A 115,343-nucleotide genomic window follows, 5' to 3' on the forward strand; every position below is an offset into this window, starting at 1 on the left:
TAGCCGGTCAGGCCGGTGGCCAGTCGGACAAGGCGCGAGCCGCTCGCCGAGTCACTGCGTTCGGCTGCCTCTGAGAGGCTCGGGCTGGCGAGCCGAACCGCATCGAGCAGCTCGGGTCGGCCGACCAGGTCCCGCACGTACCGTCGCAGGTGGACGTCCGAGACTCCACCGGGCGGCGGTGGCGCGGAAGCCCGCGGCAACGCGGGTGCGCGCACGAGGACGAACCCGGTCGCGGTGAAGCGTGGCTGCTGGTGGCCGACCATCGGCTACCGTCCGAAGGCGGGGGACAGCCAGGGGGAGGGGTCTCCGTTGGAGAGGGCGGGGTCACGATCGAGAATCGCCCGTTGGATCCCGGCCAGCAGCGGGCCCGGCTCCAGACCGAGCTCTTCGGCGAGGGTGTGGCGGGCGTCGGCGAACGCGTTGAGGGCCTCACCGACCCGTCCGGCCCGGTAGAGCGCGATGATGAGCTGAGCGCGTACGCGTTCGCAGAGCGGATCCGCGTCGACCGAGGCCCGTAACCCGCCTACCAGCTCGTCGTCGAGGCCCAGCCGGAGCCGTGCGTCCGTCCAGTCGCGCACCGCGGACCGGTGTTGCTCCTGCAGGCAGTCGATCCAGCGGTCGATCGCCGGGGTCGTCGGCAGGTCGGCCAGGGGTTGGCCCCGCCACAACGTGACCGCGCGGCGGATCGACTCGGCCCCCTCGGCCACGTCGCCGCGCCGCAGTTCGTCCCGTCCCTGGTTGGTCAGCTGCTGGTGCGCGAGCGCGTCAAGCTCGCCAGCGTCGATCGCCAGCCGGTAGCCGGTGGTGGTGCAGCTGAGCCGGTGGCTGGAGCCGTCGACGGCCAGGGTGTTACGGATCGCCCAGACATAGGTGTAGAGGTTGGCGGCAGCGGATGCCGGGGGCTGCTGACCCCAGAGCTCGTCGACCAGCATGGACCGGGACACGAGCTGATTGGCGTTGGCAAGCAAGAGCGCGAGCACAACCTTCGGCTTGACCCGGTGAAGATGCTGCACGGTCGCGCCGCGACGGATCTCTAGTTGCCCCAGGACGGAGAACCTCACCAAGCGATCCCTCTCGTCTGCCCGATAAGATGGCGTGCGATGGCTGACCAGGTCATGGCGCATGGCCGAAACGCTAGAGCAGGGCGCTTATCGACCGCTTAGCATCCATGGATCAGGGCCTATACAGCGCCGCCCACAGGGGGAGTCATCCAGTGAAGCTGCGCCTGCTCGGACCGGTCGAAGCCTGGAACGGCGACGTCCCAGTGCCACTCGGGCCACCTCAGCAGCGCTGCCTGGTGGCGATGCTCGCGATGGAGGTCAACCGGGTTGTCCCGGTCGAGCGGCTCGCCGGTGTCCTGTGGACCGGTGAGCCCCCGAAATCGGCCCGTAACGCGGTTCAGGTGGGCATTTCGCGATTGCGTCGACTCTTCTCGCAGCATTCCGACGACGGCCCGGTGCGACTGGTCACCAAGGCACCCGGCTACCTGTTGGAAGCCAACCCCGACGACATCGATCTGCATCGGTTCAATCGGCTGGTCGCATCCGCCTGGGACACCGACGACGACGAGGCGCGGGCGAAGGTGCTGCACGAAGCGCTCGCGCTCTGGAACGGGCCTGCCCTGGCGGACCTCGATCCCGCCGTACGCGAGCACCTGGCTCCCGGACTCGACGAGGCGCGTTGGTCGGCGATCGAGGAACGGGTCGCCGCCCAGCTGCGTCTCGGCCACCATGACGGCCAGCTCATCGACGAGTTGCGCGAACTGGTCCGGATGCAGCCGACCCGGGAGTGTCTTGCCAGCCAGTACCTCACCGCGCTGCATCGGGGCGGCCAGCGTGTCGCGGCGCTCGACCATTACCGTCGGGTGGTTGACCAGCTCGCTCAGGAGCTCGGGGTGCGGCCAGGCGACCGGTTGCAGCGAGTCCACGACGCCATCCTGCGCGGTGAGCCACTCGGTCCACCCGTCCGGAAGCCGGCACGACCGGCCGCCGTGGCACCTGCGCAACTTCCCGCCAACACGCCGTCGTTCGCCGGGCGGGTAGCCGCCCTCACCTGGCTCGACGACCTGCTGGACGCCGGCCCGAGCGCATCGGCCATGGCGATCGCGGCCGTATCCGGCACAGCCGGCGTCGGCAAGACCACGCTGGCCATCCACTGGGCGCATCGGGTGTCCGACCGATTCCCGGACGGCACTCTGTACGTCAACCTGAACGGCTTCGGTCCGGCTGGCCAGGCACTGGATCCCGCCGAGGTGTTGCGGCGCTTCCTCGACGCGCTCGGCGTACCGGCCGCGGAGATCTCCCACGGCCTGGACGCCCGAGTGGCGCAGTATCGAAGCGTGATCCGCGGCCGCCGGATGCTCGTCGTCCTGGACAACGCCCGCGATGCCGACCACGTCCGCCCGCTGCTGCCGGACACGACCACCGCCGCCGTCCTCGTCACCAGCCGGCATCAGTTGACGGGTCTGGTTGTCACCGAATGGGCGCGCCCGCTCCAACTCGGACTGATGTCGCCAGCTGAGTCACACGAGCTGCTGATCGGCCGGCTCGGTCCCGACCGGGTACGGCAGCAGCCGGGCATGGCGGAGCGAATCGTCACGTGGTGTGCCGGGCTGCCGCTCGCCTTGGCCATCGTCGGCGCACGAGCCCAGCAGACCGAGTTCCCGCTCACGGCAGTAGCGGACGAGCTGGCCGCAGCCGACCGGCCGCTGGACGCGCTGGACGGCGGAGACTCGATGACCCGGATCCGGGCCGTCTTCTCCTGGTCCTACCACGCCCTCACACCAGGCGCGGCCCGTCTGTTCCGGCTGCTCGGCCTGAACCCCGGTGGCGACATTGGACTCTCCGCGGCGGCGAGCCTCGCCGGGCTGTCGGAGACCGAGGTGCGCGTTCAGTTGAGCGAGCTCATGTGGGCCTCTCTGCTCGCGGAGCCAAACCCGAGCCGGTACGCGCTGCATGATCTGCTCCGCGGCTACGCCACGGAACTCGCGTGTGACGAAGAAGATCCCGATCGGCGGCGAGATGCCTTCGGGAGGCTTCTCGACCACTACCTGCACACCGCGGTCGCGGCGGACCGGCAACTGAGCCCGCGGCGTCGGCCCAGCCTGATCCCATTGGGCGACCCGGCTCCGCACACCAATGTCGGCCGGTTCATCGAACCTCTCGCCTGGTTCGCCGCGGAGCGCACCAACCTGCTCGCCGTGCTCGGCCGGGCCAGCGACCTGGGAATCTCGACGCAGGCCTGGCAGCTCGCGTGGGCCGCCGACTCGGCTTTGGAACGGCAAGGTCACTGGTCGGATTTCGCCCATGCGTGGCAGCTCGCGCTCTCCGTCGCGGGGACGCTGCCGGACGTGCGAGCGCAGGCGTTCGCGCACCGCCGGCTCGCCTACGCGTGCATGCTGCTCGGCCACGACGACAACGCCGGCGCCCAACTGAGCCAGGCACTGCGCCTGTACGAGAGCTCCGGGGACGCGTTCGGGCAGTCGGTCGTCCACCACTCGCTGTCCAATCTCTACGACCACAGGCAAGACCCGACACGCGCACTCCACCATGCCGAGCAAGCGTTGACGTGGGCCGAGCAAGCCGAAGACGCCAACGAGCAGGCCGCCGCGCTCAACGCCATCGGCTGGTGTCACGCACAACTCGGCCACCACGTCGAGGCGCTGACCTATTGCCAACGAGCACTGCGTCTCATCGACCCCAACAACCACCGCGCGATGGCGGACACCTGGGACAGCATCGGGTTCGCGCATCACCACCTCAGCGACTTCGCTCAGGCGGCGGACGCCTACCGCCACGCACTGACGCTGGCCCGCCAAGCCGGGGCCCGCCATCTCGAGGCCACCGTACTGACGCACCTGGGCGACACCCACCACGCCGCCGGCGAACAGGCGGCAGCCCACGACGCCTGGGAGCCGGCCCTGAAGATCATGGTCGACATCGACGAAACGGCGGCCGACGAGATCCGCGACCGCATTGCCGTCGCCGCGGACCGGCGTCCGTGAGGCCCTTGAGCCTGCCGCTGCGGGCTCACGCGAGATCGCCCTTCGGGCAGCCGGCCAGGTCGACGACGGCGAGGTCACGCAGGAACTCCGCCCATACCGCGGCGGCGTTGTCCACCAGCCGTCGCTCCGCGATGTCCATCAGGCCGCTCACGCTGGTCACGACGGCGGTCAGGGCGCCGTCGGAGCGGCGGATCATCGACTGGACGAGCCGGACGACCTTCGGGGCCGGGTACTCGAAGCGGGTGATGACGTCGACCTCGTCCCCGAGGACCAACTCGTGCAGGTACTTGATCGACACGTCCAGCTCCACCGGCCCGAGGCCCGCCGCCGTCAGGTCTTTGATCGACAGGCCGGCGTCGGTGAGAGCGGCCCACCTCGCCCGGATCGAATAGTCGAGGTACCGCGGGCTCCGGACACTCCCGTTGGCGCCGATGTCGTCGCTGCCGACGGTGATGGACGTCGTGTGTGTCACGCCGTCGTAGTGGGAGGACGACGTCCGGCTGGGCGGGACGACCGTGTGGGGTGGGGTGTCCTTCGTCCGTGCGCTGGATCGCTCGAGAATGGAGCGATAGGCCGCTTGAACCTCGGCGCCGGGGTCGACGCCCAGTTCGTCGTGCAGCTTCCGGCGCAGCGAGTGGTAGCGGGCGATCGCCTCAGCCTGCTGGCCGGCGGCCGACAACACCAACATCAACCTGGCCTGGAGCGTTTCGTCGAAGAAGTGGTACGTCGCCACCCGTCTCAACGTGCCGAGCACGGAGCGACCGCCATCGAGACGAAGCGATAGATCGGCTGCCTTGACGGCGGAAACGGCGCACTCGTGGTCGATGGCACTGAATGGCGCCAATTGATCGGCCAACAGGTCCGCAGCTCCGGCACACGGTCCCCGCCACAATTCCAGGGCTTTCGCATAGGCCGACACCGCCGCTTCTGGATCGCCGGTGCTGACGGACGCACGAGCCTCCTCGGCAAGCTTACGAAAAGCCAGCAGATCCAGGTTGTTCTCGTCGGCCATGACGCGGTAGCCGCCTGCGTCGGAGGTGATCCAGCGTCCCTGGACCCGGGGTGCGATGTCCGGTTCGAAAAGCCGGCGCAGGTTGCCTATATAGCGGTGGACAATGTTCTTGGCACTTGCAGGGGGCTGGTTCCCCCACAACATCGAGGTCACCTCCGGGGTGCTCACCTGTTCGCCGGCCCGGGTCAGCAGGAGCGCCAGAATCAGGCGCTGCTGACGGGGGCCAAGATCGAGTTCCTGGCCATACCGCCGCACCCGGACCGGGCCCAGGATCTCGAACAGTAGGGGCGGGGACCTGTCGCCGAGATCAGCCATGGCTTGACCTTTCCGCCGCGCGGAGGCGGGCGGCCCTGACCCGCACGTGCTCGACCCGACGCCGGCATCCGGGCCTGGCCAGGGCGCCCGGACCGATCTCGCCGACGACCGATGGCGGCCGTTGCATGGTGTACTCCCCCCGAGGCGCCCGAGCCGGCGCCGTCGGTTACCAGGTTCGAGTCCGGGGCGTCCTCGTGCATCAGTCAAATGCACCTGATTCCAAGGCGGCGCCGCGCGATACCGATGCGCGGCGGCCCGAATGTCCGATCTTTGCCGGGCCGACGGCGTCGGGACCGGACGTGGCCAGAGTTCCTGAAGCGGTCAGGGTTAGGTCGTTTGACTCAAGACGCAGCCACCAGCCGTCGACCATGCAATAGGCTCGTACGTCAGTGCTGAGCCGATCGGGGCGTTGCCATGGGAGGTCTCTTCGGGCGGGAAGCCGAGCTCGCGCACATCGAGCGCTTCCTGGAGTCGGTTCGCTCCGGCGGCGACATCCGCATGCTTCGGGGCGACGCGGGAATCGGCAAGTCCGCACTCCTCGCCACGACCGCCGAACTGGCGGCCGACAAGGGCATGCGGGTGTTGCGGGCGTCCGGCTCGGAGTTCGAGGCGACCATCAGCTACTCCGTCCTCCACCAGTTGCTGGTGCCGCTGCGCGAGGAGATCGAGCACCTTCCTCCCGGCCTCCGTGACGCGCTGACGGTCGCGCTGGGCCTCGGCCCCGGAGCGGCGCCGGCCGCCCTGCTGGTCTGCAACGCCGCTCTGTCGTTGCTGGCAACTGTCGCCGAGCAGACGCCGATCCTCCTGCTGGTGGACGACGTGCAGTGGGCCGACCGTCCGAGCGCCGTCGCGTTGGGTTTCATCGCGCGACGTGTCCAGCGTTCACCGATCGGCGTTGTGGTGTCCTCCCGCACCGGCACCGGTAGTCATCTCGATTGGCGCGGCCTGGCTGAGTTGGAGGCACAGCCGCTCACCGAAGAGGCGGCCGCACGGCTGGTGGACGCCCGCTTCCCGGAGCTGCCCTCGCACGTCCGACGGCGCTTGCTCGATCTGGCACAGGGCAATCCGCTCGCGCTCGTCGAGTTGCCGGGGACGCTGTTGCGGTCGCCCGCTCACGAGTGCGAACCGACCGTTGTGGTGCCGCTGAGCGAAAGGCTTCAGCGGCTGTACTCCGCGCGGATCGCCGAACTGCCGTACGACACGCGCCGACTGCTGTTGATTGCGACGTTCGAGGGTCACGGAGACCTCCGCGTCGTCCGCGGCATCGCCGATCTCGCCCATCTCGCGTCGGCGGAGCGCGCGCAGATCCTGACGGTGGACGACGCGAAAGCCCGCGTCACGTTCCGCCACCCGCTGATGAAGTCCGCGATCGTCGCATCGGCGACTCACGAGGAACGCCGGCTGGCCCACCTCGCCATCGCCGACGTGCTCACCGGTGACCCGGGACGTCGCGCCTGGCATCTGGCCGAGGCCGCTGACGGGCCGGACGAGACAGTGGCGGCGTTGCTCGAGCAGTCGGCACAAGGGATCCTGCGCCGCGGGGATGTGCCGGGGGCGGTCGCCGCCCTGGTGCGGGCGGCCGAGCTGAGCGCCACCAAAGAGAACCGGGCCCGGCGGTTGGTCGAGGCGGCCTGGCTCGGGGCCGAAGCCGGTGGGGCGGGGAACGACCTCGGCCTGCTGCTGGCCGATGCCCGTGCGGCAAGTCCGGACTCCGCCACATCGCTGCGTGCGGCCAACGCGGCGGCGTTGCTGATGCTGGACAGCGGCGGTGACGTTCACACGGCGATTCGGCTGCTCGCCGGAGCTGTCGAGAGTGGCGATCATGGCTGGAAGGGCGAGGATCCCTCGCTTGACGAGGCCGTGCAAACGTTGCTGCTGCTGTGCTGGTACACGGGCAGCCCGGAGAAATGGGCGCTCTACCGTCGCATCCTGGACCAGTTCGAAACGGGCCCGTCGGATGTCCTTGCGGTGACGAGCGCGATCATCCCCGATCCGGTACGCACCGGTGCCGCCGCCCGGCCCGCGCTCGAAGCCCTGCTGCACAGCTTGGCGGGAGAGAAGGATTTCGCTCGAGCCATGCGGATCGGTTTCGCGGCCTCCTACCTCGACCGGCTCGGGGACCTACGGGGTGCGTCGTGGCGGCTGGTCCAGCACGGCCGTGCGGGCGGCGCGCCCCGCACACAGGTCGGCGCGTTGATGTATCTGTGCCTGGATGACCACCTCACGGGCCGATGGGACGAGGCCGAGCAACTGGCCCAGGAGGGACAGGAGCTCTGCGCCACGAGAGGGTCGCAGTTCCTGATCTTCAACTTCCTGTACTGCCGAGCCCTCCTCGCGGCCGGTCGAGGGAGGGTCGGCGAGGCCTTCGAGCTGGCGGACGAGCTGACCCAGTGGGCCGTGCCCCGTGGTGTCGACCTCGCGGTGACCATCGCGTACCACCCGCGCGTGCTGGCCGCGGCGGCCCAAGGTGATGCCGAATCGGCTTACCGCTACGCCACCGCGATCAGCCCGGCCGGCGAGCTGGCGCCGTTCGTTCAGGTGGCCACGTCCGTCATGTTCGATCTGGTGGAAGCAGCGCTGCGCACCGGCCGGACCGCCGAGGCACGGGCACACGCCGATGCCATGCGGGCGGCTGACGTGGCATCGCTCTCGCCTCGGATGGCGCTCATCCAGCACGGGGTCGACGCCCTGGTCCTCGATGACGAGGCGGCCGGCGTACGGCTCGAGAAGGCATTGGCGGAGCCCAACGCGGAGCGCTGGCTGTTCGAGGCGTCGCGCATCCGCCTCGCCTTCGCCGAGAGTCTCCGTCGCCGCAAGGAGCCCTTAGCCGCCCGAGCCCACCTGCTCAACGCGCGGATCGGCTTCGCCGCCATGGGTGCCGAGCCGTGGCTCGCTCGCACCGTCCACGAACTGCGAGCCACCGGGTATCGGCACGGCCCGGCCCACCTGCCGCCGACCGCCCTGACCGACCAGGAAATCGAGATTGCCGAGCTGGCCGCCGGCGGCCTGACCAACAAGCAGATCGCCGAGCGCCTCCACCTCTCGCATCACACGGTGAGCGCTCACCTCTACCGGATCTTTCCGAAGCTCGGCATCACGGCGCGGGCCGGACTGCGCGATGCGCTTGCCGGACAAGGCTCCGCGCGCAGACGCCGTTGAGCGGAGAGCCCCCGTGAACTCCGCGCGTGCGACTGCGTCCACATCGGCATGGAACCAACAACTCAGAAACCGTTCCTGGGCTTCTTCGACGGTGACGTCCACGGTCAGCTGGCGGACTTCCGCGAGCGGTGGCCGGTGGCGCCGCTGCGCCTGCCGGACGGACGGACCGGCTGGCTGCTGACCCGTCACGACGACGTGCGCCGCGCGCTGGCCGACCCGCGCCTCGTCAAGGACGGCCTGTTGTCCCCGCTCGGGTTCCGGCCCCAGTTGCCTCCGGAGGTCTACGCCGCCACCGCACAGAACATGCTGACCGTCGAGCCTCCGGACCACACCCGCCTGCGCCGGATGATCCAGGGCGCCTTTACGCCGCGCCGAATCGGAGAGCTCGCGCCGGCCATCACGGCCACCACGGACCGACTCATCGACGCGCTCGACACACCGGGAACGCACGACCTGGTAACGGAATTCGCCTTCCCGCTCCCGGTCGCGGTCATCTCGGACCTGCTCGGCGTGCCGCTGGACGAGCGCGGCGACTTCACGGAGTGGGCGAGCATTCTCGCCTCCGGCGTGCACCGCAAGAGCGAGTTGCCCGGCGCGGTGGTCGCGATGATCACCTTCATCCGCCACCTGGTGGCGGGCAAACGTGAGCGGCCGGGAGACGACCTGACCTCCGCCCTGACCACCGCGACCGACCAGGGTGATCAGCTCACCGAGGACGAGCTCGTCTCGACGATCTATCTGCTGATATTGGCCGGCTACGACACCACCGCCAATCTCATCGGCAACGGCGCCTGGCTGTTGCTGCGGGATCGCACGTGGTGGAGCGAGGCACGAGCCGATCCGGACCGGTTGCCGAAGATCATCGAAGAGATGCTGCGGTACGAGAGTCCCGTACAACTGGGAACCCACCGCATGGCTGCCGAGGACGTCAGCTACGGAGGTCAGCTCATCCCGGCGGGCTCGACCGTGTTGCTCTCGCTGCTGTCGGCCAACCACGACGACCGTGTTATGGCCGAGCCCGAGGTGTTCGAGCCCGCGCGCACCCGCAGCGTCCATCTCGCCTTCGGCCACGGCATCCACCATTGCCTCGGGGCGCCGCTTGCCCGTCTGGAGGCGCGGATCGCCTTCACCAGGCTGGTGTCATGCCTGCCCGAGACGCGCCTCGCCGACGGATTCGTTCCCCGCTGGCGGGCGAGCGCGCTGCTGCGCGGTCTCGAGGACCTCGTCGTGACGACGCGCTAAAGGTGGGGGAGTGCGCCTACCCGACCGCCTCGGGCAGGCCGATGAGCTCGGGGGCGCGCAGAAAACGGCTCCAGAGCTCGGCGACGTCGTTGACGAGCTTGCGTTCGGTCAGGTCCATCAGCCCGGTCGTGCTGACCACCTCGGCAGTCACGGCGCCGTCCGAGCGGCGCACGGCCGATTGGATGACCTTGACGTAGCGCGGCGCCGGGAACTCGAAGCGGGTGTGGACGTCGATCTCGTCGCCCAAGGTGAGCTCGCGCAGGTACTTGACGGAGTCGTCGAGATCCACGGGCCCGAGGCGGGCCGCGGTGATCTTCTCGAGTGACAGGCCGGCCTCGAACAGAGCGGTCCAGCGGGCGTGCACGGCGTAGTTGAGGTACTGGGCGCCCCGGACGTGGCCGTTGGTGTCGATGTCGTCGCTGCGGACGATGATGTGCGTCGAGTGGGTCATGGGTGATGCCTCCGCTGGTGTGGGCCGGTTGGGCGGGTGCCCGCATCTACTGACGCGCGCGAGGCATGACGGTTCACGTCGTGAGCCGAGACGAATGACTGATTCGGCGCCGGCCGGAGCGGCTGAGAGTAGACCCACCAACCGCGAGGAGAAGGAGGCCGGTGTGAGCGCGCAACTTAAGATCTTGTCCATCGGGTACGCGGGCGAGCGGGTTGCCGGGACGGTCGCACTGGTCCGCGACGGCGACTTCATCGCGGTGATCGATCCCGGCATGGTGGCCAACCGCTCGATGATCCTTGACCCGCTCGCAGCGGCCGGAGTGGACACCGGTGCGGTGACGGACGTCGTGTTCAGCCACCACCACCCGGACCACACAGTCAACGCGGCGCTATTTCCCAACGCCCGCGTCCACGACTTCCAGGCGACGTACCAGAACGACCTGTGGGTGCCTCGCCAGTTCGCCGACGACTCAGGCGTCAGCAGCCTCTCCGACGCGGTGTGCCTGGTGCGGACGCCCGGGCACACCGCCCAGGACGTCACCACGCTCGTCGAGACCCAGGACGGCCTGGTGGCGTGCACCCATCTCTGGTGGTCGGAGTTCGGCCCGGTGGACGACCCGTTCGCCACTGACCGCGATGTGCTGCGAGCTTCCCGGGAACGAGTGCTCGCGATGAACCCGGCCTTGATCGTGCCGGGCCACGGTGCGCCGTTCGCGCCGGACACCAGGACACCTTTCTAGCCCTGACACCCTTTGAGTCCCTCCGGCGGGTACGCCTCATTCCTCGAACAGCACCTCGCGGATGGACCGCATGGCGTAGTGGGCCCGAGATTTCACGGTGCCGACCGGGACGCCCAGCCGGGTCGCGGTCTCGGTGAACGAGTTGCCGTGCACGTACAGCTCGGAGAGGACGGATCGATGAGCGCGGCTGAGACTGCCGACAGCGTGCCGCAGCATGAGTCGCGCGACCATCGCGCCCTGGTCGTCGTCGCGCGAGTGGATCCAGGCGGCATCGGCCAGGATGACCTGCACGGGGCGCGCCTGCCGCCGACGGTGCGCGTCCACCACCAGCCGGCGCGCCACCGTGAACAGCCACCGCCGCTGGCCTTCCGGTTCCGGCGGCACCGCGTCGAGGTGCTGCCAGGCCCGCAGCATCGTCTCCTGAAACAGATCCTCCGCGGTGGGGAAACTGTGCGACGGAATCAGGCTTCGCAGAAAGGCGAGCAGCGAGCGACGATTATCGTCGTGAATTTCCCGCATGTACGAAGCCGGGTCGGACGCCATTCTTGCCTCCGTTGCGTTGAGCACCCGCGAAGGCTAAATGGGCAGGCATGTATTCCTTCTTATTTGTCAGTGACATCGGCCCAGGGCCGAAGATACCGCCGTTTGATCGGCGCGAGGATTGTCGATGCGATCAGCGCTCCTAGCAGGGGCGGAACGGAATTGCTCGCACGGACTGGTCGGACGTCGATGGGAGACAGCTCACATCCGTGGTGACCGGGGCCGTGCCGTTGCATTGCCCGGGTGCACCAACGCGACGGAAATGCACGATATAATTCATGTGGCTACCCGGGCACCTCACCCGACGGAGGTTTCCGCCATGGAGCTGTTCGGACGTGAGGTCGAACTGGCGCGCATTTCCCGCTTCCTCGAGTCGGTGCGCGGCGGCGGCGACGTACGGATGGTCCGCGGCGAACCGGGTGTCGGGAAGTCCGCGCTCCTCACCGCCGCCGCGGAACTCGCGGTCGACGACGGGATGCGCGTCCTACGCGCCTCCGGCTCGGAGTTCGAGGCCGACATCAGCTACTCGGTTCTCAACCAGTTGCTGCTGCCCGTCCACACCGAGATTCCGCGGCAGCCACCCGGGATGCGTGACGCACTGAACGTCGCGTTGGGTTTCGGTCCTGGTCCGCCACCGCCTGTGCTGCTGGTGTGCAACGCGGCGCTCTCACTGCTGTCGACCATCGCGCGGAAGACACCCGTCCTGCTGCTCGTCGACGACGTGCAGTGGGTCGACCGACCGAGCGCGGTCGTGCTCGGTTTCATCGCGCGACGGGTCCAAGGCACCTCGATCGGCGTCGTGGCGTCCTCGCGCATCGGCACCGAAGGTCTGCTCGACCGCCGCGGCCTCACCGAGGTGGTCGTGCAGCCGCTGAGCCCGGAGGCCGCCACGCGATTCGTCGACGCGCGTTACCCGGACCTGCTGCCGCAGGTCCGCCAGCGGCTGCTCGACCTCGCCGAGGGCAACCCGCTCGCTCTCGTCGAGTTGCCGGCCACCCTCACGGAGGTCGACCCGCCGGCCCCGCTGACGGAAACGGGCGGTGTGGGCCCTGACGTCGTCCCGCTCAACAACCGCTTGCGGGCCGTGTTCGCCGCGCGCGTCGGCGGTCTGCCCGAGGCCACCCGGCGACTGCTGCTGCTGGCGACCTTCGAGGGCAGCGGTGAGCTCCGGGTCCTGCGTGGGATCACCAGCCTCACCGACCTGGCCCCCGCCGAACGCGCCCAACTCGTCCGGGTCGACGGCGCCACCGGCCGGATCGCCTTTCGCCACCCACTGATCAAGTCAGCGATCGTCGCCATGTCCACACACACCGAACGGCGGGACGCCCACCTCGACATCGCCGCCGCGCTCCCGCGTGACTGGGAACGCCGCGCCTGGCACCTGGCCGCCGCGGCGGCCGATCCCGACGAGTCGATCGCGGCCATGCTCGACGAGTCGGCTCGGCGCGTCATGCAGCGCGGCGACGTACTCGGTGCGGTGTCGGCACTGGTTCGCGCCGCCGAGTTGAGCGCTTCCGGGGAGAATCGCGCGCGGCGGCTCGCGGAGGCGGCCTACCTGGGCGCTGAGGCCGGCGGCGCACGCGATGACCTGCGCACGTTGCTGGCCGAGGCGCAGATCACCAACCCGGATCCTTCGGGGGCGCTCAACGCGGCCAGCGCGGCCGCCCTGCTGATGATCAACGGCGACGGCGACGTGCACACCGCCCATCGGCTGCTGGCCGGCGCCATCGAAACCGGACGGCATGGCTGGCGCGCCGACGACCCGGCGCTGGACGAGGCGATGCACACCCTGCTTCTGCTCTCCTGGTATGCCGGCACGCCCGAGCACTGGGCGGTTTTCAACCGCGCCCTCGACCGGCTCACTCCCGGGCCGTCGGACATCCTCGCGGTGATGAGCAAGACGTTCCCAGACCCGGTACGCACCGGCGCGGCCGCGAGAACCGACCTGGACGCCCTGCTCGCCACCCTCGCCGATGAGGACGACCTCACCAGGGCCATGCGCATCGGCACCGCCGCGGTGTACGTCGACCGGCTCGCCGAGATCCGGGAGTCGGCGTGGCGCCTGGTCCAGCAGGGCCGGGACGGCGGTGCACCGCGTCGTCAGCTCGGGGCGCTCATGCACTTGGGTCTCGACGGCTACCTCACCGGCCGGTGGGACGAAGCCGAGGAACTGGCGAAAGAGGGCCAGAAACTCTGCGCTGAGGCTGGCCTGCCTTTTCTCACCTGGTATTTCCTGTTCAACCGGGCAAACATCGCGGCCGGCCGTGGTCTGACCGACGAGGCCTATGCGCTGGCCGACGAGATAACCCGCTGGGCGCTCCCGCGAGGAGTCGCCGGAGCCACGGCCATCGCGCACTATCCACGTACGATCGCCGCCGCGGCCGAGGGCGACTTCCAGTCCGCCTATCTCCACGCCACTGCCATCAGTCCCGTCGGAGTGCTGGCACCGTACGTACCGGTCGCCATGTGGGCCGTCCTCGATCTCGTCGAAGCCGCACTGCGTACCGGCCGGACGACCGAGGCACGAGCCCACGCCGACGCCGTACGCAGGGCGAACCTGGCGGGGATCTCTCCCCGGATGGCGCTGATCCAGCGTGGCGTCGACGCTCTCGTCCTCGACGACGACGAGGCGGGCCGGCACCTCGAGGAGATGCTCAGCTCCTCCGCCGCGCAAAGGTGGCGTTTCGAGGCCTGTCGCATCCGGCTGGCCTTCGCCGAAAAGCTGCGCCGAGGCAAATCCTTCGCCCGCGCCCGCGAACATCTGCTCGAGGCTCGCACCGGCTTCGCCGCCATCGGCGCCGAGCCGTGGTTGACCCGCAGTGCGCAAGAACTACGGGCCACCGGATATCGCCCGGCCATCGCCGAAGAGCCGGGACCGGTCACGCTGACCACCCAGGAGCTCGAGATCGCCCGCCTGGCCGCGAGCGGCCTGAGCAACAAACAGATCGGTGAGCGATTGTTCCTGTCTCATCGCACGGTCGGCGCCCACCTCTATCGGATCTTCCCGAAACTAGGGATCTCCTCCCGCGCTGGCCTGCGCGACGCGCTGTCCACCGACCACCCCTCGCCACAGGCAAATGACTGATTCTCGCCGCTCCCTTCTGGTCGAGCCTGGAGCCATGAACACCACGTTCAAGGCCGGCTTCGCGGCGGATGCCAGCGACGCCGGTGACGAACGCCGCCTGGCGCGGCAAGCCGAGTTGGGCTGTCATCGCGACGGAGGACAAGTCGTTCGACCAGGCGATGCTGCAGCACATGGCCAAGCGCATGGGCGCGACGATCACCAACGTCTCGGCCAGCCATGCCCTGTACCTGACGCAGGCCGGCGTCGTCTCCGACGTCATCGTGACCGCCGCACAGAACGCCGCCGGCGAAACTCGCTGACACCCGACCACTTCACCCCGGGCCGGCTCGCACGCACGGTGTGAGCCGGCCCTGAGCCTGCCGCAACGATCCTCCTCCGTGGACGTCGTCGCCGCGCTCCGTCTCCGCGACGACGCCCTGCAACCCCAGCCGTTCCCCGTCGCGCCGGGCCTGGTCGTACCGGTCGGGGCCGAGCCGCTGCCGCAGTGTCGCGTTGTCCTCGCCCAGAGTCGGCCACGGCGGCACGTACGCCGTCATCCAGAGCACGCTCGACGGCGTCTGGAAGGTGGCTGCCGCGGCACCCAACCGCACCGCCCGCACCCATCGACCTCGGGCGCTTTCCAGGTCGGCGAGCGCGACCAGGAACAGGCCCACGCTGGAGACGTCCCCGCTGGCGGCTGACTCGCGCAGACCCGCCCGCAGGCTCTCGTGCGCGCTGACCGAGTCGCCGCGCGCGACGGCGATCACCGCGGCCGTGTAGCGGGCCACGACGAGGCCGAGGTCGTCGCCGACGCGGGCGGAGATCCGTTGCGCCTCCGCAAGGTGCAGGGCGGCCGCGTCCGGGTCGCCGGTGCGCAGCGAGACCATGCCGAGCCGGCTGTGGAACAGGCTGGTCAACCAGTGCTCGTCGGTGCGAACGGCCAGCTCGTACGCCTTCCCGAGCAGCTCGCGGGCCTGTTCGAAGTCGCCTGCTTGGGCGGCGTAGCTCGCCAGCGGACCGAGCGCCCGTGCCTCCACGGCGTTGTCGCCCGCTTCGCGGGCCAGCACGCGGGCCTCTTCGAACGCCGGGCGTGCCCGATCATGTTGGTGGGACACGAACTCCATCGCGGCGGACGCGACCAGGGCCCGGCCACGCAGGGCTGGTGGCAGCAGGTCGCGCTGTTCGAGGATTCGGCGCAGGTAGCGCACGGCCTCGTCGAGGTAGCCGCGGCGCCACCAGAGCTGCCAGATCGACCAGCCGATCCGGACGGCGTCGGCGGGCCGGCGCCGCTCGAGGAGCCAGTCGAGCGCGGCGTCGAAGTTGCCGTGGTCCCGGTCCAGTCGCTCCAGCCACTCCGCCGACGCACCGGTGTTGAGGTGTGGCTCGGCGTTCGCCGCGACGGCCAGGTAGTGCGCGGCGTGCCGCTCCCGGACGGCGTCGCCCTCGTCGGCGAGCCGCTCCCGGGCGAAGTCGCGCACGCTGTCGAGCACCTTGAACCGGACGGGCTCGTCGACGGTGTCCGGTTCCACGAGCGCGGCGTCCACAAGGGATTCCAGGGTGACGAGGACGTCGGTGTCGTCCTCGCCGGCAACTGCCTCGACGGCGGCGAGGTCGAAGCCGCCCGCGAACGCGCCGATGCGGGTGAAGAGCCGTTGCGCGTCCGGAGGCAGGAGGTCGTAGCTCCAGGCCAGGGTGTCGCGCAGCGTGCGCTGCCGGGCCGGCCGGTCGCGGGGACCGCGGGTGAGCAGGCTGAGCTGGTCGTCGAGGCGGGCGGCGATGGCCGACGGTGGCAGGAGCGGCACGCGGGCGGCGGCGAGCTCGATGGCGAGCGGCAGGCCGTTGAGCCGGCGGGTGATCTCCAGGATCGGGCCGGCGTTCTCGTCGGTCAGCGTGAATCGCCGGTCGGCCGCGCGGGCGCGGTCGACGAAGAGCTGGACGGCGCTGAACCCCGCCGCGAACGCCGCGGACGCCGTCCGGGTCGACGGCGGCGGCGTGCGCAGCGGCTGGACGGTGAACACCCGCTCGGCGGTCAGCCGCAGCGGCGCACGGCTGGTCACCAGCGCGGTGACGCCGGGCGCCGCGCGCAGCAGCGCGGCCAGGTGCGGTGCGCTGCCGGCGACCTGCTCGAAGTTGTCGACGACGAGCAGCAGCCGCTTGGCGCGCAGGAACGAGGTGGTGTCGTCCAGCGAGCGCACCCCGCCGGAGGTACGCAGCCGCAGGGATCGGGCGAACGCCTCGCCGACCGCGGCGGGGTTGGTCGCGGCGGACAGGTCGACATAGCGGACCCCGTCGGGGTAGCCGGCGGAGACCCGCTCCGCGACCGCGGCGGCCAGCCGGGTCTTGCCGACGCCGCCCGGGCCGGCCAGCGTCACAAGCCGCACCCGCTCGTCGGTCACCAGCGCGCGGAGCAGGTCGAGGTCGGCCTCCCGGTCGAGCAGCGCGGTGCGCGGCACCGGCAGGCGGTGCACGTCCGCCGGCTCCGACTCGCGCGGTGCAAGACCGCCGGTGCGCTCGAAGCGCTCCGAGAGCAGCACCGCGATGTCCTGCTGGACCAGACCGCGCAGCTCCTCGGTCGAACTGAAGACGCGATACGACAGCTCGCCCTTCTGCCGGATCGAGTCGAGCAGCCTCTCCAGGCGCGGATCGCGGTCCGGTGCCGGCTCCCGCACGTAGATGAGCCGTGGCATCGTTTCCGCGGCGAGCCGGAACTCGTCCTCCAGGCCGGAGATGTCCATCCCCGGGCCGACCCAGCCGTAACTCCGGTCGTACACGCCGATGTAGATCTGGCTCTGCGCCAAGTAGGACCGGTAGACCTCGCGCGGCGGGTGCGCCCGGGCCCCGGCCTCGAACATCACCGGGTGCAGACGCAGCGCGGTCACGGCCTCCCGCACCACCGCGCGCTCGGCGGCGAGCTCCGTGAGCGTCGAGCTGACGAACACCCGCAGCCGCTGGTCCGGAGTCAGGATGGCCCCTGGATCAGTCATGCCTGCCGGGGCCGAACGGTGTGGTTCATCCGGAACATGGTGTGCGGGTCGAACCGCTGCTTGATGGCGAGGAGACGGTCGTAGTTATCCGCTCCGTAGACCTCGCTCAGCGTGTGCGGATCGAGTGCTTCCTCCGGGGACAGGAAGTTCAGCATCCGCCGGTGTTTCAGGTCGGCCCACGGGCGCATCGCCGCGAACAGGCGCTCCAACTGGTCGTGCAGCACCGGGATCAACGCACCGTCGCCGACCCCGAACGCGAATAGCTGGTACGGCAATCCGCGGCTGGGCACGAAGTCGGGCCTGGCCGGCACCCGGTCCAGCGCTCCGCCGAGGGCTCGCAGTTCGATGCTGGCCAGCAGGCTGCCGCTACCCAGCCCGGTCAGCCCGACCAATGTCTCCAAGGCCTCGTCGGGCAGCGCGGCCAGGCCGAGGCTGCGGTCCTGGTAGGGGATCGGACCCACCGGGTCGTTGTGCAGCGCCGCGGCCTCCCGGTAGGGCTGCTGGGCGATGGTGTCCAGGAGCCTGGTGCCGACGCCTCGCATCGGTTCCAGCAGGGCGCGGCCTGTCGCGGCCGGCCCGAGGTAGGCGTATCGGACGTGCACGACATGCGAGCCGTGCAGCACTTCGGGGTACTCGTCGATCGGAGGAAGATTCTGGATCGCGACCGACGTGGTGGCCTGCTTCGGCAGTCTCGCGGCCCAGTCGCGCCACGTGTGCAGGACCTCTTTGATCTGACTGGCCGGAAAGTAGATGCCGCCGGCGAAGACCGAGGTCACCCGAAAGAGCGCGATCTCCATGGCCGTGACGACGCCGAAGTTGCCCTTCCCGCCGCGCAGCGCCGCGAACAACTCGGGTTCCGCCTCGGCGCTCACCGTTCGAAGCTGCGCGTCGGCGGTGACGATGTCGAATGACCGCACATGGTCGGAGGCGTAGCCGTGCGGCCGGCCGAAGATCGGGCTCTGGCCGCCACCAAGGGCGTAGCCGATGACGGCCACGGTGGTAGAGGAGCCGCTCATTGGCGCGAGCCCGTACGGTGTCGTCGCATCGATCACCTCGGACCAGCGCGCAGCCCCCGTCACCCGCGCCGTTGCCCGATCGACGTCGACCGTGACACCGCTGAGGCGATCGAGCGTCACGAGCAAGGCGTCCTGCGCGGTGTACGGCTGCATGTGTCCGCCGCCGCGGATGGCGACGGCGAGCCCGAACCTCGCGGCGAAGCGGATCGCGGCCTGCACGTCGCCCGGGCTCGTGGCGCCAACGGCCACCACAGGCCGCAGCGGGGTCAACAGGTTGTAGGTGAAGCATTCGGCGTCGTACCCGGGGTCGGTGGGGCGGAGGACGGGGCCGTCGACCTCTTCCGCCAGTTGCTGGAAATCAGTGTCCGTTGCCATGACCTTGACGACGAGAATCGTCCGGCAGGTCTCACCACAGTGACGGTGGCCACGGTCACAGGAAGATCGTGGGTGTCGCCGGGCGAAGGCCGCCCGGAGGGGGTCGACCGGGCAGCCTGCCGTCCTGGCCGCGGTCGACCGTCGGCAACCGCGCTGACCTCGAAACGGTGTTTACCGGACACCGCCCGGAAGCAGGCCTACCGTTTTGGAGTGATACGGCTAGGAGCTACCCAGAACCACGATGAGGAACACCGATATGGCTGATCCGATGAAGGCCGTTGTGCTCGCCCGTTTCGGAGGGGCCGATGCTTTCGAGTTGCGCGACGTCTCCGTGCCGCAGGTCGAGCCCCGCCAGGTGCGGGTGCGCGTGCATGCGACCGCCGTCAACCCGCTCGACTATCAGATCCGTCGCGGCGACTACGCGGATGATGTGCCGCTCCCGGCGATCATCGGGCACGACATCTCGGGCGTGATCGAGGAAGTCGGATCACACGTGACCGAGTTCCGCGCCGGCGATGCGGTGTACTACACGCCCCGGATCTTCGGCGGTCCCGGCTCGTACGCCGAGCAGCACGTCGCCGACGTCGACCTCGTCGGCCGGAAGCCGGAGAACCTCAGTCACCTGGAGGCGGCGAGCCTGACTCTCGTCGGCGGAACGGTCTGGGAGGCCCTGGTGACGCGAGCTCAGCTCACCGTGGGGGAGACGATCCTCATCCACGGAGGCGCGGGCGGTGTCGGCACGATCGCGATCCAGATCGCGAAGGCGATCGGCGCACGAGTGATCACCACCGCGAAAGCCGGCGACCATGAGTTCGTGGGTTCTCTCGGAGCGGATGCGGCGATCGACTTCACCTCGACGGACTACGTCGATGCCGTGGCCGAGATGACGCGAGGCAAGGGGGTCGACGTCGTCTTCGACACGATCGGTGGCGACACGCTGACCCGAAGCCCGCTGACGCTTGCCGACTTCGGACGCGTCGTCAGCATCGTCGACATCGCGCAGCCGCAGAACCTCATCGAGGCGTGGGGCAGGAACGCCGCCTATCACTTCGTCTTCGCACGACAGAGCCGAGGAAAGCTGGACGGGCTCACCACGCTGGTCGAGCGCAGTCTCGTGAAGCCGGTCATCGGCGCGACTCTTCCGCTCGCTCGAATGGGCGAGGCTCATGAACTGCTGGAGAACAGGCGGTCGTACGCACTCCGCGGCAAGGTCGCGATCGATGTGGCGGGCGAAACCGTTGCGCTTCCCCCTCGCATCTCGTAGCGGACCGCTCCAGACACTCGCGCGACGCAGGCGATGGATCACTCGCACCACAATGGACGTTCGACGAGCGACGTTATGCGCGAGCCAACACGCTTACGCGGCCGGGCTCGCCGTCGCACTCGACGACGGTGAGGTCCTGGCCCTCGACTAGACGGCGGAGGGAGTTCAGGTCATAGAAGCGAACGACGCCGGCACGAGCTGGTAGCACATCGCGCGCAGCCGCCAGTACGGCGTGTCCGCGCGACTTCGACCATCCGAGGTGACCCGTCGACACCGACGACTCGTAACCGCGCCGTGCGAGTGCGAGCGCGTGCGCGCCGGGCCCGCATCCGAGATCGGCTACAGGTCCGGGCGGTGCGACGACGTTGGCGAGCTCATCGACGGTCCGCTCGACCAGCTCACGTTGCCCCGACTCGTCGCGTCGCCGCTCCCAGGCCGCGCTCTCACGGTCGTACATGAAGCGAAAGAACCAGTGCGGGGCAGGCATGGCGTCGACGCTACGCGTGCCGCGGCGCGGCGCGTCGACCCGAGGCTGCCGAGCTGCTGTGTGCGGGTCACGATCGACACATCGTGGGCTGGGGTGGCACGTCCAGGCGAGCTGCGTCGCGGTGGTCGGCTCAAAATGTCAGCGGATGCAGTGGGATGTTCATGACGTCGCCGGGCCGGATCTCGGCTGTTCCCTCGACGAGGGTCACGCTGTAGCCCTGCCTGTGGACCCACGCCACAACCTGCTGGTCCGGCGGGGTGTGGATGACGTTGGTCTTGCCATCGTTCATGGCGATCAACGCTCGGAGGAGTCCGATGTCTGGCGTGAATCTCAGCATGTACCGATTTTGTCCAACGGGTCCCGTCCACGGGATCGGGCGACGGGACCGCGCATCCGGCGAGGTGGATGACGGTCAAGGGGTCAGCCGAACGGCCAGGACGGAGGGGTCCGTGGTGTGGGTGAGGTCGATCTGAAGACCGGGTGTCCCGGGCGAGTCCACAGTTCGCCCGGGACGATGTCCGGCTAGCAGCACTCGAGCCCGTGGGTGACCGGGGCGGCCCACGGCATGTTCGCCGCGGCGGCGGGTGCGGCGAACAGCGCGACCGCGGCCGCGCCGCCGAGGATCACGATCGCCAGGCGGCGGGCCAGGTGCGTGCGGAAACGTGTCATTGACATCTCCTCGCGGCAAGGGCCAGCACCCGCTACCCGGTGACCACCACCGTGTCAGCGATGCGTGGAAGGCCCGTGGAAACGGCGCGGATGGAAAGTGGCATCGGCAGGGTGCGATCGAACACCGGTCGAGCGCGATGGGGCCGGTGTCCAGCTCGGGCCATGCTGGACACCTCGCTGGCTCGCCGAGCCAGGCCGTCGTGAACGCGGGTCAAAGTGCGTCCACGCTGTGTGGCGTACAGACGAGTGGCCTGTTCCACTCGCTGCGGCAGGACCGACGGCGGAGCATGTGCTATCTTGGTCCTGTTGCAGTTTTGATTTCCGTAGACGTTATCGGCGCCTGATGGGTATTTGAAACCATCAAGGCGCCTTTTCGTTTTCGTGTCGTTTCGACGCGGGTGATCAACGCAGCGGCGTAGGGGTCCGCGCAGTGCGGTCCCCAACAGCCTGCGAAGGAGCAGACATGACTACAGGCACCGTGAAGTGGTTCAACGCCGACAAGGGCTTCGGCTTCATCAGCCCCGACGACGGCGGCGCGGACGTCTTCGCCCACTTCTCCGCGATCTCGGCGAGCGGCTTCCGCAGCCTCGACGAGAACCAGAAGGTCGAGTTCGACATCACCCAGGGCCAGAAGGGCCCGCAGGCGGAGAACATCCGCCCGCTCTGATCCACGCTCTGCGAACGGCGGCCTGACTGGTTCAGTCGGGCCGCCGTTCGGCGTTTCATGAGCCCGCCACGGTCTTCCGAATCCATCTCGGTTTCCCGTCTCGCACCGCACCTCCGATGACCGGTGGTCGCCCGGGTCGCCTGGCCCGGCTGGTCACAGGTCGGCGACGGTGAGCCAGTCGGCCGAGCGCGGGCGGTACCCGTACCCCTGCTGGAGGCCGGCCACGACGGCGGCCGTGTGTCCGGCGCCGGAGACGACGGCCACCTCGATGTCTTCGTGGCCGCGCTCCTCGTGCAGCCGGCAGAGCGCGGCGATGAGGCGCTCGTCGCGCTGATCGGCGAAGGCGGCATCCAACCCCGGCGGCAGGTCGTTGAGCTCTTCCTCCTTGTTCGTCAACGGGAGGTCGTTGGTCTCCATCGATTTCGACCAGATCACCCGGGAGCCGCCGAACAGCCGCGCGAGCGCGATGGCCGGTAGCACGAGCCATAGGCACGCCGAGGGCCCGGTAATCGATGTTCTGCTCGAGCCGCCTGGTCACCCCCGCGTAGAACGCGGGTTTGGCGATGTGAATCATCGGATAGAGCAAGAACTGGAGCGGCGTCCCGGTACGCAAGCTGGCCCTGCGCGCGTCACACCTCGGGCGCCAACACCTTCTCCGGCGTCGGGCCGGTCCACAGGAAGGAGTCGTGTCGTACCTTTTGGACGAGCCTGATCGACGACACCGTCAAAGCGGCGCCGATCGTCCATCCCAGCCAGTAGCTCACGGACGTCGGGGATGGCGGCAGGCCGACGAGGTATGGGAATGCGCCGACAATCGCGAGTGCGCTTATCGCCGGGAACGAGATGAACAGTGGGCTCAGCAGTCGATGCCGGCGCGGGATCTCGCGATGCGCGCGGAGCCACTCTTCCCAGCCGAGGCCGCCGGCCACGCGTGGGCTGAGCTCGGTCCTGATGTAGGTCGCGATGCTTAGGCACGCGTAGCTGTGCGCCACGTGGCGGCCCGCCAGCATGACTGTGGTCAGCGGCAGGATCAGCAGAACCGTGGCGCGGCCGGGGCTCGAGAGCGCGAGGCTGAACAACGCGCCCGCGACCGTCAGTTGGATGGACAGGAGGGCCTGCTGGCTGTTCTGCCGAGCCATGATCTCCGCGCGCAGGGCGGTGAATTCAGCCAGTGCCGTTTCCTGGGATCGCACGGTGTCGTCGTCAGGCATGGCCGCCCCAATCCGGCTGGAACTCCGTACTCCAGATGATGAGCTACCCGCGCAAACCTGATGGGACCGAGACAAATACCCGACGTCACTATCGCGGCCGATATCTCGCCGACTGACGGTGCAACCCGCGACCGGGGTCAATGGTGTCCTCTCCGGAGACGAGGAGGCAGCCTATGGAGACGGTTGTGCGGGTGCCCAAGCCCGGGGCAGGAGCGGCGGCCGGCGTGTCGTTCGACGAGTTCTACGGCGCGAACGTCCACCGGTTGATGCTCCAGATGTACGCGTACACCGCGGATGTCGGCGCTGCGCAGGACGCGGTCCAGGAGGCCTTCAGCCGAGCCTGGGCTCGCTGGGACCGACTGGCCACCTACGACGAGCCGGCGGCCTGGATCCGGCGGGTCGCGATGAACGTGGCCAGCAATCGCTGGCGCCGGGTCCGCGCGGCCCGGGCCCACGCCCGTTACCACCGCGAGGAGGTGGTGGCCGAGCCGAGCCCGGACCGGGTCGCGCTGGCCCGCGCGCTGCGCTCGTTGCCCGAAAAACACCGCCGGGCCATCGTGCTGTTCCACATCGCCGACCTCGCCATCGCCGAGATCGCCGTGCAAGAGGGCGTCCCCGAGAGCACGGTCAAGTCCTGGCTGCACCGCGGCCGGGCCGCACTCGCCACGCTGCTAACCGAAGACGAGGAGGACGACCGTGCCTGACCAGGTCGACGAACTGTTCGCGCGGTTCCGCGCCGGCCCGCCGCTTGCTGTTCCGGCCGGGGCCGACGCTGCCCGGCAGGTGTCCCGGCGCCGCCGGCGGTCGCGGACGGCAGCAGCCGGCGTGCTGACCGCCGTCGCGGTCGGTCTGCCGTCCGTGGGTTTCGCGGTCGGCGTGTTCGACCGTCCGCCGGCGGTGAGTGGCCCGCCGACCTCACCGAGCCCCAGCACCGCTCCACCGGACCAGGTCGCTGAACCGGACGGGCTGGGCGCCGCGGTGATGCTGCGGGAGAGCGACCTGCCAGCGGGCTACCACCGCGTGCCGCTATACCTGATCGGTAGTTCCCGGACGCTGGGCCATTACGCGGGTGGCTGCGCCTTCCCGCGAAGCGCGGGTGTCAATCCCCTCGGTAAATGGATGCTGGAGGAGAGCTACGAGCGCGGCGGCGACGACGACCTCTACCAGGTCACCGAGAGGATGGACTCGTCAGCCGCGACCGAGGCCTGGCTCGACGCCCTGCCGGATCAGCTCAGCAGCCACTGCCCCCGGGTTCGCTTCACTGTGGTCGACACCGGCTTTGCCGGCGCCGGCTCGACGCTGATCCGGGTGACCGCGAACAAGGGCGAGACCAACTTCTACGTCTTCGTCCGGCAGGGTTCGCTGATCACTCAGCTCTGGCAGCGGCAGCAGACCGACGTAGCGGCGCTGCGCGAGCTCGGCCGGGTCGCCGCCGACCGGCTCTGCGAGGGCACCCCGACCTGCTAGAGATAGGCGCCGTTCAAACGGCGTGACCCGTGTTCACTGGGCGCAGCCACCTGTCCGTTTGGTGCGGGTGGCTGCGCCGCCGGTGGTGTTCATCACGCATATCTGGCCAGCCCAGGGGAAGGCCCGATGGGGGCCAACGCCCCGTTGGCCCTGGTCCGCCGAATCTCGGTACGGGGAGGGAGCGGGCGGCGACGGATACCCGACCCAACCGCGACTTGTGTGGCGATCTGACCGGTGGGGAGTAATGCGGCGGATGCCCGCCGCCGGCAGACGCGCCTAACCATTCTCCGGCAACCGTTTGCGAGAAGAGGTCAGGCGCCCGACAACAGAAATGAAGGCGGCGAAGACCGCCAGGATGGCGAACCAGCCAGGCGCGGAAGTCCAGATCGGGGTGGAATAGCCGTCGGCGGTGGCGATCCGCTCTGGGTGGTCCGGATCAACGTGGACGGTGAGGGCCTGACCCACCGGAATTTTATCGATCACCCATGGGTATCGCAGATTGGCTGTGCGGGCCTGCCCCTGCGCCGTGTACCTCACGGTGTACCAGTGATCAAATTCGTCGTTGTGGTCGGAGATGACGATGGCCTGGGTCGGGCTGCCCTGATCGACGATCCGTGTCCGCTGCTGTTCGCCGATGAGGAAGATGCCGACGGCGATCAGCCCAAGGACGAAGGCGATCGCCAGCCCGGTGATCGTGCGCCGCTTTGTAAAGATCATCGCTTGTCCTCTCACGTAGCGTCCGAGCAGACGAACGCTACGCGCAAAGAGACTGGCGCTGTGAGTCGGTGATCGGTCGCTGTCGGATCTCCAGGCGTCGGCTCCGCTTGGCGGGTACGGCGGCAACGGTACGTCGGCGAGTGGTTGCCGGAGCCGGTGGTCACCGGGCCTTCACCGGCGGACCAAGCCGAGACCGCCGACTCCCTGTCGCTGGCGTTCCTGGTGTTGCTGGAGAACCTGTCGCCAGCGCGTCGTCCCGCGTTCTTGCCTCTGTGAGGCCCGTCGACATCGATGGCACCGATGTGGACCGTGTGCGGCACATGGTCGCCCGGGCCCGCGCGCACGTCCAGGAGCGCGAGCGCGGCGCGCACACCCTGGCCGCGGTGACCGCGGTGCTCGACCTGCATCGTGCTCGGAGGGCGATGTCGGGGTACAGGGCGGCGACATGCTGATCGGTCCTGCTGTTTCCGTGCCGGCCATCCCTGTCGGCGGGTGACTCACCCGGCGACGGTGAACTCCAGCTCGCTTACCGGGTTGGTGAACTCGCTGACCCGCAGGGAGACTTGCATCCGCCACGTTCCGGGCACCGGCAGTGTCACCTTCGCCGTGTAGAAGCCCGGTGATACCTGGGTGAGTGGGACGGCGCCGAGCGTCGTCTGGTCGGCGGACAGGCGTACGACCGGAGGGGCTATGCCGTCGGTGGGTTCGCCGGCTGCGTTGCTCAGCCGCAGGGTGACGGTGTTGGCGCCCCGGGCGAGCGGGGCGAGGGTGGCCCGCACGGCGATGTCGCCCAACTTGGTCGTGCGAGTGTCCACACTGGAGGCAGACGCGGGCGCGGCGCCGCCCTCGGGACTCGTGTCGACTAGGAAGCCGGTGATCAGCAGCGCGACGACGAGGATCGCGCCCTCGATCGCGGTGGCGCGAACCACCGGCCGGGACGAGGGTCGCTTCGTGGCCCGAGTGAGCCGGGGGAGGAGCGACCACCTGTTCCACGCCGCGAAGGCGATCGCGATCAGCACAACGGCGATCTTGGCCAGGAGAAGTCGTCCGTAGCTGGTGTCGACGAGCCCCTGCCACGACCCGAGGATCCGCCACCCGAGCAGTGCGCCGGTGACGACCAGGGCGGCCAGGACGCCGGCGGCGGCGCTGGAGAACCGGGCGAGCGTCAAGGCGGCGCCGCGGCCGGCGAGGCGGGGCAATGTCACTGCCAAGCCGACGAGCCCGCCGAGCCAGACGCTGCCGGCGAGCAGGTGCAGCGCGTCCGCACCGATGACGAGCGCTTCGGGGCTCGCTGCTCGGGTGTGTCCCACCAGCGCGGGGGCCGTGGCGGCGAGCACGGCGGCAACCATCGCCGCCACACGGCCGCGGCCGAGCAGGGCCACCGCCAGGACGGATCCGCTGATCACGACTGCGGTGACCGCGTACTCGGTCAACGGCAGCGCCGACCACGTGGAGCCCTGGGTGAGCAGGCTCAGCCCGTCACCGAGCAGATAGGTCGCGGTGATCGGCAGGATGGCCAGCCATGCCACCACGGTGACGGCCGCGGCGGCACGGATGACGGCGGCCACCCGGCGGTCGACTCCAACGCCGGTGGGCAGGAACGCCGCCGCGAAGATGACCAGCCCCGCGGTCAGCAGCAGGCCGAGGTAGCCGAGCCAGCGGGCCAGCGTGAGCGGCCAAGGGACGTCCGGGATGCGAGCCGGCGGGGCGACGTGCGGGGTGGGCACGCCCACCGAGAAGGTGAGCGCGCCGCCGATCGGGTGCCCGTCCTCCGAGACGACCCGCCAGGTGATCACGGTCGTGCCGTCGCGGAGGCCGTCGGGCAGAGCGACTCCGAGCTCGACGCCCCGGGCGGTTGTCGTCGCCCGGACGAGCTTGCTCTGGGAGTCGAAGACCTGCATTCCATCAGGGACCGCGCGTACGGCCTCGTCGAAGGTGAACCGGATCTGGTCGGGTGCGGTCGCCAGGACCGCGCCCTCCGCCGGATCGGTGCTGACCACAGTGGCGTGCGCGTACGCCGGCGGGGAGACGCCGACCACCAGCGCGGCCGAAAGAGCCAGCAACAGCAGTGCCGACAGGCGGTTGGTCATGTCCGGCGGCGCTGTCGGACGAGCGCCGCTCCACCCAGGAGCGAGCCGAGGATGCCGGCGACCAGCGCAGAAATTGCCAGAGTTCCTCCCGACGCCGAGGCCGGCGCCGCGACGGCCGCGTGGTGGTGTGCCCCCTCGGGAGAAACAGAACCGGAGATGACGAAGCTCGGGGCGGGCAACTCCAGGTCCTCGACGGAACCCCCGTCCTGCGCGACCTCGATCCAGGCCGACTCGCCCTGCTCGCAGGTCTGGATGGTGGGAAACACCAGTCGGGTCCCGTCGGCCTCGGGCAACTGGACCACGAGTTCGAAGACCTCGCGGTAGCCGTCCGGAAGCGGGGTGTCCGTGCGGTAGGAGACCGAGGCGACCCGTTCCACGATCTGGTTGCCGTGCGGGTCGACCGCCGGTGGGTCGACCTTCTCCGTCTCCTTCTCGACCTCCCACAGCGCTGTGCGGGTGGGTGTCACCGAGGTGATCTGATCCGGGATCCGCACGGTGATCGCGGTGGTGGGCGACTTCCCGCAGCCGTGCCCGACCTCGAACGTCAGGATGGCGTGCGCTCCGGCCGTGGTCGTGGAGGGGGTGACGGTGACGTGGGCGCTCGCCGGGGAGGCGACGCCGAAGACCCAGCCGGCGACCAGCGTCGCGGCGGCGATCCGTGCGACGCGGCGCCACCGCGTACGAGCGGGATGGCGGTTCATCGCACAGATTGGAACAACAGGCTGAACCGATGTCAAGGATGTGAACACGACCCATCCTCGATTGCGACTCCAGGGCCGTCACGGTAGCGTGCGTTCACGCTAGTGAACTGAAGTCCACAGCCTGGATGTACGGGAGAGGGCCGCCATGCCTAACATCACCGTCGAGTTGCTCGCGGGCCGGTCCGTGGAGCAGCGCCGGGCCTTCGCCCGAGCCGTGACCGACCACGCGGTCGAGATCCTCGGTGCCCGTCCGCAGGACGTCCGCATGGTCTTCAACGAGATCACCCCGGACATCGTGGCCAACGGAGGCGTGCTGGCCAGCGAGGACCCAAGTCGCGCCGCCGTGGTGGCGGCGCTCGACAAGAGCTAACGCATCGCCGACAGGCGGGCCTTCACGCTCAGCAGGGTCTCGATGATGAAGTCCTCCCGACCCTGGTCGAGGCGGCTGATGGGGACCGCGACGCTCACCGCGTCCGCCGAGTCGGGCGAGAAGGGCAGCGCGACGCCGAAGCAACGTACGCCCAGGCAGGACTCTTCGCTCTCTTCGGCGTAGCCGAGCTGGCCGGCCTTGTCGATGATCGCCAGCAGTGCGTCGCGGTCGGTGATCGTCTGGGTGGTGACCGGCTTGATCTGGTGGGGGACGAGCGGGTCGCGGACGTCTTCGGGCAGCTCGGCGAGCATCGCCCGGCCGAGAGCCGTCATGTACGCGGGAAGGCGGCGACCGACGGCCGAGTACATCCGCAACGGGTGCTTGGACTCGCGCTTGGCGGTGTAGATGATCTCGGCACCCTCCAGGCGCCCCAGATGCACGGTCTCCTCGGTGGCCGTCGCGATCTCGTCCATCACGGACCGGGCGCGCGAGAGCACCGGATCGCCGTCGAGGTAGGCGGAGCTGACCGTCAGGGTGTGCACGCCGAGCCGGTACACGCTGCCGGTCTGGTCGGTGTCCAGCCAGCCGCGGGCGCACATGGTGCGCAGCAGCGCGTGCAGGCTGCTCTTCGGGATGCCGAGGCGGGTGGCCAGTTGCAACTGGGTGCCGGGGCCGTTGGCGGCGATGTCGTCCAAGAGGTCGAGGACGCGTGCGGCCGACTTGACCTGCGAGGTGGCGGAGCCGCCGTTGGCCGTCTTTTCCGTGTCCACCCAGACCTCCTCATCAACGATGGCGCGCCTAAAGCATGCGCTCATCACGCCGTGTGCGGTACCAAACTCAATCACAGTTCACATAGAAGAACCAACTTCAAGCTCTTGACCTGTGATCGGAGCCATAGGTAACGTCCTGCTCGGTTCACGTAGCTGAACGCGGTTCACAAACGAGGAGCGAGTTTTGATCGAGGTTAGGTACTCCGCATCGCCGTCCGACGTTGAGACGGCGACGAATGCGGACCTGCGAAAGAACTTCCTCGTGGAGCAGCTGTTCCGCACCGGCGAGGTCCGGGGGGTGTACACCCACGACGACCGACTGATCATCGGCGCGGCGGTTCCCGGCACCGATCAGCTCGAGCTGCCGGCCTGGGACGTGCTCGGCGCACCGTCGCACCTGGCCCGCCGCGAGCTCGGCATCGTCAACGTCGGGCAGCCGGGCCACGTGCTGGTCAACAACGAGAAGTTCGAGCTGCGCCACCTCGACGGACTGTTCGTCGGCCGCGGCAACGAGGTCACCTTCGCCGGTCCCGACGCCGAGTTCTACTTCGTCAGCGCTCCGGCGCACGCGACCTACCCGACAACGCTGCTGAGCCGCGCGTCGATCGAACCGGTCAAGCTCGGCACGCCGCAGGGTGCCAACGAACGCAGCCTCTACCGCTACGCCTGGGGTCAGGAGCCGCAGACCGCGGTGCTGCAGTTCGGCGTCACCGTCATCGCCGACGGCTCGGTGTGGAACACGCTCCCGCCGCACCTGCACGACCGGCGCACCGAGGTCTACCTCTACGTCGACCTCGACGAGAAGGAGCGGGTCTTCCACCTGATGGGCCAGCCCGGCGCCGCCCGCCACCTGGTCGTGCGCAACCGCGAGGCGGTCATCTCGCCGCCGTGGTCGATCCACTCGGGTGTCGGCACCGGGTCGTACGCCTTCATCTGGGCGATGGGCGGCGAGAACAACGACTACACCGACCTGACCCCCGTGGCGCTGGAGGAGCTGTGACCCGCTCGCCCTTCGACCTGCACGGCCGCCGCGCCGTCGTGACCGGCGCCGGCCGGGGCCTGGGACAGGGCATCGCGGTCGGGCTCGCCCAGGCCGGAGCCGATCTGGTCCTGGTCGGACGGTCGGGAAGCCAGTGCGAGACCCGCGACCAGGTGGCCGAAAGCGGCCGCGACGTCGAGATCGTCGACCTCGACGTCAGCGACCACGCGGCCATCGAACGGGTTGCCGCCGAGGTGACCGGCAGCCGGCAGGTGGACATCCTGGTCAACAACGCCGGCATCATCGACCGCGAGGACGCGGTCAACGTGACCCGCCAGGCCTGGCACCGGGTGCTGGACATCAACCTGAACGGCCTGTTCTTCCTCTGCCAGGAGTTCGGCCGCCCGATGGCCGAGCGCGGGCACGGCAAGATCGTCAGCGTCGCCAGCCTGCTCTCCTTCCAGGGCGGCATCCGCGTCGCGTCGTACACGGCCAGCAAGCACGGCGTCGCCGGCATCACCAAGGCCCTGGCCAACGAGTGGGGTCCGCTCGGCGTGCAGGTCAACGCCATCGCGCCCGGCTACATGGCCACCGACAACACCACCGCGCTGCGCGCCGACCCCGACCGGTCGCGGGCCATCCTCGAGCGCATCCCGGCCGGTCGCTGGGGGAGCGCCGCCGATGTCGCCGGCGCGGCCGTCTTCCTGAGCTCCGCCGCCGCAGACTACGTCAACGGCCACGTCCTGGCCGTCGACGGAGGGTGGCTGGCCCGCTAACCCCGCATTCCCGTCCCCTACGAAGAATTGAGGATCGACCATGAATGTCACCCCTCGTTCCGCCGCCGCCATCATGAGCCTGTCGTTGGCTGCCGCCGTCCTGGCGGGCTGCAGCGAGCAGGCCGCCGGAGGCAACGACACCGCCGCCGGTGGCTCTGCCGCCTGCGATCCGTCCGCCGTCAAGCTGGTGGGCCAGGTCCGCAACGAGTCGAACCCGTACGAGGCCTCGTGGCTGGCCGGCGGCGACGCCTTCGCCAAGTCGGTCGGTCTCACCCAGGAGCGCCTCACGTACGACGGTGACTCCACCAAGCAGCAGGAGCAGATCAGCCAGATCCTCGCCGGCGACACCAAGTGCCTGGTCATGAACGTGCTCCCCAACGGCGACTCGGACACCGCGCCGATCGTCAAGGGTGCCGACCAGGCCGGGGCGTACCTGGTCACGCAGTGGAACAAGCCGGCCGACCTGAAGCCGGCCGATTACAAGACCTGGCTCAGCCACATCACTTACAACGGCGTCGAGTCGGGGCAGCAGATCGGTGACGCGCTCGCCACCGCGATCGGCGGCTCGGGCGGCATCATCGCGCTGCAGGGTGTGCTCGACACCGCGGCCGCCAAGGACCGGTTCGTCGGTCTGCAGAACTCGCTCAAGAAGAACACCGGCGTCACGCTGCTCGACCAGCAGGCGGCCAACTTCTCGCGCGCCGAGGCGCTCACCGTCACCAAGACGCTGCTGACCAAGCACGGCGACAAGGTGAAGGGCATCTGGGCGGCCAACGACGACATGGCGCTCGGCGCCCTGGAGGCGCTGCAGCAGGCGGGCAAGGCCGGCAAGGTGGCGGTCGTCGGCATCGACGCCGTCCCGGACGCCGTCAGCGCCGTGAAGGCCGGCACGATGACCGCGACCGTCTCCAGCGACGGCTCGTGGCAGGGTGGCATCGGTCTGGCGATCGGCTTCTGCGCCGCCACCGGCAAGCTCAAGGTGGAGGACATCGCCGCGGCCAATCGGGCGTTCTTCGCCGAGCAGTTCCTCATCACCAAGGACAACGCCGCCGAGTTCGCCGCTCCGAAGACGAACCCGGCCGACTTCGAGTGCGGCAACGTCTTCAACCGTGTGGCCGGGCCCCTGACGTGACAGTGACATCCGAGGTCGTCAACGCGCCTCGCCGCCAGTCCCGGCGAGGCGCGTCGTTCCGCGATGCTGGTCCACCGGTCGCGCTGATCGTCATCTTCCTGATCTTCGCGGCCCTCAGCCCGCAGTTCCGCAGCACCGACAACGTCCAGAACATCGTGGACGCGGCCGCCGTGCTCGCGGTCGTCACCTGCGGAATCACGTTCGTGCTGATGATGGGGTCGATCGACCTGTCGGCCGCCGGCGTGATGGGCGCCTGCGCCCTGACCGTGTCGCTGCTGGTGGCCAACAATCGCAACGACAACGACTTCGGGTTGCTCGGCATCGCGGTCGCCGTCTTGCTGGGCTGCGCGTTCGGATGCGTGAGCGGGCTTGCCCTGGTGCTGCTGAAGGTGCCGTCGTTCATGGCCACGCTGGGGATGTCGGCCGTCGGGCTCGGCGTCGCGACCCTCATGTTCGCCGGCGTGCAGCCCAACATCTCCGACACCATGGTCAAGGGCCTGGCGATCGAGCGGTTCCTCGGGTTCTCGTACCTCACCTGGATCGCCGCCGTGTGCATCCTGGTCGGCTGGCTCATCCAGCGCTACACCCGGCTGGGTCGCTACGCCTTCGCCATCGGCGGCGCCGAGGAGGTGCTCCTGCTCTCGGGCGTCAAGGTCAATCCGTACAAGGTCGCGGTCTTCGCACTTGCCGGCGCCTTCTACGGGCTGGGCGGCGTGATGGTGACCAGCCAGCTCGGCGCGGGCCTCGTCCAGGCCGGCGACGGATACGACTTCTCGGCCATCACCGCCGCCGTCGTCGGCGGCACCCTGCTCACCGGGGGTCGGGGCGGCATCCTGCACTCCGCCGTCGGCGTCATGCTCGTCATGGTTCTCACCAACGGTCTCGTGCAGATCGGGGTCAGTCCGTACTGGCAGGGCGGGGTCGAGGGCCTCATCGTGGTGGCCGCGGTCGCCGCCGCCGTCATCCCCCAACGTCGACGGAACCAGGTGGTCAAATGAGTGTGCCGGCCCTGGAGGTACGCGGCCTCGTGAAGCACTACCCCGGGGTGAAAGCCCTCGACGGGGTCGACCTGGTGGTCCAGCAGAACGAGGTCCTCGGTCTGGCCGGGGAGAACGGCGCAGGCAAGTCCACTTTGCTCAAAGCGCTGGTCGGCCTGGTCGCCCCGGATGCCGGCTCGATCTACGTCCGCGGCGAGCCGGTCAGGCTGCGCAGCGTCGTCGACGCCGCCAACCACGGCATCGGGATGGTCTTCCAGGAACAGTCGCTGGTGCCCAACCTGACCGCCGCGGAGAACATCGTGCTCGGCAGCGAGGGGCCGGCCGTACGCCGGGGTGTCTACCGCTGGGAGGTCATGCGCCGCCTGGCCCAGGAGCAGCTCGACAAGATCGGCTCGCCCATCGACCCGCTCGCCCGCACCGACTCGCTCTCCTTCGCCGACCGGCAGATGGTCGAGATCGCTAAGGTGCTGCGCATCGAGGAGCGCACCCAGCATCCGCCGGTCGTCATCCTGGACGAGCCGACATCGGTCCTGGAGTCCAAGGAGATCGACACGCTGTTCGCGCAGATCCGCCGACTGCGCGAGTTCGCCACGGTCATCTTCGTCTCGCACCGGCTCGACGAGGTGCTGGACGTCTGCGACCGGGTGTCCGTCCTGCGCGGCGGCCAGTCGGTCGGCGAGGTCGCCACGGCCGGCGCGGTCCCGCGCGAACTGCACCGGATGATGATCGGGTCCACCGGATCCGACGATCACTACCACGAGAACGCCGCCGCCACGGTCGGCTCCGAGCAGCCCCGGCTGTCCGTACGCGGACTGTCTGGCACGACGTTCCAGGACATCAGCTTCGACGTCGCACCCGGCGAGATCGTGTCGATCGTCGGCGTGCACGGTTCCGGTCGCGAAGACGTCTGCCGGGCCCTGTTCGGCGCCGAGCCGACCACCGCCGGCGAGATCCGGATGGACGGCAAGAAGATCGACCTGCCCAGCACCCGGGCCGCCTGCGCCGCCGGCATCGGCTACGTGCCGGCCGAACGCAAGCTCGAGGGCATGGTCGGTGCGATGTCGGTGGCCGAGAACATGACCCTGGCCAAGCAACAGGCCCGCTGCGCGGGACCCTTCGTGGCGCCCAAGAAGCAAGCCACCCTGGTCGACTCGTGGATTCGCCGGCTCTCCATCCGCACCCCCGGCCGCGACACCGCGATCCAGCGGCTGTCCGGCGGCAACCAGCAGAAGGTGGTCCTGGCCCGCTGGCTGGTGGCCGGCGACATCCGGCTGCTCCTGCTGGACCACCCGACGCGCGGCCTGGACATCGGCGCCCGCTCGGAGGTGTACCGGCTGATGCGCGAACTCGCCGCGACCGGCGTCGCCACCGTGCTGCTCGCCGACAGCCTCGAGGAAGCCATCGGCATGGCCGACCGCATCCTGGTCATGAACGACGGCCGGGTCGCCACCGAGGTCGCCTGCCCCAACGGCGCCAAACCGAGCCCTCTCGACCTCGTGAAGGAGATGGTGTGAGCACTGCCGTCGCCCTCAAGCCGACCCAGCGGCTCACGGGGTTCATGCCGCTCATCGCCCTCGCAGCGCTCGTCGCCGCCCTCACCATCGCCGACCCGGACTTCTTGACGCAGCGGAGCCTGATCGCGGTGGCACGCACCGCCGCTCCGCTCATCGTGCTGGCCGCGGGGGCGACGCTGGTCGTGCTCTGCGGTGGCATCGACCTGTCCATCGCGGCGTTGGCCTCGCTGTCGACCGTCTTTCTCGCCCTGTGGCTGCCCGATCTCGGTGGCCTGGCCACACCGGCTGTCATCCTGGTCGCGGCGACGATCGGCGCGGTGCAGGGCGTCGCGCACGTGTTGCTGCGGATTCCGTCGTTCATCGTCACCCTGGGCGGGATGAGCATCCTGTCCGCGGTCGCCCTCGTGGTCTCCGGCGCCGGCACGGTGCGGGTCGTGGACGACTCGACGGTCCGCTGGCTCGACCTCTATCTCGCCGGCTACGTGCCGATGTCCGCCGCCATGGCGATCATCGTCGTCGCCCTGATCGCCGTGGTCCTCAAGGTGACCCCGCTGCGGAGCTGGATCTCGGCCACCGGCTACTCCGAGTCGGCCGCGCGGCTCGCCGGCACACCGGTCGACCTGGTCAAGATCGGTGCGTTCTGCGTCTCCGGCGCCTGCGCCGGGCTCGCCGCGGTCATGCTGGTGTCGCGGCAGTTCAGCGGCGGCCCCACGATGGCCGACAACCTGCTGCTGCCGGCGGTCGCGGCGATCGTGGTCGGCGGGACCGCCATCACCGGTGGCCACGGCAGCGTGTGGCGAAGCCTCGCCGGCGCGCTCGTCGTGACGCTGCTGCGGGTGGGCCTGCCGATCGTCGGCGTGCCCTCCGCGTACGAGCAGATCCTGTACGGCGCGATCATCGTCGTCGCGGTCGCGCTCACCCTCGACCGCTCAAAAGTGTCGACCGTCAAATAACTCCTATGGAAGGCCACCATGAACCCCGCTCTCTTGCCCGCCGTCCGCTCGTTCCTGTCCTCGCCCAGGCAGCTCCTCATCGACGGTGAGTGGGTGGACGCGAAGGACGGCAGGACCTTCGCCACCGTCAACCCATCGACCGAGGAAGAGCTGGTTCAGGTCGCGCACGCATCGAGCGTCGACGTGGACCGGGCGGTCGTGGCGGCGCGCGCGGCGTTCGAGTCCGGCTCGCCATGGTCGAAGATGACCCCGCGCGACCGCTCGCACCTGCTGTGGCGCATCGGCGACCTGATCGACGCCCACGCCGACGAGTTCGCCCAGTTGGAGGCCCTCGACAACGGCAAGCGCGTCGAGGCGGCCCGGGAGGGCGACATCGCGATCGCCGCGGAGCTCTTCCGGTACTTCGCCGGCTGGGCGACCAAGATGGAGGGCACCTCCATCCCGATGTCCGTGCCGGGTCGCGAGTTCCACGCCTACACCCGCCGCGAGCCGGTCGGTGTCGTCGCCGGCATCGTGCCGTGGAACTTCCCGCTGCTGATGGCCTGTTTCAAGATCGTCCCGGCGATCACCGCGGGCAACACCGTCATCCTCAAGCCGGCCGAGCAGACGCCGCTGACCGCGCTGCGCCTCGGTGAGCTGCTGCTCGAGGCCGGCGTGCCGGCCGGCGTAGTGAACGTGCTGCCCGGCTTCGGCGACACCGGCGCCGCGCTGGTCGAGCACCACGGTGTCGACAAGGTGGCCTTCACCGGCAGCACCGAGGTCGGCAAGAAGATCGCCGCAGCGGCCGCGGGCAACCTGAAGAAGGTCTCCCTCGAGCTCGGCGGCAAGGCTCCCAACATCATCTTCAACGACGCGGACATCGAGGCGGCCATCGCCGGTGCGGTGCTCGGCGGCTTCTTCAACGAGGGGCAGTGCTGCGTCAACGGCTCGCGCCTGTACGTCCAGCGCGGCGTCTTCGACCAGGTCGTCGCGGGAGTGGCCGCGGCGGCGGCCGCGATCAAGGTGGGCGACGGCTTCGACCCCACCTCGCAGATGGGCCCGCTGGTCTCGCAGGAGCAGCACGAGAAGGTGCTGGGCTACATCGGCGGGGCGGTCCGCGACGGCGCCGTGCTGACCGCGGGAAGCGCCGACCGGGTCGGTGACCGCGGCTTCTTCGTGCAGCCGACGCTGATCACCGGCGTCGACGAGCAGATGGCGGTGCAGACCGACGAGATCTTCGGCCCGGTCGTGACCGCGATCCCGTTCGACACCGAGGACGAGGTCGTCGCGGCCGCGAACAACACGGTGTACGGCCTCGCCGCGGGTGTCTGGTCCAACAACATCGGCACGGCACACCGGGTCGGCGCCCGTCTGCGGGCCGGCACGGTGTGGCTCAACACGTGGCACGCCGATGACGTCACCCTGCCGCGCGGTGGATTCAAGCAGTCGGGTTGGGGCCGCGAGCTCGGCTCGTTCGGCCTGGACGACTACACCGAGCTCAAGACCGTCATCGCCGAGCTGCGATGAGCGTGCTCGACACCCTGGGGGCACACCGGGTGGTCCCGGTCGTCGTCCTGCGGGATCCGGCGCACGCCGACGCCCTCGGCGACGCGTTGGTCGCGGGCGGCCTGCCGGTCGCCGAGGTCACCTTTCGTACCCCGGAAGCGGCGACGGTCCTGCGTCGCCTGGCGCGGCGCGGTGACCTGGTCGTGGGGGCCGGAACGGTCCTCACGGCCGGGCAGGTCGACCTCGCGTACGAGGCGGGCGCCCGGTTCGTCGTCTCGCCCGGCCTGAGCGCCGATGTCGTGCGTCGTTGCCAGGCGCTCGACCTGCCGGTGATTCCGGGAGCCAGCACGGCTACCGAGATCATGGCGGCGCTGGACCTCGGCCTCGACACAGTCAAGTTCTTCCCGGCCGAGGCCTGCGGCGGGTTGCCGACGGTCAAGGCGCTGTCCGCAGCGTTTCCACAGGTCCGCTTCGTGCCGACCGGGGGCATCACCGAGCGGAACGCACCGTCCTATCTCGACCATCCGGCGGTTGCCGCAGTCGGCGGGAGTTGGATGGTGGCGCCCGACCTGCTGGCGGCCGGCAAGTGGGACGAGGTCACCGCGAGGTGCGCGGCCACGGTAGCCGCGTCATGATCGAACTCCGTCCCGCCACCGACTGCGAGTTCGACATCGTCGCGCTCGGCGAGGTCATGCTGCGGCTCGATCCCGGTGACAGCCGGGTGCGCACCGCCCGCCGGTTCGAGGTGTGGGAGGGCGGCGGCGAGTACAACGTCGCCCGCGGGATGCGCAAGGTGTTCGGGTTGCGCGGCGCGGTGGTGACCGCACTCGCGGACAACGAGATCGGCCGTCTCGTCGAGAACCTCATCATGCAGGGCGGCGTCGACACCTCGCTGATCCGCTGGGAGAAGTACGACGGCATCGGCCGCACCGCGCGCAACGGTCTCAACTTCACCGAGCGCGGTTTCGGCGTACGCGGTGCGGTCGGCGTGTCCGACCGGGCCAACACGGCGATCGCGAACCTGCGGCCGGGCGTGGTCGACTGGGACGACCTGTTCGGCCGGCGCGGTGTCCGTTGGCTGCACACCGGTGGGATCTTCGCCGCCCTCTCCGAGAACGCGGCCGCCGTGGCCGAGGAGGCGATGGCCGCCGCGCGGCGGCACGGCACGGTGGTCTCCTTCGACCTCAACTACCGACCCAGCCTGTGGGCCGGCATCGGCGGCACGGAGGTGGCGCGGGAGGTCAACACCAGGTTGGCCCGGCACGTCGACGTGATGATCGGCAACGAGGAGGACTTCACCGCCGCGCTCGGCTTCGAGGTCGCGGAGGTGGACGAGCAACTGCGGGCGTTGCCGATCGACAGCTTCGCCGAGATGGTGAACACGGTCGCGGGGAAGATGCCATGGCTGTCGGTCGTGGCGACGACGCTGCGGACGGTCCACAGCGCCAGCGACAACGACTGGCAGGCGATCGCCTGGTCGCCGCGGACCGGTGTGCTGTCCTCGGCGGCGCGTGAACACCTCGCCATCTTCGACCGCGTCGGTGGTGGCGACGGGTTCGCCTCCGGTTTGATCTACGGCCTGCTCGAGGGGGAGGGGCTCCAGACGTGTCTGGAGCTGGGCGCCGCGCACGGCGCGCTCGCGATGACCACGCCGGGCGACACCTCGATGGCGACCGGGCAGAGGTCTGGGCGCTCGCCGGTGGCGGCAGCGCCCGCGTACGCCGGTAGTGCAAGAGTCGGGCGGCAGTTCACATATAGAAACCTGTCGTACTAAAGTTCAAGAATATAGACAGGGTTCTCGGCGTTGTTATACCTTCGGGCCTATCAGTGGCAGTGTCCGTCCTCACTGCCAATGTCAGCCGAACCTCAAGGGATCTCTTATGAAGGTGCCCCGCAGGTCTGCCCGTCCCCTGGCAGCAGCTTTCCTCGCCCTGACGCTCGTCGCCGGGTCAGCCCCCGCGGTGGCCAACGCCGCCGCCCGGGCCGCCCTCGTCGATGACGGCCGGCTCAACGTCCTGCTGTTCTACAAACCCAACTTCCACGCCTCGAACGTGCAGGCCCGGCAGGCCGTGCGCGACCTGGCCGCCCAGCTCGGCACGCAGTACAACCAGCCGGTGGAGATCCAGGAGACCGAGGACCCCGCGGTCTTCAACACGGCGAACCTGGCCGCCCGGGACGCCGTGGTCTTCGCGCAGACCGGTGGCGTGCTGTTCAACGCGGCGCAGCGCACCGCGCTGGAGTCCTACATCCGCGGTGGCGGCGGCTTCATGGGCCTGCACTACACCGGTTGGTCGGTCGGCGAGAGCGAGCACGACGTCAACCCGTTCTACGCCCGCCTCGTCGGCGCCGCGTCCGAGGGACACCCGGAGGACCCCGGCGTCCGGCCGGGCCGGGTGTTCGTCAGGGACACCGCTCACCCGCTCGCCCAGGGCGTGACCGCCTCGCTCACCCGCAGCGACGAGTGGTACGACTGGGTGGTCAACCCGGCGCCGTACGTCCGGACCGTGATCGAGGCCGACGAGTCCTCGTACGGCGGCGGCCGTCAGGGCACCTCGCACCCCGTCACCTGGTGCCAGAAGATCGACTCCGGCCGGTCCTGGTACACCTCGATGGGTCACGAGGGCACCGCCTACTCCGAGTCCTACATGCGCGCCCAGATGAAGAACGGTTTGGCGTACGCCGCCGGGCTGCTGCCCGCCGACTGCTCGCCGCCCGTGAAGGACCGCGCCGGCGCCTGGAGCGGCGTCACGCCGTGGCCGCTGGTGCCGATCAACATGTCGCTGACCTCCGACGGCAAGGTGCAGTCGTTCGGCAGCGTCGGGGGTTGGGGCAACGACACCACGCCGTACGACTGGACCGGCAACAGCTCGGTCACCCAGGGCGGCCAGATGGAGGTCGACATCTGGGATCCGGGCCAGCCACGAAATCTCACGAACCTGCGTGCCGGCATCCTCCCGAACACCACGTACACCGACCTGTTCTGCGCGATGCAGGTGCAGAACCCGCACGACCACTCCACGATGACGGTCGGCGGTGACGACGGACTGGGCGGCAACGCCCCGAACGACGCCGCCATCGGCGTCACCAGCTACACCACCAACAACGGGCTGCAGAACAAGGCACCCATGAACTACCCCCGGTGGTATCCGACCGGCACCACCATGCCCAACGGCGACATCGTCGTCCAGGGCGGCAGCCTCCGCGGCGGCCCCGGTGGACCCGGTGTGCTCACCCCGGAGATCTACACTCCACAGTCGGGCTCGGGCTGGAAGACGCTCGACGGCGCCCGCAGCCCGGCGGCGTACGGCGACGGCGGGTCCGACCACGCCGGCCAGGACGAGAACCGCTGGTGGTATCCCCGGGCGTTCGTGGCCCCGGGCAGCGGAACCCTGTTCAACATCACCGGCACGCAGATGTACGAGCTCAACCCCGCGGGCAACGGCGGCACCGGACAGACCACGCTGCGTGGCACGCTGCCCACCGCCATCGCCAACCAGGGCACGAACGGCAACCCGGTCGGTGCGACGTCCACCGCCACCATGTACCGCCCTGGCAAGATTCTTCAGGTCGGCGGCGGCTGGTGGGGCAACGGCGGCGGCCCGGACGGCGCTCGCGCCGGCTTCACCGTCGACATCACCGGCGGCACGGCCAGCCCGGTCGTCACGGCGACCAGGCCGATGAAATACCAGCGGCACTGGGCCACCTCGACGGTTCTGCCCGACGGCGACGTGCTCGTCACCGGCGGCGGCCGCGAGAACAACGGCAACGGTGGGTACGTCACGAACGCCGAGATCTGGGACCCGGACTCCGGAAACTGGACCGAGGTCGCCGTGCCGTACGAGCACGCTCGGCTCTACCACTCCGCGTCGCTGCTCCTGCCCGACGGTCGCGTGATGATGGGCGGCGGCGGCACTCCCGGCCCGCGCAACTACACGGACGTGGAGTACTACTCCCCGGCGTACCTGTTCAACGGCGACCAGGTCGCCCCGCGCCCGGCGATCAACACCGCGCCCGCCACCATCGGCTACAACGGCAGCTTCCCGATCACCGCGTCCGGCACCGTCTCGCGGGTCACGCTGGTCCGCAACGGCTCGGTGACGCACGGCTTCAACAACGACCAGAACTTCCAGGACCTGGCGTTCAGCCAGTCCGGCAGCACGGTCAACATCACCGCGCCGGCCAACGGCACGTACGCGCCTCCCGGTTCGTACATGCTGTTCGTCTGGGACTCGGCCGGCACGCCGTCGGTCGCGAAGATCGTGAAGATCGACCCGGCGGTCAAGCTGAGCCAGCTCAACCCGCGGGTCGTCGACCAGTTCGAGTACCCGCGCCTGCCCGCCGAGTGGCGCACCAGCAACCCGCCGGCGACCGTCGACGTCGCCGCCGGCAACACCCGGATGTCTCCGTGGACGGTCCAGAGCCAGGTTCAGCTCGCGCGCGGCACCGTTTCCGGTCAGGGTGGCCTCGGGCTCACCGGCTACCAGCTCAGCCTCGGCAACGCGGGCAGCATCACCCGCACGCTCAGCTCGCTGACCCCGGGGACCACGTACCGGGTGTCAGTGCGCTACGCACGTGACAGCCGGGTTTCCGGAACCGGCTCGGCGACAGCCAACCTTACGGTCGCCAACCTGAATGCCACCATCACCGCCACGACGAGCCTGCCCTCGACGGGCAACTACGGCACGTACGTCGGCACTTTCACAGCCGCCACGAGCACGCAGACGCTCACCCTGAGGGGTCCGGGAACCGGCGCCGGAATGATGATCGACGACCTGGTGGTCGTGGGCGACGACGCGCCGCCGACACCCGTCGGTGTCCCGGTCCGCTACGAGTTCGAGGAGGGCCAGGGCACCTCGGCCGCCAACACCGGTGGCTCCGGTGGCCCGGGTGCCGCGATCCTGACCGGCACCACGGGCTGGTCCGCCAACGGTGTCATCGGGAAGGCGCTCAACCTGCCGGGCGGCAGCACCGCCAACGCGGTGGACCTGCCGGACAACCTGCTGCAGAACGCGGCGAACTTCACCACCGGGTTCTGGGTGCGCCCCGACACCAAGAGCAACTGGACCGGCCTGTTCCACATCGGAGACGGGCTCGGCTCCGCCGGAAGCTACTTCCAGCTCCAGATGCAGACCCAGGCGTCCGGGAGCACCGGCCTGGCCGCGACCTTCAAGGCCAAGACCGGCCCCGAGGAGCGGGTGTACGCCAGTCCGGCCCAGGATGTGGTAGCCAACCAGTGGAACCACGTGGCCTTCACCCGCCAGGGCTCGATCGGCACGCTCTATCTCAACGGCGTGGCGATCGCGAGCCGGGCCGACCTGACGGTCGACATGACCGCCATCGGCCCAACGGCCAACAACTGGCTGGGCCGCAACGGATACGGCGACGCCGCGTTCGACGGTCTGATCGACGACGTACGGGTGTACACGTCCACATTGAACGGTGCGGACGTGGCGGCGATGTACAACGAGGGCAACGCCGTGCGCTACACCTTCGACGAGAACACCGGCACCGCCGCCGGGAACTCGGGCACCAGGACGTCGATCGGTGCGGCCGTGTTGCCGGCCACGGTGACCTGGGCCGGCGGCCAGCTCGGCAGCGCGGTGAACCTACCGGGCGGCGCCGCGACCTCGGGTAACGAGGTCAAGCTGCCCAACAACATCCAGGCCGGACTGACCAACCAGTTCACCACGTCCTTCTGGGCTCGTCCGGACACGCTCCCGAACTGGGTGCCGCTGCTGCAGATCGGCAGCAGCACGGACACGTTCTTCCTGCTCCAGTCGGCCACGAACAGCGGGACGACCGGGTTCGGGGCCACCTTCAAGGCGGCGGGAGTGCCGGCGCAGGAACGGCTCACCCTCGGCGCCGGCCGGGACCTGCCGCTGGGCCAGTGGACCCACGTGGTGTTCACGATGAACGGCTCGACCGCGAAGATCTACTTCAACGGGGTCCTCCAGGCCACCCGCTCCGACTTCCCCATCGGCATCGGTAACGTGGGAGTGGGCGGCACCACCACGGCCAACTTCCTCGGTGGGACGAGTTGGGGAGACCCCCGATTCGACGGGCTGATCGACGACTTCCGTCTGTACGGCTACGAGCTCAGTGCCGAGCACGTGACCCAGCTGTACGCAGGCCGCCGCTAGTCAACGAAGCGGGGCCCCGGGATCCGTCCCGGGGCCCCGAATCACCAGACGGGCGGCTCGTGGGGCCGACCCTTCAGCTCGTGGAACCCATCGGCCTGCGCGACCAGGAGCGTGCCGTCCCACAGTCGACCCGCCGCCTCACCACGCGGCACTCGGAACATCCGATGTAGCGCGGGCTCGTCAGAATCACCCAAATCATCGCGGCAGGGCCTGTTGGAGAATGCACTCGTGGCGAATACCGACGCACGACGGCGCTGGCGAGAGCGGCAGGTCGCTGAGCATCGTGAGCTGCTGCGGTCCGATGTCGCTCAGGGCGACCTCGAGGGATTCGCGTTGGTGCGTCCGGACGGATCCCTGACGGATGAGGTTGTCCACGTGCAGTGGATGGACAACCACCCGGCAGGTCCCGACACGCACGTGACGGTCTCGTTCGCGGACGGGTCGAACGTGGTGTTCGGATTCGATGTGCCAGTCGTGAAGGTCCGAGCAGCCGACAGAACGGCGGTGAGCGGCGACGACCTACGTCAGGCAGCGCCGTCCGCGTGGGGAGCCGACGCCGGGCGCTGAACGAACACGGCGCCCCCGTACGGAGGGCGCCGTGTCGTTGTCGCTTGCTCAGCGTTGCCAGGGGTCGAAATAGGCGACCGTGGTCATGTCGACCTCGACTCCGGTGTCGAAGCTGCCCGCGGTCGTGCTCTGGCCGGTCACGAACATCCGGACGCCGTCCTTCGTCGCGGTCATCGCGAGCGCGTGGGCGCTGTCGGACGCCCCGACCAGCCCTTCGTACCGACCCAGCCAGGTCTGCCGGCCAGTAGCCGAGTCGTACGCGATCGTCACGTAGTCCGTGCCGGCGTCGCTGTCGGCGCTGGTGCCGGTGACCACGACCTTCTTGCCGTCCGGCGTGACCGCGAGACCCCACGACGTGTCGTCGTAATGCGCCTTGCCGTCGAAGCGCTGGATCCACAGCCGGCGCCCGCTGGCCTCGTCGTAGGCGACCGTGGTCAGGTCGAACCGGGTGCCGTCACCTTCGGTGTTGCCCGTGACGTAGACCCGGCCCCGGGAAACCGTGATGACGTAAGGGTTGTCGGTGGCCTGGCCCGGTCCGTCGTAGCTGTCCGTCCACCGCACGGCGCCGGTGCGCGTGTCGTAAGCGACCGTCGTGAGGTCGACCGACTTGTCGCTGCTGGCGCCGGTCACGATGACCGACCGGCCGTCCGCCGTCACGGTCATCGCCGACGGCATGTCGTACCCGTGCGCGGAACCGTCATAGCGGGCCACCCACTTTTGCTTGCCCGTGGCCGTGTCGTAGGCGACCGTGCCCCAGTCGTAGCCGGTCTCCTCCAGGCCCGGGCTCTGGCCGCCGACGAACACGGTCTTGCCGTCCGGCGCCAGGGCGATCATCCGCGCGTCGTCGGTCGCCTTGCCCGGCCCGTCGTAACGGGTGGCCCAGGCCTGCTTGCCGGTGGCGGCGTCGTACGAGGCCGTGAAGAAGTCGTCGATGCCGCCCTCCGCGAGGGTCGTCATCCCGGTGACGTACACGTGCTTGCCGTCGCGGCTCACCACGACCGCGTTGGACCAGGCCGTGAACGCATCCGGACCGGTGTACCGCGACTCCCACCTCTTCCGGCCAGTCGCGGTGTCGTACGCGATGGTGACGGCGTCGTTGCCGGTGTCGTCCGCGGCCGTGCCACCGGTGACGTACAGCGTGCGCCCGTCCGGGCTCACCGTGGTGTCGTGGGGCTCGGCGTAGGTTCCGGCCGGACCCGCGTACCCCACGGACCACAGTTCCTTGCCCGTCTTCGGGTCGTAGGCGACCGTCGCGATGCTCAAGTTGTACTGCCCCGGAACCGACCCGTAGTTGACGCCGGTCACGTAGACCCGCTTGCCGGCGGGGTCGGTGACGACCTGCTCACCCGAGTCCTGCACGCCGGCGACGCCGTGGTCCGCCGTCCACGCCTCGGCCACGGGGCGCACCACCAACGGGATCCGCACCTTGTGCTTGGTGTCGCTCCAGGTGAGCTGACCGGACACGTACGCGTTCATGGCCGCCGTTGCCCGGGTGAACTTCACCGTGAACGACCCGGTCTGGCCGGGACGCAGCGTGAGTCGCTTCGGTGTGACCTTCACCGACACCCCGGGAAGACCGGAGACCGACGGGGTGTACGTCGCCTTGGCGCGACCGACATTGGTCACCGAACGCGTCACCGTCTGGGTGCCCGCGAGCCGGCCGATCGCGACCGACGGTGTGTTCAGGTCGCTGGGGTCGAACGACTTCGGGACGGCGGCGCACGCGCTCTTCGACACGCCCTTCGTGGTGGCGCACAGGAAGGCGGTCCAGTCGTCGGCCCCGCTGTCGTAGACGAGACCCGGGTCCACGGCGCTGTTCGGCACGACGTGGCCGGCGCCCTGGGCGAACACGCCCGGCGCGTCGAGCAGGTCACGACTGGTCGTCATCAGCGCCGACTTGACGGCCATCGGCGACCAGTCGGGGTGCCGCTGCTTGAGCAGGGCCGCCAGGCCGGCGACGTGCGGCGCCGACATCGACGTGCCGCTCATGAGGTTGAAGTCGAGGCCGCCCTGCCCCGGGGGTGCGACCGCGGCCAGGATGTCCTGTCCGGGCGCCGCGAGGTCGGGCTTGAGCAGGTCGCCACCGGCCGCGGTGGAGGGTCCTCGGGAGGAGAACTCGGCGATGTACGGCGCCGGGGCGTCGTAGGAGATGGTGGCGGCCGAGATCGTGGCCGTAGCGCCGGATTGCGCCGCGTAAGCCCGAAGAGCGACCAGGTTCGCTGCCGGCAGGTGCACCGACGGCACGGAGTGGACGTCGGCGACGATGCCGTCGTCGGCGGGGTCCGTGTTGACGAGGATCATGCCGACGCCACCGGCCTGCTTGACCGCGAGGCTCTTGTTGACGCGCGGGTTGTTGCCCCGCTCGCAGACGACGATCTTGCCGGCCACCTTGGCGGGGTCGAGCACGGGCTTGCCGCCGTTGTCGACCGCGGCGTAGCAGAGCTTCGTGAGGAAGTCGCTGGCCTTCGGCAGCCCGATCGTGGCCGCGCTGGCGTACACCAGCGGTGCCGGGCCGGCCGACGTGCCCGCGAGAGAGGCACCGGTGTACGCCGCGGCGTCGCCGAGGGTGGCGGTGGCGGTGGTGGTCCGGTTGTGGGTGTCGGCGGCGACCGTCGTCACCCAGGGCGACGGGTGGGCGACCGTCGTGGCCGCCGGTCCGCTGTTGCCGGCGGACGCCGAGACGAACACGCCGGCCTTCGCCGCGGCGAGGAAGGCGACCTCCATCGGGTCGAGCAGGTCGGACGTCGTGCCCGAGACAGAGAAGTTGAGCACGTCGACACCGTCGGCCACGGACTGGTCGATGGCGGCCACGATGTCGGAGGTGGCGCCCGACGCCGTCGACCCGTCCTGGGCCGACCACAGCGCCTTGTAGGAGGCGATCCGGGCGCGCGGCGCCATACCGGTGATCTTGCCGAGCGCGGACATCGGGCCCGTGGCCTGGACGCCGTGGTTGCCGCCGGCGGTCGACGCGGTGTGGGTGCCGTGTCCGTTGTAGTCACGCGGGGAGGGGAACTCCCACGGCAACTCGGTCTTGATGCCCGCGTCGCCGCCCCACGCGTTGTTGAAGTGCCGCGCGGCCACGATCTTGCCGGTGCAGTCGTCGGCGTGCCACGAGTCGTCGGTGCCCGTCTCGCACGTGCCGTGGAAGTCGGTCAGCGGCGCGTACGCCTTGCCACCGGCGTCCGGGTTGGCGAAGCTGGCGCTGTCCGGCCAGATGCCGCTGTCGATGACGCCGATGACCAGCCCCTCGCCCGCGTCCTCGGGGCCACGGAGCTGGTCCCACAGCCCGCCCGGCTGGTCCAGACCGAGGAAGCCCGCCGTCGAGGAGGTCTGCGTGGTCACCTTCCGGTCGGCGGTGACGGCGACGACGTCGGGCAGTGCGCGCAGTTTCGCCGCCTGAGCCTTGGTCAGGTCCGCCGAGAACCCGTCGAAGGAGTAGACGTACGCGCCGCGCTTCTTCGCGCCCACTGTGCGCACGGCACGGTCCTGCTGGCCCCTGACGTGGGCGGCGTACCGCGTCACGTCCGACGACCGGGGGTTGACCTTCCTGCCGTGGCCGGGCCTGGTCGGCGCCATACCGGCGACGCCGCCGCCATAGGCGACCACGGGATCCAGCGCCATCTGGACGATGTAGGTCTGCTTACCACTGTCGGGGGCGGCCATGGCGGGCGTGCCGGACACCGCGACCTGCACCGCCAGCGCGACCGCGACGCCGGCCGGCAGCCACCGTCGAGCCCTTGAGAACGTGGACACCACTCACCTCCGCGTACGAGTTCCGCTGACGCTACGGATGGCCGCACGGGGAACCATCCGTACCGCACACGGAAAAATGGCGGTAACCTTTGGCCGCCCAGGGTGAGTACGGAGGTTGCTGCATGACCTCAGGAGTGCTCGCCGCGCGGCTGGTCGGCCGGTCTGCGGAGCTGGACCTGTTGCAGGCGGCGATCACCGCGGCACCGTCGGTCGCGCTGGTCGAGGGTGAGGCCGGGATCGGCAAGAGCCGCCTGGTCCGTGAGCTGTTGACTGTCACGTCGGGTCGCCGAGTCCTGATCGGCCAGTGCGAGCAGCTTCAGGAGCCGTTGCCGCTCTCGCCGCTGCTCGACGCGTTCCGCCAGGCGGGACCCGAGCTCGGCGGTCCGCTCAACCCGGTGATCGGCGCGCTGGCCCCGCTGCTTCCGGAGCTGGCCGCGCACCTGCCGGCGCCTCCGCCGGCACTGTCCGACCCGGGGGCGGACCGGCACCGCGTCTTCCGGGCGGCCGTCGCCCTGCTGGAGGAGCTCGGCCCTTTGCTGCTGGTGCTGGAGGACGTGCACTGGGCCGACACGGTGACGTTCGACTTCCTCGCTTTCCTCGCCGCGCACCTGCCGCCGGACCTCGCGCTGGTCATCACCGCGCGCACCGAGACCGGCCGGCTGCCGATCCGCGAAGCGCTGGCCCGCGCCCCGTCCGGCGCCGCCCACGTCGTCGGCCTGCGCCCGTTGCGCCCGCCCGAGGTGGCACAGCTCGCCGGTGAGATCCTCGACGCGGCACCCGCGCCCGGCTTCGCCGACCGGCTCTACGAGAAGACCGGTGGCATCCCGTTCGTGGTGGAGGAAGTGCTCCGCACGTACCTGAAAGGGCCTGGCGCGCTTTCGGGACGGCCGGAGGCACTGGACGACCTCGCCGTGCCGACCGTGCTGCGCGACGTGATCCTGCAACGTCTGCTCTCCCTCGACGACGACGCCCGGGAGATCGTCCAGGCCGCCGCGGTCGTCGGCCTGGTGGCCGACGACCGGCTGCTCGCCGAGGTGACCGGGCGCGACTCCGCCGAGATCGCGCGTGCGCTCGCCGGCGCGCAGGACGTCGGTCTCCTTCAGGAGGACGGGTTCCGCCACGCCCTGGCCCGACAGGTCGTGTACGAGTCCGCCCCCGCGGCCTGGCGGCGGTGGCTGCACCTGCGCACCGGTCGCGCACTCGAGTCGACCGGCAGCTCGGCCCGGCTCGCACACCACTACCTGCGGGCGGGCCACCACACCGAGATGGTGACCCATGCCGAGGCGGCCGCCGAGACCGCGCTCGCACACGGCAACGACGCCACCGCCGCGCGATTCCTGCTGGCGGCGCTCGGCGCGGACGGGGTTCCTCAGGAGACCCGGGTGCGGCTCGCGGTCAAGCTCGGCAGGGCCGCCGTCGACGGCCTCGCCCATGCCGAGGCACTGCCGATCGTCGCCCGGCTGCTGACCACCGAGCAACTGCCGGCGGCGGTACGCGGTGAGCTCCGGTTCGCGTACGGCCGCCTGCTTCGTCAGTCCGGTGACACCCGGGCCGGCCACCTGGAGATCGAACGTGCCGTCGAGGACCTCGCCGGCGCGCCCGCGCTGCTCGGCCGTGCGCTCGCCGTCCTGGCTGCGCCGGAGACCGTCACGGACCGGCATGTCCGCGAGCACCTGGCCCGCTGCGACGAGGCGGCCGCGGCAGCACGTCGCAGTGGCGACCGCGGCGTCGACCTCGCGGTGCGGATCACGCGGGCGGGGCTCCTGTTGGAGCTGGGGCAGCCGGCGGGCTGGCCGCTGGTCGAGGACCTGCTCGACGGGGACGACCTGCGGTCTTCTCCCCGCGAGTGCGCCCGCGCGTGCCTCAACTGGGCGCAGGGCGCCCTGCACGCCGGCCGGCTGGACCACGCGGAGGCGTTGCTGGCCACCGGGCGGCAGGTCGCCGATCAGGTCGAATATCTCCGGATCGCGGTGGTGCTCGACCTCGTGACCGCTCTGGTGGACTACGCGGCCGGCCGATGGGACGGGCTGCTGGACCGAGCGCGCCTGATGGGCGCGACCCACGCCACGTTCGGCGCCGCGTCATTGGACTCGCGGCTGCTGCTCGGTGCGCTGCTCGCGGCGATCGGGCCCGCGGAGGAGGCGGCGGACTGCTTCGGCGAGGTCATCACCGTCGCGGAGCAGGTCGGCACCGCATGGCCACTCATCTCGGCCCGGACCGCCATGGCCCGGTTGCTGTTGACGCTGGACGACGCCAACGGCGCGGCCGACCACGCCAGGGCGGCCATCACCCAGGTCCGCGCCAAGGGGAACTGGGTCTGGGGCGGGGAGGCCGTGCTGTGTCTCGTCGACGCGGTGGGGCGGACGGACGAGGCCGAGGCCGTCGTCGTCGAGCTCGCGGCCGGGCTGGCGGGGACCGACGCACCTCGTGCGCGGTCCGCTCTGCTGGCCGCGCAGGCCGTCCTGGCCCCAGGCGACGCCGACCGGCTCCTCGTCGCGGCACGCGGGGTCGCGGGCGACGCGGGTTTGACCTACGACGAGGCGCGGGCCACCGAACGGCTCGGAGGCCTGCGGTGCGCGCACGACGACCCACGCGGCGGCGAGGACCTGGAGACCGCCCTGCGGCTGTACGGCGCCCTGCACGCCACCCGCGACATCGCCCGCGTCTGCCGGGCGATGCGACTCCACAACGTGCCCATCCCGTATCCCTGGCGCGGCGGCCGGCCCGCACTCGGCCACACTTTGTCGGCGCAGGAACATCGCGTGGCCCTGCTGGCCGCCGCGGGCAGGACGAACCAGGAGATCGCCACCGAGCTGTTCCTGTCGCGCCGCACGGTGGAGAGCCACGTCTCCAGCGCGCTGCGCAAGCTCGGGTGCACGTCCCGCAAGGACCTGACAGGCATCCTCGATAGGTGAGCGCCTGACCGTCCGGGTCGGCCTCAGACGCTGATCGCGTCGAGCAGCGCGCCGACCGGCTTGTCGGGCAGGGCGCGGGCGACGTCGGCGACCGCGACGATGCCGACCAGATCGTGGCCGTCGATCACGGGCAGCCGACGTACCTGGTGGCTGCCCATGGTCTTGAGAATCTCCTCGATGTCGTCGTCGGCGCCGATCGTCACGGGCTTGCCCTGGCCCAGCTCGCCCGCCAGGATCTGCTCCGGGTCGCGTCCCTGCGCGATGACCTTCACGACGATGTCGCGATCGGTCAGCATGCCTTTGAGCCGGTTGTCTGTGCCGCAGATCGGCAACGAGCCAACGTTGAGTTCGGCCATCTTGCGGGCGGCCGCGGCCACGGTCTCCTCGGCACCGACGCACGTGGCGTCGGGAGTCATGATGTCGCGTGCGGTCGTCATGGTGGTCTGCTCCCTCTGTTGGGCTACTTACCGGATGGCTACCCGAGCGGCGACGGGTCAACCCGGCATCCTGCCTGACATCGCATATGGACGGTCCTTCTTGGAAGGACAGTCGGGTGCCGCAACCCCGACGCGGACCGTTCCTCCACGTCACTCCAGCCACGTTGGTTGACTAGTTCAAATTCGGCTGACGACGTTCAATTGCGTAAGGAGCGGGTCGTTATCGGGTTGATTATCACGAACGGGGCGTAGCGATGACGCAGAGCGCGCGTATGACAGATCAGCGCACCGGCGTCGGGGCCGAAGTGGGGGAGAACGAAACCGCTATCGACCTAGATCTTGTGGTGGAGTACGGGTCAATATCAACGACATCCACCTGCCGGACGACAGCGTCGAGAGCGGGGGCCGAAGCGGCCAGTCGCGAGTGTCCTGACCGCCGAGCCGGGGGACGGCGACCAGGCGGGTCAAGCCGTCAGATCTGGCTTGCCGCCTGATTGAGCAGGGCGGCGTGCTCTGCGAGGACGGGAGCGGCCACGCTGGCGTCCTGCTTGACCGCAGGATCCGAGCCGCTCGTGATCTCGCGTTGCGCGTTTGCCGTCGCCGCCTTGTTGGCCGCCTGCTGCACCGGAATCCACACGCGGTCGTATCGACCGTCAGGCACCTTGTCCAGCTGCTTGGTCGCCTGGCGCGCGGCGTCGGCCGGGGCCAGGGGCACTCCGAGTGACGATGCGGTTTGCTGGAGGGACTGGTCCAGCCGGGTGAAGTCGGTGACGAACCGGCCCCCGAGATCCTTGACCTGCTGACTTTGCCCCTTCTGCTGAGCCTGTTGACCAGTGGCGATCTCCACCAGGTTGGACTGGTGCGCGGCCTGCAGATAGCCCACGTCCTGCGCGGACGGCGCAGCGGCAGGAGCGTCTGCCGCCCCGGCGACGGCCGGACCGGCGCCGAGCGCGGCCACGAGTACGGCGGCTACCCCAAATGCTCGCAATGCCATGGCGGTCCTCCTCGCTGGCCTTCCATTCCGGCTACCCGGGCATTTCCGCCCTAACCGCATCCGTCCACGGATATCCGGGTGGCCCAAGCGCCTGTTGCGCGAGAAAACGCCATCGCGCCGACGTGGGCTGGCTGGACGCGCTCGAACCGGACCCACGGGGGTTCGGGATCCTCGGTACACCACGCCGCCGGTCACCGCGCAGTTGTCGTTGTAGTGGTCGTACTCGAAGACGGGGTTCGCTCCACGCTGCCTTCGATCCCTGGCAGTTCCCATCCTTTGTGGAGGAACCGAGAAGCGGCCGCTCGCCATACCGGAGGCGGGCACCCCCGACGGCATCGAGTCCCTTCTTGCTCCTCGGTCCGCTGACGGTAGTATCCCCGTGCTTTGGAGTGCAACGGGGAGGAAGACCCATATGCGATGGAAGATTCCGGCTGGCGTCCTGGTGGCGCTGGCCTTTTTGATTCCGGCGGCACCGGCCGCGGCTCACGCCGCACAACCCGGGCTCAACGAGTCCTGCCAAACGGTCGAGCGCAAGGTGTACAGGGATATCCGCGAGCTTGTCACCATCGACCTGGACACCGCCACCGACGTCGAGATACGCGTGTTGGCCAACCAGCTCCTGACCGTGGCAAAAGCAGAGTCCTTGGCCGTTTTGCCTGGCGCGATACAGGAGCGACTGGACGGCACCGCGGATGATCTGCGCGCATTCCTCAAGTCGGACCTGGAGAATGCCTGGTCGGTGGGTCTGCGGATCGAAGTGGTCCGGACGTTGACGGACGCTGGCACCAACGTGAAGACGGCAGCGCAGAAGGTCCTCGACGACCCGTCCATCGACACCTACCTGGCTTACCTCAACAACGGCCTGTACGACGCGCGTGCGCTTGATTGCGCTGCTCAGCCCACCCCGACGCCGACCGTCGCACCGACCTCGGCCCCGACCCCGACGCCGACCGTCGTGCCGACCCCTGCTCCCTCCGGCAGCCCGGACGCTCCGGGCGGCGACGGCGGTGGCGGTGGGCTGCCCCTGACCGGTGCCGACACCGCGATCGTCGCTGGCGTCGGCGGTGCACTCCTGCTGCTCGGTGGCATGGGCTACCTGATCGGACGCCGGCGCCGTTCCCGCTTCGTGGCGTAGCGGACTCGATGCGCCCGGCTCGACTTTTCGTCGGGCCGGGCGCGAGGACCTCTGAATGCGAGATCGCCGATCTGAAAGTCAGCGGTTCGCCATCCCACCGCCTGGGGTCGGCTGGACGCGCTCGAACCGGACCCGGTTCAGCCAGCCCGGCAGGTCGCTGAGCACGTAGAGCTCGCCGTGCACGTCCGTGCCGATCGCGGTCGGTTGGGTGGGGAAGTAGCCGATCGTGGCGGACTCGTAGCCGCCCGCGGGTTTGGGGCGCACGGCGAACACACGGGTCGAGCAGTAGTCGGCCGCGACGTAGGTGCCGTATGCCGCGGGGGTCCGGGATCCTCGGTACACCACGCCACCGGTCACCGCGCAGTTGTCGTTGTAGTGGTCGTACTCGAAGACGGGGTCGGTGTAGCGCCCGCCCGGCCGGCATTGCTGTGGGTCGAACACCGGGGTGCCTTCCCGGCACGACCAGCCGAGGTTCGCTCCACGCTGCCACGGGCGGATGTGGTTGATCTCCTCGATCAGGCCCTGGCCGACGTCACCGATCCACAGTGAGCCGTCGACCGGGTCGACCGAGAACCGCCACGGGTTGCGCAGCCCGTAGAGCCAGATCTCCGGCCGTGCGCCAGCCGTACGGACGAACGGGTTGTCGGAGGGTACGCAGTAGGGCTTCGCCCCGCAGGTGCGGTTGACGTCGATCCGCAGAATCTTGCCGAGCAGGGTGCCGAGGTTCTGGCCGGACTTGAACGGGTCGTACGCGTGGCCACCGTCGCCGAGGGACCAGTAGAGGTAGCCGTCGCGGCCGAATGCCACCTGTCCGCCGTTGTGGTTGCCGTAGTCGGCGTGCTCCTGGGTGAGCAGCACCTGCAACCGTTCGGGAGCGCCGATGCGCACTCGCGCCAGCGTCAGCGCGCCGGCCGGCAGGCTCGTGTAGGCCACGTAGAGCATCCCGGTCCGCGCGAAGTTCGGTGCGGGCGTGATGCCGAGGAGGCCGCGCTCGTTGTCGGACGTGTCGATCCGGGCGGTCAGGTCGAGCACCGGCTCGGCCGCCAAGCCGGTGTCGGGGTGGTACGAGCGGACGGTGCCGTCCTTCTCCGCGATCAGCATCCGGCCGTCCGGCAGCCCGGTGATCGCGATCGGACGCTGCAAACCGAAAGCCACCTGTTCGGAGACGACGGTCAGCTCAGCGAGTGGCGCCGCGCGGGTGGGGGAGGCGCCGGCCGCTGAGGACAACAGGGACGCGGACAGGGCCAGAACGAGCAGGCCGGCCAGCTTGGCGGCCCGGCGACTGTGCGGTCGCGACATGGTCGAGCTCCTCGAGCAGAGTGGGGGACGCGGTCTGGGAGCGTTCCCACCATACATCGATCCACGACGATATCAACCCCACGGCATCATCGTGCACGGCGGATGGTTCCGCCGTACGCGATGATGATCGGGTCAGATGTAAGCGGTCTTGGGGCCCGAGCAGAAGTCGGCAGCCCCAATGCTGCAGATCTGCATGATGATCTTGTCGCCCGACTGCCAGCCCGACGGTTTGGAGACCGTCTTGTTGGAGCTGGAGCCCCATTGGTGCCGAATGACAATGGGACTGTTCGACCTCTTGTCGTTGGTGATCACCGCGTGGGCGTACGTCTCACCGCCGTCATTGAGGTTGTCCCAGATCGTGAACTTGTCCGTGTCGCTGTTGTAGCGCAGTCCGGCCAATAGACTGGCATTCATAGTCTGGAATGCCGTCTGCGCCTGGGAAGCGTCTCGAACAACATCGAACGACATCGAACACTGCGGGGCTCAGCCCGACGCGCGCCTTGGCCGCCCACCTGGTTGCCGCCGGTCCGCCGCGAACAGGTCGTGCAGGAGCTGGATGGCCACCGAGCCCTCCCCGACGGCCGATGCGACGCGTTTGACCGAGCCATGGCGGATGTCGCCGGCCGCGAACACCGCCGGCATGCTGGTCTCGAGGAACATCCGGTTGCGAGCCAGGGGCCAGGGATCAACATCGGTGACGTTCTGTCCAGTGCGGACGAACCCCCGCTCGTCGCGCTCGATCTCGGGCGGCAACCAATCGGTCGACGGATGCGCGCCGATCATCAGAAACAGGCCGCCGGCTTCGACGGTCTCCTGCGTCCCGTGCGCGTTGTCCCGCAGCACGAGGTGGTCCAGTGCTCCCGCGCCGCCGCCACCGACGATCTCGGTCCGCAGGCGTACGGACACGTTCGGCGTCAACACGATCTCGCGGACGAGATAGTGCGACATGCCCGCGGCCAGCGAGTCGGCGCGCACCACGAGAGTGACCGTCTTGGCATAGCGAGCGAGGTAGATGGCGGCCTGACCGGCCGAGTTGGCGCCGCCGAGCACGAAGACGTCGCGGCCGGCCATGGCCGGTGCCTCCGAGGTCGGACCGCCGTAGAAGACGCCGGCGCCGTTGAGCGCCTCGAGCTCCGCGACCCCGACCCTGCGATAGGTGGCTCCCATCGTCAGGAGAACCGCCCGGGCGTGCACGTCGCCGCTGTCGGACAGCGTGACCACCAGCCGGTCGCCCTCGCGGCGCAGGCCCGTGGCCACCTGCATGAACGCGAAGTTGGCTCCGAAGATCCACGCCTGGTCGTACGCCCGTTGCGCCAATCGTCGACCGCTCACCCCGCGGGGAAACCCGAGGTAGTTGCGGATCATCGAGCTCGACGTCGCCTGCCCGCCGACTCCGCCCTCGTCGACGACCAACGTGCTGAAACCCTCCGAAGCGCCGTAGACGGCCGCTGACAGGCCAGCGGGGCCGGCGCCGATGATGAGGAGGTCGTAGTCGATCCGCGCGGGGTTCACCGCGGAGCCGGCGGCCAGGGCGATCTCGGCGTTGCTGGGATCCGTCAGGATCCTGCCGTTGGGAAAGATCACGACGGGAAGCTGGCTGTCGCCGGCCGTGCCGAGCAGCACTCGGCCTTCGTCGGAGTCGGCCAGACAGAACGAATGCGGGAGCGCGCAGCTCACCAGGGCCTTACGCAGCTCGTAGGCCCGCCCGGACCACGACTCACCGACGATGTGCACCATGTACGGCAGGGACCGCCGCGCCTCCGCCCAGCCGAGCAGCAGGGCCGAGACCTCCTGATGGAACGCCTCGTCCGGCGGCGACGACGGCCTGAGCATGTAGTGGTCGATGAGGCCACGGGCCATCGACTCGAAGATCGCCTCACCGATGGCGGGCTTGCCCCAGTCTCCCCATGCGATCACCAGACCCCGCTTGGCTTGCGGGTGCAGGCGACGTGCCGCCTCCAGCACCGGAATCCCGACCGCACCGGACAGCCCTCGACCCGAGAGCACCAACGCGATCTCCTCGCCGGAGACGGCGAGCTCTTCGAAGCGCGCGTACGCCTCGTCCGCCGAAGGCAGAGCCTCCACGCGGTAGTGCCGCTCGTAGCGATCCCGCAACTCCCGCTCGAGATCGCCCAGAGCGACCGCATCGTCGTCCACCGCGACAAGCACCGGCAAGCTCACAAGCTCCACGATATTGCCCCGGCTCGGCGATTGTGGCCGGAACGCGCGGAACCGGGACCACGGTCGTCAATGTCTTGAGCGAGAATGGGTCCGTTCGCGCGCCCGCAAACGGGGAGGGTCAGCATGGGCAGGTCCTGGGTCGCACGCGTCAAACTCGGCACGGTTCTCGGGTTGGTCCTGGTGGTCGGCGGGGCGCCGGTCGGTCAGCCGGCATCGGCGGCCGATCCCATATTCCGACCGGGAGCGGCCAGCCTGGGCGACGCGCTCATGCCCGGTCTCGGCAACGGCGGCTACGACGTCGGCAACTACGACATCCGACTGCGTTGGGCGCCGGACACCGGCCGGCTCAATGGGCGCACCACGATCACCGCGACCGCCACCCGCAACCTGTCCCGGTTCAACCTCGACTTCGCACTGCCGGTCACCGCGGTGACGGTCAACGGCGAGCCCGCGACGTTCACCCAGCGCGACTGGGGAGACTACGTCAACCACCGCGAGCTGGAGGTCACCCCCGCGCGCGGGCTGCCCGCGGGCACCGGGATGAGCGTGGTCGTGACCTACGCCGGCCGGCCCGCCGACGTGATGATCGAGTTCTACGGCTCCGAGTGGCGCTCCACGCCGACCGGCGTCATCGTCTGGAACGAGCCGGATCCGTCGTCCGAATGGTGGTTCCCGGCCAACGCCCATCCCAGCGACAAGGCGACGTACGACGTGCGGGTCACCGCGCCGGCGGGGTTGACGGCCGTCACGAACGGCCGCCTGCTGTCCCGCGTCGTCAACGGCGATGTGGCGACCGCCCACTGGCGCAGTGACAGCCCCATGGCGACCTACCTGGCCATGCTGGCCATCGGCGACTACACAGTGGAGACCGGCACCGCGCTAGGGGGCTCCGTGCCGGCCTACTACGCCTATGAGACCAGCAACGGCGTCATCAACGACCGGGCCAGGCGCGACATCTCCCGCACGCCCGAGGTGCTCGCGTTCCTCCAACGCAAGTGGGGGCCCTACCCCTTCACGGCCGCGGGCGCCCTGGTGACCGGCGAGACGTTCGGCAGCGCCCTCGAAACCCAGACGCGGCCGGTCTACCAGGGCGGCCGGTGGCGCAACTCCACCGAGAACGTGTGGGTGGTGGTGCACGAGAGCGCCCACCAGTGGTACGGCGACAGCGTCACCGCGCGGACCTGGAGCGACCTGTGGCTCGCCGAGGGATTCGCGACGTACTCCGAGTGGGAATGGTCCCAGGCACAAAGCACCGGCACCCCTGCGGAACTGTTCGACTACTACTACGCGACCGCGCCGGCATCGTTGTGGGAAAGCCCGTTGAACGCGCCGTTCTACCCGCTGGACCAGTCGGTCTACCAGCGCGGCGCGATGCTCCTGCAAGCCCTACGCAACCGCGTCGGCGACGCGGACTTCTACCGCATCATGCGGACGTGGGCGGCGCGGCACCGGCACGGCAACGCCGACAGCGCCGACTTCACCGCGATCTCGACCAACCTCAGCGGGCAGAACCTCACGTCGTTCTTCCAAGCCTGGCTGTACGACGCCCGGCGCCCGGACCCCACCGTCGACAACGGATTCCCGACCGGAGCGCCGGCCGGGAAGGTGTCGGCACCGAAGGCCGCTGCGGCCATCGCCCGCAGCCGGGCCGGTTAGCGGTCGCAGTAGATGGCGTAGCCGCCGGTGCCGCGGTGCTTGGCCTCGTACATGGCGAGGTCGGCGCGGGCGACGAGTTCGGCGGGCTCTTGTCCGTCGGTGCTGCTCAGCGCGACGCCGACGCTGACGCTGACCCGGAGCCATTGGTCGGCCACGCGCATCGGCTCGGCCAGTGCGGTCACGATGCGCCGTGCCACGCCGGCGGCGTCCTGCGGCCTGTCGACCCGGGCCAGCATCACCGCGAACTCGTCGCCGCCGAAGCGTGACGCCGTGTCGCCCGCGCGTAGCTGCGCCGTGATCCGGTCCGCGGTCAGGGTGAGTAGCTGGTCGCCGGCGGCGTGCCCGAGTGAGTCGTTGATGTCCTTGAACCGGTCGAGGTCCAGGAACAGCACCGCCAGCGTGCGGCCGTCGCCGTCCGCGATCGCGAGCTGCTGCGCCAACTGCTCGAGGAACAGTCCGCGGCTGGCCAGGCCGGTCAGTGGGTCGTGGCGCGCCTGGCGCATGCGCACCAGCGTGTTGGCGTCGGTGAGGGCGAGGCTGACGTTCTCCGCGAAGGCGCTCAGGGTCTGTTCGTCGGCGGCGGAGTACCTGCGAGTCGGGTCGCAGGACGCCACGACCAGGGCGCCGGTCAGCACACCGCTGTCGTGCACGGGGGCGGCCATCGACGCGTGGACCGTGCCGGGGCCGAGCAGTTTGAGCATCTTGGACTGGAGCTCCTCGCCGTGCCGCACCGCCACCCGGTCGGTGACCATCGCCTCGCCCGCCGGTGCTGCGGCGGTGAGGTCGACCAAGGGCCGGTCAGCCGGGTCGACGGGCCGCGTGCCGGCCGCCGCCGCCAACCGGGCCCGGCCCGAGTCGGGCTCGTCGCGTACCCACAGCAGCCCGATCCCGTCGCCGAGCAGATCGCGGGCACCTTCGGTGATCGTGTCGAGGATGTCCTGGAGGTCCTCGCGGTGGGAGATCGCGCGCTGGATCGCGGACAGGTGCTCCAGCAGCCGCTGTCGTTCCTGCAACGACTCGCGCATGGCGTGCTCGGCGACCAGCGTCCGCAGCATCGTCAGAGTCAGCTCCAACACCCGGGCCATACCGCGCACGAGATTCTGCTCCTCGACCTGAAACGGAGCGCCCCAGCGGGCCAGCACCAGGTGCCCTGGGTGGCTGCCGGCCCAGGACGCGGTCACAGTGGGGGAGTCGCCCAGCCCAGGAACGTCCAATTCGGAGTGTTGCTGCCCGGCCATCGCGACGATCTCGTCGTGCGGGACGGCGCCGGGCGGAAAGCCGATCGACGCCACCACTTTGCCGTCGATGACCGCGGCGGCGACCTCCGCCTCCAACGCCTGCGCCGAGCGCTCGACCGCGTTCTGCACAGCGGACGCCTCGTCGGGGGAGGAGGACACCACGGCCAGCAGCTCCACGAGCTGCTGGATGTAGAGCGAATCCGCGGGTCCGGCCATGTCAGCTCAATGCCAGCACAGCGAGTGTCTGGTTGTGGAACCCGTCGATCCCGTGGTTGCGGGCGATCTCGCCGTACGTGTAGAAGCCGGCGAACGGCATCGTGCCGGCCCACCGCTGCAGGCGCTCGCCTTCGCGCCGGATGCCGTCGTCGCCCAGCACCGCGCGCGACGCGGCGCAACTGAACGTGAGCATGCCGATCGGATCGTTCCCTCCGAGTCGATCCAGCGTGTCCCGGCAGACCGTGTCCACCGACTCCAAAATGGACTGCTCGTCGCCGGTCATCACCCATGTGAGGCCGCCCGGGTCGATCGCGCCACCCCCGCCGATCGAGCGGCCCTCGAGGTCGACCTCGGTGGAGAGGTTGCGGGCCTCGACACCGCTGCGCCGTTGCACGCCGAGCGGGCGTGGCAGGGCGAAATCGGTGAACGCCGACGGGTCCGTGTACGCCTCCGGCGGCGCGTCCAGGCGTTCCAGGTACACATCGAGCGCGGGCCGGTCGTCGAGCGTCAGCACGCGCCCGTCGGCGGCGCGGGTCACGATCATCGGCTGGCCGACCGTGCGGTACCCATGGCCGACCCCCACCGCGAGCGGCGCCTCGGACGCGATGGCCGCGCCGATCACCGCGTCGGTGAGCACGTGCCCGTCCTTGAAGAGGTACACCCCGTTCATCCGCCAGCCGTCAGCCGCGGCCCCGCCGAACAGCGGAGTGCCCGCACCCAACGCGCGATAGCTGCCGCGCACGATGCTCTCCTGGTCGCGGACCAGGCCGTCGGTGAGCAACATCAGCACCCGGTGCGGCTGCGAGACGTCTCGCATGCAGGACGCGGCCTCGTAACCAGCCTCGGCCTGACGACCGGAGACGTGCTCGACGGCGCAGGTGGCGACCTCCAGCCCGACGCCGCCGATCGCGGCCACGGTGACGGTGCCGTCGGCAGGTCCGCCTACGCCGATCTCTCCGTGCGTGGTGCACCCGATGACGGGCACCCCTGGCGCGGCCCGCGCGACGCCGGCCAGCACCGCCGCGGTGTCGTGGGTGATGGCCGCGAACACGATCAACAGCTTCGGGTCGGGTCCGGCCCGCGCCTCGCGCACCGCCTCGGTCGCCGCCGCGCCCGAATCGGCCTGAGTGCTCCGGCCGACGCCCAACCAGCGCCGGTTATGCACCTCTTCGCCCAAGACTCACACCTCACCGCCCATTTGAAGGCTTTTCGGTTGAATCAGCTCCCGGTTTACACCGTACTACCAGGCATTTCGCGGCCCAGTGCGGAAGGTAACGGCGAGATAACTGTGGGATACATGTACGCCAATGATCACTAGCATCAATGTCCAACCAGGCGACCTCGTCTGGAGTTAGGTGGAGGTTGGATGAACGTTCGGCGGAGGGTGGTCTCGCCTGTCGCGGCAGGCGTACTGGCCATTTTCACGAGCCTCACCGCGGCCGGCCTGCCGTCGGTGGCACACGCTGCCACTGATGGTGTCCCGATCACCCATGAGGAGAACCCTCGGGTTCCCGAAGGGGCGGCGTGGACGCAGACGTACTTCCCGTCCTCGGACGGCAGCGGGGTCGAGCTGCACGCCGACATCCTGCGCCCGGCACACCTGCCGGCGCGGGCGAAGACACCGGTGATCCTGTCGGTGGGACCGTACTTCTCGCACGCCGGGGAGACCTCTCCCGGCGGGTTCGACCAGGTCGGACCGTCGCCGCGCTTTCAGGACCTGATCGACGGCGCCCGGCTCATGGAGCGTGGATACACCTTCGTGATGGTCGACCTGCGCGGCTTCGGCGGCAGCACGGGGTGCCTCGACTTCCTCGGCCCCGGCGAGCAGGCCGACATCAAGGCGGCCGTCGAGTGGGCCGCTCGCCAGCCGTGGTCCACCGGCAAGGTCGGCATGTACGGCAAGTCGTACGACGCCAACACCGGACTGGCGGCCAACGTCCTCAAGCTCAAGCCTCTCAAGGCGATCGTCGCCCAGGAACCGACGTGGAACAGGTACAACTACCTGTACAGCAACGGGGTGCCGCGCTCCAACGCGACCAGCAGCCCGCGCAGCTACTACTCGATCGCGACGATGCCGCAACTGGGCGATGACAGCGACCGCTACAAGGCGAACGCGGACTACGAGAAGAGCCACCCCGAGTGCCAGATCAACAACGCCACCAGCACCCAGGATCCCGACCCGAAGTCGGCGTTCTGGCGTGCCCGTGACTTCGCCTCCCGCGCCGCCGGCTCCCGTACACCGTTGTTCGTCACGTCGGGCTTCATCGAGGACAACACCAAGCCCGAGGACATGCAGAAGTACCTGAACAACCATCACGGCCCGGAACGCGGCTGGCTCGGTCAGTGGGAGCACGTCCGCGGCAACGAGACCGACAACAACGGCCAACTCAAGATGGGCCGGGCCGGCTGGTTCGACGAGGTGATGCGCTTCTACGACCAGCATCTGCGTGGCATCAAGCCGTCGGTGAAGGACCCGGCGTTCTCGGTCGAGGACAGCCTCGGCGACTGGCGCGCCCAGCCGACCTGGCCGGTGACCAATGACTCGTACACGGCGCGGTTGTCGCCCGGGCGTTACGTCGACGATGGGGGCCAGGCGGCGCAGCGGACCGTCGAGACCCCAGCCGCGGGCTGGGACATCGAGTACGCGCAGGCGGCCGGCTCGCCAACGGTCGCGGTAGTCGACGAGCCCGGCAACAGCTACTGGAGCTTCTCCACGCCCGCCTCCAAGCAGGTGCGGCTCACCGGCACGCCGGAGATCGCGCTGAAGACCAAGGGCGAGGGCAACGTGTGGGTACGGCTGTGGGACGTCGCTCCGGACGGCAGGGCGACGATGTTCAACGAGATGGTCGCGGCGCTGAACGACAGGTCGACGTCGTTCCCGCTGAAGGCGACGGACTGGACCTTCGAGCAGGGCCACCAGCTCGGGGTCCAAATAGGAACCATCACATCCCGGGGCTGGCGCCCGGTTCCCTCGGGTCAGACGATCACCGTCACCGACGCACGGCTCGCCATCGAGGTGCAGGATCCGCGGTTCGACTCACCCACCCAAGGTGACCGATCGCCGTACCTGGACCGGTATCTGACGGCGAACACCATCACGCTCGACACCGTCGGCGCACCGACCTTCCCATTGCGCGTCTCGAAGAAGCATTGACCAACCGCGTTGGAGGCCGCATCAGGCATCGTGCCGGTGCGGCCTCCGCCGCGCGGGGCAGGTCACTGGACGCGCGAGACCAGGCCACACTCGTAACCGAAGATCACCGCCTGGACCCGGTCGCGCAGGTCGAGCTTGGCGAGGACCCGGCCGAGGTGGGTCTTGACGGTGCTCTCGGACAGGACGAGGGCGGCGGCGATCTCGGCGTTGGACAGGCCGCGGGTGACGAGGGTCAGCACTTCCCGCTCGCGGGCGGTGAGTGCGGCGAGTCGTTCTACGGCGATGGGCGGGGCCGGTGCCCGGCTCACGTAGTGGGCGATCAGGCGGCGCGTGACGCTCGGCGCGGCCACCGACTCGCCCGCTGCGACGATCCGTACCGCCGAGATCAGGTCGGCGGCGAGGGCGTCCTTGAGCAGGAAACCGCTGGCTCCGGCGCGTAGTCCCGCGAGCACGTACTCGTCGAGGTCGAAGGTGGTCAGGATGATGACCCTGGCGGGGTGCTGGCCGGAACGGATGCGGCGGGTGGTCTCGATGCCGTCCAGACCCGGCATGCGCACATCCATCAGGACGACGTCGGGGCGGGTCAGGGCCACGGTGTCGAGTGCCCGGTGTCCGTCGGCGGCCTCGCCGACCACCACGATGTCGTCGGTTTCGTCGAGCACCAGCCGGAAGCCCGTGCGGACGAGCGTCTGATCGTCGACCAGCACCACCCTGATGGTCATGGCCGCGCCCCGACCGGAAGCGTCGCACCAAGCCTGAACCCACGGTCGGGTGCTCTTCCCGTCTCCAGGGTGCCGCCGAGCATGGCGACTCGTTCGGCGATGCCGCGCAGGCCGTTGCCGGACCCATCCGCCCCCTCGGCGAGACCCTGGCCGTCGTCTGTCACGTCTACCCGCAGAAACTCCGGATCGAACTCGAGCCGGACCCACGCGCCGGCGTCCGGGCCCGCGTGCTTCAGCGTGTTGGTGAGGGCTTCCTGCACGATCCGGTACGCGGACAGGTCGACTGCTGCCGGCAGGACGTCGGGCACCCCTTCGATGCGCAGGTCGATCCGCATGCCGGCCGAGCGCAACTGGTCGACGAGGTCGGGTATCGCGCCGATCCCCGGCAGCGGCGCGAGCCGGGCGTCCTCTCCGGCCGGGTCCGTGCGTTCGGCCGTGAGCAGCCGGCGCATCTCGGACAATGACGACCGTCCGACCTCGATCACGTGTTGCAGGGCCGTGGCCGCGCGGTCCGGATGCCGGTCGAGCGCCGCGGCGGCGCCCTGGGCCTGCACGACCATGACGGACATGCCGTGTGCGACCACGTCGTGCAGCTCCCGGGTGATCCGGGTCCGCTCGGCCGCGACCGCGAGCGTCGCTCGCTGGCGCTCCTGCCGGGCCAGGTCGGCGGTGCGCTGTTCGATGGCGACAAGGTGCGCGCGACGGGTACGGATGCCGTCGCCGACCGCGTACGCCGCGACCAGCAGCAGCCACATCTCGAGGACGGCCTGACCCGTTTCGACCAGCGCGCCGACGGGAATCGCTGTGTTGGCGAGCATCCGCGTTTCGTCCGGCTGCCGCTGGGGTGTCGTCGGTTCCTGGCCGTCAAGAGCCTGCTGGGCCTGTTTCGCTGCGGCGGCGGCTTTCTGGTTGTGCGCCATGTCGACCCGGCTGCCCAACATGGCGAGGTAGGTCAGGATCATCGTCACGGCCAGCGCGCCCAGGACGAACCGCCGCCGGCGGCTCATGGCGGCCAGCGTGTACAGCACCAGTGGCAGCGCCAGGTCGAGTAGCTGGAACTTGGTCTGTAGCAACAGATGACCGGCCGTCCCGGCCGCGGTGAGGACAAGCGCCACAACGGCGTTTCGCCGTCTGAGCGCCACGCCGACGATCGCCAGCGCAGCGCACAACCACCAGATGTAGTCCAGCGGAACACCCGCGCGGGCGAGGAAGCCGACAGAGTCGCCGGGCTTCTGCGGCGAGGCGAGCGCCGTCACGAAGTTTGGTCCCAGGGTCACTGCCAACAGCGCCAGCGCGAGGGCGGCGTCTGCCAGCAGGTGGCGTGGCACGAACCGGGACACGCTCTCATCGTAGGAACGACCGGCGCCGGTGCCGTCAGACTCAGGTACTACATCGGCGAGACAACCGCCAACGGAAGCCGGGACCGCGGTCGGACGAGTTCACTCACACCGCCGACCACGCTGTGGCCATGACGCGAACCAGGTCCCTTGTGCTCATCCCGCTGTTGCTCGCCGCCGCGCTCGCCGGCTGCCACCTTGGCGCCGCATCAGGCTCGGCTACTCCGTCGGCCGCACCGTCGGCAAGCCGTCAGGAGTTGCTCGCCCTCGGCCAGGAATGGGTTCAGTGCATGCGCGACAAAGGCCTACCGCGGATGCCGGACGCGCAGCTCACCGAGGAGGGCTACCTCAGCTTCCCGCCCCAAGACGACTACAACTGGAAAGAGGACGGCGCCGAACACCCGGACATCATCGAGGCGTGCAAACCGATCGAGGACCGCTATCCGCCCAACGCGTTCCGTCCCAAGGAGCAGGTCTCGGCCGACGACCTGCGCAAGCTGCGGGAGTACGCGGAGTGCGTGCGCACGAACGGCCTTCCGGCCTGGCCCGATCCGAGATCCGACGGCTCCTTCGACCTCAGCGGCACCGCGCTGGCAAACGGCGTCCCCAAGGATCAGATGACCAAGGCGATCGAAGCCTGCCGCAGCATCTGGAGCGGCCGGATCGCCATCAACAGTGGCCCGGGCGGAGGAAAGAAGTGAGCCGGCGGCGGGCCGGCGCTGTCGTCGCGCTCGCGGTGGCCGCACCGCTCGCGGCCGGTGTGGTCTACGCGGTCCGGTCGGATCCGACATCGGCCACCACGCCCACGAGCGGCATATCGACCGGCACCGCGGAGGTGACCAGAGGAACCCTGACCCAGAGCATCCAGATCGACGGCATACTCGCCTACACGGGGACGTACGCGGTCAGCTACCAGGGTTCCCCCGGTGTGCTCACCGCCGCCTCCCGGCCAGGCACGACGATCGGACGCGGCGGCATCCTCTTTCGGGTGTCGGACGCGCCGGTGCGCCTGCTGCTCGGCGCGGTCCCGGTGTATCGGGACTTCGGGCCCGGCATGACCGACGGCCCGGACGTGCGTCAGCTCGAAACGAACCTGGTCGCCATGGGCTTCGATCCAGACCATCGGATGACGGTGGACCGCCATTTCAGCGCGGCCACCGCTGCGGCGATCAGGCGGTGGGAGAGAGCCTGGGGCCGGCAGGCGTACGACCGCACCGGTCGACTCCACCAGGGACAGATCGTGTTCCTGCCCACGCCGTTGCGGGTCACGGCACTACCGCTCCAGGTCGGCGCCGCCATGGCGCCGGGTGCGACGGCGCTCACCGGCACGTCGACGAGCCGCGCGGTGGTCGGCCAGCTCGACACGGGCGCACGTGGCAGGGTTCGCGTCGGGGATCAGGTCAAGGTCTCACCGCCGGACAGTGACCCGATCCCGGGTCGGGTGACCGCGATCGGCCAGGCCGCGACGGCTCCGGCCGACAGCTCGAGCCTCGACGGTCCGCAGCAGCCGGACGCCGCGACCGTCCCGGTCACGATCAGCGTGCGCCTGCCGCGCGGATTCACGTTGGACGAGGCGCCGGTCACGGTCGAGGTCACTACGAGCTCCCGGCCCGACGTGCTGCTCCTGCCGATCGCCGCACTGCTCGCCCGTCCGGGCGGCGGCTACCAGGTGCGCCTGGTTGGCGGCGGTGTGGTGCCTGTCGAGCCGGGCAGCTTCGACGAGACCAGCGGACAGGTGGAGATCGTCGGCGGCCTCGTCGAAGGGCAGTCCGTGGAGGTGCCGGCGTCATGACTGCGGTCCTCGAGCTGGTCGACGTGTGGAAGGTCTATCCCGGCCCACCGCCGGTCGAGTCGCTGCGCGGCGTCACGTTCACCGTGTGCGGTGGCGAGCTGGTGGCCGTCCTGGGCCCGTCCGGTTCCGGTAAGACCACGCTGCTGAACCTCGCCGCCGGGCTGGACCGCCCCTCCGGGGGCTCGGTGCGGATCGCCGGCAGCCCGGTCGAGACGTTGCGCGACCGGCAGCTCTCGGGCGTCCGGGCGCACCGCCTCGGCGTGGTCTTCCAACAGTTCGTCCTGCTGGATCGGCTCACCGCCGTGGAGAACGTGGCGACCGGGCTGATCTACCGGGGCGTGCCGGGTGGCCGGCGGCGTGCCGCGGCCCGGGACGCTCTCGAACGGGTCGGCCTGGCGCACCGCGCCGATTTTCCGGCCGCGCGGCTGTCCGGTGGGGAGCGGCAGCGGGTCGCCATCGCTCGCGCGTTGGTCGGCCGGCCCGCGGTGGTGTTGGCGGACGAGCCGACGGGCAACCTCGACTCCGTCGCCGGCGACGGCGTGATCGGCCTGCTCCAGGAGCTCAACGCCGACGGGACCACCATCGTGGTGATCACACACGACGAGCGGATCGCCTCGACGATGAGTCGCCGCGTCGAGCTGCGCGACGGTCGGGTCGTCCTGGACACGGGGGCCGCGTCGTGAGGTCCAGACTGCGTCTGGCGGACCTGCTGCCGGTCAGCACGGTCGGTCTGCGCTCGCGACCCGGGCGAGCCGTGCTGTCGATCCTCGGCGTCGCCATCGGCATCGCCGCGATGGTCGCGGTGCTGGGTGTGACCCAATCCAGCCAGGCCGACGTGCTCGCCGAAATCGACCGCGTGGGCACCAACCTGCTCACCGTCGCCACCGGCAAGACGACCGGCGGCGACGAGGCCGAACTGCCGCCCACCGCCGCACCGGGGGTGGCGCGGACCGACGGAGTGCTGTCGGCTGCCGCGACGGCGACGCTCCCGGTACGTGTGTACCGCACCGACCGCATCCCGAGCGGGCGCACAGGCGGGCTGTCCGTCCGGGTCGCCGACCCCGCCCTCCTCACGACCCTGGACGGCAGGATGCTGGAGGGCCGCTTCCTGGACCCGGCGGTGAGCCGCTACCCGGCTGTCGTCCTCGGCACCTACGCCGCGACAGTGCTCGGCGTCCGGGATGTCACCGGCCGTCCGCAGGTCTACCTCGGCGATCGTTGGTTCACCGTGATCGGGGTGATGGCCCCGGTGGACCTGGCTCCCGAGCTCGACACCGCGGCCTTCATCGGCGCCGCCGTGGCGGCCACCGAGTTCGGCTACCAGGGGAGCCCCACGCGGATCTTCGTGCGCGCTCAGACCGACCGCACCGACGAGGTTGCCGGCCTCCTGGCGCGTGCGGCGAACCCGGCGCATCCGGAGGAGGTCGCGGTCAGCCGGCCGTCGGAGGCGCTCACCGCCCGGCTGGCGGTCACGGACGGCACCACGGTTCTCATGCTCGGTCTCGGCGTGGTGGCGCTGCTGGTCGGTGGCATCGGCATCGCCAACGTGCTGGTGATCTCGGTGCTGGAACGGCGTGGCGAAGTCGGCCTGCGTCGCGCTCTCGGCGCCACCCGTGGCCATGTCGGTGCCCAGTTTCTGGTGGAGTCGCTGCTGCTGGGTGCCGCCGGGGGAGTGGCGGGCATCATGTTGGGCACGGCGGTCACCTTCGCCATGGCGACCGCGCGCGGATGGCAGACCCTGGTGCCCGCGTACGCCGTGGGGGCAGGGGTCGCCTCCGCTCTGCTGATCGGCGGGTGTGCCGGGCTGTACCCGGCCCTACGTGCGGCTCGCCTTTCCCCGACCGACGCCCTGCGGACGCTATGACCGCGCCGGGTAGGCGGTGGGGACGCACGGGGTGACCCAGGTGGAGCGCGCGGTGGGGCGGCGGCAGGTGTAGGTGAGCGCGGGCGGAAGGTTGCGCCACACCGACGCGCTCGCGATGACCTCGTCGAAGGTGCCGTGCAGGAGACGGCGCAGGCCGCGGGCGCCGGCGAGCGGCAGCGCGTGCAGATACGCGAACGTCGCGAACCCGGCGCCCGGGGCGAGCACCTGGGCGACCGCGGTCATGATCCGTTGCTGCGCCGCCGCCGGGAAGAGCGACCACGGCAGGCCACTGACCACCGCGTCGACCCGGTCCACGCCGCGTTCGCGCAGAACCGCCCGCAGGTCCGCGGCGTCAGCGACGACGACCTCGAGGTCGGGCCGTCGAGCGCTCAGCCGCTCGGCCAGCCGCGGGTCGATCTCGATCGCGAGGTGGCGGGAGCCCGGCAGGAGCCGCCGGCCGATCGCGTCGCTGACAGCGCCGGTGCCGGCGCCGAGCTCCACGACGGTCGAAACGTGCGTGCGGGGCACGATCTGGGCCAGACGGCGACACAGTTGCGGTGCGCTCGGCGCGATCGCGCCGACGGATCGTGGGTTCCGGCTCGCGGCGTCGAGGAAGGCGAGCAGGTCAGGTGGTGTGGTCACGCCGACCAGCCTCTGCGGCGCCGAGCGCCGTGACGTCGGCCACGAAGCCCGTCCCGCTGGCCGGCGGCAGGACCGCACTCCTACCGAAGGAGGAACCGCGTACCCAGCGTGGCGTTCTAGGGTCGGCGGGTGTCGCCCCCCATCGCACGGTCGCGCCGCGGGTTCTGGCTGCGTCTGGTCCCGACCGCTCTGGCTGTCTGCTACCTGCCGTTGGCGGACCAGCCCGGCAACCCCGTCGACGGCTGGGCGTGGGCGTTCGGGCTCGGCGCCGCCGCGCTGTTCGCGTTCGGCCGCCGGATCCCGCTCACGATGGTGCTCTGCCTGGCCGCCCTCCTGGTTGTCTGCGACCGGATCGGCACCCACGCCGACGTGGTGGTGATCCTGGCGACCTTCGCGGCGTTGATCGATCTGGCGTTGCAGCGCGACCGCCGATGGATCGCCGTCGGCGCGATCGCGGCCGGCGTCGGCCTGTTCGCCAACTTCGTCGACGTGCCGCTGGAGCCCCTGCAGCCGCCGTTCTTCTTCGTCGTCACCGGCGTGATCGCCAGCCTGCTCGGCGCGCCGATCCTCCTCGGCCTGCACCTCAAGGCAGCCCGGCTCGCCACCGCGCAGGCCCAGCAGCGCGCGATCGAGCTCGAACAACGGCGAGAGTCGGAAAAGGCGATGGTACGAGCCACCGAACGCACCGCCATCGCCCGTGAGCTGCACGACATCGTCGTCCACCACGTCGCCTCGATCGTGCTGCGCGTCGGTGTGGCCCGCCACCTCGACCCTGACGCTGATCCGGAGACGGCGGCCGCCCTCGACGACGTGCACGCCACGGGCACCGCCGCGTTGGCCGACCTGCGCCGCCTGGTCGCGGTGCTGCGTGACCCCGCGACCATCGAGGAGGAGGCCCACGCTCCCTTGCTCGACCCCGCCGACCTGCCCGACCTGCTGCACCAGGCGGTCGCCCGCAGCCGCAACGCCGGCCTGTCCCTCGACGCCCGCGTGGACCCGACGGTCGCGCGGCTCGACGCGGTACGCGGCCTCGCCCTGCTGCGGGTGGTCCAGGAAGGGCTGACGAACGTGCTCAAGCATGCCGGCCCCCGAGCGAGTGCCACGGTCACCGTGGAGGCGACGGCGGACGGCGCCGTGCGGATCCACATCGCCGACGACGGTCCCGCTGCGGCACAGCGGCCGCCTCAGGGCGGACACGGTCTGCTCGGCCTGCGCGAGCGGATCGACCTGCTCGGCGGACGCTTCGACGCCGGACCCGCGGCGTCGGGCTGGCGGGTCCAGGCGGTCCTGCCGGCAGCCGTCACACCGGCGCCGCTCGCGGCGGGGTCGGCGTGAGCATTCGGCTCCTGCTCGTCGACGACCAGCGGCTGGTGCGGGCGGGGCTGCGCGCGCTGTGCGCCGCCGAACCCGACATCGAGATCGTCGGAGAGGCGGTCGACGGCCGGGACGCGGTCCACCTCGCCGAGCGGCTCGCGCCCGACGTCATCCTGATGGACCTGCGCATGCCACGGATGGACGGGATCGAGGCGACGACGGAGATCCTGCGCCGGCGCCCGCACGCTCGGATCACCGTGCTGACGACGTTCGACGACGACGACCACCTCTACCCGGCATTGGCCGCCGGCGCCTGCGGCTTCCTGGTCAAGGACGCCACCCCGGACGAACTGTTGGACGGCATCCGCCGCGCCGCCCGTGACGAGAATCCGTTCAGCCCGACGGTGCTGCGCCGCCTGGTCTCCCAGGCGATGTCCGCGCGGACCGACCGGGGTGCGCCGGTCCCCGTCCCGGCGGCGTCGCTGACGGCACGCGAGCGCGACGTGCTGCGCCTGCTCGGTGCCGGTCTGTCCAATGCGGACATCGGTGAGCGGCTGCATCTCGGCATCACCACGATCAAGACGCACGTCGGCAACCTGATGACCAAGACCGGGTACGCCAACCGGGTCCAGTTGGCCGTGTTCGCCGTCCGCGCCGGACTGACCGAGGAACCCGCCGGTCCTGATCGCAGCGGCTAGAGGTAGAGGCCGGTGGCGACCGGCTCCCGTTCCTCCGAGCCGCCGTAGCCTTCGCGCAGTGCGTAGAGCTCGGCCAGGGTGGCGCCGTCCGCCGGCACCCCGGTCGAGGTGCCGAGCCAGGCCGTGGCCTCGCCGAACGGCAATGCGGGCACCTCGATGCGGGCCAGGCAACGCCCGGGACGCACGACGGCCGGGTGCAGGCGGGCGAGGTCTTCGTTGGTCGTGATCGCCACCAGCACCTTGCGTCCCTGACCGAGCAGGCCGTCGGTGAGGTTGAGCAGCCGCGAGAGCGCCTGGCCGGTGTTCTGCTTGGCCTCACCGCGGATCAGCTCGTCGCAGTCCTCGAGCAGCAGCAGCCGCCATTTGTCGTGCCGCTTGTCGGGGCACCGGCAGTCGCCGGAGCTGCTGAGGGCGACCTCCATCAGGTAGGCCGGGCTGGTGAAGAGCGCCTCCGGGTCGAGCACGCAGTCGAACTGGCACCACTCGTGCCACTCGCGCGCGAGCGCCCGCAACACCGTGGTCTTGCCGGTGCCGGGCGGCCCGTGCAGCAGCAACAGCCGGCCACGGACGGACGCACGGTCGACCTTCATGAGGCGGTCGAAGCTCGCCGCCGCGACACCGGCGTAGTTGGCCCGGATGTCGGCCCAGGAACCTGCCGTGATCGGCCGCGGGTGACGCTGCGGGCTCTGCGGCCCGAAGTACCAGAAGCCCATCTGCACCGACTCTTCCACCGGCGCGGGCTCCTCGGTCATCCCCTCGACGGCGCGCTCCATGATCTCGGCGCACAGCTCGGCCGTGACCGCGGTGACCGAGACCTCGGCGCTCTTGGTCCGCGGCCAGTGCACCGACCGCAGCGTCCAGCCCTCGCCGGAGGCCAGCCGGGCGTGCTCGTTCGTGCTGGTGCTCTCGCGCAGCGTGGTGACGCCGGCCGGAAGCAGGGTGGCGTCCGCGCGCACGTCGGTCAGGTCACGCGACGTCGCGTGCGGCTGGTGGCCGGCGACGAAGGCGGTCAGGGCGAGCGCGTCGATGATGTCACGAGGGGAGTCGGAGTCGTCGACGGTGAGCACGACGGGCAGCACCGACTCCGGCGCGACGCCGGCGGCGCCGAGCTCGAACGGGATCTGCCGAGGGATGTGCACCTCTCAATGATCACCGCTGAATCCGGTTGTGGGTAGCGGTTTTCCGGCCGGCGGAGCCCTTGTGACGGTTTCTCATGTGGACCGGGCACGCTAACATCGGTGACGGAGCCGATCCGGGCTCCGCAAGCCCTCGTAGCTCAGGGGATAGAGCAGCGGCCCTCGGAGCCGTGGTCGGGTGTTCGAATCACTCCCGAGGGCGCGGTCGGGACGTGGCTGATGGCCGTGAGGACGATGGATCGGTGACGCTGACTCGACGAACGAAGATCTTCGTGATCGGCGGCGTCGCTGCGGTCGCCCTCGCCGCCACGGCGGCGGTTTTCGGCTCGCAGAGCATCGAGGTCGCCAGTTGGCTGGCCGGGATCGGCAGCCTGGCGGCGACGGTCGTCGCGTTGATCTCCACCCGCGAGGGCTCGCCGGCCGCTGACACCTCCCCAGTCGAGGTGCCGACCCTCGCCCCTGCGCCGCCGGAGATCGTCGCCGTCCCGACCCTTCCGCCGGTGTCGGCGCAGGTCGCGGACGACACGGCCGCCCAGGTCATCGTCCCGGCCGGCGCCTGGACACCTCAGCTCGAGCGCCACGGCGTCTCCGAGGGTCTGCTCCGTGGCGAGGCGGCGGGTGGTCTCTCGACGGCACTCGCCCCGCTCGACGACTTCCTCGCCCAATCGCTGCCGCTGGTCCGCGTCGAGATCCGCACCGCCTACCGACCGCGTACCGTCCATGCGGGATCGGTCGACCAGTTCTGGACCGTCCTGCTCGTGGACTCGATCCTCAACGATGGCGGCATCGGCCTCAAGCGTTGGCTGCTGCGGGAAACCGATCTGATCCTGCGCGCCGAGCGCCAGCACGTTCCGCGGCTCACCGAGGTCTGGGAATGGCTCTTCGCGACCCACCTCGCCGCGACCGCTGACGAACCCGCCGACGGGGTCATGGCGACGCTCGTCACCGAGGCGGTCCGCCAGTCCGGCGATGACCACAAACGGCTTTACCCCATCTTCGACTTCCTCATCGGGATCGCGCGCGACGACCCGGCGACTCTGCGGCTCATCCGCGACGCGCTGACGCGGCACGACGAGGTGCTCCGGGAAGGCGGCGGCAGCCCCGCGGTGTTGAAGCGGATCCAGCTCCTGCTCGGTCGTCTCGGCGTGGCGGTCGGGCCGGCGCCGTTCCGGCCCAAGCTCGTAGAGTTCGCGCCCGACATCACGTGTCCCTACCCGTTCCAGGCGATGCAGGCGCCGCTCACGGTCGGCGACGTCGACACCATCCTTCGTCGCTCCGGCCGTGTCGACGCCGCCCTGCCTCACGTGCTCGCCCAGGACAACACCGACGGCACCGCGTTCGGCGGGCTCTGGCGGGAGCTGGCCGACATCCTCGGCTCGTTGTCGCGCAGCAGTGGCGGTGACGAGTGGCGGTGGGACATCCCGACGGTCGCGGAGTGGGTGACGCTCGCCGGCTGCGTCGACCAGCCCTACCCCTGGGGGCACGACCGCCCGACGGCTCTCCACGCCAACCTCAAGTTCGATCGCGGCAGCCGGTTGAGCCCGGTGCGCACCTACGTCGCGGGCCGGTCGCCGGCCGGCATCTACGACTGTTGCGGCGGCGTCCACGAGATCGTCCGTGAGCTGCCGCACGACAGTTTCGACACTGACCAGCTCTTCGAGGGGGCGTTCCGGCTCGCGGGCGGCTCCTATCTGAGCCCTCCGCACGGCGTCACCGGGCAACGGTTCCGCCACCTGTCCCCCCGGGACCGGGGCACCCGCAAGAGTTGTGTCGGCCTCCGCCTCATCGCCTACCGCGAGGCCGACGAGGCGCGACGCTGGGAGGCGTTGCGCACCTACCGATTGAGCCGGCAAGGGCCGCCGCCGGCGCGCACCCCGACCCAGCGCCACGCGACACCCGCCAACCGGACCCGCGGCGGCGTGCGCTAGATGATCATGACCTGGTGGGTACGACGGCACGTGCCGTGGTTCAATGGCGGCCATGATTCTGCGGCGCGCCCTTGCCGTCCTCCTGCTGGTCGCCGCGCTCGTGGCCCTCTATCTTTCGCGCGGCTCCAGCTCTCTGGATGAGCTCTCCGATTCGGCGAAGTCGGGCATCTCCGTTGCCGCGGCGGTGTGCGTGCTGGCGGCGGTGCGGCTCTGGCTGCGCAAGGCGCCGGAGCAGTGAGGTAGCCGCTAGGCGGTCTGGCCGAACAGGGCCGCCTGGACGTCGGCATAGAACGTCGCGGGGTCGCCGGCGAGGGCGGCTTTGACGTTGGCGGTGACGGGGTCGCCGATGACTTCGAGTTTGCCGGCTTCCAGGCCGTCGAGGGCCATGGCGACGATGTCGGCCGGGGGGAGCTTCGGGATGTCGTAGGCGGCCATCATGTCGGTGTCGGCTATGGCGAGGGCCAGGGCGGTGACCTGCGTCTGCTGGCCGGCGAGCTCGATCCGCACGCCGTTGGTCAGGGACCATTCCGCCGCCTTGGCCGCGGCGTACCCGTTGCTGCCGGGGCCGTAGACGTACCAGGAGAGCGCGGAGATGACGTTGAGAATGGCGCCGCCCGCGAGCCGAGGCGCGAAGGCGCGGGTGACGTTGAGGGTGCCCCAGAAGTGCGTGTCGAACTCGCGGCGGACGTTGTCGAGGTTGTCGCCGAGCAGGGGCGAGTGGGTCGAGATGCCGGCGTTGTTGATCAGGATGTCCAGCTCGCCGACCCGGGAGGCGGCCGCGTCGATGGAGGCCGCGTCGGTGATGTCCAGGTGCAGCGGGATGACGCCAGGCGTGTCGATGAGCTCGGGGCGACGGCCGGTGGCGTAGACCGTGTGGGCGCCGCGCGCGACGAGGGCTTCGACGAACGCCTTGCCGAGGCCGCGGTTGGCGCCGGTGACGAGAGCTTTAGCTCCGGTGATCTGCATGCGGTTACGCTAAGACCTGACGCTGACGTCAGAGGCAAGGTGCGAGACGGGGGTCACACGTGCGGATCGGAGATGTGGCGACGCGGGCCGCGGTGAGCGTCCGGGCGCTGCGGTACTACGAGGAGCAGGGGCTGCTGGCCGCGACCCGCAGCGTGAGCGGGCAGCGGCACTACACCGAGTCAGCGGTGGAGCGGGTCAAACTGATCCAGTCGCTCTACGGCGCGGGGCTCTCCAGCAAGACGATCGCCGACCTGCTGCCCTGTGTCGACGCTCAGGTCAGCACACCGGAGTCGCGGGCGCTGCTGGCGGCCGAGCGCGACCGCATCGACCGGCAGATCGCGGAGTTGACGCTCACCCGGGGCAAACTCGACGCCATCATCGAGCAGACCTCCCGTCCGAGCCCGCAAAGCGCCTACACGACCGAGCCGGCGGAATGACCCCGTGCGGGTAGTGACGGACGAGGAGCGCCGCGCCCGGTTGGGTGTGCGGCACGCGCTCGCGGAGTCGGCCAGGGTGAGCTCTCCCGAGGAGGCTGCCCGCGCGGTGGTGTGTCTACACGCGACCGAGGCGCCGAGCGTGCACCTGTCGTGCTGGGCGCGCGTCGACGACGTCGCAGTCGACGACGTCGAGCGGGCGCTCTACGACACGCGCTCGCTCGTCAGGCAGCAGTCGATGCGCGAGACGCTGTTCGTGTTTCCCCGTGACCTGGTGCCGGCGGTGTGGGGGAGCGCGGCGGCCCGGGTGGCCGCGGTGCACCGGAAACGACTTCTCAAGGACCTCGAACGATGGGGCCCGGCCGACGGGGGGCACGGAGCCGCCTGGCTCGCGACCGTGGAGAACGCGGTGCTGGCTCGGCTCGCCGACGGCGTGCAGCGGTCGTCCAAGCAGATTCGCGAGCAGGTGCCCGAGGCCGGCGGCGTCATCGTCCAGGCTCCGGACAAGACCTGGGGAGGACCGGTCGCGATCGCTCCGAAAGTCCTTACCCAGCTCAGCCTTGACGGCGCGGTGGCACGCGCCGGCAACGCCGGTGCCTGGTACGCGAGCCGCCCGACCTGGACGACGACACAGGCGTGGTGGGTGCGGGCCGTGCCCGGTGCGCTCGCGTCCCAGCAGGGCTACGCCGAGTTGGTGGGTCGCTGGCTGTGGTCCTACGGACCGGGCACCGTCGAGGACATCGCCTGGTGGCTCGGCGCCACCAAGTCCGTCGTTCGGACGGCGCTCGAGGACCTCGGCGCGCAGCAGGTGTCCCTTGAGGACGGCTCGATCGGTTGGCTGCGCGCCGACGATCTCGACCCCGTCGCCGCTCCCGAGCCGTGGGTCGCGCTCCTGCCGCTGCTCGACCCGACCGTCATGGGCTGGAAGGGACGAGCCTTCTACCTCGGCCCGCACGCACCCCAGCTTTTCGACAGCGCCGGCAACGCCGGGACCACCGTCTGGGTCGACGGGCGCGTGGTCGGCGCGTGGGTGCAGAGCCCCGACGGTGTGGTGGGGCTGCGCCTGCTCGACGAGGTCACCCCGGCGGTGCACCAGCCGTTGGTGGCCGAAGCGCGACGACTCACCGAGTGGCTGGACGGCCAGCGGGTCTTCACGGTCTACCCGTCACCGGCCATGCAGTGACGGCCGTCGACCCCGGCCTCGACCTTCCAGAACTCATAAATTACTAATTAATATTGACCTCCTGCCGTAACAAGATGGAAGATCGTCGAAACCGTCCCCGCGGTGACCCCCTCGTTCGGCAGCGAAGGAATCTGATGTGAATCGATTTGTGCTCACTGCCCTGCTCGCCGTCACGGCCGGTCAACTGACCGTGCCGGCGGCCGCGCACGCCGGCCCTCCAGCGACAGCAGCACCCCAGCAGCAGACGCCGTACATGGGCTGGAACACCTACTACGGCCTCGGTGGCGACCCCACCGAAGCCGAGGTCAAGGCCAGCGCCGACTTCCTGGTCAGCAGCGGCCTGCGCGACGCCGGCTACCGCTACGTCTGGATCGACGGCAACTGGGCCGCGCCCACCCCACGCAGCGAAAGCGGCGACCTCGTCGCCAACCCCGCGCAGTTCCCCAACGGGCTGGCGCCACTCGTGCAGTACATCCACGCCAAGGGGCTCAAGGCCGGCATCTACACCGACGCCGGACCGTACATCCCCGGCAAGTGCGGTCTCGGCAGCGGCGGCGGCTACTACCAGCGCGACGCCGACCAGTTCGCCGGCTGGGAGTTCGACGCCGTGAAGGTCGACTTTCTGTGCGGCATCGCCGCGGACCTCGACCCCAGGACCGTCTACACCGAGTTCGCGCGCGCGTTGCGGAACAACGCCAGCCACCGGCCCATGGTGTTCAACCTCTGCAACCCCGTGACCTCGCCGGACTGGGGCAACTATCCCGAGTCGCAGCAGTCGACGTTCTCCTGGTCCTACGCACCGGGCATCGCGCAGTCCTGGCGGACGTACACCGACGTGGGCTTCCTCGGTGACATCAAGTTCAAGGACGTGCTGCGCAACTACGACGCGAACGCGCGGCATCCCGAGGTGGCCGGGCCCGGCCACTTCAACGACCCGGACTACCTCGGGCCGCAACTCGGCATGACCGACGAGGAGTTCCGCACGCAGATGACGCTCTGGTCGGTGGCCGCCGCGCCGCTGATGATCGGCAGTGACCTGCGCACGCTCAGCAGGTCCTCATTGGACATCCTCGCCGACCCCGATGTGATCGCGATCAACCAGGACCGGGCCGGCGTCCAGGCCGTCCGCGTCGGCCCCGCCGGCACGACCGAGACCTGGGTCAAGCGTCTGGCGAACGGCGACCGGGCCGTCGTGCTGCTCAACCGAGGCGACAGCCCGCAGACCCTGACCGTCAAAGCGAAGTCCATCGGGCTCGACGGCGGCCGGTTCACCCTCGAGAACGCGTGGACCGACCAGGTCACCGAGAGCGCCGGCACGGTCAGCGCGGCCGTCGCCGCACACGGCGCGGCGCTGTTCCGCGTCAGCAAGGCCCGCGGCCTGCCGGGCGTCCCGCACGTGACCGCCAGCCTGGGCGCGCCGTCGGTGGTTGCCGCCGGCGAGGAGGTGCGGGTCGAGGTCACCGTACGCAATGACGGTTCGCTGCCGGTGCTCACGCCCGCCGTGCGCCTCGCGGCGCCCCAGGGCTGGACGGTCCAGGCCAAGGGCCGGGCGCCGAAGGTGCTGACACCGGGGAGCAGCACCACGTTCGCCTTCGCGGTGACCCTCGCGGCCAACGCCGCCACCGGAACGAACGAACTGACCGCCACCACGTCGTACGACGTGATCGGGCATGGACGGGTGAGTCAGACGACCGCTGCCAGCCTGGTGGTCGCCCCGGCGGCCCCGGACGGCGAGGTCGTCCTGTCGCACCACGCCTGGATCAGCGCCACCAGCGGATGGATGAGCCCGACCGTCGACCTCAGCGTCGGCGGCTGGTCACCGATCAGCATGCTGGGCCAGGTCTACCCGACCGGGATCGGCGTGGCATCGCCGTCGACGGTCCGTTACTACCTAGGCGGGGCGTGCACCCGGCTCGCGGCGGTCGTCGGCCTGGACGACGCGGTCCGCAACGTCGGGCCCGAGGGTGCCACCTCGACCTTCCAGGTGATCGGCGACGGCCGGGTCCTGTTCGACAGCGGTGTGCTCACGCGAGACGACCTCCGCCAGGTCGACGTCGACCTGACCGGCGTCCGGGTCCTCGACCTCGTGGTCGGCGACGCGGGCGACGGCGGCTACAACGACCGCGCGAACTGGGCGGGCCTGACCGCGTCCTGCTGAGTGGGGCAGCCGCACCCAGGTCACCTGGGTGCGGCGCCTCAAGCTGGCTGCCTGGCGCAGAACTCGTTGCCTTCCGGATCGGCCAGGAGCCGCCAGCCGTCATGCTCGGACAGCACCGTGGCGCCGAGCCGGAGGAGTTGCTCCAGGTGAGCCTCGTCCCGGAGCCGGACATCGACGTGCATGCGGTTCTTTACCGTTTTGGGCTCGGGAACCTCTTGGAGGAAGAAGACCAGCGAACCGTCCGGGGAGTCGATGGCCACCGTCGGGTCGGTCTCCGGTGTCAGTCCCAGCGAGGCGAGCCGGGCAACCTCGGCCTCGTCATAGGGCCGGATCCGCCAACCGAGCGCGACCTCCCAGAAGCGCGCCAGGCTCGACGCATGACGGCAGTCGAGCACGATCTCCACGAGCTGGCTCATCCGGCGAACGCTACGCGCGTGACTTGACGGAGTTACATGGTCGCGGCGCGAAATATGGGTGCCGGCATCGATGGCCGGTGCGCCGCCGTCCGGAGATCCTTGGGTTGGGCGGTGGCAGACGTGGTGCACCCTGCCGCCGCCCACCACAGGCGACCGCTGCGGGAGGAGAGGCGATGGAGATCGAACGCCACCGACTGGTGCGGCTAGGGACGGTCTACGTCGTCACCACCGCCAGCGGCGCCCGCATCGGCGTCGTCCGTCGCCACGACGAATGGTTCGAGTTGCTGCTCTACTCCACCGACGACCCACGCGCCGCGCCCCACGGGCTGCCGCTGACGGTGGACGAAGCGCGAGCCCTCTCCGCGCTGCTCGCACCGAACCTCACCACACCTGTCCGAATAACCGAGGAGCGATTGCCGCTCCGGGCGGGTCATTCACGTACCGCGACCGATCGGGTTCGGCAAGGTCCACCTCGCCGAACCCGATAACGTCGCAGGCTTGCCCGTCGGTTTAGGGCTCGTGCACCTTGAGGCGGCCGGCATAGCGGGCGAGCAGCGCGTCGTTGTGCGCGTCCCCACCCTCCACGTTGGCCGACCGATATACCGGCGGGTCGATGCCCCGCGCGATCAGCGCCTCGCAGATCTGCGCGGACAGCAACTGCGCGACCAGCACGCTGGTCATCGTCGACGTCGGCACGATCCGCGCCCCGCCGGGCAGTTCGAGGGCGGCGTCGCCGGGCACGCCCCGGTTGTCGATCACGACGTCGGCCACCTCGAACAGGCGGGCGCCCGAAGGGTGCCGGGACGCCATCGAGGAGCTGTGTGCGACGGACGTGACCGCCACCACCGGGTTGCCGTTGTCGCGGCCGATCGTGGCCATCTCGACGACCGCGCCGTTGATCCCTGAGTTCGACGCGATCAGCAGCACGTCGCTCGGGCGCACGTCGTGCAGCGCCCAGACCCGGTGTGCCAGGGCCGGGTCGCGTTCGCAATGCGGGTCGAGAATGTCCGCCGGGTCGACGCCGCCGTACATCACGAGGTCCTTGATGGACAGTGCGTTCGCGGGCACGAGGCCGCCGGCCCGCCCGGCGATCTCCATGGCGAACGAGCGGGAGTGGCCGGTGCCGAAGACCTGGACGATCCCGTCTCCGGCGAGCGCGTCGGTGCACAGCAGCGCGGCCTTGCTGATCGCCGGCCCTTGGGTGGCGACGACGCTGTCTATCGCCTCCTGGATGGCACCGAGGGCGGTTGGGTTGGTCACGGACGATCCTTCCGGTTAGCCAGGGCGAGCGCAGCCGCCTGGTCGAGCACGATTTCGGCGCTTCCGGCGACGACCGGGGAGCGCAGCACCTCGTAGTCCGCGCGCCGGTAGGCCGCGCGGACGGGCAGGTAGCCCAGGTATCCGTTGGTGTATCCGATGAGGATGGTCGGGTGGTCGAGCGCGTGGTCGAGGCGCTCGCCGAGCGCCAGGTAGGGCTCCGCGCCGACCGCGACCAGCGAGACCGGCCCGATCCGGACCGCTGACGCGACACAGGCGGGATCGACGGCAGGCGCCGGTGACTCAGCCGCCAGTTGCGCCGCCTGCAAGGCGGTCCACGCGGTGCGCCGGGCGACCGCACCTCGCGCCCGCTCGAACCGGGCTGAAAGCGATTCGATCAGCTCCGGCGACCCCGGGGGAGGCTTGGCCTCGAGTGGCACACGCACCTGCCGCGACACGATGGAGGCGTGCGCGGGTACGACGGCCCGCGCGGGTCGCCGCAGGCTCCGCGCGACGGTCGAGGCCACGACGCCACCCAGCCGCGCGCACTCCGAAGGCGTCTGTGCCAGGCGGTGGGCCCGCGTGCTGACGTCGCCGGCGGCGCCGGTGGCGACCATCGCCCAACCGCCCACATCGGCCAGGGCGCGGCGGGTGGCGCCGGTGAGGTCGGCGCTCACGCACAGGTTGTCGGCGCTGAGCACGGTCGGGTGGATGGGCAGCACCACGACGGCGCCGATCAACGCCCCCGACGGGTCGCTGAAGCTGAGCGTGTCGACCGGCACGGTGCGCCGCGGCCGGGCTCCCGAGCGTTGCCCGCCGACACCGGTGAGCCGGGTGCGCCGCAGTTCCAACAGCGCGTCACGCTCGGAAGAGACGGCCTCCGCCATCGCCCGCGCGGCCGCCTCGGTGACCGCGTCCCGCCATGGCGCCGGCGTGGTCGGCGACGACGGCAGGCAGCTCGTCTCTGGGCCGGCGTGGGTGTGCGACGCCGACAGCCAGACCACGGCGTCCGGCATGGTCGCGGCGACGTCGGCCGCGAGGTCCTCGTGGACGTACGGCAGGTCCGCGACGGCCCAGACGAACCGGGTGCCGCCGCTCTCGATCGAGACCGCGGCGACCGACAGCGGGTCGAGCGTGCCCGTCGACGGACCGGCGCGTCCGGCGTAGCCGCCCAGCGGTGTGCCGACCGGGACCTCCAGCGGCACGGCGGCGTGGCCGACCCTCATGCCGCCGCCCGCCGGAACAGGCCGGTGATCGCCGCGGGGTTGGTGATCGCGGTGCCCACCACCACCGCGTGCGCGCCGGCGTCGAGCGCCGCCCGGGCCTCCTGCGGCGTCCAGATCCGGCCCTCGGCGACCACCGGCACGGCGATCGCGGCCGCCAGCCGGGCGACCAGCTCGAGGTCGGGACCGACGGGCACCCTTCCGCCCGTGTAGCCGGACAGGGTGGTCGCGACCAGGTCGGCACCCGCGTCCGCCGCGGCCAGCCCGGCCTCGTAGTCGTCCACGTCCGCCATCACCGGCACGCCGTACTCCCGGTGAATGGCCTCGATCTGCGCCGACAGCGACGTGCCGTCGGGCCGTGCCCGGCGCGTGCCGTCGATGGCGACGAGGTCGGCGCCGGCCTCGATCACCGCGCCGGCGGCGGCGGCCGAGGGCGTGATGAACACGCCGTCGTGGTCGCCGAGTTTGTTGATGCCGATGATCGGCACGTCGACGACGGCGCGGATCGCGGCGACGTCGCCGACGCCGTTGGCACGGATGCCCTGTGCGCCGCCGCGCAGCGCCTCCTGTGCCATCCGGGCCATGGAGTCGGGGCCGTGCAGGGCGCTGTCGGGCTGCGCCTGGCAGGACACGATCAGTGACTGGGGCGGAAAAGGAACCTGCATCAGAATCCTCGGTAGACGTGGAGGTGGCCGCCGTACGGGCCACAGTGGTCGAGCAGGGCGAGGCGGCGGGCGCCGTCGAGGGAACTGCCGGCCGGCGGCACGGGGGAGGCGCGCGGGCATTGCGCGGCCAGCGCTTCGTGGAACGCGTCGACGAGCGGGCCGCCGGCCGCGACCAGCCGGCCGACCAGCGTCACCGGCACCGCGCCCGCGCCCGCTCCGGTGACGAAGGCGACCGCGCTCGCCGCGGTGTGCGCGAGCTCGGCCGCCGCCGATCGGATGACGCGGATGGACACCGGGTCGCCGCCCGCCGCCGCAGCGACCACGTCGGGAGCGAACCGGGCGATGTCGTCGACCATCCGCGGCGACGTGTAGATGCGCTCGGTGAGCTGGGGCAACGGTCCGAAGCGGTGCTGTGCGGCCGCGTCGAGCGCGGTGGCCGATCCCCGGCCGTCGACCGCCCGCAGCACGGCGGCGATGCCGGCGCGGCCGATCGCGAACGCGCTGCCGTCGTCGCCGAGCAGGTGGCCCCAGCCGTCGAGCCGGCGGATCGTCCCGGCGGCCGGGTCCACGACCAGGCAGCCGACCCCGGTGCCGACCGTGAGCGCGACACCGTGCGACGAGGGCAGTGCGCCCGCGTGCGCGGTCACGTTGTCGGCGCCGAGCACGACCTCCCGCGCTCCGAGCACGCGGGCGATGCCCGCCGAGAGCGCGTCGCGCCGGTTGGCGCTCGAGGGCAGTCCCGTCAGCCCGAGCACGACCCGTTCGACCGGGCCGGCCGCGCCGGCGGAGGCCCACGCCCGCTCGACCGCGTCGATGGTGGCGGTGATCGGGTCGCCGGCGTGGTAACTGAATCCGGGCGCCTCGTGCACCCGGTCGTCGCCGACGACGGCGAGCCGCAGCCGCGACTGTCCACCGTCGACACCGACGCGCAGCCCGCTCATCGCAGGCCCGCGCTCATCGCGACGCCCTCGACGAATCGCTTCTGCAGGCTCAGGAACAGCACGATCGTCGGCAGCAGCGCGAGCACCGCAGCGGCCATCATCATCGGCACGCTGCTCGCGCCGAGGTTGTTGGCCTGCATGGCGGCGAGCCCGACCGGCAGCGTGCGGTGCTCGTCGTCGGAGGCGACCAGCAGCGGCCACAGGTGGCTGTCCCAGTTCATCAGGAAGATGAACAGCGCCAGCGCCGCGATCGGGCCGCGGACCAGCGGACCGATGATGGTCAGGAGGGTACGCACGACGCCGGCGCCGTCCAGCCGGGCGGCCTCGAGCAGCTCGTCGGGGACCGAGTCGATGCTCTGGCGCATCAGGAAGATGCCGAACGCGCTCGTACCCGCCGGGATGATCAGGCCCGCGAAGCTGTTGACCCAGCCGAGGTCGAACACCAGCGCGTACAGCGGGACGTAGATGACCTCGAGCGGCACCATCAGCGTCGCGAGCACGACCACGAACGCGGTGTTGCGTCCCGGGTACGAGAACTTCGAGAAGCTGTAGCCGGCCAGCGTGCAGGTGACGATGTTGAGCAGCGTGACCGAGACGCCGACGAACACGCTGTTGAGGTAGTAGCGGCTGAACGCGGCCTCGGTGAACGGCCGTGCGAAGTTGTGCCACTCGAAGCTGCTCGGCCACCAGTGCAGCGGCACCGAGAGCACCTCGCCGCCGGGCTTGAGCGCCGATAGGAAGGCGTACGCGAGGACCGCGGCGAACACGACCCCGCCGGCCGCGACGAGCAACTGGACCCCGACGCGGGCGGTTCGGCGCACCGGTGTGGTCTTCATGAGTCCTCCCGGCGGAACACCCGTAGCTGCACCATGGTGACGGCGATCAGCAGCGCGAACATGAGGACGGCGACCGCGCTGGCGCGGCCCATGCGGGCACTCTCGAACGCCGTCTTGTAGACGAACTGGTTGACCACCTCGGTGCCGAACGCGCCGTCGGTGAGCACGACCTGCGGGCTGAACGACTGGAAGCCACGGATGACGGCGATGATCGTGCAGATCGCGGTGATGGGCTTGAGGAGCGGGAACGTGACCCGCCAGAAGCGTTGCCAGGCGTTGGCGCCGTCGACCAGGGCGGCCTCGTGCACCTCGGCCGGCAGCCGGGCGAGCCCCGCCAGGAAGAGGATCAGGAAGAACCCGGTCTCCTTCCAGACGCCCATGATGACCAGTGCCCAGCGGGCGCTCGACGAGCTGCTCAGCCACGTCACGTCGAGTCCGAGCGTCTGGTTGAGCAGGCCGTCGGGGTGCAGGACGAGCCGCCAGACCACCGCGATCGCCACCCAGCTCGTCGCGACCGGCAGGAAGTAGAGCAGCCGCACCCAACCGAGGCCGGCGGTCATGCGGCGCAGCACGATCGCGAGCAGCAGCGCGAGAACGAGCGCCGGCAGGTACGTGCCGACCGTGTAGAAGATCGAGTTCAGGACGGTCTCGCGGAACCGGGGATCGGTGGCCAGGAACCGGAAGTTGTCCAGCCCGACGAACTCCGGCGGTGCGGTGAGGCTGTAGTCGAACAGGCTCAGGTAGAACACCCGCAGCCCGGGGTAGATGGCGAACACCGCGAACAGCGCCAGGGCCGGCACCGAGAGCAGCGCGCCGAGCAGGTCGCGGCGGTGGACCCTCCGGCGCCGGCGGATGCCGGCGCCGGAGGGGCGGTGACGGGGGTTCACCGCGGGTGGGGAGGCCTGGTCCGGCCGGGTGGGGGCGGTCACGGCTAGCCGATGCTCCGCTGTACGGCCTCGTTCGCTTCGCGCAGCGCCTCGTCGACCGGCTTGCCGTCGAACACGGCCGCGTCGACCGCGTCGCGGATGGTGTCCTGCACCTCGGCCCAGTGCGGCCCGACCTGGTCGTACTTGCCGGTGCCGTAGGACTGTGCGATCACGTCGATGAACGGCATGGCCTTGGCCGGCGCGCTGGTCTCCCAGCCCTTGACGGGCTGGACGAAGCTGACGTCGGTCAGCCACCGCTCCTTCTGGCTGGCGAGGTAGGAGATGAACTTCCACGCCTCGGCCTTCTGCTTGCTGGCGTTGTTGACCGCCCAGAAGTATCCGTACACGCGGTTGACCGGGGTCGAGGTCGCGGTGGGCTGGGGGAGCGGCACGACGGCCAGGTTCTTGTAGGTGTCGGGGTTCGACTCCTTGATCTGGTCCATCGACCACGGGTAGACGATCGCCATGGACTGGGTGCCGCTGGCCAGGTCCTGGAACGGCGCGGTCGCGTCACGCGAGGAGGACTTCGGGTCGGAGATCCCCGAGGTGCGGGCCAGCTCGACCCACAGGCGCAGCGCCTCCTTGGTGCCTTCGGACTCCAGGTTCGCGGTCTTGCCGTCGGCGGAGACGATTGAGCCGCCGGTCTGGTTGGCCAGCGTCTGGAAATTCTGGCTGTACCAGCCGGAGTGCAGGTAGAGGAAGTTGAACGCCTGCTTGTGACCGGCCGCGTTGAGCTTCTTGCCGTAGTCGACGACCTGCTGCCAGGTCTTCGGCGGCTGCGCCGGATCGAGGCCGGCGTCCTTGAAGTGGGCGGTGTTGATGGCGAACGCGGTGCCGTTGAACTCGCTCGGCACGCCGAACAGCTTGCCCTCGGCGTCCTTGGCGCCGTCGAGCGTGCCGGGCACGTAGTCGGCCTCGACCTCGCCGACCGACGACTTGCCGAACGCCTTCGGGTCGATCTCGGCGAGCAGCCGCTTGGGCAGGTACTCACCACGCAGCGCGTTGTCGTCCATGTTGATGATGTCGGGCCCGGCGCCGGTCGACAGCGAGGTCAGCATCTTGGTGTTGAACTCGGTGTTCGGGATCGTCTGGTACTCGATCTTGACGTTCGGGTTCTTGCTCTCGTACTCGGCGATCAGCTTCTTGTTCAGGTCGATCATCGGCGGGTGCGTGTGGGTCCAGAACGTGATCGTCACGTTCCCGCCGGCGGCGTCGTCACTGCCCCCGCCGCAGGCGGCCGAGCCGGCCGCCACGACGGCCAATGTCGCCGCAATAGCCATAAAACGCCTTCGATGTATGCGCGTTCTCACCGTGGTACCTCCATGAAAGGTGCGCTACCGCTGGGGTTCGGGGGTTCTCTTCGTCGGCTTGAGCTCGACGGTGATCGTGTAGTAGTCGCCGCGGTAGACGGACTCGCCGTACTCGACGACCCGGCCGTGCCGGTCCCGGACCAGCGTCCGAATGCGGAAACACGGCTGTGTGACGGAGATGCAGAGCAGTTCGGCCGTACGGGCGTCCGGCAACGCCGGCTCGACCTGTGCGGTGCCCGAGATGATGTCGATGCCGTAGCGCTCTTCCATCAGCGCGTACCAGGAGCCTTCGAGGTCTTCGGCGCCCAGGTCCGGAAACAGCCGGGCCGGGACGATGTTGGTCTCGACGGCGAGCGGTTCCTCGTCGCCGGACCGCAGCCGGATGAAGCGGATCACCGGGTCGCCCTCGGGCACCCGCAACTGTCGGGCGACCTGGGTGGTCGCCCGCATCCGGCGGATGTCCAGGGTCCGGCTGCTGGCCTTGACGCCGCGGCGCGTCATCTCCTCGGTGAACGAGGCGATCGTCAGGTGCCGAGGAACCCGCGGCTTGCTCGTGTAGGTGCCCTGGCGTTCGCGACGCTCCAGCAGACCGTCGAGCACCAGCCCGTCGATCGCCTTGCGGAGCGTCATCCGCGCCACCGACCAGCGCTGGGCCAGCTCGCGCTCGGCGGGTATCCGCTCGCCGACCGGAAGCGAGTCGATCAGATGCAGCAGGCGGGCCCGAGCCTCGGCCGCACGGTCGGAGCCGTCCAACAACATCGCGCTCACCTCCTGCCACCCGACGTCGGCATCGATTCGCATGCCGATCTTTGTTCGCGTTGGTGGCACGCTAGTGCGGCCAGGCGCCGCTGGGCTAGACCATGGACCGAATTCGAATAGACCAGGCGATGATCTGGCCCGACAAAACAGCAGGTGAGGACCCTTTCTCTCGCGACGGCGCCGGCATCGTGGTCTATCGGCGGCCCGCAAGACACGCGCCCGGACACAAAAACGCCGGCGGTGACAGCATTTTCGCTGTCACCGCCGGCGCGGTGTTTCTCCGGGTTTGGTCAGCTGGTGCCGATGTACGGCCAGTACGGCAGCTTCTCCGATGTGAAACGGTGGTAGCGCCCGGCGTACTGGTAGGGCACGCCGGACCAGATCTCACCGAAGTCGACGTCGAAGGCCCAGATGGGCGCGGTGTGGTACGGGTACACGGTGGCGTAACAGCCGGTCTTGTCCCTGAACTTGCCGACCTCTTTGCTCTCGTTCGTGCCGAACTTCATCATGACCCGGGCGACCACACCACGCCCGTTGGCGAGGGTGTCCGAGACGCAGACCGTCACCTCGGCGTTGTACCAGTTGTCCCCCGGGGTGTACCAGTAGTTGACCTTGAGTGAGTACTGGCCGATCCGCTGCCCGGCGGAGTTGTACATGTCCATGAGCGGGGTACCCGGCTGGCCCTGGTAGTTCCGCAGCGCACTGTTGTTGGGCAGGTTCGACGCGGCGAACGCGGTCGACGGGGCGAGGACGGCCATCACCGTTGCGATGACGACCGCGACGCCGGCCCTGCGCAAGATTCTCTTCATCGCGTGATCATCGATGGATCTACCTGTCTCTGTCTACCCACTTCCCAGGGAGGTCGTCGAGCGGCGTAGTACGACGTTGTAAAGAACTTCTTTACAACGTCGTAAAGCGCTTGTAACGTGGCGCCAACCGTCAGTCATCGTGGGTGCCCGATGGGCAAGTTTCACCCTCACCCTGACGGTCGCGATCAAGGACGAGAGGTAGTGAGAGTCTTGCAACTGAGCAAGCGGTTCCGAGGGGCTCTGAAACCAGTCGCGGCTGTCGTGCTCGCTTCGGCGATGGTGCTGAGCATGTCGAGCGTGGCGCGGGCCGAGGACGGGGTCGACCTGACCCCAGGCCCGCACGTCGTCGCGGATCCCAACTCGCCGACGGGTTACACGGGGCACTTCGTGTATCACAACCCGACCGCGACCAGCGTGCGGTTCGTCGCCGACATCCTGCTGCGCAACTGGGCGGACCCGACGGACACGACGGTCTACCAGCCGCAGCAGTACCGGCCCGGTCTGATGCGCGGCGCCGGTGCGTACGACGTGCAGATGACCAACGCCGGCGACGGCAACTGGGTCACCGACGTGCCCCTGGCGGCCGGCCCGAACCAGTACTGGTTCTACGTCAACAACAACACGAGCTTGTGGGTGGCCGACCCGGCGAACTCTCCGATCTACCCCCCGGACGGCCTGACGGGTACGGCCCGGCGCTCCTTCAACAGGGTCAACGTGCCCTATGACGCCGCGAAGCAGAACTACGCACCGCTGGCCGAGAAGGTGATCGCGAACCCGCGGCCGGACACGCCGAAGGGCACGTGGAGCTACGTGCCGATCCAGATCGGCACGGCCACGCGGACGCTGGGTGTCTATCTCCCGCCCGGCTACGACCCTGACCGCGCCCAGCCGTACAAGACGATCTACATGCAGCACGGCAGCGGTCAGGACCAGTCCGACTGGCTGAACATCGGCAGCGTGCCGGTCGTCATGGACAACCTGATCGCCGACGGACAGACCGAGCCCGCGGTCATCGTGACGACGAACTCCCAGTACATGGGTGCCTCGCCGTACACGACCAACCTCGAGGGCATCATCATCCCGTTCGTCCAGAGCCACTACAACGTCTCGACGGACCGGATGGACAGGGCGTTCGCCGGCCTGTCGATGGGTGCGTCGATGACGATCAACATCATCAACAACAACCCACTGCGCTTCGGCTACTACGGCGCCTTCAGTTGGACCCCGCCGCCGCGCACGACCACGGCGAACATCAAGCAGGCCTACATCTACCTGGGCTGCGGTGCGTGGGACAACCTGAACCTCTGCGTCACGCAGGCACAGCTCAACGCCATGAACGGGCTCGTCAACTACAAGTTCGACAAGATCGCTGGTGGCCACGACTTCAACGCCTGGCCGCAGCTCTTCGCGAACTTCGCCAGGAATTACGTGTGGCAGCGAGGGGCGTTCGTCAACGGTGCCCCCGCGTTCGCCGCTGGTGACGAGTCGCAGTCGGTCGACGAGAACCGCGAGCTGTCGTTCGGTGTGGCGGCGACGGATCCCGATGGCGATGCGCTGACGTACTCGGCCAGCGGTCTGCCGGCGGGTGCGAGCTTCGACCCGGCGACGCAGCGGTTCTCGTGGACTCCCGGCTTCGACCAGGCGGGCACCTACCCGGTCACCTTCGAAGCCCGTGACGGCACGAGGTCGTACAGCCTGTCGGCCAGCAAGGACGTCACCATCGCGGTCCGCGACGTGCCCGCGCCGGCGGCCCAGACGGCGCCGTCCGTCAGCGGCGCCGCCGAGGTCAACGGGGTCCTGACCGCCGCACCCGGCACCTGGGACGTCGACGGCACCACGTTCGGCTACCAATGGTCGGCGGACGGCCAGGCGATCGCCGGTGCCACCGGCACCAAGCTGGTGGTGACGCCGGAGCTGTCCGGCAAGGCGGTCACGGTCACCGTGACGGCGAGCGCCGCCGGTCGGCCGGACGGCAGCGCCACGTCCCAGCCCGTCACGATCAAGGCGGTCGCGGCATGGGCGTCGACGGCCGTCTACAACGCCGGTGACCTGGTCATCCACAAGGGAAAGCTCTACAAGGCGAGCTGGTGGACCCAGAACCAGGCGCCGGGGGTTCCGACCGGGTCGTGGCAGGAGTTGGCCGTCACGGCCGACGGCTCCACGGCGTGGGCGGCCTCGCGCACCTTCAACGCCGGTGAGCAGGCCTACTACGAGGGCAAGCTCTACAAGGCCCAGTGGTGGACCCGCGATCAGACGCCGGGGGACCCGAACGGGCCATGGGCCGAGGTCGTGAGCACGCCTGCCGGCGCGCCTGATTGGACCGCGACCACGATTTATAACGCGGGCGACAAGGTCACCTTTCAAGGCCACGTCTACCAGGCACAATGGTGGACGAGAAATGCGACCCCGGCGGTTTCGGGCGGCCCCTGGAAGCTGATCTCCTAAGCGTTCCGCAACGAAACGGAAGCCGGGGCCGAAATATTCGGTCCCGGCCAATCCGTCGTTCTCATAAAACTCTCGATCGCGGTTATGGAAGACGTTGTGAACACCTTCTTTACAACGTCGTAAATCGACGATAGTTTTGCTCCCGAGCGCCACTCGGCGCTCACCGGCCGTTCAAGGAGGAACGTTGATACGCGTTCTGCAATTGCGGAGAAAACCCGGAGTGGACTCGGGCAGGCGCGCCGTGGTCCGCAAGTCGGTCGCGGCGGTCGCGCTCGCCTCGGCGATGGTGCTGAGCATGTCGAGCGTGGCCCACGCCGAGGACGGGGTCGACCTGACTCCGGGTCCGCACGTCATCGCGGATCCGAGCTCGCCGACGGGCTACACGGGGCACTTCGTGTACTACGACCCGACGGCGACCAGCGTGCGGTTCGTCGGGGACATCCTGCTGCGCAACTGGGCTGACCCCACGGACACGACGGTGTACCAGCCGCAGCAGTTCCGGCCCGGGCTGATGCGCGGTGGCGGCGGCTACGACGTGCAGATGACCGATGCCGGCAACGGCTACTGGGTCACCGACGTGCCCCTGGCCGCGGGCGCGAACCAGTACTGGTTCTACGTCAACAACGACACGAGCCTGTGGGTGTCGGACCCGGCGAACTCGCCGATCTACGCACCTGACGGCCTGACGGGCACGGCCCGTCGTGCCTTCAACAAGGTCTTCGTGCCCTACGACGCGGAGAAGCAGAACTTCGCGCCGTTGGCCGCGCGGCAGATCGAGCTCTACCGGCCGAACGCGCCGCACGGCACGTGGAGCTACGTGCCGATCCAGATCGGCACCACCTCGCGGACGGTCGGCGTCTACGTCCCGCCCGGCTACGACCCCGACCGGGCCGAGCCGTACAAGACGATCTACATGCAGCACGGTGGCGGCCAGGACCAGTCCGACTGGATGAACATGGGCGACGTGCCCGTGATCATGGACAACCTGCTCCAGGACGGTCTGACCGAGCCCGCGGTCGTCATCACGACGAACACGAACTACCTCGGCAGCTCCGCCCAGGGTTACCCCAACCTGCGCGACGTCGTGATCCCGTTCGTCGAGAGCAACTACCACGTCTCGACGGTTGCCAAGGACCGGGCGTTCGCCGGTCTGTCGGCGGGCGCGGCGGTCACCTCCAACCTCATCAACTTCGACGCGACGAAGTTCGGCTACTACGGGGTATGGAGCGGTGGCGTCGGCGTCCGCAACACCTCCGCGAACCTCAACGTGCCGTACATCCTCTTCGGCGGCGGTGCGTGGGACTTCGGGTTGCCCAACCCGAACCAGGTGGCCGCGCTGACCAACGCCAACGTGAAGAACGTCGTGGTCGCCGGTGCCCACGACTTCAACACCTGGAACCAGTTGTTCACGACCTTCGCGCGGGACTACCTGTGGCAGCGGGGTGCGTTTCTCAACGGCGCCCCGGCGTTCGCCACCGGCGGTGAGTCGCAGTCGGTCGACGAGAACCGCAAGCTGACGTTCACCGTCTCGGCGACCGACCCTGACGGTGACGCGCTGACGTACTCGGCCGACGGCCTGCCGGCGGGTGCGACGTTCGACCCGGCGACGCGGCAGCTCTCGTGGACTCCGGGCTACAACCAGGCGGGCACCTACGCGGTCACCTTCAAGGCCAGCGACGGCACGAAGTCGTACAGCCTGTCGGGGACCAAGCAGGTGACCATCACGGTGCGGGACGTGCCGGGCTGGAACTCGTCGACCGTGTACACCGAGGGGAACCAGGTGAGCTACCACGGCTCGACCTGGCTGGCCTCGTGGTGGACGCAGAACCAGACGCCGGGTGACCCGTACGGACCGTGGCAGGAGCTGCTGGTCTCCGGTGACGGCACCGCGATCTGGACGCCGACGCGGATCTTCGTTAGCGGGGATGTCGTGGTCTACCAGGGCAAGCGCTACGTGGCGCAGTGGTGGACCCGCAACCAGACACCGACCACGCCGTACGGACCGTGGAAGCTCGTGCCCTGACCCTTAACGAACCGGCCGCGTCACCCACAGGGTGGCGCGGCCGTTCGCCGCCTCTAGTCCGCCAGCACCGAGGGGCTCACGGCCGACGCGAGCGCCGGCTCCGGGTCCACGAATCCGGTGGACTCGCGTGCCGCGACCCGGTAGTCGGCCAGGATCTGCCGTGGCGGCGCCGGGTCGCCCTTCTCGTTGATCCGCTCGATCAGCAGGTCGACGGCGACCTCGGCGATCTGGTCCCGGCCGGGATCGACGCTCGACATCGACGGTACGGAGAAGCGTGCCTCGTCGATGTTGTCGAGCCCGATCACCGCGACGTCTTCCGGGACGCGGATTCCCGCCTGTCCCAGGGTGCGGAGCGCGCCGAGCCCGAGCGTGTCGTTGAACGTGAACACGGCGTCGAACTCGACGCCGTCGGCCAGGAGATCGCGCATCGCGGCAGCGCCGTTCTCGCGATGCCACGGGGCGGCGACCCGCACGAGCGCCGGGTCGTACGGGATGCCGGCCGCCGCCAGCGCCTCCCGATATCCGCGTACGCGAAGGTTCGCGGACCGGATGTCGTCCGGATGAGTCGGGTGCGCTCCGATCACCGCGATGCGGCGGCGGCCGATCTCGAGCAGGTGCTCGGTGGCCGCGCGGGCCGAGCCCACGTTGTGCATCGTGACGTGGTCGGTGGGGCCGTCGAACATGCGCTCGCCGAGCAGCACCAGCGGGAACGGCACCTGGAGCAGCGCGATGTCGTCCTGGCCGAGCTGCTCGGGGCTGAACAGTATCCCGTCGGTGAGCCGCAACCGGTGCCCCGCCAGCACCGCGATCTCGCCTTCGCGGGTGGCGCCCGTCTGGTCCACGAGCACCGCGACGTTGCGCCGCTCGGCCGCGCGGATGACGGCGTCGGCGAGCTCGGCGAAGTAGTTCTGGCGAAGCTCCGGGATCGCGAGCCCGATGACGCCGGTCTTTCCCGAACGCAGCCCGCGCGCCGAGAGATTGGGGCGGTAGTCGAGCTTGTCGATCGCCGAGCGGACCCGTTCGCGGGTCGCCGGGCGCACGTATGGATAGTCGTTGATGACGTTCGAGACCGTCTTGACCGATACCCCGGCGACGCGCGCGACGTCGTGCATGGTGGCGGCCATTGGAATCTCCCTCATCGCGCGGCGACCGCGGAGAAGCGGTCTGGAAAGAGTGTAGCGGCGTGGTCCTTGCCGTCAGGTGGGCGAGAGAGCAAGTCCCTCTCGCCCCCGTCTATGCCCGGTGGCGGCTGGTTTCCCCCCGAGCGCAATGACGTAACGACCTCGCATTCAGCGTCGTCCCGCAGTCTTGACAGCGCGCGGGCACTCCGCGATAGTCCTCCTACAACGTTGGAAATACAACGTGAGAAATCGCGTCCAGGACGCGGAGCGGTCCGCGGAGTTCCCCCCTTCGCGGTCACGCCGGTCTGCGGATGCGCCTGCACCCATGATGACGTCCCGCATCCGAAAGGAATCGAACAGTGAAGACGAAGCAAGTCCTCGCTGCGTCGCTGGCCCTCTTGCTGACAGGCGCGATTGCGGCATGCTCCGGCGATGACAGTGGCGGCGGTGGCGGCCAGGACAAGCCGACGAACTGCACCAACACCATCCCCAAGCCCGACGCGCCCGTGGTCACCCTGTGGGCCTGGTACCCGAACACGCAGCTCGTGGTCGACAACTTCAACAAGGCGCACGACGATGTCCAGGTCTGCTGGACGAACGCCGGCGCCGGCGGCGACGAGTACGACAAGTTCCAGACGGCGATCACGGCCGGCAAGGGCGCTCCCGACGTCGTCATGCTGGAGGCGGACCGGATCGCGACCTTCCAGATCCAGAAGGCCCTGGTGGACCTCACCGACAAGGGCTACCAGGACGTCAAGGCGAACTTCAGCGAAGGCGCCTGGAAGGACCTCTCGGTCGGCTCGGGCGTCTACGGCGCGCCGATCGACGGTGGGCCGATGGGCATGATCTACCGCAAGGACGTCTTCGACAAGTACAAGATCACCCCTCCGACCACCTGGGCCGAGTACGAGACCGCGGCGCAGAAGGTCAAGGACGCCGGCGGCCCGCTCTTCGGCGACTTCCCGGCGAACCAGCCGGCCTACGTCACGGCGCTGCTGTACCAGAACGGCGCGCAGCCGTTCACGTACGACCCCGCCAACAAGGGCGAGATCAGCATCAAGCTGAACGACGACGCCAGCAAGAAGGTGCTCGACTACTGGGCCGGGCTGGTCAAGAAGGGCCTGGTCGGCAAGCAGGACCAGTTCACGCCCGAGTACATCGCGGGTGTGATCGGCGGCAAGTACGGCACGTACCTGTCGGCCGCGTGGGCACCGGGCTACCTGCAGGGTGCCGGCGTGGGTAAGGGCGCCGACGCGAAGGTGTGGGCCACGGCCCCGCTGCCGCAGTGGGACCCGGCCAACCCGGTGTCGGTGAACTGGGGCGGCTCCGCCTTCTCGGTGACCAGCCAGGCGAAGGACCCGGCGCTCGCGGCCAAGGTCGCGTTCGGGGTCTACGCCGACGACGCGTCGCTGAAGGACGGCTGGGAGAACCAGATCATCTTCCCGCTCAACCTCAAGGTGCTGAAGGACCCGGCGTTCATCGACGCCAAGGTCGGGTTCTTCGACGGCCAGCAGGCCAACAAGGAGGTCTACGTCCCGGCGGCCAACGCCTACAAGGGCATGACCTACACGCCGATCGGACAGTACTTCTACACGGCCTTCACCAAGCAGATCGCCGCGATCAACGACGGGTCCAAGACCGGGTCCGAGGCCGCGGACGCTCTGCAAGAGGACGTCGTGAAGTACGCGACAGAGCAAGGGCTCACCGTCAAGTGACCTGACGCGGCGGGCCGGTCCGTGAACTCATGGGCCGGCCCGCCGTTCCATCCCAGACCCGGAGACACCATGACCGCCTCGACCACCGGCGCCGTGCAAACGAGGAAGCGACGCCGACGCACGAACGCACGGCAGAACTTGATCGGCTGGCTCTTCGTCGGACCGTTCGGGATCGTCTTCCTCGCCCTGCTCGTGCTCCCGATCTGCTACGCGCTCTACCTGAGCCTGTACCAGAAGACGCTGATGGCCGGGACCACCTTCGCCGGATTCGACAACTACCTCAAGGCGTTCGACGATCCCTCGTTCCTCAAGGGCGTGTGGTTCGTCATCCGGTTCTCGCTGGTGCTCATCCCGATCCAGATGATCATCTCGCTGGCCATCGCGCTGATCCTCGACGAGGTGACGAGCAGGTTCGCCCGGTTCTCGCGTCTCATGATCTTCCTGCCGTACGCGATCCCCACCGTCATCGGCGCCCTGATGTGGGGGTTCCTCTACAGCAGGAACTTCGGCCCCATCGCGGACGTCTTCGGCGCCTTCGGCGCGGCCGGCCCGGACCTCCTCAGCACCAACATGATCTTCTACGGCCTGCTGAACGTGGTGACCTGGCAATGGGCCGGGTACTACATGATCATCCTGTACGCCGCGCTGCAGGGCATCGATCCGACCCTCTACGAGGCCGCCCGCATCGACGGCGCGTCCAGGTGGCAGATCATCTTCCGGATCAAGATTCGCCTGCTCACGCCGGCTCTCGTCCTCATCCTGGTGTTCGCCCTCATCGGAACGCTGCAGTTCTTCAACGAGCCGAAGATCATCCAGCAGCTCGCCGCCGGCGCCATTCCGGATGACTTCACGCCGAACATGTACGCGTACCAGCAGGCGTTCACGCTGGCCAACAGCAACTACAGCTCGACGATCTCGTTCGCACTCGGCGCAGTCGTATTCATCTGCGTCTACGTCTTCATGCTCGCCACCCGCAAGCGAGGGAACTTCATGTCATGACCGCCACCAACATCGAACGCGGGCGGGCTCGTCGGAAACCGCGGCACATCCCGCTGCATCTCGTGCTCGCGGCGCTGGTGATCTACTTCCTGATCCCCTTCTGGTGGGTCATCGTGAACAGCTCGAAGGACTCGGCCGCGCTGTTCGGTGGCACCAGCGCGCTCTGGTTCGCCCCCGACATCAACTACGTCGAGAACTTCAAGCAACTGTTCACCTACAACGGCGGGCTCTACGCGCGCTGGCTGGCGAACTCGGCCCTGTACGCGTTCGCCGGCGGCATCGGGGCGACGGTGCTGTCGGTGCTGGCCGGATACGGTTTCGCGAAATACAGCTTCGTGGGCCGCCGCGCCGGGTTCTCGATCCTGCTCGGCGCCGTCATGGTGCCGGCGACCGCGCTGGTCATCCCGACCTTCATCCTGTTCTCCCGGGCGGGTCTGACGGACACGGTCTGGTCGGTCATTCTGCCGACGCTGCTCAACCCGTTCGGCGTGTTCCTCGTCAACCTGTACGCGCGTGACTCCGTGCCCGACGAGCTCCTGGACGCGGCGCGGGTGGACGGCGCGGGCGAGTTCCGGACCTTCGTCAAGGTCGCGCTGCCCCTGCTGCGGCCGGTGATCGTGACCGTGCTGCTGCTGTCGGTCGTGCAGTCGTGGAACAACTACTTCCTGCCACTCGCGATGCTCGTGGACAACCGGCTCTTCCCGGTCACGGTCGGGATCGGGCTCTGGCAGTCCACCGCGTCCACGTACGGCGCCGCGGGCACCAACCTGTGGAGCATCATCATCCTCGGCTCGCTGGTCTCGATCATCCCCCTGATCATCGCGTTCCTCTCCCTCCAGCGCTATTGGCGAGGAGGGCTGACCGTTGGCTCCCTGAAGTAGCCCGCTCGCGTCGCCAACATCGATCAGCCACTAACGAAACAGAGGGACACCTTGATCTCCGCGCATCTCACCATCGACCCGCATTTCGTCGTGGGGCCGATCAACCGCAGGCTCTTCGGCTCCTTTGTCGAGCACCTGGGGCGATGCGTTTACGACGGCATCTACGAGCCAGCGCACCCCGACGCTGACAAAGAGGGGTACCGGCGCGACGTGATCGCGCTCGTCAAGGAGCTCGGTGTGAGCACGATCCGCTACCCCGGGGGCAACTTCCTCTCGGGGTACCGCTGGGAGGACGGCGTCGGGCCGGTCGAGAACCGCCCCCGGCGTCTCGACCTCGCCTGGCACTCCACGGAGACGAACGAGATCGGTCTCGACGAGTTCGCGAGCTGGCTCAAGAAGGTCGACAGCGAGCTCATGTACGCGGTGAACCTGGGCACCCGCGGCGTGCAGGAAGCGCTCGACGTGCTCGAGTACGCGAACATCCGGTCGGGCACCACGCTCTCCGACCAGCGGATCGCCAACGGCGCGGTCGAGCCGTACGCCATCCGCATGTGGTGCCTGGGTAACGAGATGGACGGGCCCTGGCAGCTCGGGCACGGCAGTCCGGAGGAGTACGGGCAGCTCGCGGTCAAGACCGCGCGCGCGATGCGGCAGCTCGACCCCGCGCTGGAGCTCGTGCTGTGCGGCAGCTCGAACGCGCAGATGCCGCTCTTCGCGAACTGGGAGCGGGTCGTGCTAGAGGCGGCGTACGACGAGGTCGACTACATCTCGTGCCACGCCTACTACGAGCCGCACGACGGCGACTACGCGAGCTTCCTGGCGTCCGCCGTGAACATGGATCGGTTCATCGACTCGGTCGTCGCCACCGCGGACCACGTCAAGGCGGTGCGCGGCAGCAAGAAGACGATCAACGTCTCGTTCGACGAGTGGAACGTCTGGTACCACTCGCGCTATGCCGAGGTCGACCGCATCACCGGGATCGACGACTGGCCGGTCGCCCCGCGCCTGCTCGAGGACGCCTACTCGGTCGCCGACGCGGTGGTCGTCGGAAGTCTCCTCATCTCGTTGCTGCGGCACGCGGACCGGGTCACGTCCGCGAGCCTCGCGCAGTTGGTGAACGTGATCGCACCGATCATGACCGAGCCCGGCGGCGCGGCCTGGCGGCAGACGACGTTCTTCCCGTTCGCCCTGACCTCACAGCTCGCCCGTGGCGTGACGCTGGAGCTCAAGCTGGACAGCCCGACCTACGAGACCGCGCTCCACGGTGAGGTCGGCGTGGTGGACGCCGTCGCGACGCACGACGCGAGCACGGGCGACACCGCGGTCTTCATGGTCAACCGCAGCCTCACCGAGGCGGTCGAGCTGGCGGTCGACGTCCGCAACCTCGGCCAGGTCGCTGTCGTCGACGCGCAGACCCTCCACGACGATGACATCCACGCGAAGAACACGCTCGACGATCCCGAGCGCGTCGGCCTCACGCCGAACACCGCACACTCCATTGCGGACGGTGTCCTGCGGATCACGCTGCCGCCGGTCTCGTGGACCGCGGTGACGCTCCGATGACCGGCAGAGCCAACGCGCTTTCCAGGGCCTGACAACGCCGTCTGACGATCGAACCCGGCTCGGGCACCCGACAGGTGCCCGAGCCGGTCATCGCGTCCGCTCAGCCGCGCCGGCTCCACTGCTGGTTGGTCCCGCCGTGGCAGGACCACAGGTGGAGCTTCGTGCCGTTCGCGGTGCCGTTGCCGCTGGCGTCCAGGCAGAGGCCCGACAGCGCGCTGGTGATGGTGCCGTTCGTGTTGAGGTTCCACTGCTGGTTCGTCTGGCCGTTGCAGTCCCAGATGATCGCCGCGGTGCCGTTGACGGTGCCCTGGTTGTTCGCGTCCAGACACTTGTTGCCGGACCCGGTCAGCTGTTTGCTCGCGGTGTAGGTCCATCGTTGGTTGGACCCGCCGTTGCAGTCCCAGAGCTGGGCCTGCGTGCCATTCGTCGTCGTGGTGCCGGGGATGTCGACACAGCGACCGGACGCGCCGCCCACGATGGTGACGCTCTGCGGCGTGCTCGAGCTCTGCGGCCCGGCCGCGGCCATCACCGCCTGGGCGCCGGACGGCCAGTTGCCGTTGGTCACGGTGACGTTGCCGGACACGACGTTGCCGCGGTCGCCGTTGGTCACGTTCGTGCTGCCGTTGGTCGACCAGTTGTTGGTCACGGTGAAGTTGCCCATGTTCTCGGCGAACCAGTAGTTGGCGGTGGCCCACGTGCCGGTCGAGGAGAACACGTTGTTGCGGGCGGTGAAGTAACGCGAGCCCTCGTCGAAGTAGATCCCGAAGTAGCCGTTGGTGCGGAGGCAGTAGTTGTCGCTCACCAGCCCACCGGGGTTCGCCGACAGGGTGTAGATGCAGCCGCCGTCGTTCATCTGCTGCATCACGTCGTGCACATAGTTGCCGACCAGGCGGTTGTTCGCGGCCGTCGTCGCCGTGTTGTAGCGCGGCTGGTAGTTGTAGAGGCCGCGGTCGGCGTAGTGGTTGCTGCCGCCGGCGTCGTTAGAGCCCCAGCCGTAGCCGATGGACATGCCGGTGTACGGCAGGTTGTAGACCTCGTTGTTCGAGACCGTGCTGTTCGTGACGTACGTGGTCAGGACCGAGACGATGCCGCGGTACTCGATGCCGAGGTCGTGCAGCCGGTTGTTGCTGATGGTCACGTCCCGGTTGACCATCCGCTGGTCGCCGGGGTGGTGCGCGTCGGCGCGGACTCCGCCGACGACGATGCCACCGGCCGCGTTGCGGGCGATCTCGGACCGGGTGACCGTGATGTTGCTGGTGCCCAGACCGACCCCGCTGGAGTGGGCGTTGGCGTCGTTGCCGATGCCGATTGCGGTCTGGCCGAGGTTGACGAACTGCGCGTCGGTGAACGTGACGTTGTTGGCCGCCGAGACCTGCACCGCGGCCGGCATCTGCGCCCAGTTGGGTCGCGTGGCCTCGAACTGGGCACAGCCGTTGTGGCACGAGCTGAAACTCGGCCAGTTCCAGTTGCCGGTGATGTACGCGCCGGTCTGCTGGTCGACGTAGCCCTGGCTGCCGCTCGCGCCGAGCCAGCTCGTGCCGGTGAAGGTGACCCCGCTGAAGGTGAGGTGGTGAGCGGGTGCGTCGTAGCTGCCTCCCACAGCGAGCAGGGACTGGAGGGTGGGCAGTTCGACGCTGACGCTGCTCATGTTCTGCCCGCTGAGCGGGATGTACGACAGCGCGCCGGTCCCTGGATCGAGGTACCACTCACCCGGAGCGTCGAGGAACTCGTACGCGTTGCTCAGGTAGAGCGGGCCAGCCCGGTGCGGACTGGTGAACGTGTCGTACCCGAAGTTGTTGTTGCTCCACCCCGGCTGCTGCATGGTGATGAGGTTGCCGCTGATGCTCTGCACCGAGACGTAGCGATCCGTGAACGAGTTGACGCTCTCCATCTGCACCCGGCTCTTGTTGGCCAGGTTGTTCAGGTAGCCCAGGGCACCGTTGGTGAAGCTCAGCCCGGTGCTCGACGCGGTGAAGTCGCTCCGGTTGACCTGGGTGCGGGCCCGGGTGGCGAGGGCGCCGTTGACGTAGAGCTGCCGGCTGTCGAGCCCAGCGCCGACGTTGGCACGCCAGACGTTCTTCCCGGAATCGGCCAGTGTCCAGCCGGTGACGGCTCGGGCGCCGGTGATCACGGGTTGCGCGGACGGGGCCGCCTGCCAGAACACCCGATAGCCGTTGGTGCCGGAGTCGGCGGCCGAGAACCGCAACGGCGCGGTCAGCCGGTACGCGCCGCCGGCGATCTGCACCACGATGTCACCGGTCATCGAGCCGACCAGGCTCCGGACCCGGGTCTGCGCGGCGGACAACGAGCACGGTTGGGTCGCGGAGCAGGTGGTGTCGCCGCCCGAAGGCGCGGCGTACAACGTGGTGGTGGCCGCCAGGGCGGGAGCGGCCGGAGCGACCAGGACGACGGTCGCGACGGCGAGACCGGTGGCCGCCGCGGCCGATGCGAGCCTGCGTACTGCGGTGGATGGGGATCCGAACATGGGACCTCCTGGTGCGGGACGGGACGGGGTGCCCGGGCGAGGGCAGCGCTGCCGTTCGACCGGGGTTGCGCCCGCATGCGCGGTGGTTATCCGGCGAGGTGCCAGATTTCCGCCATCGGCGCCCACCGGCGCGCGGAGTCAGTGCCGTCGAGCGCCTGCTGACAGGGGTCGGTCAGCGTCCACCAGCGCCGCGTCTGTGGATCTGCGGCGATGCGGGCCTGGTCGGCGGCATGGTCCTGCCCGGTGTACTCGTAGTAACCGAAGAGCAGGTCGTCATGAAGAAAGATGCTGAAGTTGTGGATGTTGGCGTCGAGCAGCATCCGTTCGACCGACGGCCAGACGGCCGCGTGCAGCCGTAGGTACTCGTCGCGTCGTTCGGGAAGCAGCCGGGTCACCATCGCGTAGCGCTGCAAGTGGGCCTCCTCGTCACCGATCTGCGGTCGTGCATCAGCGCCCCAGCCAGCCGCCGTCGACGGGGAGCACGATCCCGTTGACGTAGTCGGACGCCGGTGCGGCCAGGAAGACCACTGCGCCGGCGAGGTCGGCGGGGCGGCCCCACCTGCCCGCCGGTATCCGGGCCACGATCGCCTCGTTGCGGGTCGGGTCCGCGCGCAGCGCCTGGGTGTTGTCGGTGGCGACATAGCCGGGCGCGATCGCGTTGACGTTGACGCCGTGCGCGGCCCACTCGTTGGCCAGTGCCTTGGTGAGCCCGGCGAGACCGGACTTCGACGCGGTGTAGGCCGGAACGGTGATGCCGCCCTGGAAGCTCAACAGCGACGCCGTAAAGATGATCTTCCCGCTGCCGCGGTCGAGCATCCGCCGGCCGACCTCCCTGCTCAGCACGAACTGGCTGGTGAGGTTGACGTGCAGGACGTCGTCCCACATCTCGTCGGTGTGGTCGGCGGCCGGGGCGCGGCCGATGGTGCCGGCGTTGTTGACCAGGATGTCGATGGGCCCGAGCGCGCCGAGCTCCGCGGCCAGCCGGTGCACGTCGGCCCGGTCGGCGAAGTCGGCGCGCAGCGCGGTGAACCGGCGGCCGGCCGCATGCACGCGGCGCTCCACCTCGCTGCCGGTCGGCTCGAGCGCGGCGGAGACGCCCACGATGTCGGCACCCGCCTCGGCGAGCGCGGTGGCCATCGCCAGCCCGATGCCGCGCCGGGCACCGGTGACCACCGCGGTGCGCCCCGACAGGTCGAAGAGGGCGTTCATCGGGTGGGCTCCTGCCAGTCGATGAGGACCTTCATGACGCCGCCACCGCGCTCGAGGGCCGTGAAGGCGGCGTCGACGGCCTCGACGGGCTCGACCCGTGAGATCAACCGCTCCGGTGCGACGGCCCCGGAGGCGACGAGCCGGACGGCCTCGGCCATGTCGTCGCGCTCGTACAACCTGGCGCCGAGCAGTTCCAACTCACGCCAGAAGAACCGGTGCAGGTTGACGGCCCGGGGTTGGGGGTGGATCGCGACCATGACGAGCCGGCCCCGGGTGGTGAGCACCGCGACCGCCGTCTCGACACCGCCTGCGGCACCGGAGACCTCGAAGGCGACGTCGGCGCCGGCGCCCGCGGTGCGGTCGTCCACCAGAGCGACGACGTCGGTGGTCGTCGGGTCGACCGCGTCGATCCCGGCCTCGGCGGCGACGGCGCGCCGGAACGGATCCGGTTCGACGAGCAGAACCTCGGCTCCGCGTCTCGTCGCCACGGTCGCGATCAGCACGCCGACCGGCCCACCACCGACCACGACGACCCGCTCACCGCCGGCGATGCCGGACCGCCGGACGTCGTGCACCGCGACCGCGACCGGCTCGATCAGCGCCGCGTGGCGCAGCGGCAGGCCGTCCGGGAGGGGGAGCACCAACTCCGCCGGAACCGTCCACGACGCCTGCATCGCTCCCGGCGAGTCGATGCCCAGGAACCGCATGGCGTGACAGATGTGGGAATGCCCGCGCCGGCAGGCGACGCACCGGCCGCACGTGCGGGTCGGCATGACCGTGACCGGCTGCCCGACGGCGAACGCGGTCACGCCGTCGCCGACCTCGGCGATCCGCCCGGACATCTCGTGTCCGAGCACCGCGGCGGCGCCGACCCGCGCGTCCATGTCGCCGTGGAAGATGTGCAGGTCCGTTCCGCAGATCCCGGTGTACGCGACGGCGATGCGCACCTCCCCGGGACCAGGTGGAAGGGCGTCCACCTCCGTGACGTCGAGTCGCCGTGCGCCCCGGTAGACGACCGCCTTCACGGCCCGACCACCGCCAGCAGTCGGTGCCCGGCCCGCTCGGGCCGCACGTTCGGCCCGTCGGCCGTGGTGGTGTCGACCGGACGGGCTGACGCCGCGATGGCCGTCTCGTCGATCGTCACGCCGAGACCGGGGGAGTCGCTGAGCACGAACGCGCCGTCCTCGATGGACAGATCTACGTGGACGCCCACCGGTGGCCGCAGATCCTGCAGTTCGCTGGCCAGGTGGTTCGGCACCGATGTCGCCGCGTGGAGCAGGCCGACCGGGGTGGTGCCGATGGGGCTGACCGGCAGGTCGTGGGCATGGGCCAGCGCCGAGACCCGCAGGAAGTGGGTGACGCCCCAGACCGCGGCGGTCTGCACGATGTCGACCGCCCCGGCCGCGATCAGCGGGCGGAACTGCTCCAGGCCCGTGAGGTTCTCGCCGGTGGCGACGGACGCGCGGATGCCGTGGCTGACCGCCGCGAGACCGTCGGCGTCCCACCGCCGCACCGGTTCCTCGACCCAGGTGAGGTCCAGGGTGTCCTCGAGCTCGCGGACATGCCGGACAGCCTGCTTGCGGGTCCAGCACTCGTTGGCGTCGAGCATCAGGCCGGGCCGCGGCCCGGGTGCGGCCGCGGCCAACACGTCGCGGACCAGCAGCAGGCGGCGCAGGTCCCGCTCGACGTCGAGCCCGCCCTTCAGCTTGGCGGCCCGCAGTCCGCGGTCGGCGTAGCCGGTGTAGACCTTGACGAGCTCGTCGTCGGTCAGTCCGATGTCCAGGCCGGAGGCGTACGCCGGCACCACCCGGTCGCGTCCGCCGAGCATGCGCCACAGCGGTTCACCGGCGGCGCGGGCTTTGATGTCCCACAGGGCGGTGTCGAGGGCGCCGATGGTCCCGAAGACCGTCCCGGCGTGACCGGCCTTGAAGGTCTGCCGGAGCATGCGGTCGTAGAGGGCGGTCACGCCGCGGGGGTCCTCGCCCTCGATGGCGGCGAAGATGGAGTCGATGTGTGAGTGGGGACCGAGCCCGATGCCGGTGATTCCTTCGTCGGTGTCGACCATGACGATCGGCACCGGGACGCTGCCCTCGGCGTAGACGCCGTTCGCGTCACCGACGGGTCGGCCCCACTCGTGGACCGTCGTCAGCGTTCGATACCCGGTGATGCGCATATCAGCCTTTCGTGGCGCCGGCGGTGACCCCGTCGGCGATCTGGCGCTGGAGGAACAGGTAGAGCAGCAGGACGGGTGCGGCGGCGATCAGCACGCCGGACGCGAAGGTCGGGATGTCGGCCGAATACTGACCGCGCAGCGCGGTCACACCGACCATGAGCGTGCGGTGCTCGGCCGAGGGCATCATCAGCAGCGCGATCAGGACGTCGTTCCAGCAGAAGAGGGCGTTGAGGATGCCGACCGACAACAGGGCCGGCGTGCCCATCGGCAGCATGATCCGCCGGTAGACGCCGTAGACGCTGTTTCCGTCGATCCGGGCCGCGTCGATGATCTCCGGTGGGATCGTGCGGTAGAAGCTCGTCATCAGGAAGACCGTGAACGGCAGGAACTGCGCCACGTAGACGAGCACCAGCCCGGGGTAGGTGTCGATGAGGCCGAGGTCGGCCATGACCCGGGCCATCGGCACCATGATCACCTGGAAGGGGATGAAGAGCGCCGCGAGGCAGCCCAGGAACAGGACCGAGGAGCCGCGGAACCTGATCTGGCTCAGGGCGAAGCCGGCCATCGATCCCAGCAGGAGAAGCAGGACCACCGCGGCGGTCACCACGACGACCGAGTTCAGGAAGTACCGGCCCATGCCGACACTGGTCCACGCGCCGACGATGTTGTCCCAGCGGGCGGCGGGGGCCAACGAGAAGCGGTCGAGGACGTACTCCCGTCGGGTCTTCATCGCGACGTTTCCCGTGAACAGCAACGGATAGATCGTCGCCAGGGCGAGCAGGCCCATCGGCACGGCCACCAGCCACCGGCTCGTACGCGTGCGCGACATCAGGACTCCTTCACGGCGCGCCGGAGCAGGCTGAGCTGCAGCAGCCCGACGACCAACATGATCACGAAGAGGACCGTCGACGCCGCGGACGCGAGGGCCGGACGGTTCATCTGTCCTTGTTGGATCCAGATGAAGTACTCGGGCAGGTAGGTCGACCCTTCCGGCCCGCCGCTGGTCATCACGTAGAGCAGGCCGAACATGGACGTCAGCATCCCGATCATCGTGGTGACGAAGACGAACTGGATGGTGCGGGACAGGCCCGGGATGATCACGTGCCAGATCACCTGCGGGAGTGACGCGCCGTCGACCCGGGCGGCGTCCAGCAGCGCACCGTCCAATGTGGCGAAGCCGGCGAGGAACACCACCAACGCCATCCCGAACGTGGCCCAGATGTGCACGCCGACGACCGCGAACATGGCGACGTCCGGATCACCGAGCCAGTCCACCGGTCCGAGGCCGACGGTCCCGAGAACGGCGTTGAGCGGCCCGTCGAACGCGAGCAGGAGATTGAAGATCGCCCCGACGATGACGGGAGAGAGCACCGCGGGGAAGAAGTAGACGCTGCGGAAGAACCGGTGGCCGGGCACCCGCAGGTAGATGAACGTCGCCAGCAGCCCCGGGATCGCCACCGCGATCGGCAGCAACAGCACGAGCAGCCCGACGTTGCGCAGCGCCGTCTGGAACAGCGGATCACGGAACAGGTCGATGTAGTTGTCCAGGCCGACGACGGCGCCGTCGCGGTCGCCGTCCCCGGTGAAGGAGAAGTTGACACCGAGCGCCAGCGGCCACAGCCGCAGCGCGACGATGATCAGGATCGCCGGCGCGACCAGGACGTACGGAGCCAGTCGTTCTCCGCGCATGCTCCGGCGCGACGCCCGGGTGGCTCGGCGCGGTGCCGACGGCGGCCGCGGCCCCCCGGTCCGCCCGGCCGGAGCCGGGCGGACCGACGGGTGCGAGGTGCTGTTGGCCATTGGCTCAGGCCGGTTTGTCGGAGGCGGCAAGCTGCTTGAGCGCCTCGTCGACCGTGACCGAACCACTGATCAACTGCTGGGACAGGCGTCCCATCAGGTCGATCGTCTTCGACGAGAGTGCGACGTGCAGGGCGGGCTTTCCGGACTTGAGGTCGGCGACGATCGTCGCCACCGCCGGGCCGGCGGTAGACACGTCGATCGTGGTGTCGGAGGCGATCGCGCCGGCGTCGGCGTAGAACGAGGCGAGGGCGTCGGTCGAGGTCAGGGACCGCACGAGGTCGGCGGCCAGCTTGGGGTCCTTGGTCCACTTGGCGACCGCGTACCCGATGCCGCCGTCGTACGGAAGGCTCGGCGTCGCGCCGTCGGTGACGACGGGTGCGATCATGACGCCGACGTTCTCCGGCTTCAGGAACTCGTTGAAGTCCTTCCAGTGGCCGATGTCGGACATCAGGCCGATCATGTGGGCCGCCTTGCCGGACTGGAACTGCGCGAAGGCGTCGTTGAACATGGCGGTCGAGTTCGCCCCGTCCGTGTTCAGGCCGGCGTCGCTGACCTCTTTCCAGAGTTGGAAGAGCCGCTTGACGCCGGGTGCCTGCCAGTCACGCTTGCCGGCGATCCAGTCGTCGTACTCCTTGGGCGTCAGGATCCCGGAGCCGAGGCCCGACATGAAGAACTGGATGCCGATGCCTTCCTTGTTGCCCTGCCCGAAGCATTTGGCGCCGGCCTTCGCGATCGCCGCGCAGTTGGCGAGGAACTCGGTCCAGGTGCGCGGTGGGCTGTCGGGGTTGAGCCCGGCCTTCTTGTAGAGCGCCTTGTTGTAGTAGATGGGATGTCCCTGCAGGGTCACCGGCGCCGCGTAGGTCTTGCCGGCCTTGCCGAAGGCATCCCAGCCGGCCAACCGCTGCTTGTCCCCGGCGATGTACTCGTCGATCGCCACCAGGGAGTCGACGCGGTCGCGGATCTGGCCGCCGCCGTTGAAGAGCATGACGTCGGGACCCTTGCCGGCCTGGATCGCGGCGCCCAGCAGGGTGTAGTACTGCTCGAAGGGCTGCGCCACGAACTCGACCGTCGTGTCCGGGTGACTCTTGGCGAAGTCGGCCTTCGCCTTCTTGATGTATGACGCGGCGGTGGCGTCGCCGGACTTCCAGTCCCAGACGACGAGCTTGCCGCCGTTCGAACCCTTGTCTGCTTCCTTAGGGCCGGAGGCGCTGCCGCATCCGGACATCGCCAGAACCGCTATGAGAACCGCCGACCACAGTGCTCGCTGCTTCATCGCTGCTCACTCTCCAGAAGGTGCGGGGGAGGACCATCGTGCTCAGAGTGACGAGAAACGTAACTCGTATGACGTTAGACGTCAACACAGTGCCGTATACTGCCGAGATCGGGCTGGGGGCAGGGCAAAAGGGCGCGTCCGGAGGGCGACATGACGGCATCAGGGCAACTGAACGGCGCGGCCGCGGCGCCGCCGGTCTGGGCGCGGCGGTCCACCAACCTGGCGAAGGCGATCACCGCCGAGTTGGTGCAACGGATCGTCCGCGGCGTTCATCAGCCGGGCACGCCGCTGCCGCCCGAGCCCGCGCTCTGTGAGACGTTCGCGGTGAGCCGCACGGTGGTGCGCGAGGCGGTGAAGATCCTTCAGGAGAAGGGGCTGGTGCAGGTCCGCCAGGGCACGGGCACGATCGTCACCGCACCGTCCGAATGGGACATGCTCGACGATCTGGTGCTCGGAGCGACGATCGCCGAGGACGACACCGTGGCGATCCTCGACGACGTGGTGGTGACCCGGCGCGTCCTCGAATCGGACATGGCGAACGTCGCCGCGCGGCTGGCCGACCAGGAGACCGTCGACCTACTGCGCGCCCAGGTCGACCGCATGGACGAGCTCGTCGGCGACCACGTGACCTACGAGGAACACGACCGCGCCTTCCACGACATGATCATGCGAGCGTCCGGCAACCGCATCGCCCGGGCGGTCGTGCGCTCGCTGCAGGGTCAGGTCATCCGGAGCGCCGCCTACCTCGGGCGCACCGAGCGTGCCCTGTGTGTCGCGTCCAACCAAGGGCACCGCCGGATCTACGACCGCATCGCCGCGCACGACCCGGCCGGCGCCGCCGAGGCGATGTTCACCCACATCACCGACGCTTGGCTGGTCCGCCGCAGCGGACCAGACCCCGTGCGCCTGCGCCGTTAGTCGGCGGCCGGTGTGTAGCCGAGCTCGCGCGAGATTCGGTCGGCGCCGCCGCCCTGACCGGTTCCAACCGCTGCCGCGCGCGCCATCCAGTCCGCGTTTCGGCCCGTTGCTGGTCGTCGTGCGCTACGACGACCCGGCCAAGCTCGACGGCGTGCTCAGCGCGCTGCCCGGGTCGCTGACCGGCTCGATCCACGCGGAGGCCGCCGACGACCGGGCCGTGGTGCGCCGGCTGGTCGACGCCCTTGCCGCCCGCGCCGGACGGATCGTCTTCGACGGGTATCCCACCGGCGTGCGGGTGTCCTGGGCACAGCACCACGGTGGGCCGTGGCCGGCGACCAACTCGGTGCACACCTCCGTGGGCGCGACCGCGATCCGCCGGTTCCTGCGGCCACTGGCCTGGCAGGACGCTCCGGAGTGGATCCTGCCCGACGAGCTCACGGAGGCCTTCGAGGCGATTCCGCGGCGCGTCGACGGTGCGCTCCGGCCGGGTTCGCGAAGGGCCTGATCCATAGCCGTACATCGATTGACGATTGTGTGTCCGAGGGGGACACTGTTTGTCACGCTTCTGGCGTCGCGGGAGCCGGCGACGCCGGTCAGCGGTTGACCGACCCTCGCCGGACGGTGCTTCACCGGGCATGCCGAGCGGCGCTGGTCGACGCCCACCATGCGGGGCCTGCCGCGTCCGAGCGCCTGGCCAAGACCCACGTCGACGGTCCGGCGGCGATGCGTCACGCCCCTTGAGGCATCGAGGAGTGACGCATGAAACTGAGTCGAACCCTGCTCGCCGGCTCCGCGGCACTGGTCGCGGTGGTGGCCTCGGCGCTGATGGTGCCGGGGCTCGCCACGCCGGCGGCCGCGGCGTCGTTGGCCGAGGTCACCAACTTCGGCGACAACCCGGGCGGCATGAGGATGCACATCTACGTGCCGGACGTCCGCCCGGCACAACCGGCGATCGTGGTCGCCATGCACGGTTGCGGCGGTTCCGGACCCGGCTTCTACTCCGGCAGTGAGTTCGCCTCGCTGGCCAACCAGTACGGCTTCATCGTCATCTACCCGTCCGCGACCCAGCAGGCCGGCTTCGGCAACTGCTTCGACACGTGGTCGGACGCGGCCAAGCGCCGCGGTGGCGGCAGCGACCCGGTCTCCATCGTGTCGATGGTGAGCTATGCGCAGCAACGCTACGGCGGTGACCGCAACCGCGTGTACGCGACCGGAAGCTCGTCCGGCGGCATGATGACCAACCAGATGCTCGCCCTCTACCCGGACGTGTTCCGCGCGGGAGCGGCGTTCATGGGTGTCCCGTTCAACTGCTTCGCCAACGCGGCCGACTATCCGCCTGGCAGCAGCAGGTGCACGGGCGGCAGCATGGACCGCACACCGCAGCAGTGGGGTGACGCGGTGCGCCAGGCCTATCCCGGCTACACCGGGGCGCGGCCCCCGGTGCAGCTCTGGCACGGCACGAACGACACGCTCGTGCCGTACTCGCTGCTGCAGGAGTCCATCGAGCAGTGGACCAACGTGTTCGGCCTCAGCCAGTCGCCGACCTCGACCGACACGCCGCGGTCCGGCTGGAACCGTCGCCGCTTCGCCACCGCCTCCGGCGACGTGCGGGTGGAGGCCTACAGCATCGCGGGCGCCGGGCACAGCCTTCCGTCCAGCGGGATGGCTGCGGCCGCCGTCGCGTTCTTCGGTCTGAGCGGCACGAGCCCGACGCCGCCGCCGGCCACGACCCCGCCGGCCACGACGCCGCCCGCCACGACGGCTCCGCCCGCCGGAGCGTGCGCCGCGAGCTACCGCCAGGTCAGCTCGTGGACCGGGGGATTCCAGGGAGAGGTGACCGTGCGGGCGGGACAGGCGGCCGTCAACGGTTGGCAGGTCGGCCTGGGCTTCACCGGCGGCACCAGCATCACGCAGGTGTGGAGCGGCACGCTTTCCGGCAGCGGCTCGAGCTACACCGTGCGGAACGTGTCGTGGAACGCCACCATCCCCGCCGGAGGCTCGACGGTCTTCGGGTTCCTCGGTGCCGGGACCGCGGCCGCCCCAACCCTCTCGTGCACGAGCCCGTAGCCGCAATATTCAACTCATCTTCGACGGTCGTCAGAATTTCTTGACATTTATGGGCGTGGTCCCCGACGATGGCCAACAGGTCGTTGTGACCCGGCTCACACGCGCCGCACGACGGCACCTGCCACGAGCTCGCAATTGACGCATCCCACCCACCTCCGTTCCAGGAAGGGCCTCGTCAATGAAGAAGGTCAGCGTTCTCGGGTTGGTCGCCGTCGTCGCGGTGGCCCTCGCCGGTTGCACGGACTCGGACTCGCCGCCGGCGGCGGCGCAGTCGGGTGGCGACCAGCTTCGCCAGGTACGGGTCGCGGCCTTGCCGATCACCGAGACAGCCGCGCTGTGGGGCGGCATTAAGGCCGGCATCTTCGCCAAGCACGGGCTTCAGGTCGAGGTGTTGCCCGCGCAGGGCGGCGCACAGGCGATTCCCGCGCTGATCAACGGTGACATCGACTTCGCCATCGGCCAGCCGTTCGGGCCGTTCCGCGCCGACGTGCAGGACCTGGGCGTCGTGGTGATCGGCAACTACGCGTCGTCCTACGCCACCGGCGACGACATCAACGCCGTCGTCGCGTCGGCCAAGTCGGGCATCAAGCGGCCCGCCGAGTTCGCCGGCCGCCGCGTCGCGGTCAACAGCCTGGGCGCCGCCGGCGACGTGACGATCATGGCGGCGGTCGAGAAGGACGGTGGTGACCCGAAGACGATCAAGTTCGTCGAGGTCGCCTTCCCCGACGCACCCGCGCAGCTCGCGGCCGGCAACATCGACGCCGCGTGGGTGCCGGAGCCGTTCGTCACCCAGCTTCGCAGCCGGGGCGACACCTTCGTCGTCGCGCCCTACCAGGCGACCGTCCCGGGGCTCGCGACGCTGACCACGATCGCGACCAAGAAGCGGTTGGACTCCGACGCGGACCTGGTGGCGGACTTCTCCGCGGCGATGAAGGAGTCGCTCCAATGGGCGCAGGACCCCGCCAACGAGCCCGCCCTCCGACAGTCCATCAAGGACAACCTGAAGCTGCCCGAGGCGGTGGCGGACTCGGTCAAGCTGCCGGCGTTCGGGTGGGAGGTCGACCGGGCGAGCCTCGAGGCGCTGGCGACGCTGGCCGGTAAGTACGGGGTCCTCGACCGCCAGCCGAACCTCGATCGCCTCATCCAGCAGCAGTAGCCGTCCGGTGCAGGTTCCCTCCGTTCGGCGACCCCGTCCCCGCAAGGTCCTGCTCGGCGCCTGCGGCCTGGTCGGCTTCCTCCTCTGCTGGCAGCTCGTGCCGGCCCTGGGCCTCGTCGACCCGCAGTACCTGCCCTACGCCACGGACGTGCTCGTGCGGCTGGCCGAGGAGCTGCGCGACCTCGCCTTCTGGCGACGACTCGGGTTCACCATGACGTCCTGGGCGATCGGCCTCACCGTGGCGACGCTCGCCGCCGTCGTCCTCGGCGCCGTGGTCGGGCTGGTGCCGTTCCTGCGCCGCGCGACGCATACGCTGATCGAGTTCCTGCGTCCGATCCCGTCGGTCGCCCTCATCCCGCTCGCGGTGCTCATGTTCGGCATCCAACTGCAGGCCGCCCTGGTCGTCATCGTGTACGCCTCGTTCTGGCAGGTGTTCGTGCAGATGATCTACGGTGTCGCCGATGTGGACGTCGTGGCGCGCGACACCGCTCGCAGTTTCCGCCTCAACCGGCGCCAGCGGCTGGCCTACCTGGTGCTGCCGACGGCCCTGCCCTACCTGGTGACGGGTGTCCGGCTCGCCGCCGCCGTCGCGCTGATCCTCGCCATCACGTCGGAGATGGTGATCGGCAACCCGGGCGTGGGTCGGATGATCGAGCTCTCCCGCTCGGCCGGCGACGCCGAGGGCCTCTACGCCCTGGTGGTCCTCACCGGGCTGCTCGGACTGCTGGTCAACATCGTGTTCCGCCTCATCGAACGGCGGTCGCTGGCCTGGCACCAGTCGGTGCGCGGGGAGGCGCCATGACCGCACGGACCCTCGCGGCGACCGGATCGCGCGACGTGGGCCGCCGGGTCCTCGGCGGCCTGCTGTATCCCCTCGGCCTTCCGTTCCTGGTGCTGGTGTGCTGGGGGCTGGCCTCGACGGGAACGACGAACCGGTTCTTCCCCGGCCCGCTCGCGATCCTGAGCGCCTTCCGCGAGACCTGGATCGGTCCGGCGTTCGTCGACGACGTGTTGCCGAGCCTCTACCGGCTCGGCCTCGGCATCGCGGCGTCGATCGTCGTCGGCGTCGCCGCCGGCACCGTCGTGGGTCTGTCCCGCGGTATCGGCGACGTGGTCGAGCCGTTGTTGGAGTTCTTCCGCGCCATCCCGCCGCCGGTGCTGATCCCGGTCGGCATGCTCCTGCTCGGCATCACCGACACGATGAAGGTGGTGGTCATCGTGTCGGGCGCGGTCTGGCCCATCCTGCTGAACACGATCGACGGCGTACGGTCGATCGACAGCGTGCAGTCCGATACCGCGCGCTCGTTCCGGATCGGGCGGCGCCAGCGGCTGTGGTCTCTGGTGCTACCCGCGGCGAGCCCCCGGATCATGACCGGCGTCCGGCAGGCCCTGTCGATCGCGCTGATCCTGATGGTCATCTCGGAGATGTTCGCGTCGTCCTCCGGGCTGGGCTACCGGATCGCCTACTTCCAGCGGAACTACCTCATCGCCGAGATGTGGAGCGGCATCCTGCTGCTCGGGCTCGTCGGAGTGCTGCTCGCCGCCGCCTTCGGCGTGGTCGAGCGGCGGGTGCTTCGTTGGTACCACGGAAGCAGGGCGATCGAGCGTGCCTGACCGGACCGGCCCGCCGGAGGGGCGAACTGTGCGCAGCCGTGCACCGAAGCAACTGGTGCTCGCCTTCTTCGGCGAGCACGTGGTCGACGACGATCCCGGCCCCATCCGGGCCAGCGTGCTGATCGGCGTGCTCGAGGGCGCCGGCGTCGCCGCCCCGGCGACGCGCGCCACCCTCGACCGGCTCGTGCAGACCGGCATCCTCGCGCGCAGTCGCAGCGGGCGGGAGATCCTGTTCTCCCTGACCGAACACGGCACGGCGGTGCTGCGCGAGGCGACGGCCCGGGTCCGCGGCCCGCACCCGTTCGACCCGCAGGGCACCGGCTGGACGCTCGTCACGTTCACGATTCCCGAGGACCAGCGCACGCTCCGCCACCGCCTGCGCTCGACCCTGACGTGGGAGGGCTTCGCGCCGCTGCGCGACGGGTTGTGGTTGGCGCCCGGCGAGGTCGACCTCGCCAGCTCGCTCGAGCCGTTGCGCCAGGACCTGCCGCCGGACGCCGTCGTCGGCTTCCACGCCCGGGAGCTCACGGGGTTCCCGATCGGCCAGAGTGTCCGGGCCGCGTGGGACATCGAGACGATCCGGCGTGAGCATCTCGCGTTCATCGAGACCTGGGAAGACGCGGCGGCGACGGCTCAGGCGTCGAGCGCGCTGACGCTGCGAACGATGCTCGTGGCGGACTGGCTGGCACTGCTGCGCGCGGACCCGAGGCTGCCGCGTGAGTTCATGGACGCGCGCTGGCCCGCCGAGCGGTCGGTGGAGGTCTACCGCCGGATGCACGAGCGGCTCGCCCGGGCGTCCGCCGGCGAGTTCGCCACGCTTGTCGGCGACCGCACGGCCGTCAACCGCCGAAGCGCCGGCGCAGGTCGGTCTTCCGCACCTTCCCCGAGGCGGTCCGCGGCAGGTCGTTCACGATGACCACCTTCTGGGGCAGCTTGTAGCGGGCGATCCTGCCATCCAGCATTCCGCGTACGGTCTCCGTGTCGATGGTGACGTCCGCGCGCACCGTCATGATCGCCCAGGGCACCTCACCCCATCGCTCGTCGGGGACTCCGATGACCGCTGCCGCGGTGACCCCGTCGATCTCGCTGAGCAGGAGCTCGAGCTCGGCCGGGTAGATGTTCTCGCCACCGGAGATGATCATGTCCTTGAGTCGGCCGGCGATGTGCAGGTAACCGTCGGAGTCCAGATATCCCAGGTCGCCTGAGCGGAACCAGCCGTCCGCGGTGAGCGCCTCGGCCGTCGCCTCCGGAAGCCCGAGGTAGCCGGCGAAGACGTTGGGACCCGAGATCTCGATCTCGCCGACCGTGCCCGGCGGGCCAGGGACCCGCACGTCGGTGAAGAAGTGGGGGAGGCCGACGCTGCCCTGCTTCGCCCGCGTCATGGTCGGCGGCAGCGAGGTCACGCCGGGCGACGCCTCGGTCATGCCGTAGCCCTGGGAGAACGAGAGCCCGCGATCCTCGTACGCGCGCAGGATCCGGGTAGGCACCGCGGACCCGCCGCAGGTGAGCTTGGCCAACGTCGACAGGTCGGTCGAGGCCCAGTTCGGATGGTCGGCCATGAGCTGGTACGTCGTCGGCACTCCGCTGAGCATCGTGACGCCGTGCCGTTCGATCTGGGCGAGCGCGCGTCCGGGCTCGAAGCCCCGCTCCAGCACCATCGTGGCTCCCTTGAGGATGACGGGTAGGGCACCCATCCCCAGCGAGGCCACGTGGAACAGCGGAGAGATCATCAGCGCCACGTCCGTGGAGA

Annotated in this window: 100 protein-coding genes, 1 tRNA gene and 1 pseudogene (2 of these 102 cut by a window edge); 52 read left to right on the top strand and 50 right to left on the bottom strand. The window is 69.7% G+C overall.

Going from position 1 to position 115,343, the window contains the following annotated elements; translation table 11 throughout:
* Together BLV39_RS33120 and BLV39_RS33125 are read right to left on the bottom strand one after the other, a co-directional pair.
* Positions 1-263, bottom strand: the start of a protein-coding gene (locus tag BLV39_RS33120; protein ID WP_090801024.1) for a lantibiotic dehydratase. 2,767 nt of this gene lie to the left of the window's left edge; only the first 263 of its 3,030 coding nucleotides appear in the window; its start codon is at positions 261-263; the stop codon falls past the left edge of the window.
* A gap of 3 nt (positions 264-266) precedes the next feature.
* Entirely contained in the window at positions 267-1,061 is a 795-nt protein-coding gene (locus tag BLV39_RS33125) for an AfsR/SARP family transcriptional regulator (protein WP_176985214.1), read from the bottom strand.
* Positions 1,062-1,213: 152 nt separating this feature from the next.
* Between BLV39_RS33125 and BLV39_RS33130 the strand changes: the two genes are divergently transcribed.
* Entirely contained in the window at positions 1,214-4,003 is a 2,790-nt protein-coding gene (locus BLV39_RS33130) for an AfsR/SARP family transcriptional regulator (protein WP_176985215.1), read from the top strand.
* Between the two features lie 25 nt (positions 4,004-4,028).
* On the opposite strand, the gene BLV39_RS33135 is transcribed toward BLV39_RS33130, so the two are convergent.
* Positions 4,029-5,330, bottom strand: a complete 1,302-nt coding sequence (locus tag BLV39_RS33135) for a BTAD domain-containing putative transcriptional regulator (protein WP_090801030.1) — start codon at positions 5,328-5,330, stop codon at positions 4,029-4,031.
* A gap of 414 nt (positions 5,331-5,744) precedes the next feature.
* Between BLV39_RS33135 and BLV39_RS33140 the strand changes: the two genes are divergently transcribed.
* A complete protein-coding gene (locus BLV39_RS33140) occupies positions 5,745-8,489 on the top strand; it encodes an ATP-binding protein (RefSeq protein ID WP_090801032.1) in 2,745 nt (914 codons plus the stop codon).
* A 48-nt stretch (positions 8,490-8,537) separates the two neighbouring features.
* On the top strand, positions 8,538-9,731 hold the full coding sequence (locus BLV39_RS33145; protein ID WP_090801034.1) for a cytochrome P450 family protein: 1,194 nt from the start codon (positions 8,538-8,540) through the stop codon (positions 9,729-9,731).
* A gap of 16 nt (positions 9,732-9,747) precedes the next feature.
* On the opposite strand, the gene BLV39_RS43290 is transcribed toward BLV39_RS33145, so the two are convergent.
* Positions 9,748-10,182 (bottom strand): acyl-CoA thioesterase, encoded by a 435-nt coding sequence (locus BLV39_RS43290; protein WP_176985216.1) that lies wholly within the window; start codon positions 10,180-10,182, stop codon positions 9,748-9,750.
* 163 nt (positions 10,183-10,345) lie between these two features.
* On the opposite strand from BLV39_RS43290, the gene BLV39_RS33155 reads away from it, so the two are divergent.
* Positions 10,346-10,921: an MBL fold metallo-hydrolase gene (locus BLV39_RS33155; protein WP_090801036.1), complete on the top strand. Its 576-nt coding sequence runs from the start codon at positions 10,346-10,348 to the stop codon at positions 10,919-10,921.
* A gap of 36 nt (positions 10,922-10,957) precedes the next feature.
* Here the strand turns inward: BLV39_RS33155 and BLV39_RS33160 are convergent, their stop codons facing one another.
* A complete protein-coding gene (locus tag BLV39_RS33160) occupies positions 10,958-11,464 on the bottom strand; it encodes a sigma-70 family RNA polymerase sigma factor (RefSeq protein ID WP_090801037.1) in 507 nt (168 codons plus the stop codon).
* A 316-nt stretch (positions 11,465-11,780) separates the two neighbouring features.
* Between BLV39_RS33160 and BLV39_RS33165 the strand changes: the two genes are divergently transcribed.
* Both BLV39_RS33165 and BLV39_RS33170 read left to right on the top strand, forming a co-directional pair.
* A complete protein-coding gene (locus tag BLV39_RS33165) occupies positions 11,781-14,546 on the top strand; it encodes an ATP-binding protein (RefSeq protein WP_090801039.1) in 2,766 nt (921 codons plus the stop codon).
* A gap of 83 nt (positions 14,547-14,629) precedes the next feature.
* A complete protein-coding gene (locus BLV39_RS33170; RefSeq protein ID WP_204082740.1) occupies positions 14,630-14,845 on the top strand; it encodes a hypothetical protein in 216 nt (71 codons plus the stop codon).
* 12 nt (positions 14,846-14,857) lie between these two features.
* Here BLV39_RS33170 and BLV39_RS33175 read toward each other — a convergent pair whose 3' ends face one another.
* Positions 14,858-17,509: a DUF4062 domain-containing protein gene (locus BLV39_RS33175; RefSeq protein ID WP_090801042.1), complete on the bottom strand. Its 2,652-nt coding sequence runs from the start codon at positions 17,507-17,509 to the stop codon at positions 14,858-14,860.
* Positions 17,506-18,900, bottom strand: coding sequence for an FAD-binding oxidoreductase (locus tag BLV39_RS33180; RefSeq protein WP_090801044.1), 1,395 nt, complete (start codon positions 18,898-18,900; stop codon positions 17,506-17,508). Before BLV39_RS33180 ends, BLV39_RS33175 begins: the two co-directional genes overlap by 4 nt.
* Positions 18,901-19,156: 256 nt before the next feature.
* Between BLV39_RS33180 and BLV39_RS33185 the strand changes: the two genes are divergently transcribed.
* Positions 19,157-20,164, top strand: a complete 1,008-nt coding sequence (locus BLV39_RS33185) for a zinc-dependent alcohol dehydrogenase family protein (protein WP_090801046.1) — start codon at positions 19,157-19,159, stop codon at positions 20,162-20,164.
* A gap of 73 nt (positions 20,165-20,237) precedes the next feature.
* On the opposite strand, the gene BLV39_RS33190 is transcribed toward BLV39_RS33185, so the two are convergent.
* From BLV39_RS33190 to BLV39_RS43295, 3 genes are all read right to left on the bottom strand, one after another.
* Positions 20,238-20,651, bottom strand: a complete 414-nt coding sequence (locus BLV39_RS33190) for a class I SAM-dependent methyltransferase (RefSeq protein ID WP_143049995.1) — start codon at positions 20,649-20,651, stop codon at positions 20,238-20,240.
* 130 nt (positions 20,652-20,781) lie between these two features.
* Positions 20,782-20,988, bottom strand: coding sequence for a hypothetical protein (locus BLV39_RS33195; RefSeq protein ID WP_090801050.1), 207 nt, complete (start codon positions 20,986-20,988; stop codon positions 20,782-20,784).
* A 185-nt stretch (positions 20,989-21,173) separates the two neighbouring features.
* Positions 21,174-21,320, bottom strand: a complete 147-nt coding sequence (locus BLV39_RS43295) for a hypothetical protein (RefSeq protein ID WP_176985219.1) — start codon at positions 21,318-21,320, stop codon at positions 21,174-21,176.
* A gap of 463 nt (positions 21,321-21,783) precedes the next feature.
* On the opposite strand from BLV39_RS43295, the gene cspE reads away from it, so the two are divergent.
* Complete coding sequence (gene cspE / locus BLV39_RS33200; RefSeq protein WP_013283833.1) at positions 21,784-21,987, top strand: transcription antiterminator/RNA stability regulator CspE; 204 nt, start codon at positions 21,784-21,786, stop codon at positions 21,985-21,987.
* Positions 21,988-22,140: 153 nt separating this feature from the next.
* Here cspE and BLV39_RS33205 read toward each other — a convergent pair whose 3' ends face one another.
* Positions 22,141-22,467 (bottom strand): hypothetical protein, encoded by a 327-nt coding sequence (locus BLV39_RS33205; protein WP_090801052.1) that lies wholly within the window; start codon positions 22,465-22,467, stop codon positions 22,141-22,143.
* A gap of 149 nt (positions 22,468-22,616) precedes the next feature.
* Positions 22,617-23,198, bottom strand: a complete 582-nt coding sequence (locus BLV39_RS33210; RefSeq protein ID WP_090801054.1) for a hypothetical protein — start codon at positions 23,196-23,198, stop codon at positions 22,617-22,619.
* 173 nt (positions 23,199-23,371) lie between these two features.
* Here BLV39_RS33210 and BLV39_RS33215 point away from each other — a divergent pair, with 173 nt between their 5' ends.
* Together BLV39_RS33215 and BLV39_RS33220 are read left to right on the top strand one after the other, a co-directional pair.
* Positions 23,372-23,902: an RNA polymerase sigma factor gene (locus BLV39_RS33215; protein ID WP_239083564.1), complete on the top strand. Its 531-nt coding sequence runs from the start codon at positions 23,372-23,374 to the stop codon at positions 23,900-23,902.
* Positions 23,895-24,665, top strand: a complete 771-nt coding sequence (locus BLV39_RS33220) for a hypothetical protein (protein ID WP_090801059.1) — start codon at positions 23,895-23,897, stop codon at positions 24,663-24,665. Before BLV39_RS33215 ends, BLV39_RS33220 begins: the two co-directional genes overlap by 8 nt.
* 276 nt (positions 24,666-24,941) lie before the next feature.
* Here BLV39_RS33220 and BLV39_RS33225 read toward each other — a convergent pair whose 3' ends face one another.
* The 3 genes from BLV39_RS33225 to BLV39_RS33240 form a co-directional block, all read right to left on the bottom strand.
* Complete coding sequence (locus BLV39_RS33225) at positions 24,942-25,382, bottom strand: DUF3592 domain-containing protein (RefSeq protein ID WP_090801061.1); 441 nt, start codon at positions 25,380-25,382, stop codon at positions 24,942-24,944.
* Between the two features lie 497 nt (positions 25,383-25,879).
* The gene (locus BLV39_RS33235) at positions 25,880-27,472 is read right to left on the bottom strand and encodes a copper resistance CopC/CopD family protein (RefSeq protein ID WP_204082739.1); all 1,593 of its coding nucleotides are present in this window, start codon (positions 27,470-27,472) and stop codon (positions 25,880-25,882) included.
* Positions 27,469-28,173 carry a YcnI family copper-binding membrane protein gene (locus tag BLV39_RS33240; protein ID WP_090801063.1) on the bottom strand — a complete coding sequence of 235 codons (705 nt, stop codon included), beginning with the start codon at positions 28,171-28,173 and terminating at the stop codon, positions 27,469-27,471. Before BLV39_RS33240 ends, BLV39_RS33235 begins: the two co-directional genes overlap by 4 nt.
* A 145-nt stretch (positions 28,174-28,318) precedes the next feature.
* Here BLV39_RS33240 and BLV39_RS33245 point away from each other — a divergent pair, with 145 nt between their 5' ends.
* The gene (locus tag BLV39_RS33245; RefSeq protein WP_090801066.1) at positions 28,319-28,543 is read left to right on the top strand and encodes a tautomerase family protein; all 225 of its coding nucleotides are present in this window, start codon (positions 28,319-28,321) and stop codon (positions 28,541-28,543) included.
* Here the strand turns inward: BLV39_RS33245 and BLV39_RS33250 are convergent.
* Positions 28,540-29,313, bottom strand: a complete 774-nt coding sequence (locus BLV39_RS33250; protein ID WP_204082738.1) for an IclR family transcriptional regulator — start codon at positions 29,311-29,313, stop codon at positions 28,540-28,542. The two genes, BLV39_RS33245 and BLV39_RS33250, sit on opposite strands and share 4 nt — an antisense overlap.
* A 184-nt stretch (positions 29,314-29,497) precedes the next feature.
* On the opposite strand from BLV39_RS33250, the gene kduI reads away from it, so the two are divergent.
* The 10 genes from kduI (at position 29,498) to BLV39_RS33300 (ending at position 43,290) form a co-directional block, all read left to right on the top strand.
* A complete protein-coding gene (gene kduI, locus BLV39_RS33255) occupies positions 29,498-30,313 on the top strand; it encodes a 5-dehydro-4-deoxy-D-glucuronate isomerase (protein ID WP_090801070.1) in 816 nt (271 codons plus the stop codon).
* Complete coding sequence (kduD, locus tag BLV39_RS33260) at positions 30,310-31,068, top strand: 2-dehydro-3-deoxy-D-gluconate 5-dehydrogenase KduD (protein WP_090801072.1); 759 nt, start codon at positions 30,310-30,312, stop codon at positions 31,066-31,068. Before kduI ends, kduD (BLV39_RS33260) begins: the two co-directional genes overlap by 4 nt.
* Before the next feature lie 40 nt (positions 31,069-31,108).
* Entirely contained in the window at positions 31,109-32,200 is a 1,092-nt protein-coding gene (locus BLV39_RS33265) for a sugar ABC transporter substrate-binding protein (RefSeq protein ID WP_090801074.1), read from the top strand.
* Positions 32,197-33,198, top strand: coding sequence for an ABC transporter permease (locus BLV39_RS33270; protein ID WP_204082737.1), 1,002 nt, complete (start codon positions 32,197-32,199; stop codon positions 33,196-33,198). The genes BLV39_RS33265 and BLV39_RS33270 overlap by 4 nt, the downstream gene beginning before the upstream one ends.
* Positions 33,195-34,712 carry a sugar ABC transporter ATP-binding protein gene (locus BLV39_RS33275; protein WP_090801078.1) on the top strand — a complete coding sequence of 506 codons (1,518 nt, stop codon included), beginning with the start codon at positions 33,195-33,197 and terminating at the stop codon, positions 34,710-34,712. The genes BLV39_RS33270 and BLV39_RS33275 overlap by 4 nt, the downstream gene beginning before the upstream one ends.
* Positions 34,709-35,665, top strand: coding sequence for an ABC transporter permease (locus tag BLV39_RS33280; protein WP_204082736.1), 957 nt, complete (start codon positions 34,709-34,711; stop codon positions 35,663-35,665). Before BLV39_RS33275 ends, BLV39_RS33280 begins: the two co-directional genes overlap by 4 nt.
* 18 nt (positions 35,666-35,683) lie before the next feature.
* Positions 35,684-37,171, top strand: coding sequence for an aldehyde dehydrogenase family protein (locus BLV39_RS33285; protein WP_090801081.1), 1,488 nt, complete (start codon positions 35,684-35,686; stop codon positions 37,169-37,171).
* Positions 37,168-37,785 carry a bifunctional 4-hydroxy-2-oxoglutarate aldolase/2-dehydro-3-deoxy-phosphogluconate aldolase gene (gene eda, locus BLV39_RS33290; protein ID WP_090801082.1) on the top strand — a complete coding sequence of 206 codons (618 nt, stop codon included), beginning with the start codon at positions 37,168-37,170 and terminating at the stop codon, positions 37,783-37,785. Before BLV39_RS33285 ends, eda begins: the two co-directional genes overlap by 4 nt.
* Positions 37,782-38,924: a sugar kinase gene (locus BLV39_RS33295; protein ID WP_239083563.1), complete on the top strand. Its 1,143-nt coding sequence runs from the start codon at positions 37,782-37,784 to the stop codon at positions 38,922-38,924. Before eda ends, BLV39_RS33295 begins: the two co-directional genes overlap by 4 nt.
* Before the next feature lie 106 nt (positions 38,925-39,030).
* A complete protein-coding gene (locus BLV39_RS33300) occupies positions 39,031-43,290 on the top strand; it encodes a LamG-like jellyroll fold domain-containing protein (protein WP_090801084.1) in 4,260 nt (1,419 codons plus the stop codon).
* A gap of 41 nt (positions 43,291-43,331) precedes the next feature.
* Here BLV39_RS33300 and BLV39_RS44470 read toward each other — a convergent pair.
* Positions 43,332-43,439: pseudogene (locus BLV39_RS44470) on the bottom strand (mycothiol-dependent nitroreductase Rv2466c family protein); the annotation flags it as partial.
* A gap of 79 nt (positions 43,440-43,518) precedes the next feature.
* Here BLV39_RS44470 and BLV39_RS42615 point away from each other — a divergent pair.
* The gene (locus BLV39_RS42615) at positions 43,519-43,857 is read left to right on the top strand and encodes a hypothetical protein (RefSeq protein ID WP_143049996.1); all 339 of its coding nucleotides are present in this window, start codon (positions 43,519-43,521) and stop codon (positions 43,855-43,857) included.
* A gap of 48 nt (positions 43,858-43,905) precedes the next feature.
* Here the strand turns inward: BLV39_RS42615 and BLV39_RS44895 are convergent, their stop codons facing one another.
* Positions 43,906-47,610, bottom strand: coding sequence for a S8 family serine peptidase (locus BLV39_RS44895; RefSeq protein WP_143049997.1), 3,705 nt, complete (start codon positions 47,608-47,610; stop codon positions 43,906-43,908).
* Between the two features lie 122 nt (positions 47,611-47,732).
* On the opposite strand from BLV39_RS44895, the gene BLV39_RS33320 reads away from it, so the two are divergent.
* Positions 47,733-50,525 carry an ATP-binding protein gene (locus BLV39_RS33320; RefSeq protein WP_090801092.1) on the top strand — a complete coding sequence of 931 codons (2,793 nt, stop codon included), beginning with the start codon at positions 47,733-47,735 and terminating at the stop codon, positions 50,523-50,525.
* A 23-nt stretch (positions 50,526-50,548) separates the two neighbouring features.
* Here the strand turns inward: BLV39_RS33320 and BLV39_RS33325 are convergent, their stop codons facing one another.
* A complete protein-coding gene (locus BLV39_RS33325; protein WP_090801094.1) occupies positions 50,549-50,962 on the bottom strand; it encodes a CBS domain-containing protein in 414 nt (137 codons plus the stop codon).
* Between the two features lie 472 nt (positions 50,963-51,434).
* Positions 51,435-51,956: a DUF4142 domain-containing protein gene (locus BLV39_RS43300; protein ID WP_176985220.1), complete on the bottom strand. Its 522-nt coding sequence runs from the start codon at positions 51,954-51,956 to the stop codon at positions 51,435-51,437.
* Positions 51,957-52,368: 412 nt separating this feature from the next.
* Here BLV39_RS43300 and BLV39_RS33335 point away from each other — a divergent pair, with 412 nt between their 5' ends.
* The gene (locus BLV39_RS33335) at positions 52,369-53,091 is read left to right on the top strand and encodes an LPXTG cell wall anchor domain-containing protein (protein WP_090801099.1); all 723 of its coding nucleotides are present in this window, start codon (positions 52,369-52,371) and stop codon (positions 53,089-53,091) included.
* Positions 53,092-53,169: 78 nt separating this feature from the next.
* On the opposite strand, the gene BLV39_RS33340 is transcribed toward BLV39_RS33335, so the two are convergent.
* From BLV39_RS33340 to BLV39_RS33350, 3 genes are all read right to left on the bottom strand, one after another.
* Complete coding sequence (locus BLV39_RS33340) at positions 53,170-54,390, bottom strand: PQQ-dependent sugar dehydrogenase (RefSeq protein WP_090801101.1); 1,221 nt, start codon at positions 54,388-54,390, stop codon at positions 53,170-53,172.
* 132 nt (positions 54,391-54,522) lie between these two features.
* Complete coding sequence (locus tag BLV39_RS33345) at positions 54,523-54,858, bottom strand: hypothetical protein (protein ID WP_143049998.1); 336 nt, start codon at positions 54,856-54,858, stop codon at positions 54,523-54,525.
* Between the two features lie 15 nt (positions 54,859-54,873).
* Complete coding sequence (locus BLV39_RS33350) at positions 54,874-56,571, bottom strand: NAD(P)/FAD-dependent oxidoreductase (RefSeq protein ID WP_090801105.1); 1,698 nt, start codon at positions 56,569-56,571, stop codon at positions 54,874-54,876.
* A 123-nt stretch (positions 56,572-56,694) separates the two neighbouring features.
* On the opposite strand from BLV39_RS33350, the gene BLV39_RS33355 reads away from it, so the two are divergent.
* Positions 56,695-58,227: a M1 family metallopeptidase gene (locus BLV39_RS33355; protein ID WP_176985221.1), complete on the top strand. Its 1,533-nt coding sequence runs from the start codon at positions 56,695-56,697 to the stop codon at positions 58,225-58,227.
* On the opposite strand, the gene BLV39_RS33360 is transcribed toward BLV39_RS33355, so the two are convergent.
* Both BLV39_RS33360 and BLV39_RS33365 read right to left on the bottom strand, forming a co-directional pair.
* Entirely contained in the window at positions 58,224-59,681 is a 1,458-nt protein-coding gene (locus BLV39_RS33360; protein WP_090801108.1) for a sensor domain-containing diguanylate cyclase, read from the bottom strand. The genes BLV39_RS33355 and BLV39_RS33360 overlap by 4 nt on opposite strands.
* A 1-nt stretch (position 59,682) precedes the next feature.
* Positions 59,683-60,858, bottom strand: coding sequence for an FIST signal transduction protein (locus BLV39_RS33365; protein ID WP_090801110.1), 1,176 nt, complete (start codon positions 60,856-60,858; stop codon positions 59,683-59,685).
* 189 nt (positions 60,859-61,047) lie between these two features.
* Here BLV39_RS33365 and BLV39_RS33370 point away from each other — a divergent pair, with 189 nt between their 5' ends.
* A complete protein-coding gene (locus BLV39_RS33370; protein ID WP_090801112.1) occupies positions 61,048-62,835 on the top strand; it encodes a CocE/NonD family hydrolase in 1,788 nt (595 codons plus the stop codon).
* A gap of 62 nt (positions 62,836-62,897) precedes the next feature.
* On the opposite strand, the gene BLV39_RS33375 is transcribed toward BLV39_RS33370, so the two are convergent.
* Together BLV39_RS33375 and BLV39_RS33380 are read right to left on the bottom strand one after the other, a co-directional pair.
* Complete coding sequence (locus BLV39_RS33375) at positions 62,898-63,557, bottom strand: response regulator (RefSeq protein WP_090801114.1); 660 nt, start codon at positions 63,555-63,557, stop codon at positions 62,898-62,900.
* Positions 63,554-64,897, bottom strand: coding sequence for a sensor histidine kinase (locus BLV39_RS33380; protein WP_090801116.1), 1,344 nt, complete (start codon positions 64,895-64,897; stop codon positions 63,554-63,556). The genes BLV39_RS33375 and BLV39_RS33380 overlap by 4 nt, the downstream gene beginning before the upstream one ends.
* A gap of 149 nt (positions 64,898-65,046) precedes the next feature.
* Between BLV39_RS33380 and BLV39_RS33385 the strand changes: the two genes are divergently transcribed.
* From BLV39_RS33385 to BLV39_RS33400, 4 genes are read left to right on the top strand one after another with little or no spacing between them, the layout of a single operon-like run.
* Entirely contained in the window at positions 65,047-65,595 is a 549-nt protein-coding gene (locus BLV39_RS33385) for a hypothetical protein (RefSeq protein ID WP_143049999.1), read from the top strand.
* Positions 65,592-66,686 (top strand): peptidoglycan-binding domain-containing protein, encoded by a 1,095-nt coding sequence (locus tag BLV39_RS33390; RefSeq protein WP_090801120.1) that lies wholly within the window; start codon positions 65,592-65,594, stop codon positions 66,684-66,686. The genes BLV39_RS33385 and BLV39_RS33390 overlap by 4 nt, the downstream gene beginning before the upstream one ends.
* Entirely contained in the window at positions 66,683-67,369 is a 687-nt protein-coding gene (locus BLV39_RS33395; protein WP_090801122.1) for an ABC transporter ATP-binding protein, read from the top strand. The genes BLV39_RS33390 and BLV39_RS33395 overlap by 4 nt, the downstream gene beginning before the upstream one ends.
* Positions 67,366-68,550 (top strand): ABC transporter permease, encoded by a 1,185-nt coding sequence (locus BLV39_RS33400; RefSeq protein ID WP_090801124.1) that lies wholly within the window; start codon positions 67,366-67,368, stop codon positions 68,548-68,550. Before BLV39_RS33395 ends, BLV39_RS33400 begins: the two co-directional genes overlap by 4 nt.
* Here BLV39_RS33400 and BLV39_RS33405 read toward each other — a convergent pair.
* Positions 68,545-69,192, bottom strand: coding sequence for a class I SAM-dependent methyltransferase (locus BLV39_RS33405; RefSeq protein ID WP_204082735.1), 648 nt, complete (start codon positions 69,190-69,192; stop codon positions 68,545-68,547). The two genes, BLV39_RS33400 and BLV39_RS33405, sit on opposite strands and share 6 nt — an antisense overlap.
* Positions 69,193-69,321: 129 nt before the next feature.
* Here BLV39_RS33405 and BLV39_RS33410 point away from each other — a divergent pair, with 129 nt between their 5' ends.
* Both BLV39_RS33410 and BLV39_RS33415 read left to right on the top strand, forming a co-directional pair.
* Positions 69,322-70,527, top strand: coding sequence for a sensor histidine kinase (locus BLV39_RS33410; protein WP_090801126.1), 1,206 nt, complete (start codon positions 69,322-69,324; stop codon positions 70,525-70,527).
* Positions 70,524-71,204, top strand: a complete 681-nt coding sequence (locus tag BLV39_RS33415; protein ID WP_204082734.1) for a response regulator — start codon at positions 70,524-70,526, stop codon at positions 71,202-71,204. The genes BLV39_RS33410 and BLV39_RS33415 overlap by 4 nt, the downstream gene beginning before the upstream one ends.
* On the opposite strand, the gene BLV39_RS33420 is transcribed toward BLV39_RS33415, so the two are convergent.
* Positions 71,201-72,343: a DUF5925 domain-containing protein gene (locus BLV39_RS33420; RefSeq protein ID WP_204082733.1), complete on the bottom strand. Its 1,143-nt coding sequence runs from the start codon at positions 72,341-72,343 to the stop codon at positions 71,201-71,203. The genes BLV39_RS33415 and BLV39_RS33420 overlap by 4 nt on opposite strands.
* A gap of 126 nt (positions 72,344-72,469) precedes the next feature.
* On the opposite strand from BLV39_RS33420, the gene BLV39_RS33425 reads away from it, so the two are divergent.
* The 3 genes from BLV39_RS33425 to BLV39_RS43305 all read left to right on the top strand — a co-directional run bounded on the left by BLV39_RS33425 (position 72,470) and on the right by BLV39_RS43305 (position 74,506).
* Positions 72,470-72,542 (top strand) — tRNA-Arg (locus BLV39_RS33425).
* Positions 72,543-72,582: 40 nt separating this feature from the next.
* Entirely contained in the window at positions 72,583-74,268 is a 1,686-nt protein-coding gene (locus BLV39_RS33430) for a hypothetical protein (RefSeq protein WP_090801128.1), read from the top strand.
* 52 nt (positions 74,269-74,320) lie between these two features.
* Entirely contained in the window at positions 74,321-74,506 is a 186-nt protein-coding gene (locus BLV39_RS43305) for a hypothetical protein (RefSeq protein ID WP_176985222.1), read from the top strand.
* Positions 74,507-74,514: 8 nt separating this feature from the next.
* Here BLV39_RS43305 and BLV39_RS33440 read toward each other — a convergent pair whose 3' ends face one another.
* Positions 74,515-75,234, bottom strand: coding sequence for an SDR family oxidoreductase (locus BLV39_RS33440; RefSeq protein WP_090801133.1), 720 nt, complete (start codon positions 75,232-75,234; stop codon positions 74,515-74,517).
* 59 nt (positions 75,235-75,293) lie between these two features.
* On the opposite strand from BLV39_RS33440, the gene BLV39_RS33445 reads away from it, so the two are divergent.
* The 3 genes from BLV39_RS33445 to BLV39_RS33455 all read left to right on the top strand — a co-directional run bounded on the left by BLV39_RS33445 (position 75,294) and on the right by BLV39_RS33455 (position 79,009).
* Positions 75,294-75,671 carry a MerR family transcriptional regulator gene (locus BLV39_RS33445; RefSeq protein ID WP_090801135.1) on the top strand — a complete coding sequence of 126 codons (378 nt, stop codon included), beginning with the start codon at positions 75,294-75,296 and terminating at the stop codon, positions 75,669-75,671.
* Between the two features lie 4 nt (positions 75,672-75,675).
* On the top strand, positions 75,676-76,851 hold the full coding sequence (locus BLV39_RS33450; RefSeq protein ID WP_090801138.1) for a winged helix DNA-binding domain-containing protein: 1,176 nt from the start codon (positions 75,676-75,678) through the stop codon (positions 76,849-76,851).
* A gap of 136 nt (positions 76,852-76,987) precedes the next feature.
* Positions 76,988-79,009, top strand: coding sequence for an NPCBM/NEW2 domain-containing protein (locus BLV39_RS33455; RefSeq protein WP_204082732.1), 2,022 nt, complete (start codon positions 76,988-76,990; stop codon positions 79,007-79,009).
* Between the two features lie 38 nt (positions 79,010-79,047).
* Here BLV39_RS33455 and BLV39_RS33460 read toward each other — a convergent pair whose 3' ends face one another.
* Positions 79,048-79,425, bottom strand: a complete 378-nt coding sequence (locus BLV39_RS33460; protein WP_090801141.1) for a VOC family protein — start codon at positions 79,423-79,425, stop codon at positions 79,048-79,050.
* Positions 79,426-79,598: 173 nt separating this feature from the next.
* On the opposite strand from BLV39_RS33460, the gene BLV39_RS33465 reads away from it, so the two are divergent.
* Entirely contained in the window at positions 79,599-79,913 is a 315-nt protein-coding gene (locus tag BLV39_RS33465) for a cation:proton antiporter regulatory subunit (protein WP_090801143.1), read from the top strand.
* A gap of 22 nt (positions 79,914-79,935) precedes the next feature.
* Here the strand turns inward: BLV39_RS33465 and BLV39_RS33470 are convergent, their stop codons facing one another.
* The 9 genes from BLV39_RS33470 to BLV39_RS33510 all read right to left on the bottom strand — a co-directional run bounded on the left by BLV39_RS33470 (position 79,936) and on the right by BLV39_RS33510 (position 88,151).
* The gene (locus tag BLV39_RS33470; RefSeq protein ID WP_090801145.1) at positions 79,936-80,685 is read right to left on the bottom strand and encodes a sugar isomerase domain-containing protein; all 750 of its coding nucleotides are present in this window, start codon (positions 80,683-80,685) and stop codon (positions 79,936-79,938) included.
* Positions 80,682-81,908, bottom strand: coding sequence for a hypothetical protein (locus BLV39_RS33475; protein ID WP_090801148.1), 1,227 nt, complete (start codon positions 81,906-81,908; stop codon positions 80,682-80,684). The genes BLV39_RS33470 and BLV39_RS33475 overlap by 4 nt, the downstream gene beginning before the upstream one ends.
* Entirely contained in the window at positions 81,905-82,570 is a 666-nt protein-coding gene (locus BLV39_RS33480; protein ID WP_090801150.1) for an N-acetylmannosamine-6-phosphate 2-epimerase, read from the bottom strand. The genes BLV39_RS33475 and BLV39_RS33480 overlap by 4 nt, the downstream gene beginning before the upstream one ends.
* Complete coding sequence (locus BLV39_RS33485; protein WP_090801152.1) at positions 82,570-83,511, bottom strand: N-acetylglucosamine kinase; 942 nt, start codon at positions 83,509-83,511, stop codon at positions 82,570-82,572. Before BLV39_RS33485 ends, BLV39_RS33480 begins: the two co-directional genes overlap by 1 nt.
* On the bottom strand, positions 83,508-84,347 hold the full coding sequence (locus tag BLV39_RS33490) for a carbohydrate ABC transporter permease (protein WP_090801154.1): 840 nt from the start codon (positions 84,345-84,347) through the stop codon (positions 83,508-83,510). The genes BLV39_RS33485 and BLV39_RS33490 overlap by 4 nt, the downstream gene beginning before the upstream one ends.
* Positions 84,344-85,276, bottom strand: coding sequence for a carbohydrate ABC transporter permease (locus BLV39_RS33495; protein WP_143050000.1), 933 nt, complete (start codon positions 85,274-85,276; stop codon positions 84,344-84,346). The genes BLV39_RS33490 and BLV39_RS33495 overlap by 4 nt, the downstream gene beginning before the upstream one ends.
* A gap of 2 nt (positions 85,277-85,278) precedes the next feature.
* Positions 85,279-86,553: an extracellular solute-binding protein gene (locus BLV39_RS33500; RefSeq protein ID WP_090801158.1), complete on the bottom strand. Its 1,275-nt coding sequence runs from the start codon at positions 86,551-86,553 to the stop codon at positions 85,279-85,281.
* Positions 86,554-86,607: 54 nt separating this feature from the next.
* Positions 86,608-87,384 (bottom strand): GntR family transcriptional regulator, encoded by a 777-nt coding sequence (locus BLV39_RS33505; protein WP_090801161.1) that lies wholly within the window; start codon positions 87,382-87,384, stop codon positions 86,608-86,610.
* A gap of 248 nt (positions 87,385-87,632) precedes the next feature.
* Positions 87,633-88,151 (bottom strand): hypothetical protein, encoded by a 519-nt coding sequence (locus BLV39_RS33510; RefSeq protein WP_090801162.1) that lies wholly within the window; start codon positions 88,149-88,151, stop codon positions 87,633-87,635.
* A 288-nt stretch (positions 88,152-88,439) separates the two neighbouring features.
* Here BLV39_RS33510 and BLV39_RS33515 point away from each other — a divergent pair, with 288 nt between their 5' ends.
* Both BLV39_RS33515 and BLV39_RS33520 read left to right on the top strand, forming a co-directional pair.
* Entirely contained in the window at positions 88,440-90,596 is a 2,157-nt protein-coding gene (locus tag BLV39_RS33515) for a carbohydrate-binding protein (RefSeq protein ID WP_239083562.1), read from the top strand.
* Between the two features lie 220 nt (positions 90,597-90,816).
* Positions 90,817-92,619, top strand: coding sequence for a putative Ig domain-containing protein (locus BLV39_RS33520; protein ID WP_239083561.1), 1,803 nt, complete (start codon positions 90,817-90,819; stop codon positions 92,617-92,619).
* 53 nt (positions 92,620-92,672) lie between these two features.
* Here BLV39_RS33520 and BLV39_RS33525 read toward each other — a convergent pair whose 3' ends face one another.
* Complete coding sequence (locus tag BLV39_RS33525) at positions 92,673-93,743, bottom strand: LacI family DNA-binding transcriptional regulator (RefSeq protein WP_090801166.1); 1,071 nt, start codon at positions 93,741-93,743, stop codon at positions 92,673-92,675.
* Positions 93,744-94,099: 356 nt separating this feature from the next.
* Between BLV39_RS33525 and BLV39_RS33530 the strand changes: the two genes are divergently transcribed.
* From BLV39_RS33530 to arfA, 4 genes are all read left to right on the top strand, one after another.
* Positions 94,100-95,455 carry an ABC transporter substrate-binding protein gene (locus BLV39_RS33530; protein WP_090801168.1) on the top strand — a complete coding sequence of 452 codons (1,356 nt, stop codon included), beginning with the start codon at positions 94,100-94,102 and terminating at the stop codon, positions 95,453-95,455.
* Positions 95,456-95,524: 69 nt separating this feature from the next.
* A complete protein-coding gene (locus tag BLV39_RS33535) occupies positions 95,525-96,454 on the top strand; it encodes a carbohydrate ABC transporter permease (protein WP_090801170.1) in 930 nt (309 codons plus the stop codon).
* Positions 96,451-97,335: a carbohydrate ABC transporter permease gene (locus BLV39_RS33540; RefSeq protein WP_239083560.1), complete on the top strand. Its 885-nt coding sequence runs from the start codon at positions 96,451-96,453 to the stop codon at positions 97,333-97,335. Before BLV39_RS33535 ends, BLV39_RS33540 begins: the two co-directional genes overlap by 4 nt.
* Before the next feature lie 51 nt (positions 97,336-97,386).
* Positions 97,387-98,898 carry an arabinosylfuranosidase ArfA gene (arfA, locus tag BLV39_RS33545; RefSeq protein WP_090801173.1) on the top strand — a complete coding sequence of 504 codons (1,512 nt, stop codon included), beginning with the start codon at positions 97,387-97,389 and terminating at the stop codon, positions 98,896-98,898.
* A 100-nt stretch (positions 98,899-98,998) separates the two neighbouring features.
* Here arfA and BLV39_RS33550 read toward each other — a convergent pair whose 3' ends face one another.
* From BLV39_RS33550 to BLV39_RS33585, 8 genes are all read right to left on the bottom strand, one after another.
* The gene (locus BLV39_RS33550; RefSeq protein WP_090801175.1) at positions 98,999-101,383 is read right to left on the bottom strand and encodes an RICIN domain-containing protein; all 2,385 of its coding nucleotides are present in this window, start codon (positions 101,381-101,383) and stop codon (positions 98,999-99,001) included.
* Between the two features lie 86 nt (positions 101,384-101,469).
* Positions 101,470-101,796 (bottom strand): L-rhamnose mutarotase, encoded by a 327-nt coding sequence (locus tag BLV39_RS33555; RefSeq protein ID WP_239083559.1) that lies wholly within the window; start codon positions 101,794-101,796, stop codon positions 101,470-101,472.
* Between the two features lie 34 nt (positions 101,797-101,830).
* On the bottom strand, positions 101,831-102,592 hold the full coding sequence (kduD, locus tag BLV39_RS33560) for a 2-dehydro-3-deoxy-D-gluconate 5-dehydrogenase KduD (protein ID WP_090801178.1): 762 nt from the start codon (positions 102,590-102,592) through the stop codon (positions 101,831-101,833).
* Positions 102,589-103,617, bottom strand: coding sequence for a zinc-dependent alcohol dehydrogenase (locus BLV39_RS33565; RefSeq protein ID WP_090801180.1), 1,029 nt, complete (start codon positions 103,615-103,617; stop codon positions 102,589-102,591). Before BLV39_RS33565 ends, kduD (BLV39_RS33560) begins: the two co-directional genes overlap by 4 nt.
* On the bottom strand, positions 103,614-104,765 hold the full coding sequence (locus tag BLV39_RS33570) for a mandelate racemase/muconate lactonizing enzyme family protein (protein ID WP_090801182.1): 1,152 nt from the start codon (positions 104,763-104,765) through the stop codon (positions 103,614-103,616). The genes BLV39_RS33565 and BLV39_RS33570 overlap by 4 nt, the downstream gene beginning before the upstream one ends.
* Before the next feature lies 1 nt (position 104,766).
* Positions 104,767-105,594, bottom strand: a complete 828-nt coding sequence (locus tag BLV39_RS33575) for a carbohydrate ABC transporter permease (protein WP_090801184.1) — start codon at positions 105,592-105,594, stop codon at positions 104,767-104,769.
* Positions 105,594-106,454: a carbohydrate ABC transporter permease gene (locus BLV39_RS33580; protein WP_239083558.1), complete on the bottom strand. Its 861-nt coding sequence runs from the start codon at positions 106,452-106,454 to the stop codon at positions 105,594-105,596. Before BLV39_RS33580 ends, BLV39_RS33575 begins: the two co-directional genes overlap by 1 nt.
* A gap of 115 nt (positions 106,455-106,569) precedes the next feature.
* Positions 106,570-107,838: an ABC transporter substrate-binding protein gene (locus BLV39_RS33585; RefSeq protein ID WP_090801190.1), complete on the bottom strand. Its 1,269-nt coding sequence runs from the start codon at positions 107,836-107,838 to the stop codon at positions 106,570-106,572.
* Between the two features lie 150 nt (positions 107,839-107,988).
* On the opposite strand from BLV39_RS33585, the gene BLV39_RS33590 reads away from it, so the two are divergent.
* The 7 genes from BLV39_RS33590 (at position 107,989) to BLV39_RS33620 (ending at position 114,509) form a co-directional block, all read left to right on the top strand.
* A complete protein-coding gene (locus tag BLV39_RS33590) occupies positions 107,989-108,756 on the top strand; it encodes a FadR/GntR family transcriptional regulator (protein WP_090801192.1) in 768 nt (255 codons plus the stop codon).
* Positions 108,757-108,874: 118 nt separating this feature from the next.
* Positions 108,875-109,261, top strand: a complete 387-nt coding sequence (locus BLV39_RS33595; protein WP_176985223.1) for an aldehyde dehydrogenase family protein — start codon at positions 108,875-108,877, stop codon at positions 109,259-109,261.
* A gap of 254 nt (positions 109,262-109,515) precedes the next feature.
* Positions 109,516-110,823 (top strand): extracellular catalytic domain type 1 short-chain-length polyhydroxyalkanoate depolymerase, encoded by a 1,308-nt coding sequence (locus BLV39_RS33600; protein ID WP_176985224.1) that lies wholly within the window; start codon positions 109,516-109,518, stop codon positions 110,821-110,823.
* Between the two features lie 178 nt (positions 110,824-111,001).
* Positions 111,002-111,979 carry an ABC transporter substrate-binding protein gene (locus tag BLV39_RS33605; RefSeq protein WP_090801194.1) on the top strand — a complete coding sequence of 326 codons (978 nt, stop codon included), beginning with the start codon at positions 111,002-111,004 and terminating at the stop codon, positions 111,977-111,979.
* A 7-nt stretch (positions 111,980-111,986) separates the two neighbouring features.
* A complete protein-coding gene (locus tag BLV39_RS33610; protein ID WP_090801196.1) occupies positions 111,987-112,781 on the top strand; it encodes an ABC transporter permease in 795 nt (264 codons plus the stop codon).
* A complete protein-coding gene (locus BLV39_RS33615; RefSeq protein ID WP_090801198.1) occupies positions 112,778-113,593 on the top strand; it encodes an ABC transporter permease in 816 nt (271 codons plus the stop codon). Before BLV39_RS33610 ends, BLV39_RS33615 begins: the two co-directional genes overlap by 4 nt.
* 28 nt (positions 113,594-113,621) lie before the next feature.
* Positions 113,622-114,509: a PaaX family transcriptional regulator gene (locus BLV39_RS33620; protein ID WP_090802782.1), complete on the top strand. Its 888-nt coding sequence runs from the start codon at positions 113,622-113,624 to the stop codon at positions 114,507-114,509.
* On the opposite strand, the gene BLV39_RS33625 is transcribed toward BLV39_RS33620, so the two are convergent.
* Positions 114,433-115,343, bottom strand: partial view of an acyl-CoA synthetase gene (locus tag BLV39_RS33625; RefSeq protein ID WP_090801200.1) — the 3' portion only. 592 nt of this gene lie beyond the right edge of the window; 911 of the gene's 1,503 nt are visible here — the last part of the coding sequence; the start codon falls outside the window, past its right edge; it ends in the stop codon at positions 114,433-114,435. The genes BLV39_RS33620 and BLV39_RS33625 overlap by 77 nt on opposite strands.

This window comes from Asanoa ishikariensis (assembly GCF_900107455.1).
GTDB lineage: Bacteria > Actinomycetota > Actinomycetes > Mycobacteriales > Micromonosporaceae > Asanoa > Asanoa ishikariensis.

Bases quoted from the DNA above. Each gene is read 5' to 3' on its own strand.
- BLV39_RS33135 (WP_090801030.1), bottom strand. From the start codon at position 5,330: ATGGCTGATCTCGGCGACAGGTCCCCGCCCCTACTGTTCGAGATCCTG.
- BLV39_RS33140 (WP_090801032.1), top strand. From the start codon at position 5,745: ATGGGAGGTCTCTTCGGGCGGGAAGCCGAGCTCGCGCACATCGAGCGC.
- BLV39_RS33145 (WP_090801034.1), top strand. From the start codon at position 8,538: ATGGAACCAACAACTCAGAAACCGTTCCTGGGCTTCTTCGACGGTGAC.
- BLV39_RS43290 (WP_176985216.1), bottom strand. From the start codon at position 10,182: ATGACCCACTCGACGCACATCATCGTCCGCAGCGACGACATCGACACC.
- BLV39_RS33160 (WP_090801037.1), bottom strand. From the start codon at position 11,464: ATGGCGTCCGACCCGGCTTCGTACATGCGGGAAATTCACGACGATAAT.
- BLV39_RS33165 (WP_090801039.1), top strand. From the start codon at position 11,781: ATGGAGCTGTTCGGACGTGAGGTCGAACTGGCGCGCATTTCCCGCTTC.
- BLV39_RS33175 (WP_090801042.1), bottom strand. From the start codon at position 17,509: ATGACTGATCCAGGGGCCATCCTGACTCCGGACCAGCGGCTGCGGGTG.
- BLV39_RS33180 (WP_090801044.1), bottom strand. From the start codon at position 18,900: ATGGCAACGGACACTGATTTCCAGCAACTGGCGGAAGAGGTCGACGGC.
- BLV39_RS33185 (WP_090801046.1), top strand. From the start codon at position 19,157: ATGGCTGATCCGATGAAGGCCGTTGTGCTCGCCCGTTTCGGAGGGGCC.
- BLV39_RS33190 (WP_143049995.1), bottom strand. From the start codon at position 20,651: ATGCCTGCCCCGCACTGGTTCTTTCGCTTCATGTACGACCGTGAGAGC.
- BLV39_RS33195 (WP_090801050.1), bottom strand. From the start codon at position 20,988: ATGCTGAGATTCACGCCAGACATCGGACTCCTCCGAGCGTTGATCGCC.
- BLV39_RS43295 (WP_176985219.1), bottom strand. From the start codon at position 21,320: ATGACACGTTTCCGCACGCACCTGGCCCGCCGCCTGGCGATCGTGATC.
- cspE (WP_013283833.1), top strand. From the start codon at position 21,784: ATGACTACAGGCACCGTGAAGTGGTTCAACGCCGACAAGGGCTTCGGC.
- BLV39_RS33210 (WP_090801054.1), bottom strand. From the start codon at position 23,198: ATGCCTGACGACGACACCGTGCGATCCCAGGAAACGGCACTGGCTGAA.
- BLV39_RS33215 (WP_239083564.1), top strand. From the start codon at position 23,372: ATGGAGACGGTTGTGCGGGTGCCCAAGCCCGGGGCAGGAGCGGCGGCC.
- BLV39_RS33225 (WP_090801061.1), bottom strand. From the start codon at position 25,382: ATGATCTTTACAAAGCGGCGCACGATCACCGGGCTGGCGATCGCCTTC.
- BLV39_RS33235 (WP_204082739.1), bottom strand. From the start codon at position 27,472: ATGACCAACCGCCTGTCGGCACTGCTGTTGCTGGCTCTTTCGGCCGCG.
- BLV39_RS33240 (WP_090801063.1), bottom strand. From the start codon at position 28,173: ATGAACCGCCATCCCGCTCGTACGCGGTGGCGCCGCGTCGCACGGATC.
- BLV39_RS33245 (WP_090801066.1), top strand. From the start codon at position 28,319: ATGCCTAACATCACCGTCGAGTTGCTCGCGGGCCGGTCCGTGGAGCAG.
- BLV39_RS33265 (WP_090801074.1), top strand. From the start codon at position 31,109: ATGAATGTCACCCCTCGTTCCGCCGCCGCCATCATGAGCCTGTCGTTG.
- BLV39_RS33275 (WP_090801078.1), top strand. From the start codon at position 33,195: ATGAGTGTGCCGGCCCTGGAGGTACGCGGCCTCGTGAAGCACTACCCC.
- BLV39_RS33285 (WP_090801081.1), top strand. From the start codon at position 35,684: ATGAACCCCGCTCTCTTGCCCGCCGTCCGCTCGTTCCTGTCCTCGCCC.
- eda (WP_090801082.1), top strand. From the start codon at position 37,168: ATGAGCGTGCTCGACACCCTGGGGGCACACCGGGTGGTCCCGGTCGTC.
- BLV39_RS33295 (WP_239083563.1), top strand. From the start codon at position 37,782: ATGATCGAACTCCGTCCCGCCACCGACTGCGAGTTCGACATCGTCGCG.
- BLV39_RS33300 (WP_090801084.1), top strand. From the start codon at position 39,031: ATGAAGGTGCCCCGCAGGTCTGCCCGTCCCCTGGCAGCAGCTTTCCTC.
- BLV39_RS33320 (WP_090801092.1), top strand. From the start codon at position 47,733: ATGACCTCAGGAGTGCTCGCCGCGCGGCTGGTCGGCCGGTCTGCGGAG.
- BLV39_RS33325 (WP_090801094.1), bottom strand. From the start codon at position 50,962: ATGACGACCGCACGCGACATCATGACTCCCGACGCCACGTGCGTCGGT.
- BLV39_RS43300 (WP_176985220.1), bottom strand. From the start codon at position 51,956: ATGGCATTGCGAGCATTTGGGGTAGCCGCCGTACTCGTGGCCGCGCTC.
- BLV39_RS33335 (WP_090801099.1), top strand. From the start codon at position 52,369: ATGCGATGGAAGATTCCGGCTGGCGTCCTGGTGGCGCTGGCCTTTTTG.
- BLV39_RS33340 (WP_090801101.1), bottom strand. From the start codon at position 54,390: ATGTCGCGACCGCACAGTCGCCGGGCCGCCAAGCTGGCCGGCCTGCTC.
- BLV39_RS33345 (WP_143049998.1), bottom strand. From the start codon at position 54,858: ATGTCGTTCGATGTTGTTCGAGACGCTTCCCAGGCGCAGACGGCATTC.
- BLV39_RS33355 (WP_176985221.1), top strand. From the start codon at position 56,695: ATGGGCAGGTCCTGGGTCGCACGCGTCAAACTCGGCACGGTTCTCGGG.
- BLV39_RS33360 (WP_090801108.1), bottom strand. From the start codon at position 59,681: ATGGCCGGACCCGCGGATTCGCTCTACATCCAGCAGCTCGTGGAGCTG.
- BLV39_RS33370 (WP_090801112.1), top strand. From the start codon at position 61,048: ATGAACGTTCGGCGGAGGGTGGTCTCGCCTGTCGCGGCAGGCGTACTG.
- BLV39_RS33375 (WP_090801114.1), bottom strand. From the start codon at position 63,557: ATGACCATCAGGGTGGTGCTGGTCGACGATCAGACGCTCGTCCGCACG.
- BLV39_RS33395 (WP_090801122.1), top strand. From the start codon at position 66,683: ATGACTGCGGTCCTCGAGCTGGTCGACGTGTGGAAGGTCTATCCCGGC.
- BLV39_RS43305 (WP_176985222.1), top strand. From the start codon at position 74,321: ATGATTCTGCGGCGCGCCCTTGCCGTCCTCCTGCTGGTCGCCGCGCTC.
- BLV39_RS33440 (WP_090801133.1), bottom strand. From the start codon at position 75,234: ATGCAGATCACCGGAGCTAAAGCTCTCGTCACCGGCGCCAACCGCGGC.
- BLV39_RS33460 (WP_090801141.1), bottom strand. From the start codon at position 79,425: ATGAGCCAGCTCGTGGAGATCGTGCTCGACTGCCGTCATGCGTCGAGC.
- BLV39_RS33465 (WP_090801143.1), top strand. From the start codon at position 79,599: ATGGAGATCGAACGCCACCGACTGGTGCGGCTAGGGACGGTCTACGTC.
- BLV39_RS33475 (WP_090801148.1), bottom strand. From the start codon at position 81,908: ATGAGGGTCGGCCACGCCGCCGTGCCGCTGGAGGTCCCGGTCGGCACA.
- BLV39_RS33480 (WP_090801150.1), bottom strand. From the start codon at position 82,570: ATGCAGGTTCCTTTTCCGCCCCAGTCACTGATCGTGTCCTGCCAGGCG.
- BLV39_RS33485 (WP_090801152.1), bottom strand. From the start codon at position 83,511: ATGAGCGGGCTGCGCGTCGGTGTCGACGGTGGACAGTCGCGGCTGCGG.
- BLV39_RS33490 (WP_090801154.1), bottom strand. From the start codon at position 84,347: ATGAAGACCACACCGGTGCGCCGAACCGCCCGCGTCGGGGTCCAGTTG.
- BLV39_RS33500 (WP_090801158.1), bottom strand. From the start codon at position 86,553: ATGGCTATTGCGGCGACATTGGCCGTCGTGGCGGCCGGCTCGGCCGCC.
- BLV39_RS33505 (WP_090801161.1), bottom strand. From the start codon at position 87,384: ATGCGAATCGATGCCGACGTCGGGTGGCAGGAGGTGAGCGCGATGTTG.
- BLV39_RS33510 (WP_090801162.1), bottom strand. From the start codon at position 88,151: ATGAAGAGAATCTTGCGCAGGGCCGGCGTCGCGGTCGTCATCGCAACG.
- BLV39_RS33515 (WP_239083562.1), top strand. From the start codon at position 88,440: ATGTCGAGCGTGGCGCGGGCCGAGGACGGGGTCGACCTGACCCCAGGC.
- BLV39_RS33525 (WP_090801166.1), bottom strand. From the start codon at position 93,743: ATGGCCGCCACCATGCACGACGTCGCGCGCGTCGCCGGGGTATCGGTC.
- BLV39_RS33535 (WP_090801170.1), top strand. From the start codon at position 95,525: ATGACCGCCTCGACCACCGGCGCCGTGCAAACGAGGAAGCGACGCCGA.
- BLV39_RS33540 (WP_239083560.1), top strand. From the start codon at position 96,451: ATGACCGCCACCAACATCGAACGCGGGCGGGCTCGTCGGAAACCGCGG.
- BLV39_RS33550 (WP_090801175.1), bottom strand. From the start codon at position 101,383: ATGTTCGGATCCCCATCCACCGCAGTACGCAGGCTCGCATCGGCCGCG.
- kduD (WP_090801178.1), bottom strand. From the start codon at position 102,592: ATGAACGCCCTCTTCGACCTGTCGGGGCGCACCGCGGTGGTCACCGGT.
- BLV39_RS33570 (WP_090801182.1), bottom strand. From the start codon at position 104,765: ATGCGCATCACCGGGTATCGAACGCTGACGACGGTCCACGAGTGGGGC.
- BLV39_RS33575 (WP_090801184.1), bottom strand. From the start codon at position 105,594: ATGTCGCGCACGCGTACGAGCCGGTGGCTGGTGGCCGTGCCGATGGGC.
- BLV39_RS33580 (WP_239083558.1), bottom strand. From the start codon at position 106,454: ATGCGCGGAGAACGACTGGCTCCGTACGTCCTGGTCGCGCCGGCGATC.
- BLV39_RS33585 (WP_090801190.1), bottom strand. From the start codon at position 107,838: ATGAAGCAGCGAGCACTGTGGTCGGCGGTTCTCATAGCGGTTCTGGCG.
- BLV39_RS33590 (WP_090801192.1), top strand. From the start codon at position 107,989: ATGACGGCATCAGGGCAACTGAACGGCGCGGCCGCGGCGCCGCCGGTC.
- BLV39_RS33600 (WP_176985224.1), top strand. From the start codon at position 109,516: ATGAAACTGAGTCGAACCCTGCTCGCCGGCTCCGCGGCACTGGTCGCG.
- BLV39_RS33605 (WP_090801194.1), top strand. From the start codon at position 111,002: ATGAAGAAGGTCAGCGTTCTCGGGTTGGTCGCCGTCGTCGCGGTGGCC.
- BLV39_RS33615 (WP_090801198.1), top strand. From the start codon at position 112,778: ATGACCGCACGGACCCTCGCGGCGACCGGATCGCGCGACGTGGGCCGC.